106 protein-coding genes and 1 pseudogene (1 of these 107 cut by a window edge) are annotated in these 110,335 nt (G+C 68.8%); 46 read left to right on the top strand and 61 right to left on the bottom strand.

What is annotated here, in order from left to right:
• Positions 1-1,710 carry the 3' portion of a GGDEF domain-containing protein gene (locus J7U46_RS16595; protein ID WP_282827818.1) on the top strand. Its footprint begins 324 nt before the window's first position, so the window shows 1,710 of its 2,034 coding nt (coding positions 325-2,034); its start codon lies beyond the left edge, outside the window; its stop codon occupies positions 1,708-1,710.
• Positions 1,711-1,713: 3 nt separating this feature from the next.
• Here the strand turns inward: J7U46_RS16595 and J7U46_RS16590 are convergent, their stop codons facing one another.
• Both J7U46_RS16590 and J7U46_RS16585 read right to left on the bottom strand, forming a co-directional pair.
• Entirely contained in the window at positions 1,714-2,847 is a 1,134-nt protein-coding gene (locus J7U46_RS16590; RefSeq protein ID WP_282827817.1) for an HD domain-containing phosphohydrolase, read from the bottom strand.
• 121 nt (positions 2,848-2,968) lie between these two features.
• A complete protein-coding gene (locus J7U46_RS16585) occupies positions 2,969-3,658 on the bottom strand; it encodes a TetR/AcrR family transcriptional regulator (protein WP_282827816.1) in 690 nt (229 codons plus the stop codon).
• Between the two features lie 148 nt (positions 3,659-3,806).
• Between J7U46_RS16585 and J7U46_RS16580 the strand changes: the two genes are divergently transcribed.
• On the top strand, positions 3,807-4,268 hold the full coding sequence (locus J7U46_RS16580) for an abscisic acid-deficient protein Aba4 family protein (RefSeq protein ID WP_282827815.1): 462 nt from the start codon (positions 3,807-3,809) through the stop codon (positions 4,266-4,268).
• Entirely contained in the window at positions 4,265-5,053 is a 789-nt protein-coding gene (locus J7U46_RS16575) for a hypothetical protein (RefSeq protein ID WP_282827814.1), read from the top strand. Before J7U46_RS16580 ends, J7U46_RS16575 begins: the two co-directional genes overlap by 4 nt.
• On the opposite strand, the gene J7U46_RS16570 is transcribed toward J7U46_RS16575, so the two are convergent.
• The gene (locus J7U46_RS16570) at positions 5,008-5,487 is read right to left on the bottom strand and encodes a Cd(II)/Pb(II)-responsive transcriptional regulator (RefSeq protein ID WP_282827813.1); all 480 of its coding nucleotides are present in this window, start codon (positions 5,485-5,487) and stop codon (positions 5,008-5,010) included. The genes J7U46_RS16575 and J7U46_RS16570 overlap by 46 nt on opposite strands.
• 106 nt (positions 5,488-5,593) lie before the next feature.
• Here J7U46_RS16570 and J7U46_RS16565 point away from each other — a divergent pair, with 106 nt between their 5' ends.
• A complete protein-coding gene (locus tag J7U46_RS16565) occupies positions 5,594-6,232 on the top strand; it encodes a cation transporter (RefSeq protein ID WP_282827812.1) in 639 nt (212 codons plus the stop codon).
• A 25-nt stretch (positions 6,233-6,257) separates the two neighbouring features.
• On the opposite strand, the gene J7U46_RS16560 is transcribed toward J7U46_RS16565, so the two are convergent.
• Positions 6,258-6,659 carry a 4-oxalocrotonate tautomerase gene (locus J7U46_RS16560; protein WP_282827811.1) on the bottom strand — a complete coding sequence of 134 codons (402 nt, stop codon included), beginning with the start codon at positions 6,657-6,659 and terminating at the stop codon, positions 6,258-6,260.
• Between the two features lie 14 nt (positions 6,660-6,673).
• The gene (locus J7U46_RS16555; RefSeq protein ID WP_282827810.1) at positions 6,674-6,895 is read right to left on the bottom strand and encodes a hypothetical protein; all 222 of its coding nucleotides are present in this window, start codon (positions 6,893-6,895) and stop codon (positions 6,674-6,676) included.
• Positions 6,896-7,011: 116 nt separating this feature from the next.
• Between J7U46_RS16555 and J7U46_RS16550 the strand changes: the two genes are divergently transcribed.
• The gene (locus J7U46_RS16550; RefSeq protein WP_282827809.1) at positions 7,012-7,902 is read left to right on the top strand and encodes a LysR family transcriptional regulator; all 891 of its coding nucleotides are present in this window, start codon (positions 7,012-7,014) and stop codon (positions 7,900-7,902) included.
• Positions 7,903-7,909: 7 nt separating this feature from the next.
• On the opposite strand, the gene J7U46_RS16545 is transcribed toward J7U46_RS16550, so the two are convergent.
• Entirely contained in the window at positions 7,910-8,908 is a 999-nt protein-coding gene (locus J7U46_RS16545) for a glucokinase (RefSeq protein WP_282827808.1), read from the bottom strand.
• Positions 8,909-9,206: 298 nt separating this feature from the next.
• Between J7U46_RS16545 and J7U46_RS16540 the strand changes: the two genes are divergently transcribed.
• Genes J7U46_RS16540 through J7U46_RS16530 form a run of 3 tightly spaced genes read left to right on the top strand, consistent with a single transcriptional unit; the run spans position 9,207 to position 12,785 of the window.
• Positions 9,207-10,601, top strand: a complete 1,395-nt coding sequence (locus tag J7U46_RS16540; protein WP_282827807.1) for a glycoside hydrolase family 30 protein — start codon at positions 9,207-9,209, stop codon at positions 10,599-10,601.
• Entirely contained in the window at positions 10,598-11,863 is a 1,266-nt protein-coding gene (locus tag J7U46_RS16535) for an extracellular solute-binding protein (protein WP_282827806.1), read from the top strand. The genes J7U46_RS16540 and J7U46_RS16535 overlap by 4 nt, the downstream gene beginning before the upstream one ends.
• 31 nt (positions 11,864-11,894) lie before the next feature.
• Positions 11,895-12,785 carry a glycoside hydrolase family 16 protein gene (locus J7U46_RS16530; RefSeq protein WP_282827805.1) on the top strand — a complete coding sequence of 297 codons (891 nt, stop codon included), beginning with the start codon at positions 11,895-11,897 and terminating at the stop codon, positions 12,783-12,785.
• Positions 12,786-12,807: 22 nt separating this feature from the next.
• Here the strand turns inward: J7U46_RS16530 and J7U46_RS16525 are convergent, their stop codons facing one another.
• From J7U46_RS16525 to J7U46_RS16480, 10 genes are all read right to left on the bottom strand, one after another.
• Positions 12,808-13,611 (bottom strand): polysaccharide deacetylase family protein, encoded by an 804-nt coding sequence (locus J7U46_RS16525; RefSeq protein WP_282827804.1) that lies wholly within the window; start codon positions 13,609-13,611, stop codon positions 12,808-12,810.
• 2 nt (positions 13,612-13,613) lie between these two features.
• Positions 13,614-15,131 carry a tryptophan halogenase family protein gene (locus J7U46_RS16520; protein WP_282827802.1) on the bottom strand — a complete coding sequence of 506 codons (1,518 nt, stop codon included), beginning with the start codon at positions 15,129-15,131 and terminating at the stop codon, positions 13,614-13,616.
• A gap of 91 nt (positions 15,132-15,222) precedes the next feature.
• Positions 15,223-18,123 carry a TonB-dependent receptor gene (locus J7U46_RS16515; protein ID WP_282827800.1) on the bottom strand — a complete coding sequence of 967 codons (2,901 nt, stop codon included), beginning with the start codon at positions 18,121-18,123 and terminating at the stop codon, positions 15,223-15,225.
• Between the two features lie 213 nt (positions 18,124-18,336).
• Positions 18,337-19,389, bottom strand: a complete 1,053-nt coding sequence (locus J7U46_RS16510; protein ID WP_282827799.1) for an ABC transporter ATP-binding protein — start codon at positions 19,387-19,389, stop codon at positions 18,337-18,339.
• Between the two features lie 16 nt (positions 19,390-19,405).
• Positions 19,406-20,752 (bottom strand): GH1 family beta-glucosidase, encoded by a 1,347-nt coding sequence (locus J7U46_RS16505; RefSeq protein WP_282827797.1) that lies wholly within the window; start codon positions 20,750-20,752, stop codon positions 19,406-19,408.
• A gap of 22 nt (positions 20,753-20,774) precedes the next feature.
• A complete protein-coding gene (locus tag J7U46_RS16500; RefSeq protein WP_282827796.1) occupies positions 20,775-21,605 on the bottom strand; it encodes a carbohydrate ABC transporter permease in 831 nt (276 codons plus the stop codon).
• Positions 21,606-21,610: 5 nt separating this feature from the next.
• A complete protein-coding gene (locus J7U46_RS16495; RefSeq protein WP_282827794.1) occupies positions 21,611-22,546 on the bottom strand; it encodes a sugar ABC transporter permease in 936 nt (311 codons plus the stop codon).
• A gap of 16 nt (positions 22,547-22,562) precedes the next feature.
• Positions 22,563-23,789 carry an extracellular solute-binding protein gene (locus J7U46_RS16490; RefSeq protein WP_282827792.1) on the bottom strand — a complete coding sequence of 409 codons (1,227 nt, stop codon included), beginning with the start codon at positions 23,787-23,789 and terminating at the stop codon, positions 22,563-22,565.
• A gap of 231 nt (positions 23,790-24,020) precedes the next feature.
• Entirely contained in the window at positions 24,021-25,073 is a 1,053-nt protein-coding gene (locus tag J7U46_RS16485; protein WP_282827790.1) for a substrate-binding domain-containing protein, read from the bottom strand.
• 61 nt (positions 25,074-25,134) lie between these two features.
• Entirely contained in the window at positions 25,135-26,025 is an 891-nt protein-coding gene (locus tag J7U46_RS16480) for a LysR family transcriptional regulator (RefSeq protein ID WP_282827788.1), read from the bottom strand.
• Between the two features lie 128 nt (positions 26,026-26,153).
• Here J7U46_RS16480 and J7U46_RS16475 point away from each other — a divergent pair, with 128 nt between their 5' ends.
• The 4 genes from J7U46_RS16475 to J7U46_RS16460 all read left to right on the top strand — a co-directional run bounded on the left by J7U46_RS16475 (position 26,154) and on the right by J7U46_RS16460 (position 28,687).
• Positions 26,154-27,020 carry an MBL fold metallo-hydrolase gene (locus J7U46_RS16475; RefSeq protein WP_282827786.1) on the top strand — a complete coding sequence of 289 codons (867 nt, stop codon included), beginning with the start codon at positions 26,154-26,156 and terminating at the stop codon, positions 27,018-27,020.
• Between the two features lie 13 nt (positions 27,021-27,033).
• Positions 27,034-27,687 (top strand): DsbA family protein, encoded by a 654-nt coding sequence (locus tag J7U46_RS16470; protein ID WP_282827784.1) that lies wholly within the window; start codon positions 27,034-27,036, stop codon positions 27,685-27,687.
• Positions 27,688-27,714: 27 nt separating this feature from the next.
• Positions 27,715-27,978, top strand: a complete 264-nt coding sequence (locus tag J7U46_RS16465; protein ID WP_282827782.1) for a hypothetical protein — start codon at positions 27,715-27,717, stop codon at positions 27,976-27,978.
• A 67-nt stretch (positions 27,979-28,045) separates the two neighbouring features.
• Positions 28,046-28,687: an MBL fold metallo-hydrolase gene (locus J7U46_RS16460; protein ID WP_282827779.1), complete on the top strand. Its 642-nt coding sequence runs from the start codon at positions 28,046-28,048 to the stop codon at positions 28,685-28,687.
• Positions 28,688-28,708: 21 nt separating this feature from the next.
• Here J7U46_RS16460 and J7U46_RS16455 read toward each other — a convergent pair whose 3' ends face one another.
• Entirely contained in the window at positions 28,709-29,623 is a 915-nt protein-coding gene (locus J7U46_RS16455) for a M48 family metallopeptidase (protein WP_282827777.1), read from the bottom strand.
• 55 nt (positions 29,624-29,678) lie between these two features.
• Here J7U46_RS16455 and J7U46_RS16450 point away from each other — a divergent pair, with 55 nt between their 5' ends.
• The gene (locus tag J7U46_RS16450; RefSeq protein ID WP_282827775.1) at positions 29,679-30,170 is read left to right on the top strand and encodes a flavin reductase family protein; all 492 of its coding nucleotides are present in this window, start codon (positions 29,679-29,681) and stop codon (positions 30,168-30,170) included.
• A gap of 13 nt (positions 30,171-30,183) precedes the next feature.
• On the opposite strand, the gene J7U46_RS16445 is transcribed toward J7U46_RS16450, so the two are convergent.
• From J7U46_RS16445 to J7U46_RS16410, 8 genes are all read right to left on the bottom strand, one after another.
• A complete protein-coding gene (locus tag J7U46_RS16445; RefSeq protein WP_282827773.1) occupies positions 30,184-31,008 on the bottom strand; it encodes a plasmid replication/partition related protein in 825 nt (274 codons plus the stop codon).
• Between the two features lie 49 nt (positions 31,009-31,057).
• Positions 31,058-31,912, bottom strand: coding sequence for a hypothetical protein (locus tag J7U46_RS16440; protein WP_282827772.1), 855 nt, complete (start codon positions 31,910-31,912; stop codon positions 31,058-31,060).
• Between the two features lie 88 nt (positions 31,913-32,000).
• Positions 32,001-33,908, bottom strand: a complete 1,908-nt coding sequence (locus J7U46_RS16435; protein WP_282827770.1) for a potassium transporter Kup — start codon at positions 33,906-33,908, stop codon at positions 32,001-32,003.
• A gap of 55 nt (positions 33,909-33,963) precedes the next feature.
• Positions 33,964-35,604 carry a serine hydrolase domain-containing protein gene (locus J7U46_RS16430; RefSeq protein ID WP_282827768.1) on the bottom strand — a complete coding sequence of 547 codons (1,641 nt, stop codon included), beginning with the start codon at positions 35,602-35,604 and terminating at the stop codon, positions 33,964-33,966.
• Positions 35,601-36,185 carry a hypothetical protein gene (locus J7U46_RS16425; RefSeq protein WP_282827766.1) on the bottom strand — a complete coding sequence of 195 codons (585 nt, stop codon included), beginning with the start codon at positions 36,183-36,185 and terminating at the stop codon, positions 35,601-35,603. Before J7U46_RS16425 ends, J7U46_RS16430 begins: the two co-directional genes overlap by 4 nt.
• Positions 36,182-36,703, bottom strand: a complete 522-nt coding sequence (locus J7U46_RS16420; protein ID WP_282827764.1) for an RNA polymerase sigma factor — start codon at positions 36,701-36,703, stop codon at positions 36,182-36,184. Before J7U46_RS16420 ends, J7U46_RS16425 begins: the two co-directional genes overlap by 4 nt.
• Before the next feature lie 58 nt (positions 36,704-36,761).
• Positions 36,762-37,448 (bottom strand): response regulator, encoded by a 687-nt coding sequence (locus tag J7U46_RS16415; protein WP_282827762.1) that lies wholly within the window; start codon positions 37,446-37,448, stop codon positions 36,762-36,764.
• Positions 37,445-38,986, bottom strand: coding sequence for an ATP-binding protein (locus tag J7U46_RS16410; protein ID WP_282827760.1), 1,542 nt, complete (start codon positions 38,984-38,986; stop codon positions 37,445-37,447). The genes J7U46_RS16415 and J7U46_RS16410 overlap by 4 nt, the downstream gene beginning before the upstream one ends.
• Positions 38,987-39,082: 96 nt before the next feature.
• Between J7U46_RS16410 and trxC the strand changes: the two genes are divergently transcribed.
• The gene (trxC, locus tag J7U46_RS16405; protein ID WP_282827758.1) at positions 39,083-39,496 is read left to right on the top strand and encodes a thioredoxin TrxC; all 414 of its coding nucleotides are present in this window, start codon (positions 39,083-39,085) and stop codon (positions 39,494-39,496) included.
• Positions 39,497-39,502: 6 nt separating this feature from the next.
• On the opposite strand, the gene J7U46_RS16400 is transcribed toward trxC, so the two are convergent.
• The 11 genes from J7U46_RS16400 to J7U46_RS16350 all read right to left on the bottom strand — a co-directional run bounded on the left by J7U46_RS16400 (position 39,503) and on the right by J7U46_RS16350 (position 52,199).
• Complete coding sequence (locus J7U46_RS16400) at positions 39,503-40,930, bottom strand: hypothetical protein (protein WP_282827756.1); 1,428 nt, start codon at positions 40,928-40,930, stop codon at positions 39,503-39,505.
• Entirely contained in the window at positions 40,927-41,856 is a 930-nt protein-coding gene (locus tag J7U46_RS16395; RefSeq protein WP_282827754.1) for an ABC transporter ATP-binding protein, read from the bottom strand. The genes J7U46_RS16400 and J7U46_RS16395 overlap by 4 nt, the downstream gene beginning before the upstream one ends.
• A gap of 20 nt (positions 41,857-41,876) precedes the next feature.
• A complete protein-coding gene (locus J7U46_RS16390; RefSeq protein WP_282827753.1) occupies positions 41,877-42,272 on the bottom strand; it encodes a GntR family transcriptional regulator in 396 nt (131 codons plus the stop codon).
• An 89-nt stretch (positions 42,273-42,361) separates the two neighbouring features.
• Positions 42,362-43,057 carry a two-component system response regulator KdpE gene (gene kdpE / locus J7U46_RS16385; RefSeq protein WP_282827751.1) on the bottom strand — a complete coding sequence of 232 codons (696 nt, stop codon included), beginning with the start codon at positions 43,055-43,057 and terminating at the stop codon, positions 42,362-42,364.
• Entirely contained in the window at positions 43,054-45,759 is a 2,706-nt protein-coding gene (locus tag J7U46_RS16380) for a DUF4118 domain-containing protein (RefSeq protein WP_282827749.1), read from the bottom strand. Before J7U46_RS16380 ends, kdpE begins: the two co-directional genes overlap by 4 nt.
• A complete protein-coding gene (locus J7U46_RS16375) occupies positions 45,759-46,733 on the bottom strand; it encodes a magnesium and cobalt transport protein CorA (protein ID WP_282827747.1) in 975 nt (324 codons plus the stop codon). Before J7U46_RS16375 ends, J7U46_RS16380 begins: the two co-directional genes overlap by 1 nt.
• Before the next feature lie 28 nt (positions 46,734-46,761).
• Positions 46,762-47,586, bottom strand: coding sequence for a TorF family putative porin (locus J7U46_RS16370; RefSeq protein WP_282827745.1), 825 nt, complete (start codon positions 47,584-47,586; stop codon positions 46,762-46,764).
• Between the two features lie 3 nt (positions 47,587-47,589).
• Positions 47,590-48,177, bottom strand: a complete 588-nt coding sequence (gene kdpC / locus J7U46_RS16365; RefSeq protein ID WP_282827743.1) for a potassium-transporting ATPase subunit KdpC — start codon at positions 48,175-48,177, stop codon at positions 47,590-47,592.
• 15 nt (positions 48,178-48,192) lie between these two features.
• Complete coding sequence (kdpB, locus tag J7U46_RS16360) at positions 48,193-50,295, bottom strand: potassium-transporting ATPase subunit KdpB (RefSeq protein ID WP_282827741.1); 2,103 nt, start codon at positions 50,293-50,295, stop codon at positions 48,193-48,195.
• A gap of 13 nt (positions 50,296-50,308) precedes the next feature.
• A complete protein-coding gene (gene kdpA / locus J7U46_RS16355) occupies positions 50,309-52,102 on the bottom strand; it encodes a potassium-transporting ATPase subunit KdpA (protein WP_282827739.1) in 1,794 nt (597 codons plus the stop codon).
• Position 52,103: 1 nt separating this feature from the next.
• Positions 52,104-52,199, bottom strand: a complete 96-nt coding sequence (locus J7U46_RS16350) for a potassium-transporting ATPase subunit F (protein ID WP_282827737.1) — start codon at positions 52,197-52,199, stop codon at positions 52,104-52,106.
• A gap of 317 nt (positions 52,200-52,516) precedes the next feature.
• On the opposite strand from J7U46_RS16350, the gene J7U46_RS16345 reads away from it, so the two are divergent.
• Together J7U46_RS16345 and J7U46_RS16340 are read left to right on the top strand one after the other, a co-directional pair.
• A complete protein-coding gene (locus tag J7U46_RS16345) occupies positions 52,517-53,236 on the top strand; it encodes a type 1 glutamine amidotransferase (RefSeq protein WP_282827735.1) in 720 nt (239 codons plus the stop codon).
• Between the two features lie 82 nt (positions 53,237-53,318).
• On the top strand, positions 53,319-53,696 hold the full coding sequence (locus J7U46_RS16340) for a hypothetical protein (protein ID WP_282827733.1): 378 nt from the start codon (positions 53,319-53,321) through the stop codon (positions 53,694-53,696).
• 16 nt (positions 53,697-53,712) lie between these two features.
• Here J7U46_RS16340 and J7U46_RS16335 read toward each other — a convergent pair whose 3' ends face one another.
• A complete protein-coding gene (locus J7U46_RS16335; RefSeq protein WP_282828206.1) occupies positions 53,713-54,975 on the bottom strand; it encodes an acyl-CoA dehydrogenase family protein in 1,263 nt (420 codons plus the stop codon).
• Between the two features lie 109 nt (positions 54,976-55,084).
• Here J7U46_RS16335 and J7U46_RS16330 point away from each other — a divergent pair, with 109 nt between their 5' ends.
• Positions 55,085-57,184, top strand: a complete 2,100-nt coding sequence (locus J7U46_RS16330; RefSeq protein ID WP_282827731.1) for an acyltransferase family protein — start codon at positions 55,085-55,087, stop codon at positions 57,182-57,184.
• On the opposite strand, the gene J7U46_RS16325 is transcribed toward J7U46_RS16330, so the two are convergent.
• Positions 57,138-59,132 (bottom strand): cation:proton antiporter, encoded by a 1,995-nt coding sequence (locus J7U46_RS16325; RefSeq protein ID WP_282827730.1) that lies wholly within the window; start codon positions 59,130-59,132, stop codon positions 57,138-57,140. The two genes, J7U46_RS16330 and J7U46_RS16325, sit on opposite strands and share 47 nt — an antisense overlap.
• 99 nt (positions 59,133-59,231) lie before the next feature.
• Here J7U46_RS16325 and J7U46_RS16320 point away from each other — a divergent pair, with 99 nt between their 5' ends.
• The 6 genes from J7U46_RS16320 (at position 59,232) to J7U46_RS16295 (ending at position 65,546) form a co-directional block, all read left to right on the top strand.
• Entirely contained in the window at positions 59,232-60,458 is a 1,227-nt protein-coding gene (locus J7U46_RS16320; protein ID WP_282827728.1) for an efflux RND transporter periplasmic adaptor subunit, read from the top strand.
• The gene (locus J7U46_RS16315) at positions 60,455-61,162 is read left to right on the top strand and encodes an ABC transporter ATP-binding protein (RefSeq protein WP_282827726.1); all 708 of its coding nucleotides are present in this window, start codon (positions 60,455-60,457) and stop codon (positions 61,160-61,162) included. Before J7U46_RS16320 ends, J7U46_RS16315 begins: the two co-directional genes overlap by 4 nt.
• Before the next feature lies 1 nt (position 61,163).
• Entirely contained in the window at positions 61,164-62,378 is a 1,215-nt protein-coding gene (locus J7U46_RS16310; RefSeq protein WP_282827724.1) for an ABC transporter permease, read from the top strand.
• 4 nt (positions 62,379-62,382) lie between these two features.
• The gene (locus tag J7U46_RS16305) at positions 62,383-63,117 is read left to right on the top strand and encodes a hypothetical protein (RefSeq protein ID WP_282827723.1); all 735 of its coding nucleotides are present in this window, start codon (positions 62,383-62,385) and stop codon (positions 63,115-63,117) included.
• Between the two features lie 179 nt (positions 63,118-63,296).
• Positions 63,297-64,568, top strand: a complete 1,272-nt coding sequence (locus J7U46_RS16300; protein ID WP_282827721.1) for a Glu/Leu/Phe/Val dehydrogenase — start codon at positions 63,297-63,299, stop codon at positions 64,566-64,568.
• A 147-nt stretch (positions 64,569-64,715) separates the two neighbouring features.
• Positions 64,716-65,546, top strand: coding sequence for a hypothetical protein (locus tag J7U46_RS16295; protein ID WP_282827719.1), 831 nt, complete (start codon positions 64,716-64,718; stop codon positions 65,544-65,546).
• A gap of 9 nt (positions 65,547-65,555) precedes the next feature.
• Here J7U46_RS16295 and J7U46_RS16290 read toward each other — a convergent pair whose 3' ends face one another.
• Positions 65,556-66,239 (bottom strand): phosphatase PAP2 family protein, encoded by a 684-nt coding sequence (locus tag J7U46_RS16290; protein ID WP_282827716.1) that lies wholly within the window; start codon positions 66,237-66,239, stop codon positions 65,556-65,558.
• 82 nt (positions 66,240-66,321) lie between these two features.
• Between J7U46_RS16290 and J7U46_RS16285 the strand changes: the two genes are divergently transcribed.
• The 6 genes from J7U46_RS16285 to J7U46_RS16260 all read left to right on the top strand — a co-directional run bounded on the left by J7U46_RS16285 (position 66,322) and on the right by J7U46_RS16260 (position 71,891).
• Positions 66,322-67,311 carry a KpsF/GutQ family sugar-phosphate isomerase gene (locus tag J7U46_RS16285; RefSeq protein ID WP_282827714.1) on the top strand — a complete coding sequence of 330 codons (990 nt, stop codon included), beginning with the start codon at positions 66,322-66,324 and terminating at the stop codon, positions 67,309-67,311.
• Positions 67,311-67,892, top strand: coding sequence for an HAD hydrolase family protein (locus tag J7U46_RS16280; RefSeq protein WP_282827713.1), 582 nt, complete (start codon positions 67,311-67,313; stop codon positions 67,890-67,892). The genes J7U46_RS16285 and J7U46_RS16280 overlap by 1 nt, the downstream gene beginning before the upstream one ends.
• Entirely contained in the window at positions 67,889-68,575 is a 687-nt protein-coding gene (gene lptC / locus J7U46_RS16275; protein ID WP_282827711.1) for an LPS export ABC transporter periplasmic protein LptC, read from the top strand. Before J7U46_RS16280 ends, lptC begins: the two co-directional genes overlap by 4 nt.
• Entirely contained in the window at positions 68,572-69,357 is a 786-nt protein-coding gene (locus J7U46_RS16270; RefSeq protein ID WP_282827709.1) for an SDR family oxidoreductase, read from the top strand. The genes lptC and J7U46_RS16270 overlap by 4 nt, the downstream gene beginning before the upstream one ends.
• A gap of 261 nt (positions 69,358-69,618) precedes the next feature.
• Positions 69,619-70,203 carry a sugar-binding protein gene (locus J7U46_RS16265; protein ID WP_282827707.1) on the top strand — a complete coding sequence of 195 codons (585 nt, stop codon included), beginning with the start codon at positions 69,619-69,621 and terminating at the stop codon, positions 70,201-70,203.
• Positions 70,203-71,891, top strand: coding sequence for a DUF5916 domain-containing protein (locus J7U46_RS16260; protein ID WP_282827705.1), 1,689 nt, complete (start codon positions 70,203-70,205; stop codon positions 71,889-71,891). The genes J7U46_RS16265 and J7U46_RS16260 overlap by 1 nt, the downstream gene beginning before the upstream one ends.
• An 80-nt stretch (positions 71,892-71,971) precedes the next feature.
• Here J7U46_RS16260 and J7U46_RS16255 read toward each other — a convergent pair whose 3' ends face one another.
• Positions 71,972-72,457 (bottom strand): RNA-binding protein, encoded by a 486-nt coding sequence (locus J7U46_RS16255; protein ID WP_282827703.1) that lies wholly within the window; start codon positions 72,455-72,457, stop codon positions 71,972-71,974.
• Positions 72,458-72,673: 216 nt separating this feature from the next.
• Between J7U46_RS16255 and J7U46_RS16250 the strand changes: the two genes are divergently transcribed.
• The 6 genes from J7U46_RS16250 to J7U46_RS16225 all read left to right on the top strand — a co-directional run bounded on the left by J7U46_RS16250 (position 72,674) and on the right by J7U46_RS16225 (position 79,504).
• Positions 72,674-73,471 (top strand): helical backbone metal receptor, encoded by a 798-nt coding sequence (locus J7U46_RS16250; RefSeq protein ID WP_282827701.1) that lies wholly within the window; start codon positions 72,674-72,676, stop codon positions 73,469-73,471.
• 42 nt (positions 73,472-73,513) lie between these two features.
• Entirely contained in the window at positions 73,514-74,152 is a 639-nt protein-coding gene (locus J7U46_RS16245) for a MarC family protein (protein ID WP_282827700.1), read from the top strand.
• A 3-nt stretch (positions 74,153-74,155) separates the two neighbouring features.
• Positions 74,156-74,821, top strand: coding sequence for a two-component system response regulator CreB (gene creB / locus J7U46_RS16240; RefSeq protein ID WP_282827698.1), 666 nt, complete (start codon positions 74,156-74,158; stop codon positions 74,819-74,821).
• Positions 74,822-74,908: 87 nt separating this feature from the next.
• Positions 74,909-76,345 (top strand): two-component system sensor histidine kinase CreC, encoded by a 1,437-nt coding sequence (creC, locus tag J7U46_RS16235; RefSeq protein ID WP_282827696.1) that lies wholly within the window; start codon positions 74,909-74,911, stop codon positions 76,343-76,345.
• A gap of 92 nt (positions 76,346-76,437) precedes the next feature.
• Positions 76,438-77,802, top strand: coding sequence for a cell envelope integrity protein CreD (gene creD / locus J7U46_RS16230; RefSeq protein ID WP_282827694.1), 1,365 nt, complete (start codon positions 76,438-76,440; stop codon positions 77,800-77,802).
• A 46-nt stretch (positions 77,803-77,848) separates the two neighbouring features.
• A complete protein-coding gene (locus J7U46_RS16225; RefSeq protein WP_282827692.1) occupies positions 77,849-79,504 on the top strand; it encodes a GMC family oxidoreductase N-terminal domain-containing protein in 1,656 nt (551 codons plus the stop codon).
• Here the strand turns inward: J7U46_RS16225 and J7U46_RS16220 are convergent.
• Together J7U46_RS16220 and J7U46_RS16215 are read right to left on the bottom strand one after the other, a co-directional pair.
• Positions 79,501-80,883 (bottom strand): leucyl aminopeptidase family protein, encoded by a 1,383-nt coding sequence (locus tag J7U46_RS16220; protein ID WP_282827690.1) that lies wholly within the window; start codon positions 80,881-80,883, stop codon positions 79,501-79,503. The genes J7U46_RS16225 and J7U46_RS16220 overlap by 4 nt on opposite strands.
• Before the next feature lie 84 nt (positions 80,884-80,967).
• Positions 80,968-81,321 (bottom strand): thioredoxin family protein, encoded by a 354-nt coding sequence (locus tag J7U46_RS16215; protein ID WP_282827688.1) that lies wholly within the window; start codon positions 81,319-81,321, stop codon positions 80,968-80,970.
• A gap of 162 nt (positions 81,322-81,483) precedes the next feature.
• Here J7U46_RS16215 and J7U46_RS16210 point away from each other — a divergent pair, with 162 nt between their 5' ends.
• Positions 81,484-81,648: a hypothetical protein gene (locus J7U46_RS16210; protein ID WP_282827686.1), complete on the top strand. Its 165-nt coding sequence runs from the start codon at positions 81,484-81,486 to the stop codon at positions 81,646-81,648.
• Between the two features lie 94 nt (positions 81,649-81,742).
• On the opposite strand, the gene J7U46_RS16205 is transcribed toward J7U46_RS16210, so the two are convergent.
• The gene (locus J7U46_RS16205) at positions 81,743-84,535 is read right to left on the bottom strand and encodes a DEAD/DEAH box helicase (protein WP_282827684.1); all 2,793 of its coding nucleotides are present in this window, start codon (positions 84,533-84,535) and stop codon (positions 81,743-81,745) included.
• A 148-nt stretch (positions 84,536-84,683) separates the two neighbouring features.
• On the opposite strand from J7U46_RS16205, the gene J7U46_RS16200 reads away from it, so the two are divergent.
• Positions 84,684-85,946: a hypothetical protein gene (locus J7U46_RS16200; protein ID WP_282827682.1), complete on the top strand. Its 1,263-nt coding sequence runs from the start codon at positions 84,684-84,686 to the stop codon at positions 85,944-85,946.
• 21 nt (positions 85,947-85,967) lie between these two features.
• Here J7U46_RS16200 and J7U46_RS16195 read toward each other — a convergent pair whose 3' ends face one another.
• From J7U46_RS16195 to J7U46_RS16135, 13 genes are all read right to left on the bottom strand, one after another.
• Positions 85,968-87,572, bottom strand: coding sequence for a SulP family inorganic anion transporter (locus J7U46_RS16195; RefSeq protein ID WP_282827680.1), 1,605 nt, complete (start codon positions 87,570-87,572; stop codon positions 85,968-85,970).
• Positions 87,572-89,596, bottom strand: a complete 2,025-nt coding sequence (locus J7U46_RS16190) for a tetratricopeptide repeat-containing diguanylate cyclase (RefSeq protein ID WP_282827678.1) — start codon at positions 89,594-89,596, stop codon at positions 87,572-87,574. The genes J7U46_RS16195 and J7U46_RS16190 overlap by 1 nt, the downstream gene beginning before the upstream one ends.
• Positions 89,596-91,653, bottom strand: coding sequence for a diguanylate cyclase (locus J7U46_RS16185; protein ID WP_282827676.1), 2,058 nt, complete (start codon positions 91,651-91,653; stop codon positions 89,596-89,598). Before J7U46_RS16185 ends, J7U46_RS16190 begins: the two co-directional genes overlap by 1 nt.
• Before the next feature lie 198 nt (positions 91,654-91,851).
• Entirely contained in the window at positions 91,852-92,733 is an 882-nt protein-coding gene (locus tag J7U46_RS16180; protein ID WP_282827674.1) for an alpha/beta fold hydrolase, read from the bottom strand.
• Positions 92,730-92,855, bottom strand: coding sequence for a hypothetical protein (locus tag J7U46_RS16175; RefSeq protein ID WP_282827672.1), 126 nt, complete (start codon positions 92,853-92,855; stop codon positions 92,730-92,732). The genes J7U46_RS16180 and J7U46_RS16175 overlap by 4 nt, the downstream gene beginning before the upstream one ends.
• 86 nt (positions 92,856-92,941) lie before the next feature.
• Positions 92,942-93,559 carry a TetR/AcrR family transcriptional regulator gene (locus tag J7U46_RS16170; protein ID WP_282827669.1) on the bottom strand — a complete coding sequence of 206 codons (618 nt, stop codon included), beginning with the start codon at positions 93,557-93,559 and terminating at the stop codon, positions 92,942-92,944.
• A 60-nt stretch (positions 93,560-93,619) separates the two neighbouring features.
• On the bottom strand, positions 93,620-93,835 hold the full coding sequence (locus J7U46_RS16165; protein WP_282827667.1) for a hypothetical protein: 216 nt from the start codon (positions 93,833-93,835) through the stop codon (positions 93,620-93,622).
• 3 nt (positions 93,836-93,838) lie between these two features.
• Positions 93,839-94,363 (bottom strand): hypothetical protein, encoded by a 525-nt coding sequence (locus tag J7U46_RS16160; protein ID WP_282827665.1) that lies wholly within the window; start codon positions 94,361-94,363, stop codon positions 93,839-93,841.
• 14 nt (positions 94,364-94,377) lie between these two features.
• On the bottom strand, positions 94,378-95,268 hold the full coding sequence (locus J7U46_RS16155) for an SPFH domain-containing protein (RefSeq protein WP_282827663.1): 891 nt from the start codon (positions 95,266-95,268) through the stop codon (positions 94,378-94,380).
• Positions 95,269-95,365: 97 nt separating this feature from the next.
• Positions 95,366-95,560, bottom strand: a complete 195-nt coding sequence (locus J7U46_RS16150) for a hypothetical protein (protein WP_282827661.1) — start codon at positions 95,558-95,560, stop codon at positions 95,366-95,368.
• A 96-nt stretch (positions 95,561-95,656) separates the two neighbouring features.
• The gene (locus tag J7U46_RS16145; protein WP_282827659.1) at positions 95,657-97,333 is read right to left on the bottom strand and encodes a dipeptide ABC transporter ATP-binding protein; all 1,677 of its coding nucleotides are present in this window, start codon (positions 97,331-97,333) and stop codon (positions 95,657-95,659) included.
• 2 nt (positions 97,334-97,335) lie between these two features.
• A complete protein-coding gene (locus tag J7U46_RS16140; RefSeq protein WP_282827657.1) occupies positions 97,336-98,382 on the bottom strand; it encodes an ABC transporter permease in 1,047 nt (348 codons plus the stop codon).
• Between the two features lie 5 nt (positions 98,383-98,387).
• Positions 98,388-99,326, bottom strand: a complete 939-nt coding sequence (locus J7U46_RS16135; RefSeq protein ID WP_282827654.1) for an ABC transporter permease — start codon at positions 99,324-99,326, stop codon at positions 98,388-98,390.
• A gap of 227 nt (positions 99,327-99,553) precedes the next feature.
• Here J7U46_RS16135 and J7U46_RS16130 point away from each other — a divergent pair, with 227 nt between their 5' ends.
• The gene (locus J7U46_RS16130) at positions 99,554-101,368 is read left to right on the top strand and encodes an ABC transporter substrate-binding protein (protein WP_282827652.1); all 1,815 of its coding nucleotides are present in this window, start codon (positions 99,554-99,556) and stop codon (positions 101,366-101,368) included.
• A gap of 2 nt (positions 101,369-101,370) precedes the next feature.
• Entirely contained in the window at positions 101,371-103,161 is a 1,791-nt protein-coding gene (locus J7U46_RS16125; protein ID WP_282827649.1) for an ABC transporter substrate-binding protein, read from the top strand.
• A 5-nt stretch (positions 103,162-103,166) separates the two neighbouring features.
• Here J7U46_RS16125 and J7U46_RS16120 read toward each other — a convergent pair whose 3' ends face one another.
• On the bottom strand, positions 103,167-103,712 hold the full coding sequence (locus J7U46_RS16120; RefSeq protein ID WP_282827647.1) for a histidine phosphatase family protein: 546 nt from the start codon (positions 103,710-103,712) through the stop codon (positions 103,167-103,169).
• A gap of 57 nt (positions 103,713-103,769) precedes the next feature.
• Here J7U46_RS16120 and J7U46_RS16115 point away from each other — a divergent pair, with 57 nt between their 5' ends.
• The 5 genes from J7U46_RS16115 (at position 103,770) to J7U46_RS16095 (ending at position 107,529) form a co-directional block, all read left to right on the top strand.
• Positions 103,770-104,549, top strand: a complete 780-nt coding sequence (locus J7U46_RS16115; RefSeq protein ID WP_282827645.1) for a transporter substrate-binding domain-containing protein — start codon at positions 103,770-103,772, stop codon at positions 104,547-104,549.
• Positions 104,546-105,430: an alpha/beta hydrolase gene (locus J7U46_RS16110; RefSeq protein WP_282827642.1), complete on the top strand. Its 885-nt coding sequence runs from the start codon at positions 104,546-104,548 to the stop codon at positions 105,428-105,430. The genes J7U46_RS16115 and J7U46_RS16110 overlap by 4 nt, the downstream gene beginning before the upstream one ends.
• Positions 105,431-105,503: 73 nt before the next feature.
• On the top strand, positions 105,504-105,944 hold the full coding sequence (locus tag J7U46_RS16105; protein WP_282827640.1) for a YeeE/YedE family protein: 441 nt from the start codon (positions 105,504-105,506) through the stop codon (positions 105,942-105,944).
• Positions 105,945-105,957: 13 nt separating this feature from the next.
• On the top strand, positions 105,958-106,386 hold the full coding sequence (locus tag J7U46_RS16100) for a DUF6691 family protein (protein WP_282827638.1): 429 nt from the start codon (positions 105,958-105,960) through the stop codon (positions 106,384-106,386).
• 21 nt (positions 106,387-106,407) lie between these two features.
• Positions 106,408-107,529 carry an MBL fold metallo-hydrolase gene (locus J7U46_RS16095; RefSeq protein ID WP_282828204.1) on the top strand — a complete coding sequence of 374 codons (1,122 nt, stop codon included), beginning with the start codon at positions 106,408-106,410 and terminating at the stop codon, positions 107,527-107,529.
• Positions 107,530-107,565: 36 nt separating this feature from the next.
• On the opposite strand, the gene J7U46_RS16090 is transcribed toward J7U46_RS16095, so the two are convergent.
• Together J7U46_RS16090 and J7U46_RS16085 are read right to left on the bottom strand one after the other, a co-directional pair.
• A complete protein-coding gene (locus J7U46_RS16090; protein WP_282827635.1) occupies positions 107,566-107,913 on the bottom strand; it encodes a hypothetical protein in 348 nt (115 codons plus the stop codon).
• Positions 107,914-108,073: 160 nt separating this feature from the next.
• Positions 108,074-108,562 carry a hypothetical protein gene (locus J7U46_RS16085; protein ID WP_282827633.1) on the bottom strand — a complete coding sequence of 163 codons (489 nt, stop codon included), beginning with the start codon at positions 108,560-108,562 and terminating at the stop codon, positions 108,074-108,076.
• Between the two features lie 108 nt (positions 108,563-108,670).
• Here J7U46_RS16085 and J7U46_RS16080 point away from each other — a divergent pair, with 108 nt between their 5' ends.
• A complete protein-coding gene (locus tag J7U46_RS16080; RefSeq protein ID WP_282827631.1) occupies positions 108,671-109,135 on the top strand; it encodes a hypothetical protein in 465 nt (154 codons plus the stop codon).
• 9 nt (positions 109,136-109,144) lie between these two features.
• Here J7U46_RS16080 and J7U46_RS16075 read toward each other — a convergent pair whose 3' ends face one another.
• The gene (locus J7U46_RS16075) at positions 109,145-109,624 is read right to left on the bottom strand and encodes an ASCH domain-containing protein (protein WP_282827629.1); all 480 of its coding nucleotides are present in this window, start codon (positions 109,622-109,624) and stop codon (positions 109,145-109,147) included.
• Between the two features lie 98 nt (positions 109,625-109,722).
• Complete coding sequence (locus J7U46_RS16070; RefSeq protein WP_282827627.1) at positions 109,723-109,977, bottom strand: hypothetical protein; 255 nt, start codon at positions 109,975-109,977, stop codon at positions 109,723-109,725.
• Positions 109,978-110,041: 64 nt separating this feature from the next.
• Between J7U46_RS16070 and J7U46_RS16065 the strand changes: the two are divergent.
• Positions 110,042-110,335 (top strand): annotated as a pseudogene (locus J7U46_RS16065) (transposase); the annotation flags it as partial.

Below are 110,335 nucleotides of genomic sequence, written 5' to 3'. Positions count from 1 at the left end.
ATCCACGACGAACAGAGCGCGCCGGCGATACCGGCCCTGCTGAGCTCGGCCGACCGGATCACCCGGCTGCGCGCCCTTGAAGCCTTGCGCGTGCGAGCCATGAGCCTGCTCGGGCTGGCGCGCAAGGGCGAGGCCATGGAGCAGCTGACCGAGGTGCTGCGCCAGTACGACCAGCTGGATGATGCCGAGGGCCAGGCCGAGACCCTGCACGTGATGGCCTCGCTGCGCCATGGCAGCGGCGATGTGGCCGAGGCCCTGCGTGCCGAACAACAGGCGATCGACATAGCCGAACGCGGCCAGGTGCCCGATGTGCTGGCGCGCCTGCACTCGCTGATGGCCTACCTGCAGGCCCAGGCCGGCAACCAGCAGGCCCATGAGCGCGAGCTGGAGGCGGCGCGCAAGAGCGCGGTCGAGGAAGGCGACGATTTCGTCCAGTCCATGGTGATGTTCAACCTCAGCGACGGGGCCATGCAGCGCAAGGACTGGGCCGAGGCGCTGCGCCTTACCGACGCCGCCCGCCCGATCTTCCTGCGCATCGGTGACCTGAACATGGCCGACCTGTGCCTGGCCAACCGCGGCATCGCGCTGAACCGCACCGGCCATCCCGAAGGCATCGCCCTGCTGCGCCGCGCCAACGAGACCATCGCCAGCCGGCCCGGCCAGGAGGTCACCCTGGTCGCCATCCAGAAGGCCATCGCCGAGGAACTGGCCCACAACCGCGATTTCGAGGCGGCCTATGCGGCCCAGCTCGAGTACCAGCGCCGCAAGGAGGCGCTGCACCAGAGCGACAACCAGAAGCGCATCGCCGAAGCCTCGGCCGCCTACGAAGCCGACCGCAAGCAGCGCCAGATCGAGACGCTGGAGCATGAGCAGGACCAGCAGAAGCGCTTCCGCTGGCTGTGGGTGCTGACCGGCGTGCTGGGCCTGGCGGTCGCCGCCGTGATCGCCGTCAGCCGCGTCTACCTGAAGCGGGCCTACCGTGCCATGCACGACATGGCGCTGGAAGACCCGCTGACCGGCCTGCACAACCGCCGCTACCTGAGCAGCCGGATCGTCGAGGAGCTGGCCCAGATGCGCCGCCAGCGGCATCAGGCGCTGGCACCGCGTGGCGATGGCAGCGCCGTGCCAGCCGAGCCGGGCGCCGCCTTCCTGCTGATCGACCTGGACCACTTCAAGTTCATCAACGACGAGCATGGCCATGCCGCCGGCGACGCCGTGCTGCGCCAGGCCTCAGCCCTGCTGCGCAGCCTGGTGCGCCAGTCGGACACCGTGGTGCGCTGGGGCGGCGAGGAGTTCCTGGTGTTCGCACGGGTGGCGGCCCGCAACGAGCCCGGCGAACTGGCCGAGCGCATCTGCAGCCAGATGGCGGCCCATGAGTTCGACCTGGGCCAGGGCCGCCGGCTGCGGCGCAGCTGCTCCATCGGCTTTGCCTGCTACCCGTTTGCGCCCCAGCAAGCCGGCGCGCCCGAGCTACCGTCCTGGGAAACCGTGGTCTCGCTGGCCGACCAGTGCTTGTACGCGGCCAAGGCCAGCGGCCGCGCGCTGTGGGTGGGCATCCAGCAGATTGACCTCGGCCAACCGCTGCCCGAACAGGCGGACGCCGCCGCCGGTGTGGCACAGGGCCAGTTCGCGCTGCTGCACAGCGCGGGCCGCGAGGTCAGCTGGCCGGCGCGTGAGCCAGGCCACCCGGGGCAAGGCCAGAGGCACTGACCCTCAGGCCGCCGCGATCAGGCTGGCGATCTTCTCGTCGGTCAAGCGCATCGGCAGGCTCTGCACCGGCAGCAGGGCAGCAATGGCATAGGCCTCGCGGGCGCAGTCGCGCAGCAGCGGGCTCATGCGCGGCTCGCCCATGGCGTCGGTCAGCGTGGCCACCTGCGGGCAATGGGCCTTGTCGCCGTTGCGCACGACCAGGCCCATCTCGCCCGAGGCCAGGCGCACGATGCTGCCCGGCGGGAAGATGCCGAAGGATTTGATCAGCGCCGCCGCCAGCGGGCTGGCCGCCGCCATCTGGTGCAGCTCGCGGCCGGCCTGCATGGCGCTCATCGCCGGCCGGTTGGCGCGGCTGCTCAGCCGGGCGGTGTAGACATCGGCAAAGCGCAGCAGCTCGGCCAGCGGCTCGACCTCCTTGAGCCCGCGCGGATAGCCTTTGCCATCGGGCAGCTCATGGTGCTGGCGGATGGCGGCCAGCCATTCCTCGTCGTCAATGCCGGCCTCGGCCAGCAATTCGGCGCTGCGCACCGGATGCTCGTTGATCGCCTCGCGCTGCAGGGCCGTCAGCGGCGACACCTGCGTGGCGAGCTTGGCCTGCAGGTCCAGCATGGCCACGTTCATCGTCAGCGCGGCCTGGAAGGCGCGGCGCTGTTCGTCGGGGCTCCAGCCAAGCAGCCGCGCCGCCGCATGGCAGGCGGTGGCCGCGTGAATGGAATGGCGCACGCCGTAATGGCCCTCGCTGGCATCGCCCTGGCGCACGATCTGGGTCAGGGCCATCTCGGGCGAGCTGTCGATCAGCGAGAGCAGCAGGTCGGTGCTGCTGTGCACGGCAGCGGCCATCTGGGCCGGCACGGCCCCGAGCGCCAGGCGCACGTCGTGGCTCAGGCGCTCCCATTCGGCCGGCAATCGGGCCAGGCGCTGGGTGGGGTCGAGCTTGCGGGTGGGCTGGATGGCGGCAGCCAGCTCGTCGACCTCGACCACGGCGCCGCGCTTGAGCAGGGCATCGAGCTGATCCTCGTCGGCAATCACCTGCCCCCGGGCCAGCAGCAAGAGACGGCTGGCATCGCGCACGCTGAAAGCCAGCGGCTGACCGAGCACGATACGTTCCTTGACCGAGAGAAGCGAGCAGACGCGCATGAACAGCGTTAATGCGGCATGACTGCCGGCAGACTACGACCGGGCGCACTCTACCCGGCGCCCTTCAACGCAATGTCTCTGGCGGGCTCATCCCCCCCATTTGGTGGGCGCTATGCGCGCACTATTTCTCGGCGCCAAGCCTGCGGCGGCGCAGTGGGCGCACCGGGCGCAAGGCCTGCAGCTGTTGCTCCAGCAGCGGCGCGAGGAGGCCGCGCAGGGCGGCCTCACGGCCGCGTGCCGGCAGCAGACTGTCGAACTGGCCAGCCAGTGCCAGATGCGCGAAGCCGTGCACGACGGACCAGATCGCCAGCAGCGACTGCTGCTGGGCCGGCGTCAGCTCTGCACCTTCAAGCACGCGGCAGAGCCGGCGCACACCCGCTTCCAGCACGCCGTAGGCGGCACGGCCGCTTTGCGCCAGGGCCTCGCTCTTGTAGCCCTCGCAGCGGAACATCAGGCCGAAGCGGCCCGGGTGCTTGAGGGCGAAGCCCACATAGCCGAGACCCTGCTCGCGCAACTGCGCCACCGGGTCACTGCCGCCGCGCTCGTCGCCGGCCTTCAAGGCGGCGGTCAGGCCATCGAAGGCCAGCGTGGCCACGGCCGCCAGCAGGCCCTCGGCATCACCGAAATGATGGGCCGGCGCGGCCGGCGACACGCCCGAGCGACGCGCCACCTCGCGCAGCGAGAAGCCCTCCAGCCCGCGCTCGGCCAGCACGGCCTCGGCCGCCGCGATCAGGGCCTCGCGCAGGGCGCCGTGGTGGTAGGCGTCGCGTGGCACGTCGGCGGCGGAGGTTCGGTTGCGGGGGGTGCTCACGGGGGGGATGGCTCATGGAACTTGACAGCGTTCAGATCATAGACGACGATTTATCTGAACACTGTTCAGATTGACTCGACCTTCCGCCAATTCCCTCTTACCCATTTCCTCTTACCCATTCCCCTTCGCCCTTCCTCAAGGAACTTGCATGTCAATTCCCGGTCTCGATCCCGACACCCTGTTCTCGCTGGGCAGCAGCCTCGCCGTCACCGGCTGGCTGGCGCTGGCCGTCTCGCCGGCCGGCACACGCTGGGCGCCCGCCGCCAGGCTCTATGCCGGGCGCATCGTGCCGCTGCTGCTGGCCGTGGCTTATGTGGCCTTGTTTGTCCGCAATGGCATGGGCGACGGCGGCTACGACTCGATGGCGGCCGTGCGGCGCCTGCTGGCCCAGCCGGCCTTGCTGGCTGCCGGCTGGCTGCACTACCTGGCCTTCGACCTGTTGGTCGGCAGCTGGATCGCCGAGCGGTCTGCCGCCCTCGGCCTGCCGCACCTGCTGGTGCTGCCGCTGCTGGCCCTCACCTTCATGTTCGGCCCGGCCGGCTTGCTCGGCTTTGCGCTGCTGCGCGGCGTCTGGCGCCGTTCGCCACAACGGGCGGAGGTGTCGGCATGAGCAGCAATAGCTTCAACGCCGCGCTCGCACGCCCCACGCCGCTCGCCTGGCTGTGGGACCAGCTGCAGCAGCGCGAGCGCCGCCTCGCCTGGTACGGCGCGGTGCTGCTCGTCTGCATCATCCCGATGGCCCTGGCCTGGGGGCTGGATGAGCGGATGCTGCGCGGCGCCAATGTCTGGATCAAGCCGATCAAGTTCGCGCTGTCCATCGCCTTGCTGGCCTGGACCACGGCCTGGTTCATCGGCCACCTGCCGGCGGCGCGGCGCGAGGGCCGGGCGGTCAGACGCATCGTCTGGCTCTTGATCGCCACCGGCAGCTTCGAGTTCCTCTACATCACGCTGCAGGCCGGACTCGGTCAGGCCTCGCACTACAACGTCAGCGATCTCTGGCACGGCCTGATGTACTCGCTGATGGGCCTGGGCGCCTTGCTGCTGACCGCCACACAGCCGCTGCTGGCTTGGCAGCTGTGGCGCCATCCGGATCCGACGCAGGCGCCGACGGACCGCTTGGCCATGTTGCTGGGCCTCGCGCTGACCTTCGTGATGGGCGCTGGCGTGGGCATCCTGCTGGGCGACCAGCCGCCGCCCGAGGGCGGGCAGGCGCTGCCGCTGCTGGGCTGGGTGCTGTCCGGTGGCGATCTGCGGCCGGCGCATTTCCTGGGCATCCATGCCGGGCAGTTGCTGCCGCTGGCCGGCTGGCTGCTGGGCCGGCGCCGCTGGCTGCTGGCGTTCACCGCGCTCTATGGCCTCGCCTTCCTCGGCTTGCTGATGAGGGGCTTGGGCTGAGGCGATGGCGGCTCATGGCAGGCGCAGGCCTCGCCCTGGGCTGCCGCCACCAATTCCTCGAGCACACCGCAGCCATGATGGGCATGGTCGGAATCGCAGCGCGCCTTCAGCGCGGCCAGCTGCTTTTCCAGCGCCCGCATGCTGGCCAGGCGGGCGCGCACCTTGGCCAGCTGCGCGTCGACCAGGCCGTCCACGGCGGCCAGCCGCTCGGGCGCGCCTTCGTTCAAGGCGGCCAGCAGCAGGCCCACATCGGCCAGCGACATGTCCAGCGCCCGGCAATGGCGGATGAAGGCCAGGCGCTCCAGCTGCGGCTGGCCGTAGTCGCGGTAGCCATTGGCCTCGCGCGCCGGCGCGGGCAGCAGGCCGCTCTTCTCGTAGAAGCGGATGGTCTCGATGTCGACGCCGGTCGACTGGCTCAGTTCACCGATGCGCATGGGGTCAAGCTCCTGGCTGCGAAGTATCGCCGGATGCCGCGCTTGACTCTGGAGTTGCTACGGGGTTTCCAATCCCTGCATCCGCAACGAATGGAAGCCCATCACCATGAGCCACGCCTGCTCCCACGACCATCACCATGGGCACGACCACGCCCCGCTGTCCGCCGCCGATTCGCCGCGCTACCGCCGCGTGCTGTGGGCGGCGCTGGTGATCAACCTGGCGATGTTCTTCGTCGAGGTGCTGGGGGGCTGGAGTTCCAAGTCGGTGTCGCTGCTGGCGGATTCGGTGGACTTCTTCGGCGATGCTGCCAACTACGGCATGGCGCTGGCGGTGATGGGCCTGTCGCTGCGCTGGCGCGCCGGCTCGGCCCTGATCAAGGGCCTCAGCATGGGCGCCTTCGGCCTCTTCGTGCTGGGCCGCGCCGCCTGGTCCGCCTGGCAGGGCGGCGTGCCGGAACCGCTGACCATGGGCGTCATCGGCGCGCTGGCCTTGGCGGCCAACCTCGGCGTGGCCGTGATGCTCTACGCCTGGCGCGAAGGCGACGCCAATATGCGCTCTGTCTGGCTGTGCACCCGCAACGACGCCATCGGCAACCTGGTGGTGCTGGCCGCGGCGCTCGGGGTGTTCGGCACGCACAGCGCCTGGCCTGACCTCGCCGTGGCCGGCGTGATGGCGCTGCTGGCGCTCAGCGCGGCCCGCTCGGTGATCCAGCAGGCCCGCCAGGAGCTGCGCAAGGCCTGGTGAGCCCCACGGGACCCCGTGCTTGGACTCAGGCCTTGCCGGGGTGGTGGTACCGCCACTCCTGTGTGCGCCCGCCATAGCCGTAGGCGGCGGGACGCACGTCATGCACATGGATGTAGCTCTCGGTGTGCAGCGGCCCCAGCAGATCGCTGAAGGCCTCGAACACCGCAGCGATGTAGCGCGCCTTCTCGGCCTTGGTGTTGGTCTCGTCGGTGATCTTGATCTCCAGCGAGAAGCTGCTGCGCTGCCAGTCGCTCAGCGGCCGGCCGGCGACGAACCAGGTGGCCGGGTCGACGAAGTCGACCGCGATGGCGATCAGCTCGGCCTGCTTGCCCAGCAGTTGCACGGTCAGGTCTTGCAGCGTGGCGGCGGCACGGGCGGCCAGGGCACGGTTGGGGGTGGCGGCGATGCGCAGGTTCAAGAGGGGCATGGCGAGGTCTCTATTTAGAAGGGGTTGGCGGCGGTGGCAATGCGGCCGGCCCGGCGCTGCAGGCGGTAGGCCAGGCGCTGGGCGGCCCGGTGGGCGCTGGCGGCGGCGTCCTGCAGCAGCGCATCGCTGCCGCGCCAGAAATCGGCAATGGCCGCGCGGCGCAGTGCCTCGGCTTCGGCATGGGCAAGGTCGTGCAGGGCATTGAGCAAACGGGGGTTGTTGAGCAGGGAGGACATGCGGGGCTCCTGGGTAGGTCTGCAGGGTTGGTGCTTGCACTTTATGGAGTGAGTAGGTCCGTTGAAACCGCTCAAAATGGCAATCCGTATTGCAGCAACTGCAATACCATCGCCCCATGCATCTCGATGACCTGGCCCTTTTCGTCCGCATCGTGGAGCTGGGCACGCTCTCGGCGGCGGCGCGCGAGCGCGAGGCGCCGGTCAGCCAGGTCACGCGGGCCCTGGCCCGGCTGGAGGCCCAGAACGGCGTGCGCCTGCTGCACCGCACGACCCATGGCCTCAGCCTGACCGACGAGGGCGACACCTTCCTCACCCATGCCCGGCGTCTGCTGGACACCGCCGCCGAGCTGCACAGCGAGCTCTCCGGCAAGCTGGCCGGGCCGAGCGGCTGGGTGCGGGTCAGCGCCTCCACCATCGTGGCCCAGTCGGTGATCGCGCCCAGCCTCGCGGCGCTGTACGAGCGCCATCCGCAGCTGCAGCTGGACATCTCGGCCGACGATCGCGTGGTCGACATGGCGCGCGAGGGCGTGGACATCGCGATACGCACCGGCAGCCCGGCCAGCGAGACCCTGGTGGCCCGCCAGATCGGCACGCTCACACGGCGCTTCTATGCGGCGCCGTCCTATGTAGAGCGGCACGGCATGCCCGCCAGCGCCGCAGAGCTGGCGCGGCATCGCCTGATCGGCAACAGCGCGAGCCCGGTGCTCAATCAATGGCAGCTGGGCAGCGGCGCCGAGGCCGCCGAGTTGCGCGTGCGCCCGCACAGCCGCACCGACAACAGCGGCGTCGTGCTGTCCCTGGTCCAGCATGGCGCCGGCATAGGCCGCCTGATCAGCATCGTGGCCGAGCCTTTGGTGGCGGCGGGCGCCCTGGTGCAGGTGCTGCCGGAGCTGGCGTCACAAGCACCTGTACCGGTCTATGCCGTGATGCTGCAGGAACGCCACCGCCTGCCCAAGCTGCGCGCCTGCATCGACCACTGGGCCGGCTGGCTGGCGCGCTCGGGTTGATGGCGCGTCAGTGATCGGGGCAGCGGTAGCGCTCGATCTCGAGCGCCCGCGAAGCGCCGATCAGCGCTGGCGACACGGCCGCATTGATCAGCAAACAGGGAATGCTCGCCAGGTAAGCCTGGAAGCGCCCCTTGCCCTCGAAGCGCTCGCGAAAGCGCGAGGCCCGCAGCTCCGGCAGCAGGCGCGGCGCAATGCCGCCACCGATGTAGACGCCGCCCCGCGCGCCCAGGGTCAGGGCCACATTGCCGGCAAAGCTGCCGAGGAAGCGGCAGAACAGGTCGATGGCCTCTTCGCAGAGCGGGTCGGCGCTGCCGCGCGCCGCATCCACGATACCGGCCGCGTCCCGCGCCGGCACGGCACGGCCCGCCAGCGCGGCCAGGGCCTCGTACAGATTCACCAGTCCCGGGCCCGACAGCACGCGCTCGGCCGACACATGGCCGAAGCGCCGGCGCAGCCACTCGATCACGGCCGCCTCGCGCTCATCATTCGCCGCTAGCGTGCTGTGCCCACCTTCGCCTGGCACCGGCAGATAGCCGCCCCCCGGCGCCGGCAGCAGGCCCGAGACGCCAAGGCCCGTGCCCGGACCCAGCACCGCCATCGCCTCGCCGGCAATGCCTGCGCCGCCGCCTATGGGCAGCAGGTCCTGCGGGCCCAGGGCCGGCAGCGACAGGGCCAGCGCGGTGAAGTCGTTCACCACGGCGAGCTGCTCCACCGCCAGCTCGCGCTTGAGCTGCGAGATCGAGAACGACCAGTGGTGGTTGGTCATCCGCACCTCGTCGCCGGTCACCGGATTGGCGATGCCGATGCCGCAGGCCCGCGGGCCTTGCTCGCGCCCATGGTCGGCCAGATAACGCTGGATTGCAGCGGCCAGCGATCCATGGTCGGCGCAGGCGTAGCGGGCGATGTCGGTCAACGGTTCGCCAGGGCTGCTGGCCCAGGCCAGCCTTGCATTGGTGCCGCCGATGTCACCAAGAAGTCGCGGGTAGGTCGGCTCGGGCTGGCGCATGGAAGTGTTCGGATTCTGAATCAGCAGGCATCGTATTGAAAGCGCTTTCACGACGCAAGCAATGATTTACCCGAAGGCTCGCTGGCCGGCGGTTTGTAGCCTGTCGGCAGGCTCGTCATGACCTGCCGACAGTTCTGCCGAGCAGCGGACTGATGGCGCAAGAGTTCCCGGGCAGTCGCCATTGACCGGCGCGCAGCGAGCCTCTATTCTCGCGGCCAAGAAAGCGCTTTCATAAATCCAGGCAACGCACCCATGACATGCCAATCGCGCCGATGCCAGGATCTCCTCCTCCTTCTTCATGACCGCAGCCCTGCCCGCTTCCACCACCACACTCCACTGGGTGCTCACCGCCGCTGCCCAGGCAGTGCACGCCGAGCGCCGACTGGCTCCACAAGCAGCGCTGACACTGCAGCTCGCAGCGTCACTGATGGCGAGCGAATCGGCCGCCGGCCTGCCGCGATTGATGGTCAACAGCGAGCGCCGCTTCCAACGTATCGAGGGCTTTGGCGGCGCCTTCACCGAGTCGGCCGCCAGCGTCTGGCAGCAACTGCCGCCCGACGAAGCCGCGGCCTTGCTGAGCGCCTACTTCGATGAAGACCACGGCCATGGCTACACGCTCTGCCGGGTTCACATGAACAGCTGCGACTTCTCGCTCGGCAACTACGCGCATGCCACAGTGGCGGGCGACGAGGCGCTGCAGCATTTCAACATCGACCGCGATCGCCAGGCCCTGCTGCCAATGATCAAGGCCGCGCAGGCGGTGGCGCGCCAGCCGATCAAGCTGCTGGTCTCGCCCTGGAGCCCGCCGGCCTGGATGAAGAGCAATGGCGAGATGAACCACGGCGGCAAGCTGCTGCCGCAGTACGCCGCCGCCTGGGCCCAGTGCTATGTGCGCTTCATAGAGGCCTACGAGGCCGAGGGCGTGCCGGTCTGGGGCGTGACGGTACAGAACGAACCCGAGGCCCTGCAGCGTTGGGATTCCTGCATTTACAGCGCCGAAGAGGAACGCGACTTCGTGCGCGACCATCTCGGCCCCGCGCTGCATGCGGCCGGCCTCGAGCGCGTGCGCATCATCATCTGGGACCACAACCGCGACCAGATGGTGCAGCGGGCAGACACCGTCTATTCGGACCCCGAGGCCTCGCGCTATGTCTGGGGCTGCGGCTTCCACTGGTATGGCGAAGACCATTTCGACCATGTGCAGCTGGTGCACGACGCCTGGCCCGACAAGCAGCTGCTGTTCACCGAGGGCTGCCAGGAAGGCGGCCCGCATGGGGGTTCGCTGGTGCCGGCCGAGCGCTATGGCCGCAACATCATCAATGACCTGAACCGCTGGACCGTCGGCTGGATCGACTGGAACCTGCTGCTCGATGAAACCGGTGGTCCCAATCACGTGAGCAACCTGTGCAGCGCGCCGATGCTGGCCGATCGAGCGAGCGGCCGCCTGATGCCGCAGCCCTCATTCGACTACCTCGGCCACTTCGCCCGCTTCATCAAGCCCGGTGCCGAGCGCGTGCTGTGCGCGGCGAGCCGGCAAGACCTGGAGTGCACAGCCGCCGTCAACCCGGATGGGAGCCTCGCGCTGGTGGTGCTCAACCGCAGCGAGGCCACGCAGCGCTTCGTGTTGTGCGTCGACGGCGAAGCCTGCCTGGCCGAGCTGCCGCCTCGCGCCATCGCCACCTACCTCCGATGAACAGCGGCTCCGCCATCAGCCGGCGCGTGCTGCTGGCCAGTGCGCTGCCGGCGTTGAGCCAGGCCCACGCAAGCGAACGCCGCACGCTGACCGTCGCCGCCTTCCCGCTGGTCGACGAAATCGCGCGCGCTGCGATCCCGGCTTGGCAGCGCCTGCATCCCGATGTGGAGCTGAAGATCCTCAGCCGCCAGTACAGCGACCACCACACGGCGATGACCACGGCGCTCTCTACCGCAGTTTCGCTGCCCGACGTGATGGCGCTCGAGTCCAGCTTCGTCGGCCGCTTCGCCCAAGGCGGCGGCCTGGAGGACCTGCGCCAGAGCGCCTACGGCGTCGAGCGCTTCCGCTCGCGGCTGGTGCCCTTCGCCTACGACCAGGCGCTGGCCCGCAGCGGCGCCATGGTGGCGATGCCAGCCGACATCGGCCCCGGCACGATGCTGTACCGCCACGACATCCTCGCCAAGGCCGGCGTGGCCGAGGCCGATCTCACCGGCACCTGGGAGCGCTACGTGGCCGCTGGCGCACGCATCAAGGCCGCCACCGGCGCCTACCTGATCGCCCATGTGCAGGAGATCAAGGACATCATCATCCGCGGCGGCCTGAAGCCCGGTGAAGGCCTGTACTTCGACACCGCCTCGCGCGTGCTCGTCAACTCGCCCCGCTTCGAGCGCGCCTTCGAGGTCGCCTTGCTGGCGCGCCGGCAGGGGCTGGATGCGCGCGTCTCGGCCTGGTCCAACGACTGGGCCGAGGGCTTCAAGCGCGGCCGCCTGGCCACCGAGCTCTCGGGCGCCTGGCTGGTCGGCCAGCTGAACAACTTCATCGCACCCAGTACCAGCGGCCTGTGGCGCGCCGCGCCGCTGCCCGAAGGTGGCACGGCCACCTACGGTGGCGCCTTCTATGCGATGCCGCGCCGCATCGCACCCGAACGCAAGGCCCTGGCCTGGGACTTCATGCAGCTGATGACGCTGGACCCGCAGCGCCAGCTGCAGGCCTTCAAGGACTTCGATGCCTTTCCGGCCTTGCTGGCCACGCACGACGACGCCTTCTTCAGCGAGCCCCTGCCCTTCCTCGGCGGCCAGCGCGCGCGCCAGCTCTGGCGCGAAGCCGCGCGCCGTATCACCGCCTTGCCGGTGCACAAGCAGAACCAGTTCGCCGAGGAAGTGGTGCAGACCGAACTCGACAAGGTACTGACCCGCAACAAGCCGATACGCACGGCCCTGGCCGATGCCGAACAACTGCTGCAGCGACGGGCGCTGCGCTGACAACAAGACAATCAACCGGAGACAACAAGCCATGGCAATGAATTCAAAACTCTCCCAGCGCGGGCGCTGGGGCCCCTTGCTGGCGGCGCTGAGCCTCGGCGCATGTGGTGGCGCCGGCGGCGCGGGCAGCGCAGCAGGCACGCAAACACCGACACCCCCCACCCCGGCGCCCGAGGCCCTGACCGTGCCCGCCGGCTACAAGCTGGTCTGGTCCGACGAGTTCGACAGTGCCGGCCTGCCCGACGCCAGCAAGTGGGCCTATGACACCGGCATGAACAAGCAGGGCTGGCACAACAACGAGAAGCAGTACTACAGCGGCCCGCGCGCCGAGAACGCCGTGCTGCGCGACGGCAAGCTGGTCATCACCGCACGCAAGGAGCAGATGAGCTCGGCCGCCGATTGGGGCGGCCAGGCCTACACCTCCACGCGCCTGATCACCGCCGGCAAGGCCGACTGGACCTATGGCTACTTCGAGATCCGCGCCAAGCTGCCCTGCGGCAAGGGCACCTGGCCGGCGATCTGGATGCTGGGCAGCAGTGGCGGCTGGCCGGCCGGTGGCGAGCTGGACATCATGGAGCAGGTGGGCAGCAACCCGACCCGCGTGTTCAGCACCACGCACACCACCTCGGGCAGCGGCGCCAACGGCTCAGGTGCGGCCACCGTGGTGGCCGACCCCTGCACCGCTTTCCACACCTACCAGATGGAATGGACGGCCCAGCAGATCCGCTTCGGCATCGATGGCAAGCAGCACTTCGTCTACAAGAACGCCGGCACCGGGAAGGCGCAATGGCCCTTCGATGCGCCGCAGTTCATGATCCTCAACATCGCCATCGGCGGCGACCTGGGCGGCGCCATCGACGACGCGATCTTCCCGGTCACGATGGAGGTCGACTACGTGCGGGTCTACCAGGCGCCGAAGTGAGCGCCTCGGCGCGGTGGCCGCATCAGGGGGATCGCCGCGCCCTCACCCAGCGCATGATGTTGACAAAGCTGTCCACCCAGAAGCGCTCCGGGTGGGCCTTCAGGTGGCGCAGCAGGGCGGCATGCGCCTCCTTCGAGACACTGAGGTAATCGCCGCCCACGCCGTGGAAGGTGATGCTGACCATCGTTCCGCGAGCCGCCGCCTCGTCCACCAGCGAGATCAGGCGCTCGGCCGTGGCATCGGTCGGATCGGCCGTGCCCACATCCTCGGGGTCAAGTCTTGCGATGTCCTCGACCACGCCGCCGGTGCGCGACTTGACGCCGATGAAGACGCCTTTCACCGCAGGCAGATAGGGCTGGCCCGCAGCCAGCAGATCGCCACACGGTGTGGTGAGGGTGCGTTCGGTACGGCCATCGATGGCCTGAAGAAAGCTGTTGGCCAGCAGCAGCTCCTCGCGCTGCGCGGCCACGCTGATCTTGTCCAGGTCGCGGTGCGGCGCGACCCAGTCACGGCCTGGCTTGCTGCGCGAGCACGGGTGGTAGAGCGAGTGGTTGCCCAGTTCATGACCGCGTGCGGCAGCAGCCCGCCATTCGGGCAGTCGTTTGACCACCGTCTCGCTGGCCAGCGTCAGGTAAAAGCTGGCCTTGAGGTTCAGCCCATCCAGCGCTGGCAACGCATGGTCCAGCTGTGAGGCCAGGGCATCGTCATAGGACAGGCTGACCGCCGCCCGCGCCCCGTTGGGCCAGGCGAAGGGCTGGGCCGGCTCGGCGCCTGCCGCCGTGCTGATCAAGGCAGCGAGCAAGGCCGGCAAGCCCAGGCCGCGCATGCTCAGGCCTGCTGCGCCGCGCAATGCTTGGCAATGAAGTCCGCATGGCCCGGCATCGCCGCCGCGCACTTGGCCACCACCTGGCGCACGTTCTCCACGTGGGCCAGCAGCTCGGCTTCGCTCGCCTGGTCGGCATAGGGATGGTGGCCGCGCGGCATCAGGCCCTGTCCCACCATCACCTGCAGCCAGCTGACCTCGGTGAACAGCTCCAGGCCGTCGCGGTAGGTGCGGCCGTTGGCGGCGAACAGCTCGAGCTTGCGCTGCAGGCCGTCCGGAATCTCCATCGTGCGGCAGTAGTTCCAGAACGGCGAATCGTCGCGCCGCGTGAGCTTGTAGTGCAGGATCAGGAAGTCGCGGATCTTCTCGAACTCCACGCTCGTCAGCGCGTTGTACTCGGCGATGTCGGCCGGCTCGAAGCCATGGCGCGGGAAGAAGTCGAGGATGCGTGCCACCGCCATGTGGATCAGGTGGATGCTGGTCGATTCCAGCGGTTCCAGGAAGCCGCTGGACAGGCCCACGGCCACGCAGTTGCGGTCCCAGAAGGTCTTGGTGCGGCCTGTGCGGAACGACAGGTGGCGCGGTGCCGCCGTGGCCTGGCCATCCAGGTTGTTCATCAGGAGGGACTCGGCCGCTTCCTTGTCCATGTAGCGGCTGCTGTAGACATGGCCGTTGCCGATGCGGTGCTGCAGCGGAATGCGCCATTGCCAGCCGGCCGCATGCGCGGTGGAGCGCGTCATTGGCAGGAGCGGCGTCACCGAATCGCAGGGCACGGCAATCGCGCGGTCGCAGGGCAGCCACTGTGACCAGTCCTCGTAGCCGACTTTCAAGGCCTGCTGGAGCAGGAGGCCGCGCATGCCGGAGCAGTCGATGAAGAAGTCGCCCTCGACCTTTTCGCCGCTCTCCATCACGACGGCGGTGATGAAGCCATCGCCCTCGCGCTGCAGCACCTGCTGCACCTTGCCCTCCAGGCGCTTGACGCCGCGTTGCTCGGCAAAGCCGCGCAGGAACTTGGCATAGAGGCCGGCATCGAAGTGATAGGCATGGGCGATTTCGGCCAGCGGCGAGCCGGGCATGTCGTGCCGCGCGCGCATGAATTTGGCCTCGCGCGGCGCCACCGTGTTGATCGAGTAATCGCCGAGCGGATGGGCCTGGCCGAGCTGGGCCGCGCGCAGCCAGAAGTGATAGAAGGGCAGGCCCGCATCGCCGCCACCGATCTTGCCGAAGCCGTGGATGTAGCGCTCGCCGACGGCGCCCCAGTTCACGAACTCGATGCCCATCTTGAAGCTGCCCCGCGTGGCGCGCAGGAACTCGTCTTCGTCGATGCCGAGGGCCCGGTTGTATTCGGTGAGGTTGGGGATGGAGGCCTCGCCGACGCCGATGATGCCGATCTCGTCGGACTCGATCAGGCGTATCGAATAGCCCCCACCCAGCGCCTTGGCAAAGGCGGCGGCCGTCATCCAGCCGGCCGTGCCGCCACCGACGATGACGATGTTGCGGATGGGGGTGTTGCTGCTGTTCATGTGGTGGATTCTCTGGCCTGGAAGAAAGGCCGGTGCTGCTGACAAACCATCAGCAGGCACCGGCCAAAGGACACCCCAGGAGGATTGCTTCTTAGAACTTGTAGTTCACGCCCAGCAACGTGGTGCGGCCGTAGTAGCGGATGTAGTTCGGCAGCAGCTGGCTGGTATCCGGTGCATTGGCGCCGGCCGACTTGCGGTTCATCGTCGGCTTGTCACCCACATTGCCCACTTGCAGCAGCACCGACAGGCCCTTGTAGGCACCCTCCTCGAAGGCATAGCCCAGCTGCAGGTCGATGACCTTGTCGGCCGCCTGCTGCAGCGTGGTGTTGTTGAGGAAGATGTCGCGGGTCGTGGCCGTGAACGGCGAGCGGTAACGCTGGCTGACGCGGGCCGAGATGCCATGGTCTTCGTAGTAGAAGGTCATGCTGTTGGAGCGGCCGGAGAGGCCGTTCAGCGGCACGTCGCGCGAGGTGCTGACCGTCGGGTCGGGGTTCTGGTCCTTGATCGAGCTGCTCAGCTTGGAGCCGCTGACCACCACACCGAAGCCGCTCAAGCTTGGATGCAACAGGCTGCCTTCCAGCGCCGCTGCGAACTCCAGACCCTCGACCTTGCCACCCGTGCCATTGCGCGGCTGGATGGTCGGGCCAATGGCCTTGGGCGTCACACCGGCCGGCGGCGTGGCCGGGAAGCCCACGGTGCTGACGGCGGTCAGTTGGTTGTAGATGTAGCTGAGCAGGTTCTTGCGGAACGCTGCCATGGAGATGTAGCTGCGCTTGCCGAAATACTTCTCGACCGAGAGGTCGATGCCGGCGGCGCGCCAGGGCTTGAGCTCCGGGTTGCCCGAGTAGGCCGTGGTCCATTCACCCGCATGCGGCGTACCGGCCGGGTCGGACAGCACCGTGGGCGTGCTGGTGCCGGCGCGCATGTCGACGATGTTCGGGCGCACGATGGTGGTGGCGAGGCCGAAGCGCGCGATCCAGCTGTTCTTGAAGTCGAACACCAGGTTCAGGCTGGGCAGGAAGTTGTTGTAGTGGGTGCCGCCGGTGCGCTTGAACAGCAGCTTGGGGTCGGGCTTCTCGTCCTCACCCCGGTATTCCCAGCCTTCCGAGCTCTGCTGGGCATGCACCACTTGCGCACCCACGTTGCCGCGCATCGAGATGCCTTCGAACTCGGTGTCGATATCCAGCTTCGCAAAGGCCGTGCTCACCTTCTCCTTGACGTTGGAGTTGTTGGCCACCCACTTGCTGAACTGGCCCTCTTCCAGGCTGACCGTGCCGCTGGCCACCAGGGCCGGCACGTCCACGCGCAGCAGCTGCGGGATGCCCGCCCAGCTCATGTCGAAGGGTGCGCGCACGACCGAGCTCGGGATGCTGCGGATGTAGTTGCCCTGCGCATCCTTGGACATCAGGATGCGGTCCTCGTTCTTGGCCACGTCCTTGCCGCGCTGGGTGAAGTTCACGCCGCCAGTGAAGTTGCTGAAGAAGCCCTCCAGGTCATGCTTCAGCGAGAGGCGGATGGTCTTGATCTCGTCCTTGATCTCGGGGTGGCGGATCGCGCCGATCCAGGCCTCGTTGGGCACCCAGTCCATGCCGGCCACATCGCCGAAGGCCAGGTTGGCCGGGTTGGCCAGATAGCCGGCCTGCACCGGCGTGAAGGTCTGCGGGTCGCCGTTGGTCGGCACGTTCCAGTTGTAGGCGCCGTAGGTCCACTGCTTGGTCGTGTGGTTGTACGGGCCGCCATAGGCCTCGGTATAGCGTTCATGGCGCTTGTCGCGCGAGTAGCTCAGGTCGGCCACGCCCTTCCAGCCGGCCGCCAGCTTCGCCTCGGTGTTCCAGCCGACGGCGACGATGTCGTCAGTGCGGCGCGTGTCCATGTTGCCGATGTTGGCAACCAGCTGCGACGTGGTGGCCTTGGTGGCGTAGGTGTTGTCGCCGATCTGCGTGGTGCTGATGCCGGAGAGCGCGGGCGCGATGCCGGCCGACCAGTTGCCGAACAGGCTCTGCGCGAACTTGCCGCCCACCTCGTGCGTCTTGAACTTGGAGTAGTAGAGGTCCAGCTGGTTGTGGATGTCCTCGTTCGGCTTGTGCTCCAGCACCACCATCAGGCCGTCGCGCACGTTCTTCTTGGTCGCCGTGCTGGCGGTCCAGAACATCGGCAGCATGGCCTGGCCGGTGCCGACCTTGGAAGCGACATTGCCCGAGAGCGGCAGTCCGAACGGCGTGTAGTCGCCGTACTCGACCAGCTCGGTCTGCTTGGTCTGCGAGGGCGAATCCAGGCGCGCGAAGCCCACGGCCAGGCCGATGGTCTTGTTGGCGAACTGGTCGACGTAGGAGAAGCTGAAACGCTTGCCGGTGGCGCTGGTCACGCCCGGCACCATGGTGCCGTTGGAGTTGCGCTCGCCGCGCAGGTTCACGGCCATCTGGCGGCCCGAAAGGCTCAGCGGGCTGATCGTGCGGATGTCCACCGTACCCGACAGGCCAAGGCCCACCAGCGACGCATCCGGCGTCTTGTAGACCGTGGCCGAACCGGCCAGCTCGGACGGGAACTGGTCGAACTCGACCGCGCGGCTGTCGTTGGAGCTGACCATCTCGCGGCCGTTCAAGAGCACGCCGGAGAACTCGGGCGAGAGGCCGCGGATCGAGATCACATTGACACGGCCGTCCGGGCCGCGCTGGCCGGTCAGGCCCGGCAGGCGGGCCAGCGATTCGGCGATGCTGGCGTCAGGCAGCTTGCCCAGGTCTTCGGCCGAGATGACCTCGATGATGGAGTCGGACGAGCGCTTCTGCGCCACCGAGGTCTCGATACTCTTGCGCAGGCCCGTCACCACCACGGTTTCGATCTGCTTGACCTCGGGGGCCGGCGTGCTGGCCGGCTGGGCTTGCTGGGCCTGGGCCGAGGACGCCGAGATGAACAGCAGGGCGCAGGCGGCAGCCACGGGCTGGCGCTGCAGGCTGCGGCCATGCCGCAGGCGGTGGGGGTGAGCGGGTTTCATATGTCTCCTTATCGTTTGATCAACTTGCTGGCTCTTGGTCCGCCTGTCGTCGGCGGACCGGTCAATCGCTAGGCAGGTCTCAGCATCGTGCGACTTCTTTGGGTCGCATCATGAAAGCGCTTTCACAATTTAGCTGTTGCGGGCACTGAACATCTACTGATTAACCCTAGCGAGTGTTGCTGCGCCACAAACGGGTGGCGCGACCGGTGGAACTCAGGGGAGGCCGAAGCCCGCCGCATCGAAGCCCAGTGCGCGGCTGGCATCGACCTTCAGGGCCACGCTGGCGCCGTTCTGGGGCGAGGTCTGGTCGGCCGGCAGCTTGGCGGTGAGCAGGCCCTCCAGGCCCTCGACGCGCAGATGGACCAGCAGCACGTCGCCCAGGTATTCGGCCAGCACCACGGTGGCGGGCACGCCGGCAGCAGCCAGCTGCAGGTGCTCGGGCCGGATGCCGATGCGCTGGGCGGCCGCGCCCATCGCATCGCCTCCCAGCTGGCCCCACAGCTGGCCATGGGCCTCGCTGGCGGTGGCGGCAGGCCGGGCGACGAAGTTGATGCGCGGCGCACCGAGGAAGCTGGCCACGAACTCATTGGCCGGCCGCTGGTAGAGCTCGCTCGGCGTGCCCAGCTGCTCGATGCGGCCCTGGTTGAACACGGCGATGCGGTCGCCCATGGTCATGGCCTCGACCTGGTCGTGGGTCACGTAGATCATGGTCGTGCCCAGCTGCTGATGCAGCCGCGTGAGTTCGATGCGCATGTCCACGCGCAGCGCAGCGTCGAGGTTGGACAGTGGCTCGTCGAACAGAAAGACCTTGGGCTTGCGCACGATGGCCCGACCGATGGCCACGCGCTGGCGCTGGCCGCCCGAGAGCGCCTTGGGGTAGCGGTCCAGCAGCTCGGTGATGCGCAGGATCTCGGCCGTGCGGCCCACCTGCTCGGCGCGCGCCGCCTTGCCCACGCCGGCCATCTTCAGCGCAAAGCCCATGTTCTCGGCCACGGTCATGTGCGGGTACAGCGCATAGCTCTGGAACACCATGGCCGCGCCGCGCTCGGCCGGGTGCAGCTCGTTGGCACGCTGGCCGTCGATGCGCAGCTCGCCGCCGGTGATCTCCTCCAGGCCGGCGATCATGCGCAGCGTCGTGGACTTGCCGCAGCCCGAGGGGCCGACGAAGACCATGAATTCGCCATCGCGCACCTCCAGGTCCAGGCCCCGTATCACCTCGGTCTCGCCGTAGCGTTTGCACAGGCCTTGCAGGCTCACTTGTCCCATCGTCTCGTCCTTCAGCTCAGCGCAGAGCCCGCTGTTGTTGCAGGAAGTCCCGGTACCAGCGCGCGCTGTCCTTGAGCGTGCGCGCCTGCGTCGCGTAATCGACGTGGACGATGCCGAAGCGTTTCTCGTAGCCCGAGGCCCATTCGAAGTTGTCCATCAGGCTCCAGACCATGTAGCCGCCCATGCGCACACCCTGTTTCATCGCGGCCGCCACGGCGGCGATGTGGGTGGCGATGTAGCGGGTGCGGCCGGCGTCGTGCACGCGGCCATCGGCGCTCAGCTCGTCCTTGAAGGCGCCGCCGTTCTCGGTCACGAACAATGGCGGCACCGGATAGTCGCGGTGCAGGCGCAGCAGCAGCTCGGTCAGGCCTTCGGGATACACCTCCCAGCCCATGTCGGTCACCTCGCGGCCGCTCTTGTGCACGTCCCAGGGTTCGCCGGCGCTGATCACTGAGCGCGAGTAGTAGTTGACGCCGAGGAAGTCCATCGACGCCGTGATGGCCTGCATGTCGCCCGGTTCGACCTGCGGCGCGTCGGCGCCCAGGTCGTCCAGCACGTCCTGCGGATAGCGGCCCTTGAAGAGCGGGTCCATGTACCAGCGCACCACGCGACCGTCGTCCAGCACGGCCTTGGCGCGGTCGGCCGGCGAATCGGTGGCCGCATGCATGGGCGAGAGGTTGAGCACCAGGCCCAGCTCGGCTTTGCTGCCCTGGGCGCGCAGGGCCTGCAGCGCGAGGCCATGACTCAAGAGCAGGTGGTGCGAGACCTGGGCAGCGAGCTTCCTGTCCTTCAGGCCCGGCGCAAAGATGCCGCTCTCGTGGCCGAGCTGGGCCACGACCCAGGGCTCGTTGTGCGTGGCGATGGAGACGACCCGGTCGCCCAGCCGCGCCGCCATGCCGCAGGCGTACTCGACGAAGCGCTGCACCGTCTCGCGGTTGCCCCAGCCGCCGAGGTCTTGCAGCGCCTGCGGCAGGTCCCAGTGGTTGAGCGTCAGGTAGGGCTTGATGCCGCGGGCCAGCAAGCCATCCACCAGCTTTTCGTAGAAGGCGAGGCCCGCTTCGTTCCAGTCACCACTGCCGGTGGGGCGCACGCGCGGCCAGGAGACCGAGAAGCGATAGGCGTCGACGCCCAGACCGGCAATCATGTCCAGGTCTTCTTCCCAGCGGGCGTAGTGTTCGCAGGCGACATCGCCATTGCTGGCGTCGGCTATCGCGCCGGGCTGACGGCAGAACGTATCCCAGATGGACGGGCCTTTGCCATCGGCCGCTGCAGCCCCTTCGATCTGGAAGGCGCTGGTGGCAACGCCCCAGACGAAATCGGCGGGGAAGGCAGTCTGGGCGGCTGCAGGGTCGTAGTGGGTCATGGCATCGAGGTTCAGGTGGGGGCTACTTGACCGCGCCAACGGTCAGGCCCGAGATCAGCTGCTTGGAACACAGCACGAAGAGCACGATCAGCGGCAGGGTCGCCAGGGCCGAGCCGGCCATCAGCGCGCCCCATTCGGTATCCACCGGGCTTTGCAGGCTGCGCAGCGCCAGCGGCAGCGTGTACATGTCGGGCGAACGCATCACCACCAACGGTGCGATGAAGTTGTTCCAGGACGCGATGAAGGCGATCAGGCCCAACGTGCCCAGCGCCGGCTTCAAGAGCGGCAGCACGATGCGCGCATAGATGCCGAGCTCGCTGCAGCCGTCCATGCGCGCGGCCTCGACCAGCTCGCGCGGCACGGCAGCCCCCACGAACTGGCGCATCAGGAAGATGCCGAAGGCGCTGGCCGCGCCCGGGATGTAGAGTGCGCGTGGCTGGTCGATCCAGCCGAGCAGGTCCATGATCATGAAGCTCGGGATCATGTTCATGAAGCTGGGCAAGAGCATGGTGCCCATCACCAGCGCGAACAGCGGCTTCTTCCAGCGGAAGTCAAACATCGCAAAGGCATAGCCGCCCATCGAGCAGAACAGCAGCGTGAGTGCGGTGGACGCGAGGCCCACATACAGGCTCCAGCCGAGGTTGCGCCAGAACGGCAGGCGCTTCGTGAGGATCTCGATGTTGTTCAAGAGGTCGTCGCCGAACCACAGCGGCGGCGGCAGGCTGAAGATCTCGCTGCGCGAATGCGTGGCGAAGACGAACATGAAATAGAACGGCGCCAGCATGATCAGCATGCCGATGCCCACGAGGGCATAGGCCGCGAAAGGCGTCATGGCCGTGCGTTTGGCTTGCATCGCGTTCATGCCTCGCCCCGAGGGCGGAAGGCCCGGTTGGTGATCCAGGTGAGCAGGGCCACCACGATGAAGAGCAGCCATGACATCGCGCTGGCGGCGCCGAAGTCGTTGAAGTCGAAGGCCGTGCGGTACAGGTAGACCGCCGTGCTCATGCCGGCCTGGTCGGAGCCGCCCTTGCCACCGGTCAGGATGAAGGGCTCCTCGAACAGCTGCAGGCCGCCGATCACCGAGAGCGTGACGCCGAAGAAGATCATCGGCTTCAGGCTAGGCAGCGTGATGTGGAAGAACTGCTTCAAGCGGCTCGCGCCATCCATGGTCGCGGCCTCGTAGAGATCAGGCGGAATGGTCTGCAGCGCGGCGAGGTAGAGCACGATGTTGAAGCCCACATAGCGCCAGAACACGATCAAGGAGATGGCGGGCTTGAGCGCATCGGGGTCGTTCAGCCAGTCGATGGCCTGGGCCGGCATCAGCCAGGCAAGACCTGGCACCTCGCGCAGCGCGGCCAGCACCAGGTTGATCAGGCCGTAGTCGGTCGAGAACAGCGAGCTGAACAGGATGGCGATGGCCACCGACGAGGTGATGTAGGGCAGGAAGTAGGCGCCGACCACCGCGTTGCGCGAGCGCCGGAAACTCATGTTGATGAAGCAGGCGAGCGGGATGGCCACCAGGTGCTGCGGCACGCCCGAGGCCACGGCCAGCCAGCCGGTGTTCTTCAGCGACTTCCAGAACCACTCGTCCTGCAGCGCGAAGGCAAAGTTGTCGAGGCCCACATAGTGCATGGCGGCGAGGCCGCTTGTGGGCTCCCAGCTCTGGAACGCGAGGTAGAGCGAGAAGCACAGCGGGAACAGGCCGAACACGGCAAACAGCACGAGGAAGGGCGCCAGCAGCACATAGGGCGCGTGGCGGGGAGCAAGCCGGGGGAGGAGGCGGGGCAGCTTCATGAGGCGCTCTTGTTCTTCAGCGGCGGGCGCGCAGTTGGAGCAGTCGCTGTGCATCGGCCAGGGCGGCCGCGATGTCCTTGCCGCGCTCCAGCACCTTGTCGAGCTCGGTGTCGACCACCTCGCGGGCGAAGGCGTCCTGCTTGTGCACGCGCACGGCCTTCACATGGCCGGCCGCCTCGCGCCAGTCGCGCCGCGCGGTCTGGCCACCGAGGAAGGGCAGCGGCTGGTCGAAGAAGGCATCGTCATGCGTCTCGAGCAAGGCCGGGAAGGCGTCCTGGGCCTTGAAGGCGGCAAGCTGCTGCTGCCGGTCCAGCGCCAGCAGCTGCATCAGCTCCCAGGCGAGCAGGCGGTTCGCCGGGTCGCCCTGGCGCGGCATCGCGAAGAAGGTGCCGCCATAGGCCGCGAATGCGCCCTCGGGCAGTTGCGCGGCGCGCCACAGGCCGCGCGTGCTGGGCGCCAGCCAGTTGTTCAGATGGCCGGCCAGCCAGGCGCCCGACATCTGCGTGGCAATGGTGCCGCGCTTGAAGCCCTCGCTCCAGTCGGAGGACCAGGCGGTGACCCGAGCATCCAGTTGCTGGCGGCGCACGGCGCGGGCCAGCTCGAAGGCGCGCACGAAGCGTGGGGTGGTCACGAGCGGCTGCGAGTCCTTGTCGAAGTACAGGCCCTCGCCCGGCTGGATGCCGGTGCGGATCAGGATGTCCTTCATGTCGCGGGCATGGGCCAGCAGGTAGGCGCCGGTGGCGGCCTTGATCTTCACGCCGGCCTGCACATAGGCCTCCCAGCTGCGCGTCAGCTCGGCCTCGGTGAGGCCGGCCTTGCTCAGCAGGTCCTGCCGATAGAGCAAGGTGCCGGGGCCGATGTCGGTGGGCACGGCGAGGACCGCGCCCGTGGGCGTGCTTGCCTGCTGGAAGGCGTAGGGCACGAAGCGCGATTCGAAGCGGCGGATCTCATAGGGCGGCGGGCTGAGGTCCAGCAGGCCCGAGCCTTGGGCGAAGCGGCCCAGGTAGCCGATCTCCAGCGCCATCACGTCGGGCAGGTGCACGGCAGTGGACAGCGCCGTGATCATGGCCGTGTGGTGGTCGTTCAGTTCGCGGCTGACGATGCGCACCTCCACTTCGGGATGGCGCTGCTTCCAGGCCGGCAGGGCGGCGCGGACGATCTCGTCCACGGCCGGGAAGGCCGCCACCACCAACACGCGCGGCGCACCTGGCGTTGCAGCGGCCAGCGCCAGACCGCAGCTCAAGCCGCAGGTCAGGAAAGCACCCACCAAACTTCGGACCACCCGCCTCATGCCTTGTCTCCGTCGCGTCGCCGCAAGTCTTGCCAAGGGCAGAGTCTGCAGGATCGCTCTTTTATGAAAGCGCTTTCATGATAGGTGGAGGCATTTGGACGTGTCAATCAAGGGTAAATGCCGAGCTGCCGTGCGAATGCCGGCTGGCGGCGCCAAGGGCGGCCTCCGGCGGGCGCTCGCGCTCTACAGCGGCCGCGCCGACGAGCGCACGATCAGGCGCGGCTCGGGCAGCACGGCCGTAGGCTTCTGCCCGGACAGCAGCTGCAGGAGCGACTGCGCGGCCGCCCGGCCCAGCTCGTGGGCGGCCTGGTGGATGGTGGTCAGCGGCGGCACGGAATGCGCGGCGCCGGCCAGATCGTCGAAGCCGACCAGGGACACGTCCTCGGGCACGCGCAGGCCGCGCCGGTGCAGGGCCAGGGCGGCGCCGAAGGCCATCTGGTCGTTGGCCGCGAAGATGGCGGTGAAGGGCTCGCGGCTGTCGATCAGCCGCTCCACCGCCATCAGGCCACTCTCTTCATGGAACTTGCCCGGCAGCACCAGGCTGGCCTTGTAGCGCACGCCGGCCGCCTCCAGCGCCGCGCGGTAGCCGCGCAGGCGCTCCTGCGCATCGGGGTGAACCGGGTCACCGGCGATGAAGGCGATCTGGCGGTGCCCGAGGCTCAGCAGATGGTGGGTGGCAAGACGCGCACCCTCGAAGTCATTGAAGTCCAGCGAATACAGGCCCGGCGCCTTCAGGCTGCGGCCGGTCACCACCACCGGCTGCTCCTTGGCCAGCTTGCGCAGGGCTTCGTCGCTCAGGCGGCCGGTCAGCACGATGAGGCCGTCCACGCGGCGCGAGCGCAGCACGTCGATGCAGCGCTGCTCTTCCTTGGCATTCCAGTGGCCGCTGACGAACAGCGGGCTGTAGCCCGCCTGGCTCAGCTCCTCCTCGATGCCGCGCAGGGCCACGCCATAGAAAGGGCTGTCGATGGCCTGCGTCACCACGCCGGCACTGAAGGTGCGGCCGCCGGCCAGGCCACGCGCGATCGGGTTGGGCACGAAGCCCAGCTCGGCAATCGCACGGTCCACCGCATCCCGCTTCTCCTGGCTGACCACGGCCGTGCCATTGAGGATCCGCGAGACCGTGCTCGGCGAGACGCCGCAAGCCTCGGCCACCATGCCCAGCGTCACCTTCGCGCCTGCGGACTTGATCGCTGCGGAGGAAAGCTTTCGGGCTGGGCTCTTGCTGCTCTTCATGGGGGCGGGCGGTTGGGGCGGCCTAGTTTAGGGGCATTCATGTCGGGCCCTTGGCAGCGCTCTACCAGGCCATCCGGGCGAAGCGCTCGGCCAGGAAGTCCAGCCAGGCCCGCACCGCCGGCGACAAATGCCGGCGCGAGGTGTAGAGCGCATAGATCGCCATGTCGGGCGGCGCCCAGTCGGGCAGCACGCGCTGCAGGCTGCCATCGGCCAGGTGCGGATGGGCCAGGTAGCGCGGCTGCAGCGCCACGCCGCCGCCGGCCAGCGCGGCGCGCAGCAGGGCCGTGGCTTCATTGGCACTGAAATGGCTGCTGACGCCGACCTGCGCCCGCTCCTCGCCCCGCGTGAGCAGCCACTGGCTCTTGCCGAAGTTCGCGTAGCTCAGGCAGCGATGCGCGGCCAGATCGGCCGGCGCCTTGGGCAGGCCGGCGCGGGCCAGGTAGGCCGGCGAGGCCACCAACACCGAGGCGCATGGCGCCAGCACCCGGCCGATCAGCGCAGGGTCGGGCTCGGCACTGATGCGGATGGCCACATCGATGCGCGCCTCCACCAGGTTGAGCGCGCCCTCGCTGGCGTTCAGGTCGATCTTCAGTTGCGGATGCAGCTGCAAAAAATCCACCACCGCCGCCGCCACCTCGGCATAGGCCAGCGACATGCTGCAGGTGATGCGCAGTTGGCCGCGCAGCAGGTCCCCCTGGCTGCTGGTCTCGTCTTCCACGTCGCTCATCAGCGCCAGCATCTGCTGGCTGCGGCGCAGGAAGTGCTCCCCCGCGTCGGTCAGCGTCACGCTGCGGGTGGTGCGCTGCAAGAGGCGCGCGCCGAGCCATTGCTCCAGCGTCGCCACGCCACGCGTGACCATGGCGCGCGACATGTCCAGCCGCTCGGCCGCCGCGCTGAAGCTGCCGCTGGCAGCCACTTCCACGAACACCCGCATCGCCGTCAGCCTGTCCATGATTTGCCCGATTGATGAAACAGTCTTGCGCTGAATATACGGTTTATATGTTCAATTCCTGAAACTAGAGTTCAGTCCAGCGCCGCAGACCGCGCGCCACGTCTGTCCCGCAACACCAAGGAATTGCCATGATCCGCCGCACCCTCGCCGCCGCCGCTCTCTCACTCACGCTGGCCACGGCCCACGCCGCCCCGCCGCTGAGCGTCCAGGTCTACAACGCCGACGGCAAGAGCTTCAACGTCAACTCGACCCTGGTCTTCGGCGAGAAGGAGGCGATGGTGATCGACGCCGGCTTCACCCGCGCCGACGCCCTGCGCATCGCCGCCAAGGTGCTGGACAGCGGCCGCCAGCTCAGCACCATCTACGTGAGCCAGGCCGACCCGGACTACTACTTCGGTGTCGAGACGCTGAAGGAGATTTTTCCGCAGGCCGATGTGGTGAGCACGCCCGCCGTGCTCGACAAACTGCTGCCCAAGGTGGCGGGCAAGCTGGCTTTCTGGGGCCCCAAGATGGGCGCCAACGCGCCGCGCAAGCCGGTGCTGCCGCGCGCGCTGCAGGGCACGAGCCTGCTGCTCGAAGGCCAGACCATCGAGATCCGCGGCACGCAAGGCCTGCTGGCGCACCGGCCCTATGCCTGGATCCCGTCCATCAAGGCCATCGTCGGCAACATCGGCGTGTTCAATGGCATGCACGTGTGGACGGCCGACACCCAGAGCACCGCCGAGCGCGCCGCCTGGCTCGCCCAGCTGGACGAGATGGCAGCCCTGCAGCCCGCCCTGGTCGTGCCCAGCCACATGAGCGCCGGCAGCAAGACCGACGCCAGCGCGATCGCCTTCACCCAGGGCTATCTGCAAGCCTTCGAGAAGAACCTGGCCGGCAGCAAGAACAGCGCCGAGCTGATCAAGGCGATGCAGCAGGCCTACCCGCAGCTGAGCGAGGGCGCGCTGTCGCTGGACATCGGTGCCAAGGTCAACAAGGGCGAGATGAAGTGGTGAGGAGCGCGGCCGCATGAGCAACAACAACACCCCCACCATCAGCTATCTGTTCGACCCGCTGTGCGGCTGGTGCTACGGTGCTTCGCCGGTGCTGCAGCGCCTCGCCGAGCAGCCGGGCCTCCGGCTCGAGCTGGCCCCCACGGGCCTGTTCGCCGGCAGCGGCGCGCGCACCATGGACACGAGCTTCGCCGAGTACGCCTGGTCCAACGACCAGCGCATCGAGAAGCTCACCGGCCAACGTTTCAGCGAGGCCTACCGCACGCAGCTGCTGAGCCGGCCGGGCGGCCGCTTCGACTCGGGCGCCACCACGCAGGCCCTCAGCGCCGTGGCGCTGACCGCGCCCGAGCAGGAGCTGGCGACGCTGAAGCGCCTGCAGGAGGCCCGTTATGTGCAGGGGCTCGACACCGGCGAGCTGCCCGTGGTGGAGCAACTGCTGCGCGACGCGGGGCTGGGCGCCGCAGCCGATCTGCTGGCCACCGATGACGCGGCGCTGCAGGCCACCCACCGGGCCCGCATCGCCAAGGCTCTGGGCCAGATTCAGGCCCTGGGCGCCCAGGGCGTGCCGGCCCTGGTGCTCACGACGAAGCCTGGCCACAGCCAGCTGGTGCGCGGCAACGCGCTCTATGGCAGCTTCGAGCACTTGCTGGCCCAGCTCGGTGCCGCCTGAAACAATGCGGCCGAAGGAGGGCTGAACATGACAGGCGATCTCCACCGGGTCCTGGCCCATCTGCGGGCCGGGCACTGGAACGAGGCCCACAACCTCGTCCAGACCGACAACTCGCCGCTGGCCGCCTGGCTGCACGGCCTCCTGCACATCCAGGAGGGCGACCTGGAAGATGCCGAGTACTGGTACGGCCAGGCCGGTCGGCATTTCCGCAACCGGGGCACGCTGGCCGAGGAGTTGGTGAGCTTCGAGGCGAGCCTGGCGGCCGCCAGTTCGGGCACGCCTCCCGGATAGGGCAGGCAGCGGTGGCCCGACGCGGGGTGGAGAATCCCGGCCCAGGATTCGCGATTCCTTTTTCCCCATGAGCCTGCGCTACCAAACCCTGCCTGTGACACCCTTTCAGCAAAACTGCTCCATCGTCTGGTGCGACGAGACGCTGGACGCCGCCGTCATCGACCCCGGCGGCGAGCTGCCGAAGCTGCTGGACTTCGTGAGCAGGCAAGGCCTGACCCTCAAGGCGATCTGGCTGACCCATGCCCACATCGACCATGCTGGCGGCACCGGCGAGCTGGCGCGCACGCAGGGCCTGCCCATCATCGGCCCGCATCCGGGCGACCAGTTCTGGATCGATGGCCTGGCACAGCAGAGCGCGATGTTCGGCTTCCCGGCGGTCGAGCCGTTCACCCCCACGCGGTGGCTGGCGGATGGCGACCAGGTGCGCATCGGCAAGGAGACGCTGAACGTGCGCCACTGCCCGGGGCACACGCCGGGCCATGTGGTCTTCCACTCCGAGAGCGCGCAGCGGGCCTTCGTTGGCGATGTGCTGTTCCATGGTGGCGTGGGCCGCAGCGACTTCCCCGGCGGCGACGGGCCGCAGCTGATCCGCTCGATCACCGAGCGGCTCTGGCCCATGGGCGACGCCACGGTCTTCATCCCCGGCCACGGCCCGGAGAGTTCGTTCGGCGTGGAGCGCCGCAGCAACCCCTACGTGCGGGGCACTTGAAGCAAACGGCGACGGACGGCCTCAGGTCGGCAGTGGGCCGGCCACCGGGAAGCGCTGCGGCGGCTTCTCGGCGCGCTCGTACAGGCCCTGCACCTTGGGCAGGCTGGCCGAGATGTCCTTGATGCGCGTCTTGTTGGCCGGGTGGGTGGACATCCACTGCGGCGGCGCCCCCTTGGCGGCCTGGTTCATCTTCTCCCACAGGCTGATGCCGGCCGCCGGGTCGTAGCCGGCGCGCGCCGCCAGCTCCATGCCGACCAGGTCGGCCTCGCTCTCGTCATCGCGGCTGTAGGTCAGGGTCAAGAGGTTGGCGCCGATCTGCATCAACGCGTCGCCGAGGTTGCCGAGACCGAACAGGTTGGATATCAGATTGGCGCCGATGCGTGTGCCCGTGGTCTTGGCAATGCGCTCGCGCGCATGCTCGCGCAGCGCATGCGCGACCTCATGGCCCATGATGGTGGCAACCTCGTCGTCGGTCAGCTTGAGCTTCTCGAGGATGCCGTAATAGAAGGCGATCTTGCCGCCCGGCATGCAGAAGGCATTGAGCTGGGGGCTCACCACCAGGTTGACTTCCCAGCGCCATTGCCGGGCCCGCTCGTTCCAGGGCAGGGCCTGCGGAATGATGCGCTGGGCGATGGTGCGAAGCCGGCGGGTTTGCGGATGATCGGGCGGCAGCAGGGCGCGCTTCTGGCCGTAGTCGCGCATCATCTGCTGGTACTGCTGGGCGGCGCCCTGCTCGACCTGGCCCGCCGGGATCACATCCACAGTCCAGCTCTTCTTGCCCACATCCACGCCTTCGCGCGCGAGTGCTGGGAACGCGGCAGCAGCCAGCAGACCGCCGGTGAACAGGCGCCGGCCCGGCTGGCGGCAGTTGCAGCGGCCAAAGCCGAAATGCGGCTCGGCCTCGGGGGAGGATTCGTGGTGATGCGGCTCGGACATGGGCGCATTCTGCGATACAAACTGCGGCCATTCCGATGGCCCGACAATAGCCGCCATGCAGACGCCCGTCCCCGACGCCCTCCAGTTCCGCGCCGCCCTGGGCATGTTCGCCACCGGCGTCACCATCATCACGGCCCGTGCCGCCGATGGCAGCCTGGTGGGCCTGACCGCCAACTCCTTCAACTCGGTCTCGCTCACGCCGCCGCTGGTGCTGTGGAGCCTGGCCAGGCACGCCGGCTCGCTGCCTATCTTCAGCCGCGGCTCGCACTACGCGATCAACATCCTCGCGGCCGAGCAGAAGGACCTGGCCCAGCGCTTCGCCACGCGCGACATCGACCGCTTCGCCGGCCTCGCCTTCCGCGATGGCGCCGGCGGTGCGCCGGTGCTGGACGGCGTGGCCGCCTGGTTCGAATGCGCCAACCGCAGCCAGTACGAGGAAGGCGACCACGTGATCTTCGTCGGCGAGGTCGAGAGCTGCGGCCGCCGCGAGGGTGCGCAGCCGCTGATCTTCCACGGCGGCCGCTACTACACCGAGCTGCCGCTCTGAACGGCTGGAACGCCTAGAACGCCGGCGCGCCCCGCAAGGCGCCGAGCTCCAGCTTCAAGCGCGCGTTCTCGGCTTCCAGCTCGGCCACGCGGTGACGCAGCGCCTGCAACTCGTCGGCAGGCGCCGCAGCCTCGTCTGAGGCCACTTCTGCTGGCTCGACCTTGACGGTCACCCGCTTCTTGCCCTCGCGCACCCGCTTGGCGGCCTGCTTCAGCTCATCCTTGCCGCCGGCCACGGCCGCCTGCTGCTCCTCGGCCGGCAGCGAGGCCACGACGGCCGCCGCTGCCAGCGAGATCTGGCCGGTCTTGACCGCCGCGACCAGCTCAGGCGCCGCCTGCTTCTGGATCTTCTCGATCTGCAGCACCTGGGCGCTGCTGATGCGGGCGGCACGGGCCACGGCTTCACGGGTGTTCAGCGGCGCAACGGGAGGCACCTCGGCCCCGGGGACGACCGCCTCGGGTGACGGCGCATCCACCGCTTCATCGGCCGCATCGCGCGCCAGCAGCGCCGCACGGCGCGCGGCGACGATCTGCTTCTTGCGCAGGGCCAGCACGCCGCGCTGGTAGTCGGACACGCTGCGCCGCCCCAGGTGCTGGTCGATCATCCAGAGGTGCACATCCTCCAGCGTCTTGAAGCGCGGGTTCTGCATGGTGTTGAACGGCAGCCCATGCTTCTGGCACAGGCGGTAGCGGTTGTGGCCATCCACCAGCACATCGCCCCACAGCACCAGGGCATCGCGGCAGCCCTCGGTCAGCAGGCTGCGCTCCAGGGCCTCCTCCTCGTCGGGGGTCAGGGGCTCGATATAGGCTTTGAGGTCTTCGTTGACAACGATGTTCATGGGGCAGGGTCCCGGTGCAAGGGCCGGGACTATAGCCGTCCGTCCGCCGTCACCGCTCCAGCACTGGCAACACGGACCAGGCCGCCACGGCCGCGTTGATGAAACCGGCCCCGACATAGGCCCGACGCACCAGGCCCCGGGCGCGCAAGCTCGCCAATCCAGCATCCAGGCGTTGCTTCAGCTCAGGCGCGCCCTCGTGCTGTGCCGACAGCAGGTAGTGCCTTGTGCCCTGCAGCGCCACCTTGAGGCCGGGAATGGGAACCAGCCTGACGCCGCCGACCTCGAGGGCCAGGTCGGGCGTGGGCTGGAAGGGCGCCAGCACGAAGTCTGCCCGGCCGCTGGCCAGCATGCGCGGCATCAGCTCCCAGTTGCCGACATGCTGGATGTCGCGCAAGCCCAGTTGCTCCAGGGACTGCCAGTCGACGCGCCAATCGCGGTTGCACATGGCCTTCAAGGCCAGCACGTCGGCGAGGCTGCGTGCCGCCAAGGCGCGGCGGTTGCCCGCAGCGGTGTACAGGCCCGCCTCGAACTCGCCGTCCTGCAGCAGAGCGACACTGAAAAGCAGCCGGTGCTCGTCGGCCGGGAAGTCCTGCCGCCAGAAGCTGGTGCCGCTGCAGGCCGCATGGGCCTGGCTGAGCTCGCGATGCAGCCGGGCCGCCGTGGGCACCGGCTGCAGCGCGAGACCCGCCTCGCGCCTGCCTTCGGCCAGGGCCAGGTGCAGCAGCGCCAGCTCGACCACGTCACGGCGCGAGTGCGCACCGGCAAAGCTCGTCAACTGCTCAGCCCGCCGGCCGCCGAGAAAAGCCCGGAAGTCCCGCAGCACGTCGGCCGGCACGAGCACGGGAATCGGCGCCCGGGCGGACAGCGCCTGGCCGGCCGCTCCGCCCAGAAGCGTTGACAGCAAACGGCGGCGGGAGGGAAGCGTCGGCACGCGGCGTCTGGATACTGCACGCCTGACTTCGGCGCGAAGCCCATGCTACCCGAGCCCCGCCTCAGATCTGCACGCGCGTCCCGAGCTCCACCACCGCGTTGTCCGGCAGGCAGAAATACTCGGCCACGCCGCCGGCATTGCGGCTCATGGTGGCGAACAGGCGCTCGCGCCAGTTCGCCATGCCGGCCCCGGGCGTGGGCACGACGGTCTCGCGGCTGAGGAAGTAGCTGGTCTCGAACGGCGGCACGCGCAGGCCCTTGGGTTCACACAGGGCCAGGGCCTTCGGCACGTCGGGCCGGTCCATGAAGCCGAATCGCAGCGTCACGCGCCAGAAGGCCGGCGCCAGCGGCTGCAGCTGCACGCGCTCCTCTTCGGGAACCCAGGGCCGGTCCTCGAACAGCACGGTCAGGATGAGGTTGGTCTCATGCAGCACCTGGTTGTGCTTGAGGTTGTGGAGAAGCGCCTGCGGCACGGTGTCGGGGTTGGCCACGGCATAGACGGCCGTGCGCAGCGCCTGGTTCGTGCTGCCGCTCGCAGCCAGGTTCTCGACGAAGGGCAGCAGCTCCAGACCCTCGGCGCGGATGCTGCCCATCAGGAGCTCGCGGCCGCGCGCCCAGGTGCTCATCACCACGAAGAGCAGCAGGCCGAGGGCCAGCGGGAACCAGCCGCCATCAAGGAACTTGATCGCGCAGCCGGCCACCAGCAAGGCATCGAGAGAGAGGAACAGCAGCGTCGCCGGGATGGCCACGGCACGCGGCAGCCGCCAGCCCTCGCGCACCACCACATAGGTCAGCACCGTCGTGATCATCATGGTCAGCGTGACCGCGATGCCATAGGCGCCGGCCAGGGCCGAGCTGGAGCCGAACAGCAGCACGGCCGCCAGCACGCCGGCGAGCAGAGCCCAGTTGACCGCTGGCACATAGATCTGGCCCGCCTCGCTCGCCGAGGTGGCACGCACCTCCATGCGCGGCAGGAAGCCGAGCTGGATGGCCTGCTTGGTCATCGAATAGGCCCCCGAGATCACGGCCTGCGACGCGATCACCGCAGCCAGCGCGGCCAGCACCACGGCCGGCAGCACCAGGGATTCGGGGAAAAGGCGGTAGAACGGGTTCTCGATGGCGCCGGGGTCGGCCATGAGCAAGGCGCCCTGGCCCAGGTAGTTCAGGGCCAGCGACGGGAACACGAGGAAGGTCCAGGCCAGGCGGATCGGCCTGGCGCCGAAATGGCCCATGTCGGCATAGAGCGCCTCCGCGCCGGTCAGCGCGAGCACGATGGCGCCGAGCGCGGCAAACAGATGCCAGCCGCGCTCGCTCAGAAACTCCCAGGCATGGAGCGGATTCAGTGCCGCCAGCACAGCCGGTTGATGCTGGATGTGCACGACGCCGATGACGGCCAGTACGCCGAACCAGATGACGATGACCGGCCCGAAGATCTTGCCCACGGCCGCCGTGCCGAAGCGCTGCACCACGAAGAGGCCCACGAGGATGGCCAGCGAGATCGGCAGCACATAGGGCTTGAGCGCCGGCGTGACGACCTCCAGGCCCTCGATGGCGCCCATCACCGAGATGGCCGGCGTGATCACCGAGTCGCCATAGAACAACGTGGCGCCAAACACGCCGAGCAGCAGCAAGGCCTTGCGCAGCCGAGGCTTGCCCGCCACCGCATGCGTGGCCAGGGCCGTGAGCGCGAGGCCGCCGCCCTCGCCCCGGTTGTCGGCGCGCAGGATCAGGATCACGTACTTCAGGGTGACCACCAGCATCAGGGCCCAGAAGATCACCGAGACGGCGCCGATGATGTTGTGCGGGTTCAGGGCCACACCGGTGGCCGGCAGGAAGATCTCCTTGACCGTGTAGAGCGGGCTGGTGCCGATGTCGCCATAGACCACGCCGATGGCGCCCAGGGTCAGGGCGGCGAGGCCACTCTTGGCGGCATGGCCAGAAGATGAGGAAGAGGAGTCTGGATTCGTCATGCCCGCAGCTTCGCGCGGCGGGCATCAGGAACGCATAAGTCCGGCCCCGATGGCTCTATTTCTTCGCGCCGCGCAACACCTGGCCACCTTGCTTGAGCACCGCCGCCACGACGTGGCCGGCGGCATCGCGCTCGAACTCGATGACGGCGCCCACCGACCTGATCTCGATGCGGTCCTTGCCCGTGACCTCGGCGGCAAAGGCCGGCTGGCCCGTGCCCTGCAGCATCAGCTGGCCGTCCTTCTCGAAGATGCGGATGGCGAACTGCGGCACGAGCTGGAACTCGCCGGCCCAATCGCGCCAGGCCGGGTTCTTGATGCTGGGTGGCTTGTCCACGAGGCCCACGCGGCGTGCCTCCAGCAGGCCGCCCATCTGATGCCAGGCAAAGCGTTCGACCCGGCCCTCCACGGGCGCCTGCGGCCGCAGCAGGGCGGACAGGCCCAGCGGGTAGAAGTCGCCCCGGCTGTCATAGCGCAGCTCGGAAGGCTTGCCACCGGGAGACTGGGCCAGCAGCTTGCCGCCCTCTTCCCAGATCTTGATCGAGGTGCCGGCCAGCTCGTACTCGCCGGCCAGGGCCTGGCGGAGCGCCGCCGGGGCCTCGGCGGGCAGGCGGGCTTGCTGCGGCGGCATGTCCAGGCCCAGCAGCGAGAGGCCGAGTGGGCCGAGGCCACCGAGGTCGGCCAGCATGGTGTCTGCGAGCAGGACCACGCCCCGCTGTGTGGCCGGCTCCAGCAGCACCAGAGAGGAGAAGCCACCCGTGGCGCCCTCATGCATCACCAGCTGACGGCCTTGCACCTCGGGTCGCATCCAGTTCATCGCAAAGCCATGGGCGAGCGGCTGCTGGGTCTGGCGCATCAGCGCCACCGGCGCGGCCGGGCCGTCGCCCAGCTGGGCGCGGGCATAGCGCTCCATGTCGGCCAGCGAGGCCTTGACCATGCCGACGCCCGCCAGGTTGGTGGCGATGGTCCAGGCCGTCGTGGCCTCGCCGGTGGGCAGGTGGCCGGCGGCGGGCGCGGCGCCCAGAGGCTTTGACACATAGGCCGTGCTCATGCCCAGCGGCTTGAACAGCTGCTCGCGCAGCGCCGCCTCGTAGTCGCCACCCAGGTTGCGCGCCACGGCCAGCGAGAGCAGCATCATGGCGTAGTTAGAGTATTCGGCCTGGCTGCCTATGGGCCGCGCCAGCTTCACCTGCGCCAGCGAAGCGAGCAGCTGCGCCTCGCTCAGGCTCGCATAGGGGTTGCTCAAATCGCCCATGGCCATCCCGGGCGGCAACGCCGGCAGGCCGCTGCTGTGCGTCACCAGGTCGCGCACCAGGATCTGGCGCTCGCCCTGTCGCGGCACGGCCGTGCCCCCGGGCAGGTGCCGGGCGATGGGGTCGTCCAGCGACCATTGACCACGCTGGATCAGGCCGGCCACCAGGTAGGCCGTCATGGTTTTGCTGACCGAGCCGATCTCGAAGGCCGCGTCCTGCGCCGGCGCCGGGTCCTTGCGCGTGCCGGCACAGACCTGCGTCCGCAAGACCTGGCCCTTGTCGATCAGGGCGGCCTGCACGCAGGCGCCGGTGCGGTCGCCCGCGAAGCGGGCTTCGAGCCTGTGCTTGAGGGCCGCCTCGGTGTCGGGCAGGGGAAGCGGCGCAGCGCCCAGCAGCGCCGGCAGGGCGAGCAGGGCCAGCGCGAGCAGGGCTCGCTTCTTCATCATGGGTTCTCCTCCTGTTTGGGTTCTGAAACTTTGTCGATTTCGTCGATCTGCCGCTGCAACTTGCGCGCCATCCAGAGGTTGAGCAGCACGATACCCAGCAGCACCAGGGCCGTGATGGCATTGACCCAGGGATGCCAGGCCTGGGCGGCCGGCGTGGCCAGCTCCTGCTGGCGGCCCCACAGGAACAGCAGCAGCCCCGGCAGCAAGGGGCCGATGTACCAGAGCCAGACCGAGCGCAGCGCGTCGCGCTGGCGCACCAGCTCGGCACGGTGGAAGGCGAGCAGGTCAAGGCCCAGCGCCCTGGCTGGGTCGGCGGCCTCGGCACGCCGCTTCAGCTGCCACAGCAGGACGAAGATGCCGGCCACGATCAGCAGCGCACCGATCTTGGTGACCCAGTACGGAAAGATCCAGGCATAGAGCAGGAAGACCGGCACGACAATGGCCGCCGACAGACGCTCGCTGCGATTGCGCCGCGCGATGCGCTTGTGGAAGGCTGCGGCCTTCTGCGCCAGCTCCTCGGCCGCCAGGGCCTGCAGCGGCTCGGCCGGTTGCCCCTTCCACAGCTGATGCAGTTCGCTCATGACGGCTCCTTGAAGCCCAGCTGGCGCGCCAGCAAGGCCTTGATGCGGTGAATCTTGGTAGCCACATTGCGGGCCGACAGCCCGGTGATCTCGGCCATGGCGCCGGCGTCGAGGTCCTCCAGATAGAGCAGCATCAGCTCGCGGTCCAGCGGCTTGAGGCGGTGGACCAGGGCCAGCACGCGCTGCAGGTCGAGCCGGCGCTCGGTGTGGCCCGGGTCGTGGCGCTCGTCGGGCAGATGCTCGGCCTCTTCCAGATCGAGCATCTGCTGTGCCTTGCCGGCATGCTGCTGCACATGGCGCGCACCCACGTTGTGGGCCACGCGGTAGACCCAGGTGCGCAGCGAGCAGTCGCCGCGAAAGCCAGCGAGGCTCTGCCAGATCGCCAGGTGCAGCTCCTGCACCAGCTCCTGGCGCAGTGCCGCATCTCGCTCGTAGCCACCGCAAAAGCGCGCCAGCTCGGCGCCATGGGCGTCTATAGCCTGGCGGTACAGCTGGTCCTGCGGTGTTGAAGGGCTCATGGACTGGGTAGTGCGGGCCCGCGCCGACTTCTTACAAATCGCCGGCAGAATTTTTCTTCTACTGGCCCTCGACCAGGCGGTAGCCCACGCCCGGCTCGGTCAAGAGCCGCTGCGGGTCAGCCGGCTCCAGCTCCAGCTTGGCGCGCAGCTGGCCCATGTAGAGCCGCAGATACTGCGTGTGCTCGGTGAACTCCGGCCCCCAGACATCGGCCAGCAGGGCGCGGTGCGTGACCACCTGGCCGCTGGAGCGCACCAGGCGGGCCAGCAGCTTGAACTCGGTGGGGGTCAGGTGCTGCTCCACGCCATTCAGCTCCACGCGATGGGCGGCCAGGTCGACCTTGAGGCCATCCCGCTCGTAGCGGGTGACGGCCGGCTTGAGCAGGGTGCCGCGATGGCGCAGGGCCACACGCATGCGGGCCAGCAGCTCGCCGATGCTGAAGGGCTTGACCAGATAGTCGTCGGCTCCGGCATCGAGCAGGCGCACCTTGGAGCCATCGCCATGCCGGGCCGAGATCACCAGCACCGGCGTGCCCTTGCTGCGGCGCAGCTCGGCGAGCAACTGCTCGCCCTCGCCGTCCGGCAGGCCGAGGTCCAGCAGCACCAGGTCGGGCGCCTGGTCGTGCTGCAGGAGGGCCTGGCCTTCGCAGAGGCTGGCGGCGGTCTGCACCGCATAGCCCTCGACCTGCAGTGCGTCGCGCAGCGTGGTGCGCAACTCGCGGTCGTCTTCAACAAGCAGGACTCTCATTGGGGTTGGGCCGCCACCGGCAACCAGCATTCAAAACTCGAACCCCCATGCGAGCGGGCACGGTAGCGCATCTCGCCGCCATGGGCTCGGGCGATGGCGCGGCAGGCCGCGAGGCCAACGCCTGCACCGCGTGCGGACGCGCCATCTGGGCGTTGGCGATCCAGCTCCTGGCCGCGCTGAAAGACCTCGAAGATGCGCTGGCGCCAGGCCGGCGGCACGCCGGGGCCGCGGTCGCGCACGGCCAGCACGAGCTGCTCCGCGCCTTCACGCCGCACCAGGATCTCGACGCCACTGCTGCCTGCGTACTTGAGCGCGTTGTCCACCAGGTTCTCCAGCAACTGGGTGAGCAGCAAGGCGTCGCAGCGCAAGAGCGGCAGCTCGGGCTCGAGGCGGGCGCGGACGCGCGGCCCGTCCTCGGCCTCGAGCGCCCGGCGCTGGCGCACGCGGCGCAGCACGGCGCCCACCAGTTCCTCGGCTGACTCCCAGTCCAGCTTCAGCTGCACACCGGGCGCATCGAGGCGGGCCAGCTGCAAGGTGTTGTCGGTAAAGCGGCTCAGGGACCGCGTTTCATCCATCACCGTGTCGAGCAGGCGGCGGCGCTGGGCGCTGCTCAGCTTGTCGCCCTGCTCCTGCAGCGCCGAGGCGGCACTGAGGATGGTGGCCAGCGGCGTGCGGTAGTCGTGCGAGATGGCAGCCAGCAGGGCGTTGCGTGTGGCCTGGCCCTCGGCTTCGTCGTGGGCGCGCTGGGTGGCACGCTCGGTGACGCGGCGCTCCAGGGCCTGGCCCATCAGGTCGCAGAGGGCCTGCGCCTGCTCGCGCTGGCCGGTGTCGGTTGCGCTCTGCAAGGGCAGGCGGACCGCGCCGAAGCTGGTCTTGCGGCCGCGCATCGGCAGATACCAAGCGGCCAGTTCCTCGTAGCGGCCGGTGCCGGGGCCGAAGGCTTGGCCGGCACGCAGGCAGGCCCAGAGGCCGTCATGCGCATCGGCGTCGGGCTGGCCGTGGATCAGAGCGAGGCTGTCGTCATTGGTGGGCGGCAATTGGTCCAACAGGCACAGCAGCTGCACCGGCCCGACGGCCAGCGGTTGCAGAGCCTCGGTCAGCAGCGGCGCCTGCTCATCAGGTTGGGCGACATCGCGCAGCCGATCCGCCAGCCGACGCAAGGCCTCGGCCTGGGCCGCATGGCGCTGCGCCGCGAGGGCCTGCCAGCGCAACCGCGCCAGCAGGATCGAGGAGATCCAGCTCAGCAGCAGCATCGAGCCGAGCAGCAGCGAATGCGAGCGCAGGTCGACGGCGAAACTGCCGCGCGGCGGCACGAAGCACCAGTTGAAGGCGAGCACGGCCAGCAGGCTGGTGGCCATCGATGCCGGCACCGGCTGCCACAGCGAGGCCAGCGCCGCCGACATCACCAGCAGCATCGAGAGATTGGCCAGGTCAACCCGGCCATCCAGTGCCCACATGGCCAGTGCACCCAAGGCCCAGACCACGAGGGCGGGCCAGCGGTGCTTGCCGGGCAGGGGCTGCTGCTGCATCAGGTTCATGGCCGGCAGGCTAACAGGGCTGGCATCAGGAAATCATCAGGGAGTCGTCAGCAAAGGCTTGAAGTGCCGCCGCCCCGCCCCCATGTCCGCGCCATCATGCTGATTACCTGCCCCTATTGCCTGACCCGCAACCGCGTACCGCCCGAGCGCGCCACCGAAGACCCCAGCTGCGGCCGCTGCGGCAAGGCCGTGCTCGACGGCCGGGTGCACGAGCTGGACGAGGCCGGCTTCGACGCGGTGGTGGCGGGCAGCGAGCTGCCGGTGCTGGTCGATTTCTGGGCGCCCTGGTGCGGGCCCTGTCGCATGATGGCGCCGCAGTTCGAGGAGGCGGCGCGCCAGCTCAAGGGCCGCGCCCTGCTGGTCAAGGTCAACAGCGACGAGGCGCCGCGTTTGTCGCAGCGCTTCACGATCCGCAGCATCCCCACGCTGATCCAGTTCCGCGAAGGGCAGGAGTTGCAGCGGATGTCGGGCGCCTTGCAGAGCGCCCAGATCATCGGCTGGCTGAAGTAACAAGCCTCAGGCCAGCCGGCCGACCGGCAAAGCCTGCGGTGCCGCCACCTGCTTGCGCCAGCGGGTGATGCCCAGCCCCAGCGCGACGACCAGTTGCAGCGAGCCGTACAGCCAGATCGGCACGCCTGCCCATCGGTAGAGCGCATAGCCCAGCAGGGCGCTGGAGATCACGCCGAAGACCAGCAGCACCGGCCCGTGGCCCTTGCTGGTCTGGCGTGCCCAGTCGCGCCAGACCATCACTATCGGCAAGAGATAGGCCAGGAGGAAGGGCAGGAGCATTTCCGCGGGCGCGCCGCTGAAACCCATCACGGCCATGGCGACAGCCAGGCCGAGCAGCCATGTCAGGCCGAACTGCATCAGCCACTGCCGGGCCAGCAAGCGATTCAAAGCCTGGCCGCGCGGCACGCCGGGCAAGAGCACCAGCAGGCGCTGCTCATTGCGGGTCTTGTCCAGGGTGCGGGCGATGCCGGTCAGCGGGCCCAGGAGCGCGCTCATCAGGCCGATGGTCAGGCCGAAGCTGCCGGCGCGCAGGAAGTCGACGAAACTGATCGGAATCCAGACGCTGCCCAGGCAGACCAGGCCGAAAATCGTGCCGAAGATGACGCAGCCGCTGAGTTGCGCGGTCCAGTGCGTGGCCGGGCCCAGGCCCAGCATGAGACGGGAGCCGATGCTCGCCGCGTCTGTTCGGCTGCTGAGCCGGCGCAATTGGCGGCGATAGGGGCCCTGCACCAGCGCGGTGATCCAGGAGAGGGGCGCTGGTAGCTTGCTGCTGTCCCAGGCTTGCGCACCTTCGCCCTGGCGGGCCATGTCGCGCCAGCGTTCGGAGCGAGCGTAGGCCTTGCGGTGTGTGCCATTGCCCTCGCCCAGCACCTGAAGCAGCGGCAAAGGCGGCAGCACGAGGCTGATCAATGCGCACAGCGCAGGCCGGCTGTTCAGCAGTTCGACGGCCTCGGTAAACAGGCCATGGCGGTAGAGCCAGAAGCCGAGGAAAGGCGCGACCGACAGCAGCGTCCAGCCCAGCGGCCAGCGCATCAGGAGGCCCAGCGCGGCCATGCCCCAGGCCGACACGATCCAGGCAGGCAGCGGCGGCAAGCCCATCATCGAGGCGCCCACGGCCATCGGCAGGCTGCTCAGCAACCAGCCCGCCACGAGCACCTGGCGCAGGCGGGGCAGATGGCCCGGCACCAGGCGGGCAGAGTTCGGATGGTTCTGCTCGAGCAGATTGACAACCAGACCGCCCCAGTAGATGGCTGCAACGGTCATGATGAGGTTGCCGCCGATGATGCCGGCCACCTTCGCGTTGCCCATGACCATCAGCACCACGGCCAGCACGAGCACCAGAGCGGCCACGATGGCCAGCGTGCGCCAGCCCTTGTCGTTGCTGCGCTGCTGCAGGCCGTGGGCCAGGATCAGCTTGTAAGGCGTGGTGTTCATTGCGTCAGCTCCATGAAGAGGTCTTCCAGCGTCGGCGTCTGGCTCGGCAGGGCAACTGGCAACTCGGGCAAGCCTTCGCTGAAGCGGACCAGCCAGCGCTCACGGCCGCCGTCCAGCGCTTGGGCCGTGAGTCGGGTCGCGCCACGGACATGCAAGAGCGTCTGCAACTGGCTGCTCGGGCCGGTCACGAGGCGGCAGCTTTCCAGAAGCTCGTCCAGCGGTGCCTGCAGGGCGATGCGGCCCTGGCTCAGGAAGGCGATGTTGAAGGCCACGCGCTCCAGGTCGGAGAGGATGTGGGTGGAGAACACCACGGTCGTGCCCCGGTCGATCACCTGCTCCACCAGCTCGCGCAGGAAGTCGCGGCGGCCGGCGGGGTCGAGGCTGGCCACGGGCTCGTCCAGCACCAAGAGGTCGGGCTCATGGGCCAGCGCGCGGATGATGGACAGGCGCTGCTTCTGGCCGCCGGAGAGCTTGGCGATGGGCTTGTCGCGGGCGATGTCCCAGCGCGACATCAGGCCCTCGACCTTGGCCTCGTTCCAGCGCGGATAGAAGCTGCGGAAATAGGCCAGCAGCTGGGTCGGCGTCAGCCACTCGAACAGCTCGGCCTGCTGCGGCACATAGCCGATGCGGGCGCGCGCCGCGTCGTCCAGGCCGGCCACCGGCTGGCCGAACAGCATCGCCGTGCCGGCTGTCGGTTCGCGCAGGCCCAGCAGCGTTTCCAAGAGCGTGGTCTTGCCACCGCCATTGCGGCCGAGCAGGCCGACGACCTGCCCCGGCAGCAGCTGCCAATCGATGCCGCGCAGCACCTGCTGCGTGCCGTAGTTGACCTGGACGCCTTGCAGATGCGCCGAGGCGCTCGGCTGCGCCTGTTCGGCGTGCAGGCCGACGCTGAGTTTGGAAGCGAGCATGGAGGTGGCGGTGTTCATGGGATGGTCTTCCTTCTTCTTCACTTCGGTTCTTCGGCAAGGATCTGCTTGAACAGGCCGAGCGCCTGGGTGGCGGGCAGTTCCAGCTGGCGGCTTTCAGCGGCGGCGCGTTCCAGCGTCGGCCGCAGGAGTTCGATACGTTCGGTGGCAGGCTGAGCCTTCCGGTGCATGGCGGCCACCACCATGGGCAAGCCCCGCCGCCGCTCGAACAGCCCTTCGGCTTCCAGCTGGCTGTAGGCCTTGGAAATCGTCATCGGATGCACGGCCAGCGCCGCCGACAACTCGCGCACCGAGGGAATCTCCTGGCCCGCCTTGAGCTGGCCGGCGGCAATCAGCCGCCGCGCCTGCTCGATCAGCTGGCGGTAGATCGGCTCGGTGGAGCCGGTGTTGATGTGAAAGAGGGTGGTGTCGCTCACGGCTGGTCCCTACGTGTACTAGTACAATAGTACACTTGGACGCCGAAAATCAAGTCCTGTTCGAAAGGGTGGGGCGACGCCCCCCCGATTCAGGGCATCAGCCGATAGCCCACCGCCGTCTCCGTCAGCAGATGGCGCGGCCGCGCGGGCTCGGCTTCCAGCTTCTGACGCAGATTGCCCATGTAGACCCGCAGATAGTGGCTGTCATCGGCATGCGAGGGGCCCCACACGGCCTTGAGCAGCTGACGGTGCGTGAGCACCTTGCCGGCGTTGGCGATCAGCTGGGTCAGCAAGCGGTACTCGGTGGGCGTGAGGTGCACAGCCTCGCCGGCTCGCAGCACACGCCGCGCCGCCAGGTCGACCTCGACCTCGCCGAAGCGGAACAGGGTCTGCGCAGGCGCGTCCGAAGGCGCTGCCGATTGGCGCCGCCGCTGCGCCACGCGCACGCGCGCCATCAGCTCGCCGATGCCGAAGGGCTTGCTCAAGTAGTCGTCGGCGCCGGCGTCGAGGGCGGCAATCTTGTCTTCCTCGGCCGTGCGGGCCGAGAGCACGATCACAGGCACGCCCGACCAGGCACGCAGGTCGCGCAGGTACTCCACGCCGTCGAGATCGGGCAGGCCCAGGTCCAGCACGATCAAGTCCGGGTGGCGGGTGCCGGCATCAACCAGGCCCTGGCGGGCGGTCTCGCATTCATGCACTTGCCAGCCTTCGGCCTCGAGCGCCAGGCGCACGAAGCGGCGGATGCTGGGCTCGTCTTCGACGATCAGGGCGACGGGTTCGTTCATTCGGGTTCGATCTCGGGCATCTCGGGCGGTTGACCCAGCGGCAGCTCGATGCGGAAGCGCGCGCCGCCGCCGGCCACTTCGGCAGCCTCGGCCCAGATGCGCCCGCCATGGGCTTCGACGATGGCCCGGCAGATTGCGAGGCCCAGACCCACGCCCGGCGTGCTGGACTCCCGCTCACCACGGGTGAACTTGTCGAACAGGCGATCGATCTGCGCGGCCGGGAGGCCAGGGCCATTGTCGGCCACCTCCAGCTGCAGCTTGTCGTCTGCGCTGCGCGCCGCGATGCGGATCACGCTGCCCGGCGGCGTGTACTTGGCCGCGTTCTCCAGCAGGTTGCCCAGCACCCGTTCCATCAGCGCAGCATCGAGGTTCAGCAGTGGGAGGCCTTGTGGCAAGTCCAGCTCGATGCGGTGGCCGGCCAGCACCTGCTCCAGCGCCTGCAGGCTGCTGCCCACCACTTCGTCGAGCGGCTGCCACTGCAGGTTCAGCCGCACGGCGCCGCTCTGCAGTCGCGCCATGTCGAGCAGGTTGTTGACCATGGCACCCACGCGCTGCGATTGCTGGCTCAGGGTCTGAGCCAGCTCGCGGGCCTGGGCGTCCAGGCCCGGCTGAGCGGCCAGGGTCTGGGCCATGCCGTAGACCACGGCCAGCGGTGTGCGCAGGTCGTGCGACAGGGCCGACAGCAGCGAGTTGCGCAGCCGCTCGGACTCGATCTGCACCAGCGCGCCCTGCGCCACCTCGACGTAGTGCACCCGCTCCAGCGCCTGGGCGACGATGCGGCCATAGGTCTCCAGCTGCGCGCGCAGCTCGGGCTGCAGCACGCTGCGGTTGCTGCTCGGGCGCAGCGCCAGCACGCCGCGCGTGCGCATCGCGGCCGACAGCGGCAGGAAGAACCAGGGGCTGCCGGGCAGGGTGTCGGTGGCCAGGCCCGCGGGCTGGTCGTGGTCGAAGGCCCAGCGCGCGGTGCCGGCATCGGGTCTCTCCGCATCGGCCAGCGCCGCCTCGCGCGGCGAGGGCTGCAGGCGGTCCTGCAGGTCCAGCGAGTAGACGAGGGCCTGGCCATGCACCTCGCGCGCCAGCGCCTGTTCGGCAATCTCCAGCACCTGCTCGGTTTGCAGCGCGCCGGCCAGGTCGCTCGTGAGCTCGAACAGCGCACGGGCCCGGGTCTCGCGCTCGGCCGACACGCGGGCCTGGTAGCGCAGGCCCGCCGTCAGCTGGCCGGTGACCAGGCCCACGGCCAGCATCACGGCAAAGGTGACCAGGTACTGCACGTCGGAGACCGCGAAGCTCAGCTTGGGCTCGACGAAGAAGAAGTCGAACAGGCCCACGCTGAGGAAGCTGGCCAGCACGGCCGGCCCCCGCCCCAGCCTCAAGGCCACACCAACCACGGCCAGCAGGAACAGCATGACGATGTTGGCCTGCGCGAAATGCCATTGCAGTGGCCAGCTCAGCGCGGCTGTCAGGGCGCAGGCCGCAGCGGCCAGCCCGTAGTGGCGCGCCTGGCGAGGCCAGTCTTGTTCGTCACTGCGCTTGTGCGTCTCGACGTCCGGCGCCACCGGCGAGGCCGCCACGGCCACCACGTCGAGTTCGGGCGCCACCTCGCCCAGGCGTTGCGCCAGTGGCCGCGGGCCCGCCAGACGTCGCCAGGCCGACAGCGGCTCGCCCCGGCCCAGCATCAGCTTCGAGAGGTTGTGCTCGCGCGCATGCGCGGCCAGGGCGACGGCCGGGTCCTGCTGTTGCAGCACGGCCGTGGTGGCCCCGAGCTCATGGGCCAGCCGCACGACGCGCAAGATGCGCTCGCGCTGGGCGTCGGGCAGGCGCTGCAGCGCCGGCGTCTCCACATAGACCGCATGCCAGCTGACGTTGAGCTGCTGGGCCAGCAAGGCGGCGCTGCGCACCACGCTCTCGGCGGAAGGCGTGGGGCCGATGGCGCAGAGGATGGCGGCCTCGGTCTTCCAGACCTCGGCCACGCGCTGGTTGCTGCGCCAGGCCTGCACGTCGTCCTCGACCCGGTCGGCCGTGCGCCGCAGCGCCAGCTCGCGCAGGGCCATCAGGTTGCCCTTGCGGAAGAAGTGCTGCGTGGCACGCTCGGCCGCCGCACCGGTATAGACCTTGCCGGCCTTCAGGCGCGCGAGCAGCTCGTCGGCCGGCGTATCCACCAGCACGACCTCATCGGCCCGGTCGAAGAAGGTGTCGGGCAGGGTCTCCTGCACCCGCACGCCGGTGATGCCACCGACCACGTCGTTGAGGCTCTCCAGGTGCTGGACGTTGAGCGTCGAGTAGACGTCGATGCCGGCGGCCAGCAGTTCCTCCACGTCCTGCCAGCGCTTGGGATGGCGCGAGCCGGGGACGTTGGCGTGCGCCAACTCGTCCACCAGGATCAGCGCGGGCTTGCGAGCGAGCGCGCCGTCGAGGTCGAACTCGGGCAGGCTCTTGCCCCGGTACTCGATCAGCTTCGGCGCCAGCGGCGGCAGGCCCTCGGCCACGGCCACCGTCTCGCTGCGGCCGTGCGTCACGACCACGCCGGCCAGCACGTCCACGCCCTCGGCCTTGAGCTTGCGCGCCGCCTGCAGCATGGCGTAGGTCTTGCCCACGCCGGCCGAGGAGCCGAAATAGATGCGCAGCTTGCCGCGGGCAGCGGCCGCCTCGTCCTCACGCAGCTGGGCCAGCAGCGCGTCGGGGTCGGGTCTTGTGTCGTCCATCACAGCCAGCCGGCGCGGCGGAAGCGCCACCACAGAAAGGCACAGACCGTGGTGATCAAGCCGAGCGCGGCCTGGTAGCCCCACGCCTTCTTGAGCTCGGGCATGTGCTCGAAGTTCATGCCCCAGATGCCGGCGAAGGCGGTGGCCACGGCGAAGATGCCGGCCCAGGCCGCCAGGCGCTTGGTCACATCGCTGTCCTCGATCGCCACCATTGACAGATTGGCCTGGATGGCAGTGGCGACGGTCTCGCGCACCGACTCGATGGCCGCATGGATGCGGGCCACATGGTCGGCCACGTCGCGGAAGTACTCGCCGGTGCGTGCGCACAGCGGCGGCGTGCGGCCGCCGTGCAGCTTCAGCAGCATCTCGACCATGGGCGCGACGGCGCGGCGCAGCTTCATCAGCCGGCGCTTGAGTTCGTACAGGCGCTGGATGTTGTCGCGCTGGGCCCCGCGCATGAAGATGCTCTGCTCGATCTCCTCCAGCTCCGCCTCCAGCAGGTCGACGATGGGGAAGTAGCGGTCCACCACCGCGTCCATCAGCGCGTACAGCACAAAGCCGGGGCCGTGGGCCAGCAGCTCGGGCTCGCGCTCGCAGCGCTCACGCACGCCCAGGAAATGCAGCTTGCTGCCGCTGCGCACCGACAGCACGTACTTCGGGCCGCAGAACACGGCCACTTCACCCAGGCTGACATCGGCCGCCACCCAATCGGCCAGGCGCATCACGGCAAAGAGTGCGTCGCCATACTCCTCGACCTTGGGCCGCTGCTGGCCCTTGACCGCGTCTTCGACCGCCAGCGGATGCAGGTCGAACAGGCGCCGCCAGGGCTCCAGCTCACCGGGCGCCGGGTCGCGCAGCGCGACCCACAGGAAGCAGTCCGGCCGCTCGAGGTACTCGGCCAGCTCCTCGGGACGCTCGGGTGAGAGATCGGCGAGCTTGCGCCCGCCCTGGTAAGCCGCGCAGTTGATCAGCATCGCTGCATTCTCGCCGCGAGAACCGTGCTCAGAAGGTCTTGCCGACGCTGATAACTACCCCGGCCTTGCCCAGGCGCTTCGCGTTCTGGCCAGCGGCATTGCCCCCCTGGTAGTAGTCGCGCTTGGCATCGGTGCCCACGAGCGCGCCGGTCCAGGTCAGGCCGGCCATCTCCTTGGCGAGCGACAGCTTGTAGTCGCTGTACGAGAGCTCGCCATAGTGGCGCACGCTCACGTGGCCGGCATGCAGGCCCAGCGTGGCGCCGTTGCCGAGGTCGAGGTTGTAGTTCAGGTCCAGGTAGGTCGAGCCCTTGGAGGCACCGCGCGCCGGCAGGCTGCTGAAATACGCGTAGCCAGCGGTCGTCGAGTTCAGGCCGAAATAGTCGGTGGCGGCATACGACAGCTTGGCGCTGAAGGCGCCGGCCGAGACGGCGGCGTAGACGTCGACGTTGGTGTACTTCTCGTTCGTGGCCACGCCGGGCGCGCTGTTGAGCTTGGCGCCGGGGTAGCCATAGGCCAGGGCGCCCAGGTCCAGGGTCAGGTCTTGCGACAGGCTGAACTTCCAGCCGCCGTAGAGGTCCAGCTCCAGGCCGGCACCGTTGTTGTAGCTGTTGCCCGAGACGTTGGAGGCCCAGGTGCCCAGGTACAGGCCGCTGGCGTGCGAGTAGTCAAAACCGCCCTGCAGAGCCGGCAGCTTCCAGGTCTGGCTGATGCCGCGGAAGCGGTAGTCGGTGTTGAGGCTGATATTGCCGGTCAGCTGGTGCTCAGGCTTGGCGGCAGCCGCCTCTTCGGCACGGGCAGTGCCGGCCAGCAGGGCCAGGGCGGAGAGCAGGATCGTGGTCTTCTTGAAGTTCATCGCTTATTGCTTCTTGCTTGCGGCGTCGAGCGCCAGGTTGAGAGTGAGTACGTTGACGCGCGGCTCGCCCAGCACGGCCAGGTCGCGCTCGGCCGTGTGTGCGGCGATCAGGCGCTCGATCTCGGCGGCCGGCAGGCCGCGCTCACGGGCCACCCGGGCCAGCTGGTAGCGGGCGGCGGCCATCGTGATGTGCGGGTCCAGGCCGCTGCTCGATGCGGTGACCAGGTCGGCCGGGATGGGCAGCTTGTTGTCCGGATCTGCAGCGCGCAGCGCCTCGATGCGAGCCTTGACCGCCTCGGCCAGGGCCGGGTTCAGCGGCCCCTGGTTGGAGCCCGATGAGCCGCCGGCGTTGTTGCTCATCGGCCCGGTGGCCGACGGGCGGCCCCAGAAGTAGCGGGCCTCGCTGAAGTTCTGGCCAATCAGCTCGGAGCCGACGGCCTTGCCCTCGCGCTCAATCAGCGAGCCGGCGGCCTGCCTTGGGAACAGGCCCTGGCCCACGCCGGTCACGGCCAGCGGATAGAGAAAGCCGGTGACGGCGCTGAGCAGCACGAAGCTCACCAGCGCAGGACGGAGATAGGTCTTGATGATCATGATGTGGAGTCCTCTTCAGACGAGGTGCAGCGCGACCAGCAGCCAGTCGATCGCCTTGATGCCGATGAAGGGCACGATCAGGCCGCCGAGGCCGTAGACGAGCAGGTTGCGGCGCAAGAGCGCGGCGGCGCCGATGGCGCGGTAGGGCACGCCCTGGAGCGCCAGCGGGATCAGCGCGATGATGATCAGCGCATTGAAGATCACCGCCGACAGGATGGCCGAGTTGGGGCTGTGCAGCCCCATCACGTTCAGCGCCTCCAGCTGCGGATACACGCCGACGAACAGGGCCGGGATGATGGCGAAGTACTTGGCCACGTCGTTGGCGATCGAGAAGGTGGTCAGCGAGCCGCGCGTCATCAGCAGCTGCTTGCCGGTTTCCACCACTTCCAGCAGCTTGGTCGGGTTCGAATCGAGGTCGACCATGTTGCCGGCCTCCTTGGCCGCCTGCGTGCCGCTGTTCATGGCCACAGCCACGTCGGCTTGCGCCAGCGCGGGCGCGTCGTTGGTGCCGTCGCCGGTCATCGCCACCAGGCGGCCCTCGGCCTGGTAGTCGCGGATCATCTTCAGCTTGGCTTCGGGCGTGGCCTCGGCCAGGAAGTCGTCCACGCCGGCCTCGGCCGCGATGGCGGCGGCGGTGAGCCGGTTGTCGCCGGTGATCATCACGGTCTTGATGCCCATGCGGCGCAGCTGGGTGAAGCGCTCCTTGATGCCGCCCTTGACGATGTCCTTGAGCTCGACGGCACCGAGCACGCGGTTGCCTTCGGCAACAACAAGCGGCGTGCTGCCGCGACGGGCAATCTGATCGACGGCGTCGTCCACCTCACGCGGGAAGCGGCCACCCAGGCTTTCCACCCAGGCCTTGACGGCCGAGGCTGCGCCCTTGCGGATGCTGCGGCTGGGTGCAGCGGCATCGCCGAAATCGGCGCCGCTCATGCGCGTCTGCGCCGTGAAGTGGACGAAGTGCGCCTGCAGCTCCTGGATGTCGCGCTCGCGCAGATTGAACTTCTGCTTGGCCAGCACGACGATGGAACGGCCTTCCGGCGTCTCGTCGGCCAAGGAAGCCAGCTGGGCCGCATCGGCCAACTGCTGTTCGCTGACGCCCGGCGCAGGCAGGAAGGCACTGGCCTGGCGGTTGCCGAGCGTGATGGTGCCGGTCTTGTCCAGCAGCAGCACGTCCACGTCGCCGGCGGCCTCGACCGCGCGGCCCGAGGTGGCGATCACATTGGCCTGCATCATGCGGCTCATGCCGGCCACGCCGATGGCCGAGAGCAGGCCGCCGATGGTGGTCGGGATCAGGCAGACCAGCAGCGACACCAGGGCGGTGACCGTCACCACGGTACCGGCGCCGGCGGCTTCCACGCTGAAGATCGAGAACGGCAAAAGCGTGGCCGTGACCACCAGGAACACCAGGGTCAGCGCCACCAAGAGGATGGTCAGCGCGATCTCGTTGGGCGTCTTCTGGCGCTTGGCGCCTTCCACCATCGCGATCATGCGGTCGAGGAAGGACTCGCCCGGGTTGGCCGACACGCGCACCACCAGCCAGTCCGACAGCACGCGGGTGCCGCCGGTGACGGCCGAGAAGTCGCCGCCCGACTCGCGGATCACCGGCGCCGATTCGCCGGTGATGGCGCTCTCATCGACCGAGGCCACGCCTTCGATGACGACGCCGTCCAGCGCAATCATGTCGCCGGCTTCGACCAGCACCACGTCGCCCTTGCGAAGCTCGTCGGACTGCATCGGATGCCATTGGGCACCGTGCTTGGGCTCGTGCAGCTTCTTGGCCCAGGTGCGCGCCTTCAAGCCGCGCAGCGAGGCCGCCTGTGCCTTGGATCGGCCTTCGGCCAGCGCCTCGGCGAAGTTGGCGAACAGCACGGTGAACCACAGCCACAGCGCGATGGCCAGGATGAACATCCGGCCTTCGCTGCCGGCATAGGCCGCATCGAACAGGCTGGCCGCCCACAGGCCCGTGGTCAGCAGGCTGCCGATGTAGACCACGAACATCACCGGGTTGCGCCATTGCACGGCCGGGCTCAGCTTGGCAAAGGACTGGGCCAGCGCGGGCCGGACCAGCTGCGGGTCGAGCAGGCGAAGTTGCTTGTTGTTGTTGCTTGTAGTCATGTTGAGACCCTCCTCACTTCCAGAGCTGCAGGTTCTCGACGACCGGGCCCAGGGCCAGGGCCGGCACGTAGTTCAAGAGGCCCACCAGCAGCACGGTGCCGATCAGCAGGGCGATGAACAGCGGCCCATGCGTGGGCAGCGTGCCGTCGCCCACCGGGATGCGCTTCTTGGCGGCCAGGCTGCCGGCGATGGCCAGCACCGGCACGATCACGCCGAAGCGGCCCAGCCACATCACGAGGCCCAGCAGCAGGTTGTAGAACGGCGTGTTGGCGCTGAGGCCGGCGAAGGCCGAGCCGTTGTTGTTGCCGGCCGAGGTCAGCGCATACAGGATCTCGCTGAAGCCATGGGCGCCAGGGTTGGCGATGCCGGCCTTGCCGTCTGCCGCCAGCACCGCGATGGCGGTGCCGATCAGCACGACCAGCGGCGTCACCAGGATGGCGACCGAGATCATCTTCATCTCGAAGGGCTCGATCTTCTTGCCCAGGAATTCGGGCGTGCGGCCGATCATCAGGCCGGCGATGAAGACCGCCAGCAAAGCGAAGATCAGCATGCCGTACAGGCCGGTGCCGACGCCGCCGAACACCACCTCGCCGAGCTGCATCATCACCAGCGGCACCATGCCGCCCAGCGGCGTCATCGAGTCGTGCATGCTGTTGACGGCGCCACAGGAGGCCGCCGTGGTGATGACGGCGAACAGGGCGCTGTCGGTGATGCCGAAGCGGGTCTCCTTGCCTTCCATATTGCCGCCCGCTTGCAGGCTGCTGGCCTGCTGGTCAACGCCCAGGCCCGCGAGCACCGGGTTGCCGGCCTGCTCGGCCGACGTCGCAGCGACCACGCCGACGGCGAAGATCAGCGTCATCGCGGCCAGCACGGCCACTCCCTGGCGCTTGTCGCCCACCATCTGTCCGAACGTGAAGCACAGCGCCGCCGGGATCAGGAAGATGGCGAGCATCTGCACCCAGTTGGACAGCGGCGTCGGGTTCTCGTAGGGGTGGGCCGAGTTGGCATTGAAGAAGCCGCCCCCGTTGGTGCCCAGCATCTTGATCGCCAGCTGCGAGGCCACCGGGCCCATGGCGAGCTGCTGGGTTGCAGTCGAGGCATCCTCGGTCACGGCCTGACCTTTTTCATCCTTCAGCGGCTGGCCGTCAGTGCCGAGCTTGGGCGCCTGGTACTTGTTGACTTCAAGCGTCGTCACATCCTTGTAGGCATCGAAGTTCTGGATCACGCCCTGGCCGACGAAGAACACCGCCAGCACAAAGGAGATCGGCAGCAGCACCCACAGCGTGATGCGCGTCAGGTCGCTCCAGAAGTTGCCCACATCGCTGGAGAGCTTGCGCGCGAAGCCGCGCATCAGCGCGAACACCACGGCGATGCCGGTGGCGGCCGACAGGAAGTTCTGAACCGTCAGCGCCAGCATCTGGGTCAGGTAGCTCATGGTGGACTCGCCGCCGTAGCCTTGCCAGTTGGTGTTGGTGACGAAGCTGATCGCGGTATTGAAGGCCGAGTCGGGCGTGATCGCGCCCATGCCTTGCGGATTGAGCGGCAGCACGGCCTGCAAGCGCTGCAGCGCATAGACCGCCAGCACGCCGATGAAGTTGAAGACCAGCAGCGCGATCGCGTAGCGCTTCCAGCCCATGCCCGCACCGGCATCGACACCGGCCACGCGCAGGAGGCCGCGCTCGATGGCCCCCATCCAGCGCGGCAGCCGGCCCTCGGCCACGGCAGTCAGCCAGCGCGACAGCGGCCAGGCCGCCAGCAAAAGAACGCCCAGGTAGAGGGCGAGATGAGTCCAGGCCATGTTGCCCATGTCAGAACTCCTCGGCGCGCCAGAGCGCAATCAGCAAATAGAGGAAGAGGCCGGCAGTCGCGAGACCGGCAGCCCAGTAGAGAAGATGGGGTGTCATGGCCGACCTCCGAGGCGCTCGCTGGCTTCGGCCAGGCCGAGCAGCAGTGCGAACAGAAGGGCGGCGAGCCCGAGATACAGCCAATCCATGGCTTGCTCCAACGCGTTTGTTGCGATGCAGCAGAGGTTAGGGAGGGGCGCCTCAACTTGTTGTCGAGAGCCGGGGCGGCGGTATCAAGAAGTCGTAAAGATGGATTGCGGCGGATGCTTCTTGACGCCGGCTTGATGCGCCGGAGCGAAAGCTTGGCGGCAGCTTGAGACCCCTCGACCTAGATTGAAGGCCTCGCAACAACGGCGCCCTGGTGGGGCGCCACCGCCATGAATCAGCGCATCGCCATCCTCCAGCACGAGTCGGCCCAGGGCCCGGGCATCCTGATGGACTGCCTGCGGCGCCAGAGCTTCGAGAGCGAGCTCTTTGCGCCCGGCGAGGCGCGCCCCGGCAGCTTGCAGCGCTTCTCCGGTCTGGTGGTGCTGGGCAGCAATGCCTCCGCCAATGGCGAGGATGGCTGGGTGGCCGAGGAGCTGGCGCTGGTGCGACGCGCCATCGAGGCGGACGTACCGGTACTCGGCCATTGCTTCGGCGCCCAGTTGCTCGCCCGGGCCATGGGTGCGCGCGTGCTGCGCAACCCCTGGCCGCAGATCGGCTGGCAGCGCCTGGCGATCACACCGCCGGCGCGGGCCTTGTTCGGCGGCCGCGAGCAGGTGGAGGTCTTCAACTGGCACTACGACGGCTTCGACATCCCGCGTGGCGCCACGCGCACCATGTTCGGCCGCTACAGCCTCAACAAGGGCTTCCGTCATGGGCGCCACCTGGGCTTCCAGGGCCACCTGGAGGTCACGGCCGACGGCGTGCGCGCCTGGTGCGACGAAGCGGGTGATGAACTCGCTCGCGCTCGGGGCCCGGCGGTGCAGGATCGCGAGCAGATGCTTGCCGGCTTGCCCGCGCGAGCCGCCGCCCTGCGCCAGATCGCCGCCACGGTCTATGCCAACTGGGTCGCGACCTTCCCGAGACCGCTGCTGGTGGCGGCCCGGGCTTGATGCGGGCCGAATGAGCGTTCAAGGCGCGTCCAATCCGCGTCTAATGCAGCTCGCCGGGCGCTCCTGCCCATCTGGATCCGACATGACGTACCTCCACCGCCTCGCCCTGCTCTGTGCCGCCTGCCTGCCTCTGGCCACCGAGGCCGCGCCCCGCTGCCTGGCCTATGCGCCCGCCGTGTCAAGCATCGGCGGCCGCCTGGAGAAGGTCGGCAAGGCGCCAGGCGAGGAGTCCCTGGTGCTCGTCCTCATGCAGCCCGCCTGCATGGCGGCCGGCCGCGAGCAGGCGGATGCGAAGGCGATCAAGCAGGTGCAGCGCGTGCTGATCGTGGCGGATGCGCGCCGCCATGCGCAGCTCAGCAAGCGCGTGGGGCAGCGAATGAGCCTGCGCGGGCGGCTGAGCCCCGCAGCGGCCGGGCCGCACCGCGCGCCCTTGCAGCTGGCGCTGGTGATGCCCGAGTAGAGCGCTGCAGAGCCCTTCAGGCGCCGCGCGTCACCGGCATGTGCACCTTGTCGGCCGGTAGCTTCATGTGGCTGGCCAGCTCCAGCTTGGCCAGCGAGTTGCGGTGCACCTCGTCCGGGCCATCGGCCAGGCGCAGCGTGCGCTGGTGGGCCCACATCATGGCCAGCGGCGTGTCGTCCGAAACGCCCATGCCGCCGTAGACCTGGATCGCCCAGTCGATCACCTTCAAGGCCATGTTGGGCGCGACGATCTTGATCATCGCGATCTCGGCCTTGGCGACCTTGTTGCCCACCGTGTCCATCATGTAGGCGGCCTTGAGCGTCAGCAGGCGGGCCTGCTCGATGCTGCAGCGCGACTCGGCAATGCGCTCCTGCGTCACCGTCTGCTGGGCGATGGTCTTGCCGAAGGCTACGCGGGCGATGGCGCGCTCGCACATCAGGCCGAGCGCGCGCTCGGCCGCGCCGATGGAGCGCATGCAGTGGTGGATACGGCCGGGGCCGAGGCGGCCCTGCGCGATCTCGAAACCACGGCCCTCGCCGAGCAGGATGTTGGAGACCGGCACGCGCACGTTCTTCAGCTCGACTTCCATGTGGCCGTGCGGCGCATCGTCGTAGCCGAACACATTGAGCGGCCGCAGCACGCTGATGCCTGGGGCATTGGCCGGCACCACGATCATCGACTGCTGCTCATGCCGACCCGCCTCGGGGTTGGTCTTGCCCATCACGATGTAGACCGCGCAGCGCGGGTCGCCCGCGCCCGAGGACCACCACTTGCGGCCGTTGATCACGTACTCGTCGCCATCGCGCTCGATGCGGCATTCGATGTTGGTGGCATCCGACGAGGCCACGGCCGGCTCGGTCATCAGGAAGGCCGAGCGGATCTCGCCCTTCAGGAGCGGTTCCAGCCACTGGTCCTTCAACGACTCGGAGGCATAGCGCTCCAGCGTTTCCATGTTGCCGGTGTCGGGCGCCGAGCAGTTGAAAACCTCGGGCGCCCAGGACACGCGGCCCATGATCTCGCACAGCGGCGCGTACTCGAGATTCGACAGCCCTTCCGGCGCACGGTTCGACTTGGGCAGGAACAGGTTCCACAAGCCGGCGGCGCGGGCCAGCGGCTTCAGTTCCTCGATCACCGTGGTCGGCACCCAGGCATTGCCCTTGGCCCGGTTGGCAGCAACTTCGGCGTGGAAGCGGTGCTCGTTCGGGTAGATGTGCTGATCCATGAAGGCCAGCAGGCGTTCGCGCATCTGCTGGACCTTGGGGCTGTAGTCGAAGTTCATGCTCATGGCGGCGCTCCTTGGCTGGCGTGCGGCAAGTGTGGCGCAGCGCGCAGCGGCTGGCTGTCGCGCAGGCAGCAGCCGCAAGGGCCGGAGGCACAATCGCGCGCCGATGACGATGCACACCGAGGTCCCCGACGCGACATCCCCGCAGGCCTATCCGGCGCTGCAATGGGAGATCCAGGCTTTGCGCGGCCTGGCGGTGGGGGCCGTGCTGCTGTTCCATGCGCAGCTGCTGCCAGCCGGCTACCTGGGTGTGGACCTGTTCTTCGTGATCTCGGGTTTTCTGATCACCGGTCTCGTGCTGCAGGGCCAGCGGCAGGGGCGCTTCAGCCTGGTGGCCTTCTACTGGCGGCGCGCCAAACGCCTGCTGCCGGCCGCCTATGCCTGCCTGGCCGCCGTGGTGCTGGCCGCGCCCTGGTGGCTGAACCGCGCCGAACTCGCGGACCTGCGGGAGCAGCTGTGGGGTTCGCTCGGCTTCGCCAGCAACCTGGTGCTGTGGCAGCAGACCGGCTACTTCTCTGGCGTGGCCGAGCGCAAGCCGCTGCTGCATTTCTGGTCGCTGTCCATCGAGGAGCAGTACTACCTGGTCCTGCCCCTGCTGCTGCTGGCCCTGGCCTGGCGCGCGCGGTCGGCACAGGCCGCCTGGCATCGCCACCATGCAGCCTTGCTGCTGGGCTGCGGGATCAGCCTCGGCTTCTGCCTGTGGCTGGCACCGCGCCATGGCGCAGCCGCCTTCTATCTGCTGCCAACTCGCGCCTGGGAGCTGGGGCTCGGATCGCTGGGTGCGCTGTGGGTTCAGGGCGCCCAGGGCCAGCCGCTGGGCTGGCTGCGCGCCGACCGCTGCCAGGGCCTGCTGCGCCGGCTTCAACTGCCGCTGGTGATCCTGCTGCTGGCCGCGCTGATGGGCCGTCCGGCTTCGTGGTGGGCGGGAGCCGTCCATCCTGGTACCACCGCCCTGCTGGTGGGCGTGAGCACGCTGCTGTTGTTGCTGAAGACGCCCGAGCGTCGCGCCGCCCCGCTGCTGCTGTGGCCGCTGCTGCGCCTCGGTGACTGGTCGTACTCGCTCTACCTGCTGCACTGGCCACTCCTGGCCTTTGCCAGCAATGCCTGGGTGGGCGCGGGGCCGGTGCCCCTCGGCTGGCGGCTGGGCGCCTTGCTCGTGGCCCTGCTGGCCGCAGCCGGCCTGTACCGCTTCCTCGAGTCGCCCTTGCGGCAGGCCGAGATCCGGCCCTCCTGGCGCGGCCTGGCCTTGGTGCTGGGCCTGAGCAGCCTGCTCGCACTGGCGCCGCTGCAGCTGTGGCCGCAGGAAGCGCCGAGGCCCGGCCAGCCGACCCGCCAGGCCGACGAAGGCCATGGCCTCGGCCCCAGCTGTGACCACGTCGCGCCCTTCAAACCGAGTGCCGCCTGCCTGCGTCAGGCCGCCGACGGCACGGCGCCGCGTTGGCTGGTCTGGGGGGATTCCTATGCGATGCAGCTGGTGCCCGGCCTGCTGCCTTCGGCGCCAGGCCTGGTGCAGGCCACGATGTCGTCCTGCGGGCCCTTCACGCACTTGCTGCCCTACCGGCCCGAGCGCGTGGGCAGCGAAACCTACGGACGCCGCTGGACGGAGCGCTGCCAGGCCTTCAATGCCTCGGTGCTGGACTGGCTGAGCCGCCGCCCCGAGATCGACACGGTGATCCTCTCCAGCGTGCTGATCCAGTATGTCGATGCGCAGCAGTACCAGCAGCTGGATTGGTCGGTCGATGGCGGCCCAAGGCCGCAGCGGCTTGATCGCACGCGATTGCTGCGCGAGGCTGGCCAGTTCGTGGCAACGCTGCAGCAGCTGGGCAAGCGGGTGGTCTGGGTGGCACCGCCGCCGTCCTCGGGCTTCGACATCGCGGCCTGCACCGAGCGGCTGGACAGTGGCCGCCTCACCCTCGGTGCGCCGGCCGACTGCTCGGTGGCCCTGGCCGACTACCACCGCGAGCGCGCCCAGGTGCTGAGCCTGCTCGATGAACTGGCGCAACTGCCCGGCCTGCATCTGCTGCGCTTCGACCCCCTGCTTTGCGACCAAGAGCGCTGCGCAACGCGGCTTGATGGGGTGCTGCTGTACCGCGATGCCGGCCACCTCAGCAACGCCGGCATGCAGAAGCTGGCGCAGCGCCTGGACTGGGCGGTCCTGCTCAGGCCGTCAGCAGCTTCTCCTCCGCCAGAGCCAGCGCTTCGCTGACGCCGGAGATCACCAGGGTGTCGCCGGCGCGCAGGCTGAGTTCGTCGTCGGCCTGGACCACGGCGCCACCGGCACGGCGGATCGAGACCACGGTCACGCCGACCGCATGCAGGGCCAGATCGCCCAGCTTCTCGCCGGCATGGGGGCTGGCCTGCGGCAAGGTGATGCTGCGCAGCCGGGCCTGCGCCCGCTCCTCGATGCCGTCGTCGTCGGCGCCATGGAAGTAGCCGCGCAAGAGGCCATAGCGCGCATCCCGCGCATCGCGGGTCAGGCGGATCACGCGGCGCATCGGCACGCCCACAAGCGCCAGCGCATGGCTGGCCAGCATCAGCGAACCCTCGATGGCCTCGGGCACGACCTCGGTGGCGCCAGCGGCGCGCAGGCGCTCGAGGTCGCTGTCGTCGATGGTGCGGACGATCACCGGCACCTGCGGCGCATGGGCCTGCACCAGGTGCAGGATCTTCAGCGCCGAGGGCGTGTCGGGGTAGGAGACAACCACGGCGCTGGCGCGCGCCAGGCCCGCCGCCATCAGGCTCTGCAGCTTGGCCGCGTCGCCGAACACCACGCTCTGGCCGGCAGCGGCGGCCTGGCGCACACGGTCGGGGTCCAGGTCCAGGGCCATGTAGGGGATGTGCTCGGTGTCCAGCAGGCGCGCCAGGTTCTGGCCGCTGCGGCCGTAGCCGCAGATGATGACGTGGGCTTCGTTCTTGATCGACTTCTTGGCAATCGTCGTCAGCTGCAGCGACTGCAGCATCCAGTCGCTGCTGGACAGCTTCATCACGATGCGGTTGCTGTACATGATCAGGAAGGGTGTGGCCAGCATCGACAGCACCATGCTGGCCAGCACCGGGCTGATCCACTGCGGTGCGATCAGGCCATGCTGACCGCCCAAGGTCAGCAAGACGAAACCGAACTCGCCGGCCTGGGCCAGGTAGATGCCGGTGCGCAGCGCCGTGCCGGCCGGGGCACGCATCACGCGCGCCAGGCCCGCGATCAAGGCCGCCTTGGCAAGGATGGGCAGCAGCGTCAGCAGCAGCACCAGCGGCCATTGATTGATCACCGGCCGCCAGTCCAGCTTCATGCCTATGGTGATGAAGAACAGGCCCAGCAGCACGTCGTGGAAGGGCCGGATGTCGGTCTCCACCTGGTGCTTGTATTCGGTCTCGGCAATCAGCATGCCGGCCACGAAGGCCCCGAGCGCCAGCGACAGCCCGGCATGCTCGGTCATCCAGGCCAGGCCCAGGGTCATCAGGAGCAGGTTGAGCATGAACAGCTCCTCGCTCTTGCGCCGCGCAACGAGCGTGAGCCACCAGCGCATCGCCTTCTGGCCACCCCAGAACAAGAGGCCGAGCAACACCGCCGCCTTGAGGCCGGCCCAGGCCAGCGACTGCAGCATCACCGTGCCCTCGCTGTTCAGCGCCGGAATGAGCACCAGCAGCGGCACGACGGCCAGATCCTGGAACAAGAGCACGCTGATCACGCGCTTGCCGTGCTCACTCTCCAGCTCCAGCCGCTCGGCCATCAGCTTGACGACGATGGCCGTGGAGCTCATGGCCATGGCCGCGCCCAGCACCAGGGCGCCCTGCCAGCCCAGCTCCCAGCGAATCCCGAGCAGGCCCATGGCCCACTCGAGTAACTCATTGCCGATCAGGGTGCCGACGATGCTGACCACCACCTGCGCGAGGCCCAGGCCGAACACCAGGGTGCGCATCGAGCGCAGCTTGGGCAGGTTGAACTCCAGCCCGATCACGAACATCAGGAACACGACGCCGAACTCGGCCAGGTAGCGCACGCCAGCCGTGTCCTTGGCAAAGGCGAGGGCGTTCGGGCCTATCAGCACGCCCACGGCCAGGTAGCCCAGCATCGGCGGCAGCTTGAGCGAGCGGCAGATCACCACGCCGGCCACGGCAGCCACCAGGTAGAGCAGGACGAGTTCCAGCGAAGTCATGGGGCGATGGTAAGGGGTGAGCTTCGTCACCCCAGGCCCTTGCATTGACGGAGTAGGATGCGCCGCGGCCCAGCCGGGCCCTCGGAGGAGAAGCTACCCATGCAGAGCAAGAGCAAGCAGAGGCTGCGGCGCAGCCTGATCGCCATCGTCGTTGTGGGCCTGGGCGGCGGCGCCTGGTGGGCCTGGGGCAAGAACCACCCGACGGCGCCGCCGCCGCCCCCTTTCCGCACGGCCAACATCGACCAGGGGCCGATCACCCAGGTGGTCAGCGCCAACGGCAATCTGCAGGCCATCGGCCTCGTCACCGTGGGCGCGGCCGTCAACGGAACGGTGGTCGAGCGCAAGGCGGACTTCAACGACCGGGTCAAGAAGGGTCAGGTCTTGCTCCGGCTCGATGCCACGCCCTACGAGGCGCGGCTGCGCCAGGCGCGCGCCCAGCTGGTGTCGGCCGAAGCCCGCGCGGCCTTTGCCGCCGGCAGCCATGAACGCAACGAGAAGCTGATGGCGCAGGGCTTCATCGGCGCCGCGCAGAGCGACCAGAGCCGGCGCGAGCTGGACATGGCGCGAGCCGATGTGAACGCCGCGCGCGGCCAGGTCGAGGCGGCCGAGACCGACGTGGCCCGCTGCACCATCGTCTCGCCGGTGGACGGCGTGGTGATCAAGCGCAGTGTGGACGTGGGCCAGACCGTGGCCGCCAGCTTCCAGACGCCCGAGCTGTTCCAGATCGCCCGCGACCTTGCCTTGATGGAAGTGGGCGTCAACGTGAGCGAGGCCGACGTGGGCATGATCCGCGAAGGCCAGCCGGTGCGCTTCTCGGTCGATGCCTTTGCCGAGCGCGAGTTCGAGGGCAAGGTGCGCCAGGTGCGCCTCGGCGCGACCAACCAGCAGGGCATCGTCACCTATGCGGTGATCGTGGACGTGGACAACCGCGACGGCCTGCTGAAGCCCGGCATGACGGCGCAGGCCCGTATCGTCGTGGCCACCAAGCCGCAGGTGCTGCGCGTGCCCACGGCGGCCCTGCGCTTCCGCCCGGATGAGGATGCGATGGCGGCGGCCAAGCCGGCTTCGGGCGCTTCCGTCGCTTCAGCGGCCGCCGCAGCCTCTGCGCCTGTTGTTGCCTCGACCGACGACGGCGTGCTCAACCAACTGCGTGGCGGCGTGCGCGTCCACAAGGTCTACACGCTCGACGCCCAGGGCAAGCCACAGCCGACCGAGGTGACGGTGGGCCTGTCCAACACGCGCTACACCGAGCTGGTCAGCGGCAAGCTGAAGGCCGGTGATGCGGTGATCACGCGCGCCAAGAACGCCAACAAGGACGACAAATGAGTGGGGCGCCCCTGATCGAGCTGCGGGGGCTCACCAAGAGCTACCGCAGCGGCGAGATCGTGACGCCGGTGCTGCATGGCATCGACCTGGATGTGGCGCGCGGCGATTACGTGGCCCTGATGGGCGCCAGCGGCTCCGGCAAGAGCACGCTGATGAACCTGATCGGCCTGCTGGACCGGCCCGACGAAGGCCGCCTCTCGCTGGCTGGGGCCGAGGCCGCCAAAGCCGACGTGAACGAGCAGGCCCGCATCCGCAACCGCGAGATCGGCTTCGTGTTCCAGAGCTTCAACCTGCTCAAGCGCATGACCATCCTGGACAACGTGGCCCTGCCGCTCGTCTACGCCGGCCAGTCGCGCGGTGCGGCCCGTGAGCGCGCCACCGAGATGCTCGGCAAGGTGGGCCTCGGTGCCCTGGGCAAGCGCCTGCCCAACCAGCTCTCGGGCGGCCAGCAGCAGCGCGTGGCGATTGCCCGCGCGCTGGCCAACCGCGCACCGCTCCTGCTGGCCGATGAACCCACCGGCAACCTCGACAGCCAGACCACGGCCGAGGTGCTCGACGTGTTCGAACAGCTGAACCGCGAGGACGGCCTGACCATCGTGCTGGTCACGCACGAACCCGACGTGGCCATGCGCGCCAAGCGCCTGGTGCGGCTGAAGGACGGCCGTGTGGCCTTCGACGGCAAGCCCGGCGCGGAGGTCCACTGAAATGGGGTTCTGGCAACTGACTCTGGAGGCGCTGCGCTCGCTGCGCGCCAACCGCCTGCGCTCCATCCTGGCCATCCTCGGCGTCGTCATCGGCATCACCTCAGTGGTGATGATGATGGCCACCGGCGACTGGATGCGCGCCTACATCGACAAGGAACTCTCGCGCCTCGGCCGCAACCAGCTGCTGGTGTTCCCGGCGGCGGCCACCGAAGGCGCGGTGCGCACCTCGGGCAAGCGGCCGGCGCTGACGCTGGGCGACGCGGAGGCGATTGCCCAACTGCCCTCCGTGAAGCTCGCTGCAGCCGAGATCCGCGGCTTCGTGCAGGTGCACTTCGGCAGCGACAACGAGAACCTCTCGGTGCTCGGGGTCACGCCCGACATGCTGGCGCTGAAGAACTGGCCGGTCGAGCAGGGCGTGAGCTTCGACGACAACGACGTGCGCAGCGGCAAGCGCGTGCTGCTGATCGGCACCAAGCTGGCCAAGAAGTACTACGCCGGCCGCGACCCCATCGGTCAGTCGGTGCGGCTCGACGGCCGGCCCTACACCGTGATCGGCGTGCTGGCCACCGAAGGCCAGGGCCTCAACGGCAATGACGAAGGCGAGCTGATGCTGGTGCCCATCACCGCCGCCCCGAGTCGCGAGCGGCTGCTCCCCGGCGTTGTGAATGCGCTGACGGTCCAGGCCCGCGACGGCTCGGCCATGAGTGACGTGGAGATGGACGTGGCCGAACTCCTGCGCGACCGCCACCGCATCACCGGCGAACGCGAGGACGACTTCCGCACCATCGACCTGGCCGGCATCGCCAAGGCCGGCGCCTCCATCGCCAAGGGCCTGCAGCTGGGCATGGGCCTGATCGGCGCCATCGCCCTGATCGTGGGCGGCATCGGCATCATGAACATCATGCTGGTGAGCGTCTCGGAACGGGTGCGCGAGATCGGCATCCGCATGGCCATCGGCGCCAAGCCGCGCGATGTGCTGGCGCAGTTCTTGGTCGAGGCCGTGGTGCTCTGCGTCCTCGGCGGCTTTGCGGGCCTCGGCCTCGCCTGGGGCGCCGCAGCGGCGATCAGCAGCCTCGCCCACTTCGACATGCCGCTGGCCGTGCGCCACATGGTGGTGGCGGTGAGCTTTGCGGCCAGCGTCGGGTTGTTCTTCGGCTATTACCCGGCCAGGCGGGCTTCGAAGTTGCTGCCTATCGAGTGCTTGAGGCAGGATTGAGTCCATGCGACTCCTGATCCTCCTGGCCGGCCTGGGGCTGCTCCTGAACGCCCGGGCCGAGCCTCCTGCCGATGCAACCGACCTGCCTCGCATCGAAGTGCAGGGCAAGGGCGGCCGGCCGGCCTTTCCGTACCTGGCCCTGCAAGCCGGACGGGACCAGTTCGAGAGCCGCCGGCAGCGATTGGCACCCGATGCCCAGCTGCAATTCGAGTTGCGGGAGCGCGGTAGCGGCCAAGCACGCCCGAACCGCGCCGTGATACTGAGCAGTGCCCGCGCCGAACTGCCGATGGCACTGGACCAGGCAGGGCGTTTCGAGCTGCCGCAACTGCCCAGGGATGAATCCAGCGACGCCGAACTCTGGTTCGACCGGGATCCGGCCGTCAGGGGTTGGTTCGTACCCCGGGTCCGCAGCCCCGGGCTGAGTGAGCAGCAGACCCGGCTCGGCGACGAGCAACTGGCCTGCGAAGTTCATTCGGCCATCGTCAAGTACTTCCTGTCCTGGTGGCAAAGGGCCGTGGTCGCCACGGCCCTGGGAGGGTTGGACGGCTGTGTGGTGGCGGCCCCTCCGGGCGCGAAGGCCGCCTGGTTGGTCGACGGCGAACGGCGTGAACAAGTCCAGCTGGTCGGCAAGAACCGGCGCAGTTTCGCCATGCCCGCGTCCCGCGACTGGCCCAGCGGCACGCGTGTCGAATGGGTCGTTGAGTTTGCGCCCCCAGCCGCCGCCGCAGCCAGCCGTTGAGCCCGGCCAGGCCGGCCTGCCAAACGTGCATTTGTTTGCGCAAAGCCTTGCCAAAGCGCAAACTCGGACGCCCTATGCACAAGGCGCATAGGCGCATGTGAACAAGGCTGCGGACGAGGCTGGCGCGTCGCACCCGGTTCGCGATACCGTTCGCGCCACCGAAAATTACGGAGCAGTACATGCCCAACCTGTCCTTCGTTTCGCCCACGCGCAACAGTCCCTGGGGTACCTACCTGTCCCAGATCGACGCCGTAGAGCCGTACCTCGGCCACCTGGCACGCTGGGTCGAGACGCTGCGCCGCCCCAAGCGCGCGCTGATCGTCGACATCCCCATCGAGCTCGACAACGGCACCATCGCCCACTATGAGGGCTACCGCGTCCAGCACAGCCTGACCCGCGGCCCGGGCAAGGGCGGCGTGCGCTACCACCCCGACGTCACGCTGGAAGAAGTGATGGCCCTGTCGGCCTGGATGACGATCAAGAACGCGGCGGTGAACCTGCCTTACGGCGGCGCCAAGGGCGGCATCCGCCTCGACCCGAAGGTGCTGTCGCAGAAGGAACTGGAAAAAGTTACGCGCCGGTACACCAGCGAGATCGGCATCATCATCGGCCCGCAGCAAGACATCCCGGCGCCGGACGTGAACACCAACGGCCAGATCATGGCCTGGATGATGGACACGTACTCGATGAACACCGGCGCCACCGCGACCGGCGTCGTCACCGGCAAGCCCATCCCGCTGGGCGGCTCGCTGGGCCGCGTGCAGGCCACCGGCCGTGGTGTGTTCGTGATCGGCCGTGAAGCCATGCGCCGCCTGAACGTGCCCATGGAAGGCGCCCGCATCGCCGTGCAAGGCTTCGGCAACGTCGGCTCCATCGCCGCGAAGCTGTTCGCCGCCAACGGCGCCAAGATCGTGGCCGTGCAGGACCACACCGGCACCATCCTGAACGAGTCGGGCATGGACATGCAGAACCTGCTGGACCACCTCGCTGCCACCGGCGGCGTGGCCGGTTTCAAGGGCGCCGACAAGATCGCCAACGACGACTTCTGGAAGGTCAAGAGCGACGTGCTGATCCCGGCCGCCCTCGAAGGCCAGATCACCAAGGAGCGCGCTGAAGGCCTCTCGACCAAGATCGTGCTGGAAGGCGCCAACGGCCCGACCACGCCGGACGGCGACGCCGTGCTGGCCGACCGCGGCATCATCGTCGTGCCCGACGTGATCGCGAACTCGGGTGGCGTGACCGTGTCCTACTTCGAGTGGGTGCAGGACTTCTCCAGCTTCTTCTGGACCGAAGACGAGATCAACGTCCGCCTGGACAAGATCATCACCGGCGCCTTCAAGCACATCTGGGAAACCAGCGAACAGCACCGCATCTCGCTGCGCACCGCCGCCTTCGTCGTGGCCTGCACACGGGTGCTGCAGGCGCGTGAAGAGCGCGGTCTGTACCCCTGATCCTCGAGCCCTTTCGGTTCGTGACGAGGCCCGCTGATGAAGCGGGCCTTTTTACTTTCTGGACAGCCCGCCAGCCTTCCTAGAATGCGCCACAAACATCAATGAACAAGGGCCGGCCCGAGCCAGGCCCCGGGGAGGAATACCGCGATGGACAAGCGTGTTCTGATCGGCGCCGGCGGCGTGGTCGTGGCCGGCCTGCTGGGCCTGTGGATCGTGGGATCGGACGAACGTCCGCTGCCGCCGGCCCTTGCGGCGACGCCGCTCGCGCCGGCGGCCCAGGCCGGTGTCATCACCCCCGCTACGCCCCTTGCTGCGTCAGTAGGCGCTTCGTCAAACGCCAGCGCGTCAACGCGCTCGCCAGTCGCCCTGCCACTGATCACGCAGGTCCAGCTGGCGCTTGCTCAGCGCGATGGCAAAGCCGCCTTTCGCTTGAGCGGCGAGGTCGGCGTCTGCAAGCATGCGGACGAGCTGGCCGCCCAGACCCGCACGGCATTCCAATCACAAGGCGAAGCCGTTCCTGCCGGTGCAACGCAGTATCACCAACAGAACCAGGCGCAATGCCAAACGGTCTCGAACCAGACCGATGAGCTGAAGCGTCAACTGCTGCAACTGGCCAAGGACCAGCAGGTCCCCGGTGCGGCCGCTGCTCTTTGGGAGCAGACGCGCAAACGCGGTGTGCCGGTGGATGCAGCGGATCGCGAGCAGATGCTGCGCGATGCCTTCGGTGGTGATGCTTTGTCGCTGGTGGTCGCGTTGGTGCACGCCGAGCTGCGCGTCCCGCTCGAAGACCAGGAGGTGCTGCGGCGTGGAATCCAGCAGGCGGGGCGCAAGGTGGACGAGTCGTCAATGCTCGGCATCATCACGAAGACCGTCGCCGGCATGCCAACGACGAGCCGGCCAAACTTCACCACCGCTCAGCTTGCCGCCATCGAGCAACGCGCGGCCGCGCTGGCAGCAGCCCTGCTCGCGGCCGAGTGATCGCCGGGCTCAGGCCTCGGCCGACCTTGGCTTGAGCAAGAGCCGGCAACTCAGCGTCGTCAGCGTCCAGCAAATCCAAGCCGTCCACATCGTGTGGCTGGCGTAATGCGCGCCCCGCGCCATCTGCGCCCAGCCATAGCCGAGGCCGCAGAGCAGCAGGGCGACGAGGAAGGCCTTGGCCGCGCGCGGATAGGCGCGGCGCAACGCAAAGAAGCCGGCGAAGAAGGCGAAGGCCGAGCTGGCATGGCCGGACGGGAAGCAGTGGCCGGGGCCACCGTCGGCCACCCCGAAACGCCAATGCGAGACATAAGTGGCGAGGCCGCCGAATTCGTTCAGGTCCCAGGGGCAGCTGGTGAGGCTTTGCCGCTTCAGGAGCGGAATCAGCAGCAGGCACACCACGCTCGTGCCCAGCCACCAGAGCCGCTCGCGCCGCGTCATGGCGGGCAGCAAGCCGCGCCACAGATTGAGCACGAGCATGAAGGCGATCACCACACCGGCCAGCGCGCGGCCGCCCTGGTGGAACACGTCGCGCGTCAGCCAGTGCTCGCGCCAGGGGAAGCCGCTGGCGTCGGCCCAGGGGCGAATCACGGCCAGGTCCAGGCCCGCGTAGTCCCAGGCGAGCAGGGCAGTGAGGCCCAGGCCGGCAAGGATCCAGGCGGTCTTCAGAAAGGGAGCGGAAGCGTTGTCTTGCATGGCGCGCGCATCGTAGCGGCCCGGGCTGAAGCCCGGCTTGCGGCAAACCCGGCCGGCAGGGCCGGCGGCTACACTGACGGCCATGACTGAAGTAGCCAATTTCGACGCCGCACGAGCGGTCGCGATGGCCCGCCAGGCCCTGCAGATCGAGGCCCGCGCGCTGACCGAGCTGGGCCCGCGTCTGGGCGATGAATTCGCCAAGGCGGCCCAGCTGATGCTGGATTGCAAGGGCCGCGTCGTGGTGATGGGCATGGGCAAGAGCGGCCATGTGGGCCGCAAGATCTCCGCCACCCTGGCCTCCACGGGCACACCGGCCATGTTCGTCCACCCGGGCGAAGCCGCCCATGGCGACCTCGGCATGGTGACCCTCAAGGACGTGGTCCTGGCACTCTCCAACTCCGGGGAGAGCGACGAGCTCAATGCCATCCTGCCGGTACTGCGCCGCCTGGGTGTGCCCATCGTGGCGATGACCGGCCGTGCCGAATCCAGCCTGGCCCGCCATGCCGATGTGGTGCTCGACAGCGCCGTCGCCGAAGAGGCCTGCCCGCTCAAGCTGGCGCCCACGTCGAGCACGACGGCGCAGATGGCGCTCGGTGATGCACTGGCCGTGGCCCTGCTCGATGCGCGCGGCTTCCGCGAGGAAGACTTCGCCCGCTCCCACCCCGGTGGCGCGCTGGGCCGCAAGCTGCTGACCCATGTGCGCGACCTGATGCGCAGCGGCGAGGCGCTGCCACGCGTGGCGCCCGACGCCGGCTTCACCGAGATGATGAAAGCGATGTCGGCCAAGGCGCTGGGCGCGGCCGTCATCGTCGATGCCGCCGACCAGGTGCTGGGCATCTTCACCGACGGCGACCTGCGCCGCCTGGTGGAGAGCGGCCGCGACCTGCGCTCGCTGCAGGCCGCCGATGTGATGAAGGCCAAGCCGCGCACCATCCGCGCCGAGGCCCTGGCCGTCGATGCCGCCGAGCTGATGGAAACGGCCCGTATCACCCTCGTGCTGGTGGTCGACGAGCAGAACACGCTGCAGGGCGCGATCAGCATCAACGACCTGATGTCGGCGAAAGTCATCTGATGTCGAAGCCTGCTCTGAGCTTCCCGCCCGACCTGCAGCTCAAGGCCCAGGGCCCGGGCCTCGGCCTCAAGGCCGCGATCTTCGACGTGGACGGCGTGCTGACCGACGGCCGCATCTACATCGGCGAAGCCGGCGAGGCCTTCAAGGCTTTCTCCACGCTGGATGGCCATGGGCTCAAGCTGCTGGCCGAGGGCGGGATCACGCCCCTCATCATCACCGGCCGCGACTCGCCGGCCGTGCGCCGCCGCGTGGCGGACCTGGGCCTGAAGCATGCGGTCTACGGCGCCAAGGACAAGCTGGCAGTGGCCCAGCCGCTCTTGCAGCAACTCGGCCTGCAATGGCACGAGGTAGCCGCCATGGGCGACGACTGGCCTGACCTGCCCCTGATGACGCGCGCCGGCTTTGCCTGCGCGCCGAGCCAGGCCCATGCCGAGGTCAAGGCCGTGGCCCATCATGTGACGGCGGCCGCTGGCGGCCACGGCGCGGCCCGCGAGTGCTGCGACCTTCTCCTGATGGCCAAGGGCTGCTATGCCGAACTGCTGAACAGCCATCTGCAGACGCTGGACGGGGGCGCGGCTTGACGACAACGTCGCCGGCGCCCGCCCGCCTCGCACCGGCTGCCGGCCCGCGCCGGCCGGTCAGCAACAAGCCCTGGGTGTGGCGGGTGCAGTCCGTGCTGTCGGCCTATCTGCCGCTGCTGCTGCTGGTCTTCCTGGCGGCCGGCACCTCCTGGCTGATCAAGAACTCGCCGCAGCCCGAAGAAGAGGTGGCCGAGGCGCCGCCGCGCCATGAGCCCGATTACTCGATGCAGGGCCTGGTGCTGCAGCGCTTCGATCCCAAGGGGGCGATGCGGGTCGAGGTCCAGGGCCGCGAGATGCGCCACTACCCGGACACCGACACGGTGGAGATTGATGGCGTCCACCTGCGCTCCATCGCGCAGGACGGCAGCGTGTTGCTCGCTACGGCCAAGCGCGCCGTCGGCAATGCCGATGGCAGCGAGATGCAGCTGCAGGGCGACGTGAACCTGCAGCGCCTGGCGCCGGGCCAGCAGCGTGCGAGCCTCGAGATCCGCGGCGAGTTCCTCCATGCCTTCCTGCAGGCCGAGCAGCTGCGCTCGCACCTGCCGGTGCGCGTGAACTACGGCAACACCCAGCTGCAGCTGCAGAACTTCGAGTACGACAACCTCAAGGGCCGGCTCACGTTCAAGGGCCCGAGCACGGCCCACCTGGCGCCGCCGGCCGCCGCCCGCGCGAAGCGACCATGACGACAACGACGAACAAGCTGGTCTACATCACCGGCGCCTCCAGCGGCATCGGCCAGGCCCTGGCCCTGCACTACTACCGCGCCGGCTGGCGCTTGGCCCTGGTGGCGCGCCGCGCGAACGAGCTGCACGCCTGGGCCCGCGAGCAAGGCATGTCAGTTGATCGTTATGCCGTCTACGGCGCCGACGTGCGCGACATCGCCGAGATCACCGCCGCCGGCCGCACCTGCATCGCCAACCAGGGCCTGCCCGAGGTGGTGATCGCCAATGCCGGCATCAGCATAGGCATGGACAGCGCGCAGTTCGAAGACCTCGAGGTCATGCGCGCCCTCTACGAGACAAACAACCTCGGCCTCGCCGCCACCTTCCAGCCCTTCATAGGCGCGATGAACGCGCGCCGCTCGGGCACCCTGGTGGGCATTGCCAGCGTGGCCGGCATCCGCGGCTTGCCGGGCCATGCGGGCTACTGCTCCAGCAAGGCCGCCGTGATCAGCTATTGCGAGAGCCTGCGCGGCGAATGCCGGCCGAACGGTGTGCAGGTGGTGACGATACTGCCGGGCTACATCGCCACGCCGCTGACGAGCAAGAACCGCTACGGCATGCCCTTCCTGATGCAGCCGCAGGACTTCGCGGCTCGCGCCTTTGCTGCCATCGAGGCCGGCACCAGCTACCGCACCATCCCCTGGCAGATGGGCGTAGTCGCCAAGCTGATGCGCCTGCTGCCCAACTGGCTGTTCGACAAGGTTCTGGCTGGGCGGCCCCGGAAGCGCCGTCAGGGCGAGTAGGCACGGCCGCCACGGGACCCACCATGGCCTTTGGCACGGTGGGATGCGCTGGCTACACTCCGCGCCACTTTCGAGCAAGCGCCCGGCACAGCGGCGCGAGGAGGCCCAGATGAGCAAGGTTCTGCATCCCTGCTGAAGACGGCCGTCGCTGCGGCGACCCGCAAGTCTTCCAAGCCCGGCGCCGCCCACGAGGTCGCGCCGTCAATGAATCTGGCCAGGTGCCGCATCGCGCGCCTGGCTCGCTCCGGCCTCTCCTTCCTCATGAACAAGTTTTTCTCCTCGGCCCTGGCACTGGGGTTGAGCGGCAGCGCCTGGGCTGCCACCGATGCCGTACCCAGCTCCGCCATTCGCGCGCTGCGCCAGCCTGGCGAAGCCGCGCTGCAGATCGATGGCCGCCTGGACGAAGCCCTATGGCGTGAAGCGCCGGTCTACGAGCAGTTCGTGCAGTTCCTGCCCGAAGACCGGCAGGCGGCACGCTGGCGCACCACGGTGCAGGTGATCGCGGACGAGCATGCGCTGATCTTCGCGATCCGCGCCTACGACCCCGAGCCCGAGCGCATCCGCGCGCCCCTGACCCGGCGCGACGAGGTCCGGCTGGACCAGGACTTCGTCTCGGTCTTCATCGACCCGGTGGGACGGCGCCGATCGGCCCAGTTCGTGCGCGTGGGTGCGGCCGGCTCGATCTCGGACGGCGTGTTCGTGGCCGATGACGACAGCGACGACCTCTCCCCCGACTTCGACGTGCAGGCCGCCGTCCAGCGCCTGCCCGACGGCTACAGCGTGGAGTTGCGCTGGCCGCTGGCGGCCCTGCGCTTCCCGCACCGCGAGGCCAGCCCTGGCGCGTGATGGTGACGCGCAGCATCCCGCGCGAGCATGCCCATTTGCTCGTCAGCGCGCCGCTGCTGAGCAAGGACGCGCTGAACTTCATCGCCGAGCTGCAACCGCTCGTTGGCCTGGACGACCTGGTGGAGCAGGTGCGCGAGCGCAGCTTCCTGAGCCTGCGGCCCGAGCTGACTTGGCGCCGCGAGCAGGGCCGCAACCAGAGCTCGCTCGGTGCCGAGCTGAAGTGGCGGCCGCGCGCCGACTGGGTGATCGATGCGACGCTGAACCCCGACTTCTCCCAGGTCGAGTCCGATGCGCCGCAACTGGCGGCCAACACCCGCTTCGCGCTGTTCCAGCCGGAGAAGCGGCCGTTCTTCCTGGAGAGCACCGACGTGGTCGGCCAGACCCGGCCGGACGGCTCGGGCGCCGCCCATGGCCTGGCGGCCTTCTACTCGCGCACCCTCAGCGACCCCGACTGGGGCCTGCGCGCCACCTGGCGCGGCGCCTCGGCCGAGGCCGTGGGCCTGAGCCTTCGCGATGCCGGCGGCGGCCAGGTGCTGCGCCCGGGTGCCTATGCCACGGCCGAGTACGCACAGCCGGGCCATTCGCAGGCGACGTTCGTGCGCGGCCGCCAGCAGCTCGGCGCGGCCAGCTGGGGCCTGCTCGCCTCGGAGCGCGACTATGGCGGCGGCGCCTTCAACCGCGTGCTGGGCAGCGACTTCAGCTGGCGGCCGGGCGAATCGGACCTGCTGCGCGGCCACTGGCTGCAATCGGCCAGCACGACGGCCTTCGACGAGGATCAGTCCCGGGTGATGCGCGGCAGCCGCGAGACAGGCCGCAAGCTCTGGCTGTCCTGGCAGCACCGCAATGCCGACTGGAACCAGCAGCTGCACGTGGAAGAGATCACGCCGCGTTTTGCCAACGACAACGGCTTCGTGCCGCAAGCCGGCATCCGCCGCGTTTCGCTGGACCTGGCGCGGCGCCTTGGCAGCGGCGAACTGGCAGGCCTGCCCATCTTCGAGGCCGAGCCCCAGCTGAAGCTGGAGCAGACCACGACGCTGGCCGACGGCCCGCTGCAGCGCGGCGGCGAGCTGGTCGAGCGCAAGCTGGAGCCGGGCTTCTGGTTCTCCACCGCGCGCAACACCGGCGTCTGGGGCCACCTCGCCCTCGGTTCACAGCGCGCCCGACCCGGTGGACCGCTGCATGCGCCGCGCACCCTGAACCTGGGCTTCGAATCCAACCCGGCGCCCTGGCTCAATCTGCTCGAGGCCGAGCTGGAATGGGGCCGGCGGCTCGACGTCGAGGCCGAGCGCCTCGGCAATGGCATGAGCCTGATGCTGCAGGCCAAGTTCCGCTTCGCCCTGCCAGGCGCCTGGTGGCTGGAGCTGGAACAGCAGCTGGGCCAGGCCTGGGTGGACAACCCGGCGGGCCAGCGGGCCTTGAACGAGCGGGGTGGCCAGTTGCTCGCCGTGCTGCAATTCGATGCGCGCGACTCGCTGCGCCTGATCAGCCAGCGCCACCAGACAACGCGCCAGGCCGAAGCGCTGCTCACCGCCTCCGACGAGAAGAGCCGCAGCGACTCGCTGGTGCTGCAGCGCCGCATCGGCCATGGCCGCATCCTGAGCCTGGGTGCCAGCCTGGCCCGCGAATCGGCTCGGCAGCCCTTGCAACGCCAGGTCTTCGCCAAGCTGGTCTGGGCCTGGTCTGACTGAGCCGCGCCCAGAAACGACAAAGGCGCTCCGAGGAGCGCCTTTTGTCTGTGCATCAACCCTTGCGGGCTGATCGGCCTGTATCAGTAGCCGCCCGAACGGCCACCGCCGCCGTAGCCGCCACCGCCGGAACGGCCACCGCCGCCGCCGCCGTAGCCGCCGCCACCGGAACGGCCACCGCCGCCACCGTAGCCGCCACCACCGCCGCCGCCACCGTAGCCGCCACCGCCGCCACCACCGTAGCCGCCGCCACCCGAACGACCGCCGCCGAAGCCGCCGCCGCCCGAACGGCCGCCGCCGCCGAAGCCGCCCGGACGCTCTTCACGAGGACGTGCCTCGTTCACGACGATGGCGCGGCCTTCCAGGGCCTGGCCATTCATGCCGTTGATTGCCGATTGAGCCTCGGCATCCGAACCCATTTCGACGAAGCCGAAGCCCTTCGAACGGCCGGTGTCGCGGTCCATCATGACCTTTGCAGAGGTCACAGTGCCAAATTGACCGAATGCTTCTTGCAGCGATTCGTCACGCACGCTGTAGGCCAGGTTGCCCACATAAAGCTTGTTTCCCATGGGGAAGCCCTTTCAATACCAAAAAAACCATGCGGACTTTCAACCCACGTGAACCATTCAAGCGAAGGTGCGGCGTCCAGACACAGGTAGCCGATTATGGGTGAGGGGTCCAGCGATCCACACAGCGCCCAGGGCAACTGTTGTTTTTCGTGCCTAGCGTTAACCCGGCCGGGCGAACCCCGCCCCGCTCGTCCTGCTGGCTAAGATGCGCAGCCCATGAATCCGCCCCCGCCACCCTTGCAGCCCCGCATCGCCAGCCTGGTGCCCTCGCTGACCGAGCTGGCCGTGGCCCTGGGCCTCGCGCCCTGGCTCGTGGCGCGCACCGGCTTTTGCATCCACCCGGCGGACGCGGTGGCCGGCATCCCCAAGACTGGGGGCACGAAGGACGTGAACCTGGCCAAGCTACAGCGGCTGGCGCCAACCCATGTGCTGGTCAATGTGGACGAAAACCGGCTCGAGACGGTCAACGCCCTGCGCGAATTCGAAGTCGTGCCCGAGATCGTCGTCACGCATCCGAATGCGCCAGAGGACAACCTGGCCCTGCTGGACCAGTTGGAGGCGCTGTTCGGCCATCTGCCCGGCGTCGGCGAGCGGGCCGCCGCGCTGCGCGAGGGCTTGCAACGCGAGCTGGCCGCCTGCGCCGCCCGGGCCTGGCCGACGCGCCGCGTGCTCTACCTGATCTGGCGCCAGCCCTGGATGACGGTGGCCCGCGACACCTACATCGCCCGCATGCTGAGCGAGGTCGGCTGGCAGACCTGGCCGGCGGTCGAGGGCGGCGAGCATGGCGCGGCCCGCTATCCGGCGCTGACGGGCGAGGAGCCGTGGCTGGCCGAGGTCGAGGAGCTGCTGCTCAGTTCCGAGCCCTATCGCTTCGACGCCTCGCACCTCGCGGAAGCCCAGGCCCTGTGCCCGAACGCACGCGTGCGCCTGATCGATGGCGAGCTCGTGAGCTGGTACGGCCCGCGCGCCGCCGAGGGCCTGGCCTATCTGCGAACGCTCGCCTCTCAGGGATAGAACCCTTGCCCGGCAGGCCGGCGCTGCGCTGACAATCGCCCCATGGATTTCAAGCCCCTCGTCGCCCTGCTGGTCATCGTCAACCCCGTGGGGGTGGTGCCCTTCTTCATCCACTTCACGCAGAGCTTCACGCGCGAGCAGCGCCGCCGCACCATCGTGGTCAGCTCCTTCACCGCCTTCGTGGTGATCGCCCTGAGCGCGCTGTTCGGCATGAAGATCATCGAGTTCTTCGGCATCTCGCTGGCCAGCTTCCAGGTCGGTGGCGGCACCCTGCTCCTGATCAGCTCGCTGCAGATGCTGAACGCCCAGCCGGCCGAAGGCCGCAAGGAAGACGTGAGCGAGGGCGCCCACAAGGTCGATGCCGGCGCCAGCATCGCCGTCGTGCCGCTGACCATCCCGCTGCTGACCGGGCCAGCCACGATCTCGACCATGGTGATCTATTCCAAGCAGACCCAGCAGTGGTGGCAGCTTGGCGTGCTGGTGGGCTATGGCGTGGTCGTGGGCCTGGTCACCTTCGTCGTGTTCTCGGCCTCGGGCCGCATCGCCAAGGTGCTGGGGCAGACCGGCATCAACATCATGACCCGATTGATGGGCCTGATCCTCGCGGCCCTGGCCGTGGAGCTGCTGGCCGACGGCCTGCAGAAGCTGTTCCCCATCCTGAGCTCGGCAGCGGGCCACTGAGCCGTGCCACGCGTTCTCTTGCTGGAGGACGATCCGGCGATTGCCGACACCATGCTGTTCGCGCTGCGCCGCGAGGGCCTGGAGGTCGAGCATGTCAGCTGGCTGACCGAAGCTCGCCAGCGCCTTCAGAACGCGCCGCCCGACCTGGCCGTCTTTGACCTGGGCCTGCCCGATGGCAACGGCCTGGACCTGTGCCGCGAGCTGCGCACCGCCGGCAGCCGGCTGCCCCTGATGATCGTCAGCGCCCGGGCCGAGGAATGGGACCGCGTGCTGGGCCTGGAGCTGGGTGCCGACGACTACCTGGCCAAGCCCTTCAGCCCGCGTGAGCTGGTGGCGCGGGTGCGCGCCCTGCTGCGCCGTGCTCAGGCGCCGGTGGCCGCCGCGCCTACCGGATTCCAGATCGACGGCCTGGCGGTCCGCTACCGGGGTCAGGTCTTGAGCCTGACCCGGCGCGAGCTGGGCCTCCTGAAGAAACTGCTGGCCGCGCCCGGCCGCATCCACAGCCGCGAGGCCTTGCTCGACGCCGTCTGGGGGCAGGAAGCCGAGAGCGGCGACCGCACCGTCGACACCCACATCAAGACCCTGCGCGCCAAGCTGCGCGAGGTGGCGCCCGAGCTGGACCCGATACGCACGCACCGGGGCCTGGGCTATTCCTTTGAACTGGGCTGATTGGGATGAACGGCCCCCACGCCCACTGCGTGAGCTGCCCCCCGAGGGGGCGCTCAGCCCCCTTCGGGCGGCCGGGCGGGTACTGACATGCGCCTCGGCCTGCGCCTCTTCTTCGCCTTCTTCCTGATCGCGGGCCTGACCGCCTTCTTCATCCTGCGCGTCTTCCTGACCGAGGTGCAGCCCAGCGTGCGCGAGGTGATGGAAGACATGATGGTCGACACGGCCAACCTGCTCGCCGAGATCGCCGCCGAGGACCTGGCGGCCGGCCCCGAGGCGCTGGCCAACGGCCGACTCGCGCGCCAGCTGCACGACTATGCCAAGCGCCCGGTGGATGCGCGGATCTGGGGCCTGCACAAGAAGAGCCTGGACCTGCGCATCTACGTGACCGATGCCGAGGGTCAGGTCTTGCTCGACAGCGGCCCCACGGCCGCCGTGGGCGAGGACTATTCGCAGTGGCGCGACGTGGCCCTGGCCCTGCGCGGCGAATACGGCGCCCGCACCAGCCTCGACGTGGCGAGGGACCAGCGCAGCAATGTGATGTACGTGGCAGCGCCGGTGCGCGAGCCCGGCACGCGGCGCCTGCTGGGCGTGATCAGCGTGGCCAAGCCGCTGGCCACGGTGCAGAGCTTCGTCAACCGGGCCGAGCGCCGCATCCTGATCGCCGGCTTGTCGCTGCTGCTGTTCTCCACCGCCATCGGCGTGGCCGTGACCGGCTGGCTGGTAATGAACGTGCGCCGGCTGCGCAACTACGCCCAGCAGGTGCAGGCCGGCGAGCGCCTGGCCGTGCCGCGCGTGCCGGGCGAGCTCGGCGACCTGGCCCAGGCCATGGACGCGATGCGCGGCCGCCTCGAAGGCCGCGAGCACATCGAGCAGACGGTGCGCGCCCTGACCCATGAGCTGAAGAGCCCGCTGGCCGCACTGCGCGGTGCCGGCGAGCTGCTGCAGGACGAGCTGCCCGCCGCCGACCGCCAACGCTTCGCCGCCCAGGTGGTGGCGCAGAGCGAGCGGCTCGATGAGCTGGTCGGGCGCATGCTGGAACTGTCCAAGCTGGAGATGCAGCAGGGCCCGACGCATGCGAAGCCACTGCAGCTCGATGCCTTGGTCGACCAGGTGATCGCGGGCCTGCAGGACCGCTTCGACCAGCAGCATCTGCAGCTGCACTGGCTGAAGCGCGAGCCGCTGGCCTTGAAGGCCGACCCCGAGCTGCTGGCTCTGGCCTTCAGCAACCTGCTGTGCAATGCGCTGGACTTCGCGCCGCCCGGCTCGGCGCTGGAGTTGAGCCTGGCTGCCGTGGAGGGCGAAGCCCGCTTCGAGCTGCGCGACCAGGGCCCCGGCGTGCCGGCAGCGGCCTGGCCGCAACTGGGCCAGCGCTTCTTCTCCACCGCGCGGCCCGGCAGCCTGCGCAAGGGCTCGGGCCTGGGACTTGCCATCGTGCGCCAGGTCGCCCTGCTGCACGGCGGCAGCCTGCGCTTCGAGCCGGCCGAGCCCGGGCTGCGGGTGGTGTTCGCCCTTCCCTTGCACTGAAGGCGCCGGACTTCACACAGGCCTCACAAACTTCCTCATCGCCTCACCACCCCTCGTGAGACTGGCTGCTTCACAACAAGAAGGAGCCCGGCATGGGATCGCGAGCCATCATCTGGAAACTGGTCATCCTCGCGGCGGTGACGCTGCTGCTGTGCATCGTGCTCTTGCGCATAGGCTGGCTGGTGAACGAGCGCCAGGGCCGCCAGCAGGAAGCGGTGCAGAGTGTGGAGCAGGCCCAGGCTGGCGCGCAGACGCTGCTGGGCCCGCTCTTGCAGCGCCAGTGCGTGGAGGAATGGGAGGCCGTGACCGGCCAGGGCGCGGAGCGCCGCGTGGCCATGGAGAAGCGCGAGTTCACCCTGGTGGCGGCACCGGCCAAGCTGCAGGTGGGTGGCACGCTCAGGCAGGAGGCGCGCTATCGCGGCCTCTTCAAGGTGAATGGCTATGCCGGCGACCTGCTGCTCGAGGCCCAATGGGGCTCGGTCGAAAGCCTGCAGCCGCGTGCCGAGCATGCCGGCAGCAAGCTCCAGTGCAACGACCCCGAGCTGATGCTGGCCGTCAGCGATGCGCGCGGCCTGCGCTCGGCCGAGCTGAGCCTGGGCGCGCAAAGCCTGGCCGTGCGGCCCGGCACACACCATCCCAAGTACGAGCGCGGCCTGCACGCGGTCTTGCCGCTGCCGCTGGCCTTGCCGGTGGCGGTGCAGATCAAGCTGGACCTGCAGGGCACGGGCCGCTTCGCCCTGGTGCCTGCGGCGGCGTCCACCAAGCTGAACCTCAAGTCGGACTGGCCGCATCCCAGCTTCGGTGGGCGTTTTTTGCCGAGTGAGCGGACCGTCGACGCCAGCGGCTTCACGGCGCAATGGACCGTCTCCGAGCTCGCCAGCACAGCCGCCGCCGATGTGCTGGCCCGCAAGCCGATGCCGGATGTGGGAAGCTCGGGCCCCGAGCGCACCTCCGAGATCGACACGCTGGAAGTCGGCCTCGTGGACCCGGTCAACCCGTATGTGATGAGCGACCGGGCCATCAAGTACGGCCTGCTCTTCATCCTCCTGACCTTCGTCTGCGTGGGCCTCGTCGAGCTGCTGGCCGGCCGCCGCGTGCACCCGGTGCAATACCTGCTGGTGGGTCTGGCACTGAGCGTGTTCTTCCTCTTGCTCTTGAGCCTGTCGGAGCACCTGAGCTTCGGCCTGTCTTATGCGATGGCCTCCGGCGCGGCCGTGGTGCTGCTCGGCTACTACGGCGTGGCCATGCTGGGGAGCTGGGCGCGTGGCATCGGCTTCGGCGCGCTGGTGGCCGGGCTGTACGGCGCGCTCTACACCTTGCTAAGGCTGGAGCAGGCGGCTTTGGTGATCGGCGCCCTGCTGCTGTTTGCCCTGCTGGCCGCTGTCATGACGCTGACGCGCAGGCTCGACTGGTATGCGCTTGGCGCCGGCACAACGCCGACGGTCAGCACTCGGTAGGAACCTGCTTGCCGCCTGCTGCCCCCTGGGTCAGCATGGCGGCCACATGAGCAAGCACAGCCACCTCTACGACCACATCATCGTCGGCGCCGGCACGGCCGGCAGCCTGCTGGCCAACCGGCTCTCGGCCGACCCGCGCAGGCGGGTCTTGCTGCTAGAGGCCGGCGGCCGCGACGACTACCACTGGATCCACATCCCGGTCGGCTACCTGTACTGCATCGGCAATCCGCGCACCGACTGGCTCTACAAGACCGAGCCCGACGCCGGCCTCAACGGCCGCTCGCTGCGCTACCCGCGCGGCAAGGTGCTGGGCGGCAGCTCCAGCATCAACGGCATGATCTACATGCGCGGCCAGTCTCGCGACTACGAGGCCTGGGCCGAGGCCACCGGCGATGCGAGCTGGCGCTGGGATGCGGTGCTGCCGCTGTTCAAGCAGCATGAGGATCACTGGCGGCTGGATGCTCCTGGTGCAAGCGAGGCCTTCAAGGCCGCCCACGGCCACGGCGGCGAATGGCGCGTCGAACGCCAGCGGCTGCGCTGGGACATCCTCGATGCCTTTGCAGAGGCTGCCACCGAGGCCGGCATTCCGGCGACCGAGGACTTCAACGCCGGCAACAACGAGGGCGTCGGCTACTTCGAGGTCAACCAGCGCAAGGGCTGGCGCTGGAACACGGCCAAGGCCTTTCTGCGGCCCACCTGCTATGCCCGGCCCAACTTCGAGCTCTGGACCGGTGCGCGCGTGCAGCGCCTGTTGTTCGACCGTGTGGAAGGCCAGCTGCGCTGCACCGGTGCCGAGGTCCACACGCCGCATGGCATCGAGGTCGTGCAGCTGAAAGAAGGCGGTGAGCTGCTGCTGGCCGCCGGCGCCATTGGCTCGCCGCAGCTCTTGCAGGTATCAGGCATTGGCCCGGCGGCGCTCCTGCAAAAGCACGGCGTCGCGGTCCAGCAAGACATGAGCGGTGTCGGCGCCAACTTGCAGGACCATCTGCAGATCCGCGCAGTCTTCAAGGTGCAGGGCGCCAAGACCCTGAACACGCTCGCCAGCCATTGGTGGGGCAAAGCCCTGATCGGCCTCGAGTACGCGCTCAAGCGCAGCGGGCCGATGAGCATGGCGCCCTCGCAGCTGGGTGCCTTTGCCAAGAGCAGCGCAAGCAAGGACTGGCCCGACCTGGAGTACCACGTGCAGCCGCTGTCGCTCGATGCCTTCGGCGAGCCGTTGCACGGCTTCAATGCCTTCACGGCCAGCGTCTGCAACCTGAACCCGACGAGCCGGGGCACGGTCAACATCCGCTCGGCCGACCCGGCCGTGGCGCCGGCCATCGCGCCCAACTACCTGAGCACGGAAGAAGACCGCCGCATCGCCGCCGAGAGCCTGCGCCTGACGCGCCGCATCGTGGCCCAGCCGGCGCTGGCGCGCTACCGGCCCGAGGAGTTCAAGCCGGGCCCGCAGTTCCAGAGCGACGAGGAGCTCGCACGCCTGGCCGGCGACATCGCCACCACCATCTTCCATCCGGTGGGCACCTGCAAGATGGGGCGGGCCGATGACGAATCGGCCGTGGTGGACAGCGAGCTGCGGCTGCGTGGCGTGACGGGCTTGCGCGTGGTCGACGCCAGCGTGATGCCGAGCATCACCAGCGGCAACACCAACTCGCCGACGCTGATGATCGCCGAGCGCGCGGCCCGGCTGATCCTCAAGGCTTAGGCCGGCGAGAACCGCTCTTCGAGATAGGCGAGCAAGGTCCGGATCGTCTGCGCCTCGCCGCCCACCGGGCGGCCCGGGCGCGGCGTGTCATTCGAGGCGTAGATGTCCAGGTGCAGCCAGTCCTGCTGGGCCGGGATGAAGTACTCGAGGAACAGGGCCGCATTGATCGCGCCACCCTTGGGTCCCTTGCCGGTATTGACGATGTCGGCGATGTCGCTCTGGATGCCCGGCTGGTAGGGCGCCCACAGCGGCATGTGCCACAGCGGGTCGTCCAGCTTCATGCCGAGATCGACCAGATCGCGAGCGGTGTCCATGTCGCGGCAGAACAGGGCCGGCAGCTCCGGGCCGAGGGCGATGCGGGCGGCGCCGGTCAGCGTGGCCAGGTCGATGATCAGCTCGGGCTGGGATTCGGCGGCATAGGCAAGGGCATCGCAGAGGATCACGCGGCCCTCGGCATCGGTGTTGCCGATCTCGATCTGCAAGCCGGCGCGGGTCTTGATCACGTCGCCCGGGCGGTAGGCATTGCCGGCCACCGAGTTCTCGACGGCCGGGATCAGCACCTGCAAATGCACCGGCAGCTTCAGGGCCATCACCAGGGTGGCGAGGCCGAGGGCATTGGCGGCGCCGCCCATGTCCTTCTTCATCTGGCGCATGCCGTCGGCCGGCTTCAGGTCCAGGCCGCCGGTGTCGAAGCAGACGCCCTTGCCGACGATGGTGAGCTTGGGATGCTTGGCATTGCCCCAGTTCAGCTCGATCAGGCGCGGCGCGCGCGTGCTGGCGCGGCCCACGGCATGGATGGCCGGGAAGTTCTTCTTCAGGAGCGCATCGCCAACGATGGCCGAGAACTTGGCGCCGTGCTGCTTGGCCACGAGCTGGGCCGCCTTGGCCAGCTCTTCAGGGCCCATGTGCTCGGCCGGCGTGTTGACCAGGTCGCGCGTGGCGGCGATGGCATGGGCCAGGGCCAGGCCGCGCTGGGCTTCGGGCGTGGAGACCATGGCCAGCACAGCGGCCGGGCGGCGGCGCGGCTTGTAGACGTCGAACTGGTAGGCGCCCAGTTCCCAGGACAGCGCGGCCTGCTCGGCCGGCACCTGCAGGCCATCGTCGGCCAGGCAGTAGCTGCCTTCGGGCAGGGCCTGCGGCAGGGCCGACAGCACCCAGGCACCGGCGGCATGGCCGACGCCGGCGAACACCTGGCCGAGGGTGCCGTCGGCACCGGGCACCAGGGCGTGGGTGTCGGCCTGGCCTTCAAAGCCGAGAGCGGCGAGCCAGTTGCGGGTCGCGGCCGGCAGTTGTGGCGCCAGCAGCTTGAAAGCCGCCCGGTCAACCACGGTAATGGCGATGGCAGCGGCGGGGACAGACTTGGTGAGTTGGACCGTCATGGCAGCGGAACAATGGGCTGGTAAGCGAGGCCTGCATTGTCGCCCCGCCTGCCAGAAGTCACCGCTACCTGTGGTTTGGTCGGCTTAACTACAGCTTTGCTGAAGACGCGCCAGCAGGGCTTGAGCGGCCGGGTGGGTGTGCACGGCGGGCGCTTCCGCCAGGCCAGTCAGCAGCCGTTCAGCCGTGGCCAGCTGGGGCGTCACCGGGCCGATGAAGCGCAGCTGCGTGCCCGCACCCACCAGCAGGGTCGGGAAGGTGTCGACCTCCAGGTCGCCAACCAGCTCCTCGTCGTCCTCGATGTCCACCCAGACGAAGCGCACGCCCGGATGGCGCTCACGCAGCTGGGCGATGACCTCGTGATAGCTGTCGCAGACGCGACACCAGGCGGCACACAGGCAGGCCACCAGCGGGGCGGAATCGGACGAATCGAGGCTCATGGTTTGCGCAAATGTAGCGGCTGGCCGGGGCTCGAAAAATGTCCGGTCAGCAAATGTTGCTGGACTGTCAACCAACTTGGATTTGTGGGCGTTGTGCCCGTCAACAACCTAGCCAGGGACCCCACCAGAGGGAGCCAGGTTGAGTCAACGGGGCATAAAGCCATGATGAAGTCTCAGCAACGCACGACCGAACAGCAACCGCGCCGCATTCCGATGCCCGAGTGGCAGACCGACAAGGGCCGCAAGCACGAAGCCTTCGAATCCGGCCATTTCGGTGGCGACCGCCGCAGCCTGGCCCTGGCCCAACGCTGCGACCGCAAGCGCTGACTGGCTGACCCTCAGTACCGCCCGGCCGCCCGTAGGTACTGAGGCGCCCCCTCGGGGGGCCGCTCACAGCAGTGAGCGTGAGGGCTTCATTTCTTCAAGGCCCGCTGAGCGGGGCCAAGAGCAAGTCCAGATCCTCCGCCGAGAACTTGGCCGCCATGGCCTCGTCGCTTCCCAGCACGGCCTCCGCCAGCGCTTTCTTGCGCGCCTGCAGCTCCAGCATCCGCTCCTCGATGCTGCCTTCCACCACCAACTTGTAGACAAAAACCGGCCGGTCCTGCCCGATCCGGTGTGCCCGCGCGGACGCCTGCGCCTCGACGGCCGGGTTCCACCAGGGGTCGGCATGGATCACGGTGTCGGCCGCCGTGAGGTTCAGGCCCACACCGCCGGCCTTGAGGCTGATCAAGAGCAGCGGCAGCTCGCCGGCCTGGAAGCGGCCGACCAGCTCGCCCCGTGCGCCGGCCGGCGTGGCGCCAGTCAGCTGCAGATGGGGCAGGGAGAGGGCATCGAGCTCCTCGGACAGCAGGTCCAGCATGCCGGTGAACTGCGAGAACACCAGCGCCCGGCGCCCCTCGGCCAAGAGGCCGGGCAGGGTCTCGACCAGCCAGTCCAGCTTGGCGCGGCCCTGGTTGTCGGCACCCGCCTCGCCCGGCAGCAGGCGCGGGTCGCAGCAGACCTGGCGCAGCTTCAGCAGCGCATCCAGCACCGCGATGCGCGCGCCCTCGAAGCCCTGACGCTCTAGCACCCGCCGCACCTGCTTGTCGGCCGCCACGCGCACGCTCTCGTAGAGCTCGCGCTGCCGGCCGAGCAGGGGCACGCGGCGCAGCACCTCGGTCAGCGGCGGCAGCTCGGCCGCCACCTCGTCCTTGAGCCGGCGCAGGATGAAGGGCCGCACCCGCTGCGACAGCAGCTCGGCCCGCAAGGTCTCTCCGTTCTCCTCGATGGGCTTGCGCCAACGTCGGGCAAAACTGCGTGAATCGCCGAGGAAGCCGGGCATCAGGAAATCGAACTGCGCCCACAGCTCGCCCAGGTGGTTCTCGATCGGCGTGCCGGTCAGGCAGAGCCGGTGGCGGGCCTTGAGCCGGCGCAGCGCCTTGGCCGCCAGGCTGCCGGCGTTCTTGACCTGCTGGGCCTCGTCCAGCACCAGCAAATGCCAGGGCTGGCCGACCAGCTCGGCGATGTCGCGCCACAGCAGCGGGTAGCTGGTCAGCACCAGGTCGAACTCCGCCAGGCGCGCGAAGTCGGCATGGCGCTGGGGGCCATGCAAAGTCAGCACCCGCAAACCCGGCGCCACGCGTGCGGCCTCGGCCCGCCAGTTGAAGAGCAGTGAGGTCGGCAGCACGGCCAGGGCCGGCCGGTCGAGCCGCCCGGCCTGCTTCTCGATCAAGAGATGGGCCAGGGTCTGAGCCGTCTTGCCGAGGCCCATGTCGTCGGCCAGGATGCCCGCGAGGCCCTGCTCGCGCAGGTGCTGCAGCCAGGCCAGGCCGCTGCGCTGGTAGGGGCGCAAGTCCAGGCCCAGGCCGGGGGGCTGAGCGATGGGCGCCGGTTCGCCGGCCGCGCGCAGGCGGCGGGCCAGCAGGCGCAGGTCGGCGTCGCCCCGGAACTGCCAGCCGCTGCGATCGTCCAGCGCTTCGAGCCGGCTGGCCTCCCAGTCGCTCAAGGTGATGGGGCCGGCATCCCGGATCTCGAACAAAAGCTCGACCATCGCGCCGACCACGGCCTTCAAGGGCGCGGCCCGCACGGCGATCCGGCGGCCGCCGGGCGCATGCAGCAGCACCTCGGCATCGTCATCGATGCTGGCGATCAGTTCGGCGCGCAACCAGCGGCCATCGCGGCGCAGCAGGTCGGCGATCAGCGGTGCCAGGTCCAGCGTCTCGCCCTCGATCTCGAGGCCGAGGCTGAGCAGCCAGGAGCCGCGCCGGCCCGAGCCGGCCAGGCGCTCCAAGCGCGCAGTGCAGACCTCGGCCCGGGCCGGCAAATGGGCAAAGCCGGGCGCCAGTTCGATCTCCCAGCCTAGCGCGCGCAGCCGTGGCAGCTGGCTGACGCAGAACTCGCCAAACTGGGCCTCCTGCGCGAGCGTCCAGGGCGCGGCCGGGCAGGCGGCGGCCTCGGGGTCGCGCCATTGCAGGCGTTTCACGTCCACCGGGATCAGGCCCAGCTCCCACAGCTGGTCGCGCGCATCGGCCTCGGCCGCCAGGTCGCGCTGCAGATAGCGGCCGCCGATCTGCTGGCGCGCCGGCCCTCGGCTGTTGAGCAGGCTGCGCGGCGCCGGCGTCTGCCAGGCAAAACCGCCGGCCCCTCGGTAGGTCCAGTCCACCCAGGCCAGGCTCACGCTGTCGGCGCGCGGGCCGATGGCACCGTCGCGCGCCATGCCCAGCAGGCCGTCGCCACGACCGAGGGTGCGCAAGCTCAGGCGCGGGCGGAACGCCGCCTGCACTTCGGCACCGAGACCATCGTCCAGCAATCGATCCAGCAACTTCGCCGCGTCGGCATCCGCGAGGCGCGGCAGGCTGCGCAAGGTGCTGCGGCTGGCCTGGCTGCGCAGCGCACCGGCCCATTGTTCGAGCGCATCGCCACCGGCATCGACGGCCGCATGGCGCGGCAGGCAGAGGATCACGGCGGCGGCGTGCTCGCAGAAATGGCGCTGCTTGCAGCTGCACAGCGCGCTGTAGTGCGGCTGGCCATCACGGCCCAGCACCCCCTGCAGCGTCAGCTCGAAAACTTGGCCGGCCGGTCCCGCGAGCCTAGCCACTGCGCCCTGCTCGTCCTGCTTCAGTTCCAGCAGGCGCTCGCCCAGCAAGGCGCCGCGACGCAGCCGCTCGGGCGCGAACAGCCGGCGCAACTGTTCGGCATCAGGCGGCCAGACGGGGGCGGGAACTGGGGCAGTCATGAGCTCCATTGTCCTGGGCTCGAGGCCCTTCAAATCCTGATCGCCGGAAAGAGCGAGCTTCTCGGCGAGCCTGACGGCATCGTCCCCTGCCGCTACCGCACAATCGCCGCTGGCCGCTGGGGCCGGTTTGAAAGAGGGGATGCTTCGAGTGGCTGCTGTTCGATGGCTGGGGCGCTGGAGCCGCCGTGTCCTGATCCTGCTGTTGCTGGCCTTGCTGCTGTGCCTGCTGCTGGCCGTGCAGACCACGTCGGCCCTGCAGCCCCGCGCGCCGACCTCGGCCGCCGACCTCGATGCCGCGCGCTCCCTGCTGCGCCGCGCCGATCCGCGCCAGGCTCCGGTGGGCCGCTCCCGCGTGGTGGCCGCGACCGAGCGCGAGCTGGACCTGATGTTCAGCTACCTGGCCCGCCATGGCGGCCTGGCCGCCAGCGAACTGAAGCTGGAGCCAGAGCAGATGCGGCTGCGCGCCAGCCACCGGTTGCTTGGCCTGCCGCTGTGGCTGAACCTGGAACTGCGCCTGGTACAGGGCGCCGGCCTGCCCGACATCGCAGGTGGCCAGCTCGGCCGCCTGCCGCTACCGCGCCCGCTGCTGCGCTGGCTGGGCAACAGGCTGCTGGACCGCTACAGCGCCAGCGCCGGTTTCCGCCTGGCCGGCGACCTGGTGCAGCGGGTGGAGTTCCAGCACCAGCGGGCCGTGCTGGTCTACACCTGGCAGGCCGACAGCACACGCCGCGCCCTGGGCAGTCTGCTGCCGGCTGCCGAGCAGCAGCGTGCCCGCGTCTATTGGGAAGCGCTGCAGCAGCAGTTGCCACCGCCGGGCGGCCTGGACCAGCGCCCCACCGTCGAGGTACTGCAGCCGCTGGCCGTGCTGGCCCTGAGCCGCAGCACCGACGAAGCCAGCACGGCCCTCGAGGCGCGCGCCTTGCTGGTAGCCCTGGCCCTGCACGCCTCGGGGCGGGGGCCGGCCACGCTGTTCCCGACGGCCGACGACTGGCCTGCCGCCAGCCCGAGCTGGCTCAGCTTTGCCCGCCGCCAGGACTTCGGCCAGCACTTCCTGATCTCGGCCGCCCTGGCCTCGGAGGCCGGCGGCCCCTTGTCGGACGCCATCGGCCTGCAGAAGGAACTGGCCGATGCCCGCGACGGCAGCGGCTTCAGCTTCAACGACATCGCGGCCGACCGCGCCGGCAGCCGCTTCGGCCAATGGTCACGCAGCGACCCGCGCGGCTGGCTGCAGACGCTGGCCCAGGGCGTGACGGAACCCCAGCTGTTCCCGCCGGTGGGCGACCTGCCCGAGTTCCTGCATGAGGCCGACTTCCGCCGCCGCTACGGCGGACCGGGTGCACCGGCCTACAAGCAGATGATGGAAGACATCGAGCATCGGCTGCAGGTCCTGCTGCCGGTCACGCCGGGCTGAAGGCCGCCGCCCCATCGGCGCTCAGTCGCCGCTCATGCCCTGGTGGTGGCTCAGATGGACCTGACCCCGGAACCACTGCTCCCAGCCGCCGGCGCGCAAGCGGTCCAGCACGGGCCCCTTGACCTCGGACAGGTCAAGCTGCACTTGCTGGCGCCGCAAGGCCGTGTGCAGCTCGCGCAGCGCCTCGAGGCCGGAGAAATCGATGCCGTTGACCGGCGACATCAAGAGGACTACGCGGCGCGTACCGGGATGGTGGTCGATGTGCAGCTGCACCACGTCGGCCAGGCTGCGGGCGTTGGTGAAGACCAGGCTCTCGTCGATGCGCAGGCCCAGCACATCGTCCCGGCATTCGACCTGGTGGCGGTCGACATTGCGGTAGTGCTCGGTGCCGGGCACCCGGCCTATCAGCGCCACATGCGGGCGGGCCGTGCGCTGCAGCAGCAAGGCGATGGAGCCGGCCACGCCGAGCGCCAGCGCTGCCGCGAGGCTCCAGGTCACCACGGTCAGCGTCACCAGCCCCATCAGCAAGGCTTCGGGCCGGGCGAAGCGCCAGGCATCGCGGTAAGGCTGCAGGCGCAGGCCCGACAGCACGGCCACGAGGATGGTGGCTGCCAGCACGCCCTTGGGCAGCCAGGCCAGCGGCGCGGCCAGCAGCCAGGCCGCGAGGCCCATCAGGAGCGCGACGAAGATGCCGGTCATGCGGCTGCGGCTGCCGGCATCGTGCATCAGCACGCTGCGCGAGAAGCTGCTCGCCACCGGCATCGCGCCGCTGCAGCCAGCCACCAGGTTGGCCGCACCGAGGCCCAATAGCTCGCGCCGCGCGTCGATACGTTCGCCGCGCCGGCGCGCCAGCGATTCGGCCACCACGAGGCTGGACACATAGCTCATCAATGCCAGCAGCAGCGCATGCGGCGCGAGGGCGCTCCACAGCTCGGCGTCCAGGCGAGGCAGCGCCAGCCCGAGCTGCAGCGGTGGCAGCGTGCCGACCACGGCCACGCCCCGGCCCGGCACCTCCAGCACCCAGGCCAAGGCGAGGGCGGCGAGCAGGATCAGCAGGGGCGCAAACCGGGCTGCCTGGCCACGCAGGTAGCGCCGTGCCAGCACCAGCAGGGCCAGGGCGCCCAGACCGAACAGGGCCGTGGCGGGATGCAGCGGCGGCAGCTGGGTGGGTCCGCTGCTGCCCAGCAGCGGCGGCAGTTGCGAGAGGGCGATGGACAGCGTCGCGCCGGTCTCGAAGCCATGCAGCACCGGCACGCTCAGCAGCGAAGCCAGCGCATCCAGTCGCAGTGCTGCCGCCGCCAGCAGGATCAGCCCCACCTGCAGTGCCAGCACCAGGGCGCCCTCGGCCGGGCTCACGCCCGCCGGTACGGCAGCGAGGGCCTGCGAGATCATCAGCGCCAGCACCGCCACCGGGCCAATGCCCAGCACCGGGCTGGAGCCCAGCAGCGCATAGGCCAGCAAGGGCAGGAGGCTGGCGTAGAGGCCCACCTGAGGCGGCAGGCCGGCCAGCAGCGCATAGGCCAGCGATTGCGGGATCAGGAGCACGCTAACCACCAGGGCCGCGCTGAAATCCTCACGCAGGAGCCGGCGCGTGTAATCGCGCCAGGAGGTGGCCGGGCTGAACATCAGCCCTCGCCGCGCTGCGGGCCGAGGATCTGCTGCAGGCTGACGCGCTGCGAGGAGCAGGCGGCGTCGAAGTCGGCCTCGATCTGCTGCAGCGTGTCGGCGTCCTGGGCGTCCACCGTGGCAATGCCCATGGCACGGTTGCGGCCTTGCGACTTGGCGGTGTAGAGCGCCATGTCGGCCCAGTTGACCGCCTGCTCCCAGTGCAGGGCCAGGCGCATGGGCGGCAGCGGGAAGTGGGCGAAGCCTATGGAAACGGTGATGTTCAGCGGCCCATCCTCAGTGTTGATCGGTTCGGCGCCGACACTGAACAGGATGCGCTCGGCCAGGCCATGAAGTTGCGACTGGGCCACGCCCGGCGCAAAAACAAGGAACTCCTCGCCGCCCCAGCGCACCACCAGGTCCTGCTGGCGCACCGCATGCGACAGGCGGCGCGCCACCTCGCAGATGACGATGTCACCGGCCGCATGGCCATGGCGGTCGTTCACATGCTTGAAGTGGTCGATGTCGACCATCAAGAGTGCGCCATCGAACTGGTTGGCCGCCTGCTGCTCCATCACCGCCAGGAAGTGGCGGCGGTTGGCCAGTTCGGTCAGCGGGTCGCGCTCGCTCTGGGCACGCAGCAAGGCTTCGTTGGCCTTGAGCTTCTTGTTGGCCAGTTGCACGCGGCGCACCATCACGCCACCCAGCACGACGAGCAGGCCCAGCAGCACGGCCACGGCAACGCCCACCTGTTGCGCCAGGCGGCTGTTGGCAAGCTCCTGGTCCTTGAGGCTACGGTCGCGCTGCAAGAGTTCGAGGTCGCGCTGACCTCGGGTGCGGTCGTACTTGGTGCGCAGCGCCTCCAGCGCCGCCGCCTGAGCGCGCTCGTTGACCTTGACGGTCAGGGCCCGCTCCTCGTGGTACATCGCGATGGCCTCGCGGGCCAGGCCCGCCTCGGCCAGGGCCTCACCCAGCTCGCGCAGCTGGCGCGCCCGCACCACCGGCCGCTGGCCGCCGCCCAGGCGCAGCTGGTCGGCCAGGGCAATCTCGCGCCGCGCGGCATCGAACTGGCGCAGCCGCAGCAGGGCCACGGCCATGTTGTGATGCAGGACGCTCTCGCGATCACGGTCCTTGAAGCGCTGCATCACCGGCAGGGCCTTGCGGGCCAGTTCCAGCGCCCGCGCCGGTTCGCCCCGGTGCATGTAGTAGTCGGCCAGGTTGGACTGGGCCCGCGCCACATGGCGCAGGGCCCCAGCCTGCTGGGCAATCTCCAGGCCACGCAGCTGGAACTGCAGCTGCGCCTGCTTGTTGCCGCCGCGCCCAGCCACCACGGCCTGCGTGGTCATGGCCGTGTACATGCGCATCGAGTCGCCCTCGGCGGCCAGCATCATCTGCTCGAGCCAGCGCTGCATCTCTTCGGGCTGCTCGGCAGCCTGGGCCAGCAGCGCCAGGTCCGAGCTGCTGACCACGACCAGCTGGCCATCGCGGCCGGCCTGGGCCAGCGCGAGACCGCGCTGGGCCAGTGCCTGGGCGGGCTGGTTGGCACCGACATCACGCTGGGCCTGCTGCAGGATGCGCAAGGCCTGCCACTGCGCCCGGAAGTCGCAGCTGCCGCGCTCGACGGCAGCGCGCTCGTCGCCCACCGGGCAGGTCTTTTCCAGCTGGCCTACGGCCTTGCCGGCGCCGGCCACGGCGGCCTCGTCGTCGCCCCGGCGATCTGCCTGCATCGCGCGGAGCAGCTGGACGCGCCCTTCCTGTTCGGGATGGGCCGCCAGCTGCTTGATCAAGGCCTCGGCGGCTTCGGTGCGACCCACGTCGAGCAGGATGCGGGCGCGTGTGTAGATGACCCGCTGCTGCAGCCCCTCAGCGACCCGAAGCTCGCCCAGCTTGGCCAAGGCAGCGTCAGGGTCCTGGCTGCCTTCGGCTTCCAGCTGCGCCAGCTGGGCCTCCAGTGGCTGCAGCGGCCCGGCCGCCAGCACCTGGGCCAGCACCGGCATCTGCAACAGCAGGGCCGCGAGCAAGGGCAGCAGACGGGTTCTCGCCATCACAGCCGGCTCTCCCCGGGCGGGCCTTGCAGCACGCTCATGCCCACCTGGCCTTCATGCCAGGCCGCTTCCATGCGGGTGGAGAGGGCCTGCAAGCCGGCTTCGTCATTCACGTCCATACGCTCGATGCCATAGGCGCGGTTGCGACCATGGGCCTTGGCCATGTACATCACCGTGTCCACGAGGTCGATGGCGCGCTCCCAGTCCACGCTCAGTTCGTTGGGTGCCAGCGGAAAGCTGCCGAAACCGATGGAGGCGGTCACCGGCACGCGCAGGCTGCCATGCTGGATGGCCGGCTGGGCGATCAGGTCCAGCAGGCGCTGGGCCAGGTGCTGGGCGGTGGCGGGGTCGCGGGTCTCGACCACGATCAGGAATTCCTCGCCGCCCCAGCGCACCACCAGATCGTCCTCGCGCAGCGCGGCGCGCAGCCGGCGCGCCACCTCGATCAGCACGCTGTCGCCGGCGGCATGGCCGTGCTGGTCATTCACACGCTTGAAATGGTCGATGTCGATCAGGAAGACCGTGCCCGACAGCCCGCCCTTGGCCGCCAGGCGCTTGATGGCGGCCTGGAAATGGCGGCGGTTGGCCAGGCCGGTCAGCGGGTCGCGCTCGCTCTGGATCTTGAGGCTCTCGTTGCTGGTGGCCAGGGCCTGGTTGGTCCGGCGGATGCGCTGGTAGGCCATGCCCAGCAGAGCGGCAGACAGCACGATGCAGCCGCCCAGCGCCGCCCACAGCTTGAGCTGCAGGTCGCGGGCGCGGATCTGCTCGGCCTTGAGGCTGTTGTCACGGTTGAGCAGCTGGATCTCCTTGGCGCGCTGATCGGCGTCGTAGCGCTCCTGCTGCTCCAGCACGGTCTTGCGCGCGTCTTCGCGCAGCACGCTGTCGATCAGCACGCGGTGGCGGTGCAGGGCGTCGATGGCACCGGCCCAGTCGCCGGCTTCCTCGAGGTACTGGCCCAGCTCGGCCCAGCCGTCGGCGGCAATCGAGATGGCGCCCTGCTGCTCGTCCATGGTGATGGACTGGCGCACCTCCTGCTTGCCTTCCTCCACGCGCTTGAGCGCAATCTTGGCAATGCCGCTGTTGTGCAGCGACACCGACTCGGCGCTCAGCTGACGGGCCTCTCTCGCCATCGGCAGGGCCTGGCTGGCCAGCTCCAGCGCGCGGGCAAACTGGCGTTGGCGCAGATAGAAGTCGGCCAGGTTGCCGAGGTTGAGCGCGATCACGCCTGGCGCGCCGGCCTTGGTCGAGTACTCCAGCGCCTTCTCGAAGGACTGGCGGGCCGTGGTCAGGTCGTCGAGCTGGGTGTAGACGATGGCACGGGCCGTCTGCACCTGGTTGAGCGTCAGCAGGTCGGGGGACGGGTCGCTCTCGGCCACCCGCACCGCTTCCTCGATGCCTTGCTTGGCGCGTTCGAACTGCTGCGTCCGGGCCATCAGATTGGCAACGTCGGCCAGGACCAGGGCCTTGCGCCAGGCCTGGCCACTGCGCTCGGCCAGCTTCATGGCCTGATCGATGGCCACACTGGCCGCATCGAGATTGCCGGCATCGGATTCGGCGAAGGAGCGCAGCTGCTGGTAGCGCAGCTGCAGCAGCAAGGGCAGGGCGGCCACGCCCCCGGCCGGCGCCTGGCGCAGCAGCTTGACCGCCTCGCGCAGGTCGCCACGGTCGCGGTTGAAGCGCGCCCAGGCTGTGGCGGCCACCACCTTGGCAGCGGGCGCTGTCCGGGCATTGGGCCACTGCTCCAGCTCGCTCGCGACTTGCTCCAGTGTCGTGCGGTCGATCGACATGCCGGCCAGCTCGCCGCGCAAACCCAGCACATGCAGGCGTTCTTCGCTGCCGGGCGCCGTCTGGCCCTGCAGGCGGGCCAGCTCGGCCAGGTGTTCGCGGGGCCGGGCCCGCGCATTGCGTTCGATGCGCTCCAGCGCCTGGTTCAGCTGCTTGCTGTCAGCGGCCTGCGAGGCGGCGCTGCTGGCGGCAGGGTCGGTCGCCTGCTCGCTGGTGGGCTGGCAGCCCAGCAGCAGGCACAGGCCTAGGCCGGCCAGCGCATGGGCTTGCACCCGCGGCGATGGCCGGCGGAAGAGGGCGGAAGTGGCGGACGCTCGAAGGGCCATGCTCATCGAACGGGCTATCGGCCGGCCAGCGGGGGGCTGGTGGCGCGTCGCCCGTCCAACCGGGGTCTGCTTGATTGCTTGGGGCTTTGCTACTGCTGCGGACGGGCCCCAGTGTAGTGAAGCCGCCCCCCGTCACGCCCCGGGCTATTCCCCAAGGTGTGCACATACCGCATCGACATGTGAAATATGGTCCAGAACCCGCCGATGACCGAGGCCGCGGCTGCGCAGCAGGCGGCAATCCGGCAGCACGGCGGCCAGGGCCTCGGCATGGGCCAGCGGCGCCGCGCGGTCCTGCTCGTCGTGGATCAAGAGCACCGGCTGGTGCAGATGCGGGCCGAGCCAGTCCGGCTCGAATTGCGCCAACGGCCCGTCGCTCAGGCGCTCCAGCCGTTTGCGCAAATCCTGCCGGCTCGCCTCGCCGAGGCCGAAGGCCTGGCCGAACCAGGATAGCACCGTGGCCGGCGGCGCCGAGGTGGCGAGCAGCGCCAGACGCTGCACGGGCAGGCCGCGAGCCGCCGCACTGAGTGCAGCCACTGCGCCCAGCGAGTGCGCCACGACGCCGTGCAAGGGGCCGAGCCGGCTTGCCGCCGCGAACAAGGCGCGCCGCCACTGCGGCAGATGGCTGCTCCAGCCGCCGCTGTGGCCGTGGGCCGGCAGGTCGAGCAGCACCGGGTCCAGGCCCTGCTGCCACAGTGCCTCGCCGAGCTTGCGCATCTGCGACGCCCGGCCGCCCCAGCCATGGACCAGCAGCACCCGCGGGCGCTGCGTGGCCGCCGCTGCCGCATGGCGCCAGGCGCGCAGCTGGCTGCCCTCGAAGGCCCAGTCCTCGGCCAGCCAGGGCGCGGGCAGGCTGCGTCGCCCCAGGAACTTGGGTGGCAGCGGGCTGCAGAACAGGCGCAGCGCCAACGCGCCGCCCAGCTGCGGGCCCATCAGCTGGGCGAGGCGCAGGCCCTGGCGCAAGAGCGTGGCGGTCAGGCCGCCTGCGTAGAAAAGGCTGGCCGGATTGGCCTGGGCACTCAAGCTCATCTCAGCTCCTCCAGCGCGAAGTCATGGTTGTCGCGCGGCAGCACTTGCCAGAGGCGGCGCAGGGCCAGCAGCGCCCGGGCCAGGCCGGCGATCAGGACGAGGAACAGCAGCGGTATCAGCATGGCGGTCTCCTTGGGGTGAGCCAGCTTTGCGCACGACCGTGCGAAATCAAGTCGTGCAGGAGGGCGCTGCGGGTCTTCATGGGACCTCAGGCGCCGGCGGTGGAACGGTAGTGAGACATCAGGCGCTCGTAGGCGGCCAGGCCGCGCGCCATCACTTCGGGGTTGCGCAGGAAACGGGCCTCGCGCAGCAGGCCGGTGAACAGGGCGTCGAGCTCGAACACCAATTGCTCGATCTCGACATCGACCCGCAGATGGCCGCAATCCTTGGCTTGCACCAGGCTGCGGCGCAACACGCCGCGCCAGCGCTGCACACCTTCGAACAACAGCTCGCGCAAGGGGCCGTCGCGGTCATCGAACTCGAAGGCGCCGGCCACATAGAGGCAGCTGCCCCGGGGGCCGGCATGGCAGATGCGCTCCAGCCAGGCCTTCATCATCGCGTCCAGGCGCGGCAGGCCGCGTGGCTCACGCAGCGCGGGCAGCAGCACGTCTTGCTGGAAGCGGCGGTCGAACTCCTCCATCACCGCGCGCTGCAAGGCCTCGCGTGAGCCGACGCGCGAGAACACGCCGCTCTTGGAGAGATTCAATTTCTTGGCGACCTCGCCGATGCTGAGGCTGTCCAGCCCATCGAGCGCGGCCATCTCCAGTGCGGCATCGACGATGGCGCTCTGGGTCAGCTCACTGCGTTCGGTCTTGGCGGCTTCCATGATGGGCGCCAATTTAGCACGACCGTGCGAACTTGCAAGCCCCGGCCGAAATCAGGGGATTCAAGGGGCCTCGTCCTCGCCGGGGTCCTTCATCGGCCGGCCGCGCTTGGCCGGGTTCAGCTCGGGCTTGATGCCGCGCCGCGCCAGGGCCTCGCGCAGCAGGTATTCGATCTGCGCATTGGCCGAGCGCAGCTCTTGCGCGGCCAGGCGCTCGATCTCGGCCCACAGGGCCGGATCGAGGCGCAGCGCGAAGCTCTTCTTGTCGGGGCTGGCCATGGTTCAGGCTCGCGGCCGGCGCTGCGGGCGCCGGACTTGTCTGGATACCGGCACCGGGCTCGCGTTTGCCGGCAGCGCGAAGCGGCGGTGCAGCTGGATGATCCAGCCGATGAACAGCAAGACCGCCAGGACGACGCCTATCCACCAGAGGGTCTGAGGGATTTGCGGCAGCTCTGGCCGGCTGCGCAAGAGCATGAAGAGCTGCAGGCCTGCGAAGTGCGCGAGCAGCAGCAAGCCCAGTGGTGTCATGGCTTCACGCAGTCGGATGAGGGTGGCTTCGCGCCTTTCGGGCGCCAGCCAGTAGGCCTTGTTGGGCAGGTCCAGGGCGCCAGACATGCGCCGGGCGATCCAGGCCACGCCGTCCACGCATTGCCAGGGGACCGCCACCGACAGGGCCAGCATCATCAGCACGAAGGCGCTGCGGCCCATGGTCTTGCCAGGGTCGCCGACCTGCTCGGGCAGCCAGAACCAGGTGGCGGCGGTGAAGCCCAGCTCCAGCAGCCACGCGACGAGAAACAGGACGCGCATCGCCGGCTCCCGAATCAGTTGTACAGCGTGCCCGCGTTGACGATGGGCTGCGTGTCCTTGTCGGAGCACAACACGACCAGCAGGTTGGAGACCATGGCGGCCTTGCGCTCATCGTCCAGCACCACAATGTCGCGCTCTGACAGGCCCTTCAAGGCCTCCTCGACCATGCTGACCGCGCCCTGCACGATCTTCTTGCGGGCGCTGATGATGGCCTCGGCCTGCTGGCGGCGCAGCATCACCTGGGCGATCTCGGGGGCATAGGCCAGATGGGTGATCTTGGCGTCGACCACGGTCACGCCGGCCTCGGCGCAGCGCTCCTGCAGCTCCTTGACCAGCTCGCGCACCACTTCGTCCTGGCCGGCGCGCAGCGTGATCTCGCCACTGTTGGTGTCGTCGCCCTCGTCATAGGCGAACTGCGAGGCCAGGTGGCGGATCGCCGTCTCGGCCTGGATGCGCACATAGGCCTCGAAGTCGTCGACCTCGAACACGGCACGCGCCGTGTCTTCCACGCGCCAGACCAGGGCGGCAGCGATCTCGACCGGGTTGCCGCGCTTGTCGTTGACCTTCAGCGTGGCCGCGTTCAGGTTGCGGGCGCGCAGCGAGATCTTGCGCTTCATGGTCAGCGGATTGGCCCAGCGCAGGCCTTCGCTGCGGTCGGTGCCGCTGTAGCGGCCGAACAGGGTCAGGATGCTGGCCTCGCCGGGTTGCAGCATGTACAGGCCGGCGAGCGGCAGCCCGGCGGCCACGAACAACAGGGCGGCGATGCCGACCACCACCGGATTCTCGATGCCGCGGTACATCAGCAGAGCGCCGACGACTGCCAGCGCCAGGGCCACCAGCAGGGCGGAATAGCCGTTGGCCGTCAACGCGGCGGTCTCACGGCGGCCGTTCGTTTGCTTGCTCATCGCGATATCTCCTCTGGAAAAGGTGATATCACTTTAATTGCAAATTCCGGAAAGCACAAGCCGCCCGAAGGCGGCTTGCTTTGGGCTCAGCAGCCGCTTACTTGCAGCTGAAGGACTTGGCGCTGACTTCCTTGACATTGCCGGAGCCGCAGGTGGTCAGGGCTTGCTGGCTCATCTTGGCCAGTTCGTTGCTGTCGGCCACGGTATTGATGGGCGGTGCGAACACGCAAGCGCTGCACAGAGCAGCGGCGGCAACGGTGAGGGACAGGGTGGCGAGGCGCTTGATGTTCATGGGGGTACTCCCTTGCGGTGAATGACGAAAGCGCGAACTGTAGTGGGCGCCCTCAGCACGACCCAGCGCCAGCCGACGAACTGCAGATCGGCCAGGTCAGGCCGCAGCCGCCTGGTATCCCCGGGGCACAGCGCCCAGCAGCTTGCGCGTGTACTCCTGCTGCGGCGCCGCCAGCAGAGCTTGGGCCTCGTTCTGTTCGACCACGTCACCGTTCTGCATCACCAGCACCTCGTCCGAGATGAACTTCACCACCGCCAGGTCGTGGCTGATGAAGATGTAGCTGAGGCCGAACTCGTCCTGCAGGTCTTTCAGCAGGTTGAGCACCTGGGCCTGCACCGAGACGTCCAGCGCCGACACGGCCTCGTCCAGCACCAGCACCTCGGGCTTGAGCGTCAGGCAGCGCGCAATGGCGATGCGCTGGCGCTGGCCGCCGGAGAACTCGTGCGGGTACTTGGCCAGGGCCGTGTCATCGAGGCCCACCTTGTTGAGCAGTGCACGGGCCGTGGCCAGGCGCTCGGCATGGCTGGCGCCGATCTTGTGGATCTCCATCGGCTCGACCAGGGTCTGGGCGATGGTGAAGCGCGGGTTCAAGGAGGCATAGGGGTTCTGGAAGACGACCTGGATGCGGCGGCGCATCCGCTGCCACTCGGGGCCGCCGAGCTTGAGCAGGTCGCGGCCTTCGAACAGCACCTCGCCGCCGCTCGGCTCGTGCAGGCGCAAGAGCGTGAGGCCCATGGTCGTCTTGCCCGAGCCCGACTCACCCACCACACCGAGCGTGTGGCCCTTGCGCAGCTTGAAGCTCACGTCCTTGACCGCCTTGAACTCGGTCTTGCCAAAGAGACCGGTCTTGAAGAAGAAGCTCTTCTTCAGGCCGCGTGCTTCGAGGATGACCGGTGCCTCGGGGTCCTTGGCCTTGGCGGCTTGAGAAGCGGTGCGGCCGGCAATGTGGTCGTCGATCACCAGCAGGCGCGCCGGGTTCTCGGTGAGGCTCGGACGACAGGCCAGCAGGGCCTTGGTGTAGCTGTCTTGCGGCTGGCTGAAGATGCGCTCGACGCCGGCCTTTTCGCGCACCTCGCCGTGGCGCATCACCACCACCTGGTCCGAGATCTCGCCGACCACGCCGAGGTCGTGCGAGATGAAGAGCAGGCTCATCTTGTGCGTCTCCTTCAGCCGGGCCAGCAGCTCCATCACCTGACGCTGGATGGTCACGTCCAGCGCCGTGGTCGGCTCGTCGGCGATCAGGAGCTTGGGGCCGCAGGCCAGGGCCACGGCAATCATCACGCGCTGCTGCTGGCCGCCCGACATCTCGTGCGGATAGCTCCAGAGCCGCCGCTTGGGCTCGGGAATGCCCACCTCATGCAGCAGCTCCTCGGCGCGCGCCAGCGCCTGCTTGCGGCTCATGCCCAGGTGCTTGATCAGGGGCTCGCAGATCTGCGTGGCCACATTGAGCACCGGGTTCAAGGAGCTCATCGGGTCCTGGAACACGCAGGCGATCTCGCGCCCTCGCACAGCCAGCAGCTCGCGCGCCGAGGCCTGCAACAGGTCACGGCCCTGGAACAGCACGGCACCGCTGCGCTCTGCATTGCTGGGCAGCAGGTTGAGGATGGACATGGCGGTCACGCTCTTGCCCGAGCCCGACTCGCCGACCAGGGCCACGGTGGCGTTCTCCGGCACGTCGAAGCTGACGCCCTTGACCGCCAGCTGGCGCTTCATCTCGCCGCCCTCGCGGCCCATGCGGAAGGCGACCTTGAGGTCTTGAATACTGAGCAACATCGTCAAGCCTCCAGGCCGCGCAACTTGGGATCCAGCGCATCACGCAGCGCATCGGTGAACAGTGCGAAGGCGGTGACGAACACGGCCATGCAGCCAGCCACAGCCACCAGCTGCCACCAGTAGCCAAGGATCAGCTCGCCCTGGGCTTCGGACAGCATCGTGCCCCAGGACACCTGGTCCACGCTGACGCCAAGGCCCAGGTAGGACAGGATGACCTCGCTCTTCAGGAAGCTCACCACGTTCAGCGACAGCTGCACCAGGGCCACATGCGAGACATTGGGCAGGATGTGCTTGAACATGCGCGAGGCCTTGGACGCGCCAATCGCCTCGGCCGCCCGCACGTACTCGCGACCGCGATGCTTGATGAACTCGGCCCGCACCAGACGGTAGGTGCCGGTCCAACCGGTGAGCCCGAGGATCATCACCACCGAGCCGATGCCGCGCCCGAAGATCACCGCGAACGAGAAGATCAGCAGGATGTTGGGCATCGCGGTGAAGACGTTGTAGACCCACTCCATGAAGTCGCCGACACGGCCGCCGAAGAAGCCCGAGATCGAGCCCATCAGCGTGCCGATGGCCGTGGCCACCAGGGCCGCGAGCAAGCCCACGACGATGGACACCTCGGCGCCCTTGACCACCTTGGTCAGCACGTCGCGGCCCAGGCGGTCGCCGCCAAAGGGCAGGGTCTCGGCCTTGACCACATCGGCGGTCTTGAACTGCGCGGCGCGCTCGGCCCATTCCTTGTAGCGCGGGGCCAGCGGGTCGATGTCGCTCAGGTCCACGTTCGCGCCCTTGGGCACCTCGACCACGCCGGTCGGCTCCGGCGGCGCCGGGCCCAGGAGCGTGGGCGGCGCATTGGCCACGCCCTTCTCGTGCTGCCAGTCTGCCGCCACCCAGCCGGCCGCCGTGGCCCCCACCAGGATCAGGAAGCAGGCCACCACGGCCATGGCCACGAGGCCCACGCGGTCGGCGCGCAGGCGCCGCCAGGCGGCGTGCCAGACGCCTCGGGCACGCTCTTCGCGTTCCACGCGTTCGTTGTTGTTCGCCACGCCGCTCATTTGAGGACCACCCGGGGATCGACAGCGCGGTAAAGCAGGTCGGTCAAGAGATTCACGCTCATGGTCAGCATCGACAAATAGATGGCGAAGGCCTGGATCACCGGGTAGTCGCTGCGGTTCACCGCCAGCAGGATCTCGCGGCCGAGGCCGGGGATGGAGAAGAACACCTCGATCAGGAAGCTGCCCACCAGCACGCCGGGCACCAGCACGGTGATGTTGGTGAGGATGGGGATCAGCGCGTTGCGCAGCACATGCTTGAGCAGCACCGTGCGCTCGGCCAGACCCTTGGCGCGGGCGGTGCGCACGTAGTCGTGGCCGATCTCGTCGAGGAAGAAGCTGCGGTAGAGCCGGATCTGCGGCGCCAGCGCCACCGCCACCACGATCAGGATGGGCAGCGGCGCATAGGTCGTGAGGTTGGTCCAGAAGCTGTCGCTCCAGCCCTGCACCGGGAACCAGCCGAGGCGGAAGGCGAAGAAGTACTGCGCCAGGATCACGTAGACCAGCAACGAGACCGACAGCGCCACCGTGGCCACCGTCATCACCGAGCGGTCGGTCAGGCTGCCACGGCGGTAGGCCACGGCCATGGCGAACGGAATCGCCAGCACGACTTCCAGGAAGAGGATGGGCAGGGTCACGGTCAGCGTGGCCGGCAGGCGCGTCTTGAACAGGTTGGCGACCGACTCGCCGGTGGCCCAGCTCTTGCCCCAGTCGAACGTGAGGATCTGGCCGAGGTAGATGCGCAGCTGTTCCCAGACCGGCTTGTTCAGGCCCAGCTGCTCGCGGATCGCCTCGATCTGCTCGTTGCTCGCGTTCATGCCGCCCAGCACCTCGGCCGGATCGCTGCCAAAGAACTTGAACAGGAAGAACACCAGCAGCACGACACCGAGCAGCGTCGGGATCATCTGCAACAGGCGCCGTATCAGGTATGCGGCCATAGTGCCTCGTCGGTCGGTTGAGCGTCTGAACGAAAACAAACGGGCCCCGGCCGGGCCCGCTGTGAATTGGGGCGCAGTCTAGACCAGCGAGCCTCGGGGTTCACCCGTAGAAAGGGCGTTGCGCGCGCCCCTTATGCAGAACTGGCAAGAGCCCATGCCGAACTGGCGAAGGGTGCCAGACTTAGACTGCGCGCTTCTTTGCTGCACCCCCGTTGGGCGACCCCTCGATGAAGCTCCCGCTGCTCTTCCACCCGGGCCTGGCCTGCGTCGCACTTGCGCTGCTCGGTGCCGGCGGAGCCGCTGCCGAGCCGGCGCCGCAGAAGGTCCTGCGCTACGCGATCCGCAATGCCGAGTCGGGCTTCGACCCCGTGCAGATCAACGACCTGTATTCGCGCACCGTGGCCTCCGGCCTGTTCGAGACGCCGCTGCAGTACGACTTCCTCGCCCGCCCCTACAAGCTCAAGCCCGCCACGGCGGCGGCCATGCCCGAGGTGGCCAGCGACTTCAAGACCCTGACCTTCCGCTTCAAGCCCGGCATCTTCTTTGCCGACGATCCGGCCTTCGGCGGCAAGAAGCGCGAGCTGACGGCGGCCGACTACGCCTACACGATCCGCCGCCATTTCGACCCGCGCTGGAAGAGCCCCACGCTGTATGCGCTGGAGCCGTCCGGCATCCTCGGCCTCTCGGAGCTGCGGCAGGAAGCGCTCAAGACCAAGAAGCCCTTCGACTACGACCGCCCGGTCGAGGGCCTGCAGCTGCTGGACCGCTACACGCTGCGCATCCGCACCAAGGTCGGCAACCCGCGCCTGCTCTACCAGTTCGCCGACCCGCTGATGGCCGGCATGGCCCGCGAGGTGGTGGAGCGCTATGGCGACAAGATCATGGAGCACCCGGTCGGCACCGGCCCCTGGGTGCTGAAGGAATGGCGCCGCAGTTCGCGCATGGTGTTCGAGAAGAACCCGAACTACCGCGAGGTCTACTACGACGAGCAGCCGCCGGCCGGCGATGCCCGCATGGTCGAGCAGGCGGCCAAGCTCAAGGGCCGCCGCCTGCCGCTGGTGGACCGCGTCGAGATCTCGGTGATCCAGGAGAACCAGCCGCGCTGGCTCAGCTTCGTGGGCGGCGAGGTCGACATGATCGACGAGGTGCCGCCGGAATACGCCAGCGTCGCCATGCCGCACAACCAGCTCGCGCCCAACCTGGCCAAGCAGGGCATACAGATGATCCGCTACGCGCGGGCCGACATTTACGTCTCCTACTTCGGCATGGAGCATCCGGTGGTGGGCGGCTACACGCCCGAGAAGGTGGCGCTGCGCCGTGCGATCTCGCTGGGTGTGGACCTGGACCAGGAGATCCGGCTCGCCCGGCGCGGCCAGGCCATCCCGGGCCAGGGCATGGTCGGCCCCAACACCTTCGGCTACGACCCGCTGCTCAAGACCGAGATGAGCGAGTTCAACCGCGCCAAGGCCCGCGCCCTGCTCGACATGCACGGCTATGTGGACAAGGACGGCGACGGCTGGCGCGACCAGCCCGACGGCAGCCCGCTGCTGCTCGAGTACGCCACCCAGCCCGATGGCCAGAGCCGCGCGCTCGTGGAGCTGTGGCAGAAGAACATGGATGCGCTCGGCATCCGCATCAAGTTCACGATCGCCCAGTGGCCCGAAAACCAGAAAGCCTCGCGTGCCGGCAAGCTGATGATGTGGGGCCTGGGCTGGAGCGCCAACATCCCGGACGGCGACGACTTCCTCGGCATGGGCTACAGCCGCAACGCCGGCCAGTCCAACCACGCGCGCTTCAAGCTGCCGACCTACGACCGCCTGTTCGAGCGCATTGCCGAGCTGCCGGACGGCCCCGAGCGCCAGGCTGCCATGCGCGAGGCCCAGCGCCTGATGGTGGCCTACATGCCCTACAAGGTCCATGTGCACCGCATCTACACCGACATGGCGCAGCCCTGGGTCATCGGCTACAACCGCAATCTGTTCGTGCGCAACTTCTGGCAGTACGTGGACATCGACCTCGCGCGCCTGCCCAAGGACTCCTGACGATGACGCTGAACCGCCGCACCCTGTTGCAGGCCGCGCTCGCCGCCCCCCTGGTCGGTGAATCAGCGGCGGCGACCGACACTCCCAAGGTGCTGCGCTACGCCTTCCAGTCGGCCGAGACCGGCTTCGACCCGTCGCAGCTGACCGACCTCTATTCGCAGACGGTGGTGGCCCATATCTTCGAGGCGCCCTGCGGCTACGACCCGCTGGCCGTGCCGCCGCGCATCGTGCCGGTGACGGCTGAAGCCCTGCCCGAGTCCAACGCCGACTTCCGCAGCTGGCGGCTGAAGATCCGGCCCGGCATCTTCTTCGCCGACGACGCCGTGTTCAAAGGCCAGCGCCGCGAACTCACGGCGGCGGACTACGTCTACAGCTGGAAGCGCATGGCCGACCCGGCGGTCAAGAGCCCCAACTGGGCGGCCATCGAGGAGCTGGGCATCGTGGGCCTGCGCGAGCTGCGCACCCAGGCCCAGCAGCTGAAGAAGCCCTTCGACTACGACCGCCCCATCGAGGGCCTGCACGCGCTGGACCGCTACACCCTCGAGATTCGCCTGGACCAGCCCCGTCCGCGCCTGGTGCAGGCGCTGGCGCAGAGCGAGCGCATGGGTGCGCTGGCGCGCGAGGTGGTGGAGCATTACGGCGCCGACATCATGGCCCACCCGGTGGGCACGGGGCCGTTCCGCCTGACGAGCTGGCGGCGCAGCTCGCAGATCGTGCTGGAGCGCAATCCGGGCTACCGCGAGCGCGTCTACGAGAGCGAGCCGGCCGCTGACGATGCCGAAGGCCAGGCCATCGCCGCCAAGCTGCGCGGCCGCCGGATTCCGATGATCGACCGGGTAGAGATCTCCATCATCGAGGAGTCGCAGCCGCGCTGGCTCAGCTTCCTCAACGGCGAGCAGGACCTCGCTGACCGCGTGCCGCCCGAGTTCGTCAACGTGGCCCTGCCGCACGGCAAGCTGGCGCCCAACCTGGCCAAGCGCGGCATCCAGCTGACGCGCACGCTGGCGGCCGACACGGTGTTCACCTTCTTCAACCTCGACGACCCGGTGGTCGGCGGCTACACGCCCGAGAAGGTGGCGCTGCGCCGCGCGATCTCGCTGGCCTGGGACGTGGACCGCGAGATCCATTTGCAGCGGCGCGGCCAGGCCATCCCGGCCCAGTCCCTCGTGATGCCGCACACCAGCGGCTACGACGCGCACTACAAGAGCGAGATGGCCGACTACGACCCGGCCCGCGCCAATGCCCTGCTCGACACCTACGGCTACAAGGACGTGGACGGCGACGGCTGGCGCGAGCTGCCCGACGGCAAGCCGCTGGTGGTCGAGTTCGCCACCCAGCCCGACACCCTGAGCCGCTCCTACGACGAGCTGTGGAAGCGCACGTTCGAGCGCCTGCACCTGCGCGTGCGCTTCAGCCCGGCCAAGTGGCCGGAGAACCTGAAGTCGGCGCGTGCCGGCAAGCTGGCGATGTGGTTCCTCTCGGACACCTCGCTGCAGGCCGATGGCGCCTACGCCATCCAGCGCATGTACAGCCGGCAGATCGGTGCCCGCAACATGTCGCGCTTCAAGCTGCCGGCCTTCGACCGGATCTACGAGCAGCTGCAGCTGCTGCCCGACGGCCCCGAGCGCGAGGCCCTGTTCCGCGAGGCCAAGCGCCTGCAGGTGGCCTACATGCCGGTCAAGGCGCAGGTGCACCGCATCATCCCGGACCTGCTGCAGCCCTGGGTCTACGGCTACCGGCGGCCGCTGTTCCGTTACGACTTCTGGCAGTTCGTCGACGTGCTACCGCACTAGAAAAATCACTGGCAGTCCGGGCTCTCGGGCGCCAGGTCGGCCGCGCCATAGCGGGCCTGCACCAGGCGTCGGCCTTCGCCACCAGGCGTCAGCAGGAACAGGTGGCTGAACGAGCTCTCACAGACTTGCTTGACCTCCGGCCCGCCCAGCAGCTTCACCAGCGGCGCCAGCGTGTTGCTGTGGCCCACGATCAGCACAGCGCCGTCCAGCTTGTTCACGGCGGCCGCCACTTCCTGCAGGTGGGCCTGCATCTCGCCGGGTCGGATGGTGATCACCGTGGGCTGCAGCTTGCGGGCGGCCAAGAGCGGCGCGGCCGTCTGCTGCGTGCGGCGGTAATGCGTGGTGAACACCTGCTCGATGCCGGCGCTCTTCAGCGCCTCTGCGAGGGCCAGGGCGCGGGCCTGGCCGACGGCCGATATGGCGGGGTCCTTGGTCCCATCCTCGGCGCGCTCGGCATGGCGTGCGAGCACGATCAGCTGAGGCGCGGCCAGCGCGGGCAGGGCGGCCAGGGCCAGGGTGGCGATGGCCGCAGCGGCCTGAATAATCCTCATCGACAGCTCCTCACAACGATGCAGGCGCCGAGTATGCTCGCGGCTCAGGGGGTGGCCATGCGGGGTTTGTTCGCACTGCTGACGGGGCTGTCGCTGCTGCTGGTGCAGCCGCCAGCGCAAGCCGCCGAGCTGCGCGTGGCCTTCGGTCAGTCGGTCGCCCCATTTGCCGATGCGCAGGACGGCACCGGTGTCGAGATCGACATCATCCGCGCCGCGCTGCAGGCCGTGGGCTACACGATCAGGCCGGTCTTCATGCCCTCGGCCCGCAAGATGATTGCGCTGCGCAATGGCGATGTGGAGGCAGCGGCCACGCTGTCGCCGCAGGACGGGCCGGATGCCTGCTTTTCCGAGGTCTACATCCACTACCAGGACTTCGTGATTGCACCCAAGGGCCGGTATCCCAAGGGCCTGCGCCTCGCTGATCTCGCCGAGCTGCGCGTGGTGGCCTACCAGCTGGCCAGCCATCACCTGGGGCCCGAGTTCGCCGCCGTGGTCAAGGGCAATCCGCGCTATGTGGAGCAGGCCGACCAGCTCTCCCAGCTGCGCATGCTGTTCGGCGGCCAGGCCGATGTGATCGTGGCCGAGCGCCACATCTTCGAACACCAGCTGAAGCGCCTGCAGGAGAGTCGCTTCAAGGAGCGGCCTTTCGCGGTGGACTTCATCTCCCTGTTCAAGCCGGTGGCCTACCGCGTCGCATTCCAGGATGCGCAGCTCTGCGAGCAGTTCAATGCGGGCCTCGCGCGCATCCGCCGCGAGGGCGTGCTGGAACGCATCACCTCCGCCTACCTGCCCCTCGTCAAGCTGGCCCAGCCCGGGGCCCCGGAACCGCGCCCATGAAAATCTCCAGCAACGGCCTGCAGTTCGAAGTGCTCGACGAGGGCCCGCGCAAGGGCCCGCCGCTCTTGATGATCATGGGCCTCGGTATGCAGCTGATCGCCTGGCCCGAGGGTCTGGTGCAACAGCTGATCGCGCGGGGCTTCCGGGTGATCCGATTCGACAACCGCGACATCGGCCTGTCCAGCCACCTCGACGAGCAGGGCCTGCCCAACCTCGGCCTCGCCGCCATGCTCTATGCGCTGCACCTGCCCACGCCTCAGCCGGCCTACACGCTGCGCGACATGGCAGTCGATGCCCTCGGCCTGCTCGATGCGCTGCAGCTGCGCGAGGCCCATGTGCTCGGCGCCTCGATGGGCGGCATGATCGCCCAACACCTGGCCTTGATCGCGCCGGACCGCATCAAGAGCCTCAGCCTGATGATGACCAGCAGCGGCTCGCGCCGCCTGCCCGGCCCCTCGATGAAGCTGCGCGCCGCTCTGCTGTCGCGCCCGGCCCGGCCCGACGACCTAGCCTGCGTGATCGACCACATGCAGGGCATCTACCGGCTGATCGGCAGCCCGGCCTTCCCAGCGGCGCCGGCCGAGCTGCGCGCACGCGTGGAGGCCCATGTGCAGCGCAGCCACCATCCGCGCGGCGTGGCCCGCCAGCTCGCGGCCGTCGTGGCCGACAGCCAGCGCGCCAAGCTGATCAGCCAGATCCGCGCGCCCACCCACATCATCCACGGCAAGGCCGACCCGCTGGTGCCGCCAGCCGCCGCGCCCGATCTGCAGCGCCGCATCGCTGGCGCCACGCTGGACCTGATTGACGGCATGGGCCACGACCTGCCCGAGCCGCTCTGGCCGCGCTTCGTGGCTGGTGTGGCGGGCATCGCTGGCTTGTGACGCGGCGGGGACCGATGGCCGGCCAAGTCGCGGGAACTAAGATGCCGCGCCATACCCCGCCCCCTCACGCGCCATGAACATCGCCTGGACCCAGTTCACTCCCTGGCACGCCCTGCTCGGCGGGCTGCTGATCGGCGCCGCCGTTGCGCTCTACCTGCTGGGCAACGGCCGCGTGGCCGGCATCTCCGGCATCGTGGCCGGGCCGCTGCGCGCCTTGCGCACCGGCAGCCTGCGCGGCGAGGGCCTGCGTGTGCCCTTCATCGCCGGCCTGTTCGCGGCGCCCTGGTTGTGGCGCGGCTTCGCGGCGCTGCCGGCCGCCAGCATCGACATCGGCAACGGCGCCCTGCTGCTGGCCGGCCTGCTGGTGGGCGTGGGCGTGCGGATGGGCGACGGCTGCACCAGCGGCCATGGCGTCTGCGGCCTGAGTCGGCTCTCGCCGCGCTCGCTGGCCAATGTGCTGGCCTTCATGGGGGCAGGTGTTGCCACCGTCTACGTGCTGCGGCACCTGCTCTGAGGAGGTGCGCCGCATGTCTTTCAAGAAACTGTCCCTCGCCTTCGCCAGCGGCCTGCTGTTTGGCCTCGGCTTGATCGCGAGCGGCATGAGCAACCCGGCCAAGGTCAAGGGCTTCCTCGACGTGACCGGCGCCTGGGATCCCAGCCTCGCCCTGGTGATGGGCGGCGCGATCGCCGTCGGCCTGTTCGCGTTCGCTGCGGCGCGGCGCCGCACGCGGGCCTGGAGCGGTGAGGCCATCGAGCTGCCCACGGCCAGTGCCATCGACGGCCGCCTGCTCGGCGGCGGCCTGCTGTTCGGCGTCGGCTGGGGCCTTGCCGGCTTCTGCCCGGGGCCGGCCCTGGTGGCCTTCAGCGCCGGCTACGGCCCGGCCCTGGTCTTCGTGCCCGCGATGGGGGCCGGCATGCTGTTGCACGACCTCTTGATTGCCAAGCCGCGCCCCTGAGGCGCTTGGAGTTTTGCCATGCTGATCTTCCGCCAACTCTTCGATCCGACCTCCTCCACCTACACCTACCTGCTCGGCGACAGCGACTCGGGCGAGGCCCTGCTGATCGACCCTGTGTTCGAGCATGAGCGCCGCGACCTCGCTCTCTTGCGCGAGCTGGGCCTGCGCCTCGTGGCCACGCTGGACACCCATGTGCATGCCGATCACGTGACCGGCGCCTGGCTCCTGAAAGCGCGCAGCGGCAGCCAGATCCTGCTTTCGGAAGCCGCTGGCGCGAACGGCGCCGACCGCCTGCTGCGCCACGGCGACCGTGTGCCGTTCGGCAACCGCTCCCTGGAGGCACGCGCCACGCCTGGCCACACCAGCGGCTGCATGAGCTATGTGCTGGACAACCAGAGCATGGCCTTCACCGGCGACGCCCTGCTGATACGCGGCTGCGGCCGCACCGACTTCCAGCAGGGCAGTGCCGGCCTGCTCTATCGCTCGGTGCACGAGCAGTTGCTCTCGCTGCCCGCCACCTGCCTGCTCTACCCGGGCCACGACTACCGCGGCCTGACCGTCACCAGCGTGGCCGAGGAGCGGCGCTACAACCCGCGCCTCGGCGGCGACGTCAACGAGGGCGACTTCACCGGCTACATGAACCACCTGGGCCTGCCCCATCCCAAGCTGATGGACATCGCCGTGCCCGCCAACCTGCGCTGCGGCCAGCCCGAAGGTGGCGCGATGGCGGAAGGAAGCAACGAGGGAGATTGGGCGCCGCTGACGCTGACTTTCAGCGGCATATGGGAAATCCAGCCTGCCGTGTTGGCCGAACGTCTGGCTGAACGCGTGACCGAGCGCATGAATGACGGCACGAAGCCGCTGCCGCAGGTCCAGCTGCTCGACGTGCGCGAGCCCCACGAGTTCAACGATGCCCTCGGCCATATCCCGGGCGCCCGGCTGCTGCCGCTGCAGGAGCTGGCCCAGCGCATCACCGAGCTGGACCCAGAGCAACCGCTGGTGGCCATCTGCCGCTCTGGCGCCCGCTCGGCCCAGGCCACCGTGCTGCTGCGCAAGGCAGGCCTCGTGCGCGTGGCCAATCTCGCCGGCGGCATGCTGCGATGGCGGGCCGAGCAGTTGCCGGTGGAAGGCGGGCTGTCCTGAGGCCGCCGGCTGCAGCCACGCGGCCGGTGCTCCGGTTCAGGCGCGAGCGGGCAGCGCGCGCCCCAGGCGAAGCAGGCGCGCACTGATCGCGCCCCGGCTGCGCTGGTGCGCCTTCATCAGCTCGACCAGGCTGAGGCCTTGGTCGAACTCGCTGCCCAGCTGCTGGTCCTCGGCCTCGCTCCAGGGCAGACCGGCCTTGGCGGGCGCCGCGCGCAGCCGGGCCCTGGCCTGCAGCTTGTCCTCCAGGGCCTGGGCGGCCATGAGCAGGGCGCGCAGCACCCGCGGACGGTTGAGCAGATGGTCGTCGTCCAGCAGCTCTCCGCTGTCCGGGTCTAGGCCATCGGCCAGGCTGGCCACCAGCTGGCGTGCTTGTTCTGGGCTCATGGGCGGACCTCCTCTTCCCTCTCGCAATGACCGTTCGCCCTGCGTCCAAGCCGCAGGAAGTGGGTCAAAAGATAGCGTCGACAAGGCGCGTCCGCGTCATGCGCGCTGAGGAGGCATCGCCTGACGAGCCTAAGGCCCCGAGGGAAGCGCGCTCTCGGCACTAGCGGTGCTGCACTTGAAAGTTGACTTCAAGCAGAACTTCCAGGAACGGCGCCACTGCCGCCGAACAAACGGAAAGCAGCTCCGGCAGCTTGCTGCGGGCGTACCCGATCGCTTCTTCTTCAAGATAGCAGTCGTGGAGAAGATGGTCGACGTGATAGCCGAACGAGACCTCAGGGATTGCGAGCTCCTCGCCCATCGCGGAGCGAGCACACCACTTGCAGAAGGCCAGGACGCTTTCAGCCGACGACATCGGCAACGCAGAGGCCCGAAGCGCAAACTCAGTGCTGTACGGCAGTGGCGTCAAGGCGGCGGCGAAGTCTGAATCGGACCTGCGGAGGCATTGAGCAGGTCCATACAACGACAAGTCGATCAGCTCCTGCGACGCACAGTCGGATTTCAGGATCTGGCGATCCGCCCAGGCGACAACCTCCTCATCTGAAAGGAACTGCGTTCTCCAGAGCGCGATGACTCTCTCTATCGGTCGCACTTGAAATGCCTAACAATTAAACCAAGCATCCCGCTGCTAGGCGGCGCAAGCCGGCTCGATCGACTGAATGGGCGGCGATTCCTTGCCCGCCACATTTGAGCGCCAAGATTGGACAACCCCAATGACTTCGGCTTCGGCAAGATGCCCCACCCGATCAATTCGCTCGCTCATGGACACACAAAAGGCACGCCCGTTGACCGCAGCAAGCACGGCGTGAACCGCCTTCAGTTCACCCCGAGTCTGGACCACGATACGGACAAGCGGGCACTGCTCTGCCCGCAGCGCGAGCAGCGGCAACTTCGCCGATCTGCTCTTGCAGTAGAAGTTCAACGCCCGTCCATCAAGCTCTCGCTGAACAAGGTCGTACTGAGCGAACTGCAACTCGACCACGTTTCGAAGTCCGTCGGGGAGAGCTTGCACCAGCAGACACAGGACCTGGTACTCGGGGTCCGTAAGTTGGGTGCCGCCATACAGGAGGCGCGACAGGAATGTGCCGAACGCGCGTTTCATCGATGCCTGACCTTGAAGCTGAGCCGCGAGCGGCGGCTTGCCGACGCGAGTCGGCTCGATTGACTTGACTGGTCACGCAGCATTGTCGATGGAAGGGCAATAGACAACCTTGAACCGCTCACACGCAACTGGCATTGAGGGGCCCGGAACCCGGCCAATGCGGACGCACTCTCTTGCGTAGTAGGCCGCGTGGGCCTCGCGCCAGTACTGGAGCGAACCATCACCTTCCCCTTCGACGGCCGCAAACTCCGCGGTCACTTCGGAGAACGGTGTGATGTCGACCTGGGTTGTCTCGATCACGCATTTCGGCTGACCATCCCAGGTTGTGACTACGCTGAGATCACCTGGCTTTGGAACGACCTGATCCCCTGCCTCAAAAGACCAGACAAGGCCGGCGGTGGCTCTCTTGATGCCACGGACGACCAACTCAGCCAAGTGATTGGCACTCGGCTCGTTGTCATCAAAAACGCAGACCTCGAAGAAGCGATCCTCGACGTCGTCCGTCTGCGTAGCCTTGAACGCATCCCAGAACTGTTGAACCACAGGAGTCATTGGCGATGATGTTGCGGATGGCTAACGTTGATCATGAGCACTTTCAATCGACCTATCGATGCGACTTGGCTCGAGCGACTGGTCAGGCGGCTGCACTCTCAACGGACGCGGGAGAAGTAGTTCTTGCGCAGGACCGGGCGACCACTCGAATCAAAGTGGGCGACTGTTTCAATCATCGATGCACCGTCGGCTTGGACGGCATAGATTCGGGTCGAAGCGGGAATACCGTTCTTGCCCAATTGCATGATCAAAACATCAGGCCTCGGCATGATGGTTGCGGAGATATCGGCCTCGAAATTTGATTTCACCGGTGTCGGCGTGCCGTCCAGTGGTGTGACGCCCTCGGCCTCCATGTGAATCGCCCCGGGATTTCTAGACACCTCTGAGCCTCAAACCTGAGGCCCAATAGGAGGTGCCATGAATAAGCAGAGATACCCCGAAGAGTTCAAGACCGAAGCGGTCAAGCAGATCACCGAGCGCGGGCACAAGGTGTCCGATGTGGCGGCCAGGCTTGGCGTGAGCCAGCACAGCCTGTACGAGTGGATCAAGGCTCGCAGAACGCCGGCTGGCGAGCGTCAGGCCCAGCTATCGCAAACCGACGAGCTGCGCCGCTTGAAGGCCGAGCTTAAGCGCGTGACCGAGGAGCGCGACATCCTAAAAAAGGCCGCAGCGTACTTTGCCAAGCAGTCCGGGTGAAGTACGCGTTCATCG

Source organism: Pelomonas sp. V22, from assembly GCF_030014915.1.
Lineage (GTDB): Bacteria > Pseudomonadota > Gammaproteobacteria > Burkholderiales > Burkholderiaceae_C > JAUASW01.
Note: the sequence above shows the minus strand (reverse complement) of the source record. Positions and strands in the feature narration are given on the sequence as shown.

Excerpts from the sequence above, each read along its gene's own strand:
- J7U46_RS16590 (WP_282827817.1), bottom strand. The coding sequence starts at position 2,847 with ATGCGCGTCTGCTCGCTTCTCTCGGTCAAGGAACGTATCGTGCTCGGT.
- J7U46_RS16580 (WP_282827815.1), top strand. The coding sequence starts at position 3,807 with ATGTCAATTCCCGGTCTCGATCCCGACACCCTGTTCTCGCTGGGCAGC.
- J7U46_RS16575 (WP_282827814.1), top strand. The coding sequence starts at position 4,265 with ATGAGCAGCAATAGCTTCAACGCCGCGCTCGCACGCCCCACGCCGCTC.
- J7U46_RS16570 (WP_282827813.1), bottom strand. The coding sequence starts at position 5,487 with ATGCGCATCGGTGAACTGAGCCAGTCGACCGGCGTCGACATCGAGACC.
- J7U46_RS16565 (WP_282827812.1), top strand. The coding sequence starts at position 5,594 with ATGAGCCACGCCTGCTCCCACGACCATCACCATGGGCACGACCACGCC.
- J7U46_RS16560 (WP_282827811.1), bottom strand. The coding sequence starts at position 6,659 with ATGCCCCTCTTGAACCTGCGCATCGCCGCCACCCCCAACCGTGCCCTG.
- J7U46_RS16555 (WP_282827810.1), bottom strand. The coding sequence starts at position 6,895 with ATGTCCTCCCTGCTCAACAACCCCCGTTTGCTCAATGCCCTGCACGAC.
- J7U46_RS16550 (WP_282827809.1), top strand. The coding sequence starts at position 7,012 with ATGCATCTCGATGACCTGGCCCTTTTCGTCCGCATCGTGGAGCTGGGC.
- J7U46_RS16545 (WP_282827808.1), bottom strand. The coding sequence starts at position 8,908 with ATGCGCCAGCCCGAGCCGACCTACCCGCGACTTCTTGGTGACATCGGC.
- J7U46_RS16540 (WP_282827807.1), top strand. The coding sequence starts at position 9,207 with ATGACCGCAGCCCTGCCCGCTTCCACCACCACACTCCACTGGGTGCTC.
- J7U46_RS16535 (WP_282827806.1), top strand. The coding sequence starts at position 10,598 with ATGAACAGCGGCTCCGCCATCAGCCGGCGCGTGCTGCTGGCCAGTGCG.
- J7U46_RS16530 (WP_282827805.1), top strand. The coding sequence starts at position 11,895 with ATGGCAATGAATTCAAAACTCTCCCAGCGCGGGCGCTGGGGCCCCTTG.
- J7U46_RS16525 (WP_282827804.1), bottom strand. The coding sequence starts at position 13,611 with ATGCGCGGCCTGGGCTTGCCGGCCTTGCTCGCTGCCTTGATCAGCACG.
- J7U46_RS16520 (WP_282827802.1), bottom strand. The coding sequence starts at position 15,131 with ATGAACAGCAGCAACACCCCCATCCGCAACATCGTCATCGTCGGTGGC.
- J7U46_RS16515 (WP_282827800.1), bottom strand. The coding sequence starts at position 18,123 with ATGAAACCCGCTCACCCCCACCGCCTGCGGCATGGCCGCAGCCTGCAG.
- J7U46_RS16510 (WP_282827799.1), bottom strand. The coding sequence starts at position 19,389 with ATGGGACAAGTGAGCCTGCAAGGCCTGTGCAAACGCTACGGCGAGACC.
- J7U46_RS16505 (WP_282827797.1), bottom strand. The coding sequence starts at position 20,752 with ATGACCCACTACGACCCTGCAGCCGCCCAGACTGCCTTCCCCGCCGAT.
- J7U46_RS16500 (WP_282827796.1), bottom strand. The coding sequence starts at position 21,605 with ATGCAAGCCAAACGCACGGCCATGACGCCTTTCGCGGCCTATGCCCTC.
- J7U46_RS16495 (WP_282827794.1), bottom strand. The coding sequence starts at position 22,546 with ATGAAGCTGCCCCGCCTCCTCCCCCGGCTTGCTCCCCGCCACGCGCCC.
- J7U46_RS16485 (WP_282827790.1), bottom strand. The coding sequence starts at position 25,073 with ATGAAGAGCAGCAAGAGCCCAGCCCGAAAGCTTTCCTCCGCAGCGATC.
- J7U46_RS16480 (WP_282827788.1), bottom strand. The coding sequence starts at position 26,025 with ATGGACAGGCTGACGGCGATGCGGGTGTTCGTGGAAGTGGCTGCCAGC.
- J7U46_RS16475 (WP_282827786.1), top strand. The coding sequence starts at position 26,154 with ATGATCCGCCGCACCCTCGCCGCCGCCGCTCTCTCACTCACGCTGGCC.
- J7U46_RS16470 (WP_282827784.1), top strand. The coding sequence starts at position 27,034 with ATGAGCAACAACAACACCCCCACCATCAGCTATCTGTTCGACCCGCTG.
- J7U46_RS16465 (WP_282827782.1), top strand. The coding sequence starts at position 27,715 with ATGACAGGCGATCTCCACCGGGTCCTGGCCCATCTGCGGGCCGGGCAC.
- J7U46_RS16460 (WP_282827779.1), top strand. The coding sequence starts at position 28,046 with ATGAGCCTGCGCTACCAAACCCTGCCTGTGACACCCTTTCAGCAAAAC.
- J7U46_RS16455 (WP_282827777.1), bottom strand. The coding sequence starts at position 29,623 with ATGTCCGAGCCGCATCACCACGAATCCTCCCCCGAGGCCGAGCCGCAT.
- J7U46_RS16450 (WP_282827775.1), top strand. The coding sequence starts at position 29,679 with ATGCAGACGCCCGTCCCCGACGCCCTCCAGTTCCGCGCCGCCCTGGGC.
- J7U46_RS16445 (WP_282827773.1), bottom strand. The coding sequence starts at position 31,008 with ATGAACATCGTTGTCAACGAAGACCTCAAAGCCTATATCGAGCCCCTG.
- J7U46_RS16435 (WP_282827770.1), bottom strand. The coding sequence starts at position 33,908 with ATGACGAATCCAGACTCCTCTTCCTCATCTTCTGGCCATGCCGCCAAG.
- J7U46_RS16430 (WP_282827768.1), bottom strand. The coding sequence starts at position 35,604 with ATGATGAAGAAGCGAGCCCTGCTCGCGCTGGCCCTGCTCGCCCTGCCG.
- J7U46_RS16425 (WP_282827766.1), bottom strand. The coding sequence starts at position 36,185 with ATGAGCGAACTGCATCAGCTGTGGAAGGGGCAACCGGCCGAGCCGCTG.
- J7U46_RS16420 (WP_282827764.1), bottom strand. The coding sequence starts at position 36,703 with ATGAGCCCTTCAACACCGCAGGACCAGCTGTACCGCCAGGCTATAGAC.
- J7U46_RS16415 (WP_282827762.1), bottom strand. The coding sequence starts at position 37,448 with ATGAGAGTCCTGCTTGTTGAAGACGACCGCGAGTTGCGCACCACGCTG.
- J7U46_RS16410 (WP_282827760.1), bottom strand. The coding sequence starts at position 38,986 with ATGAACCTGATGCAGCAGCAGCCCCTGCCCGGCAAGCACCGCTGGCCC.
- trxC (WP_282827758.1), top strand. The coding sequence starts at position 39,083 with ATGCTGATTACCTGCCCCTATTGCCTGACCCGCAACCGCGTACCGCCC.
- J7U46_RS16400 (WP_282827756.1), bottom strand. The coding sequence starts at position 40,930 with ATGAACACCACGCCTTACAAGCTGATCCTGGCCCACGGCCTGCAGCAG.
- J7U46_RS16395 (WP_282827754.1), bottom strand. The coding sequence starts at position 41,856 with ATGAACACCGCCACCTCCATGCTCGCTTCCAAACTCAGCGTCGGCCTG.
- kdpE (WP_282827751.1), bottom strand. The coding sequence starts at position 43,057 with ATGAACGAACCCGTCGCCCTGATCGTCGAAGACGAGCCCAGCATCCGC.
- J7U46_RS16380 (WP_282827749.1), bottom strand. The coding sequence starts at position 45,759 with ATGGACGACACAAGACCCGACCCCGACGCGCTGCTGGCCCAGCTGCGT.
- J7U46_RS16375 (WP_282827747.1), bottom strand. The coding sequence starts at position 46,733 with ATGCTGATCAACTGCGCGGCTTACCAGGGCGGGCGCAAGCTCGCCGAT.
- J7U46_RS16370 (WP_282827745.1), bottom strand. The coding sequence starts at position 47,586 with ATGAACTTCAAGAAGACCACGATCCTGCTCTCCGCCCTGGCCCTGCTG.
- kdpC (WP_282827743.1), bottom strand. The coding sequence starts at position 48,177 with ATGATCATCAAGACCTATCTCCGTCCTGCGCTGGTGAGCTTCGTGCTG.
- kdpB (WP_282827741.1), bottom strand. The coding sequence starts at position 50,295 with ATGACTACAAGCAACAACAACAAGCAACTTCGCCTGCTCGACCCGCAG.
- kdpA (WP_282827739.1), bottom strand. The coding sequence starts at position 52,102 with ATGGGCAACATGGCCTGGACTCATCTCGCCCTCTACCTGGGCGTTCTT.
- J7U46_RS16350 (WP_282827737.1), bottom strand. The coding sequence starts at position 52,199 with ATGACACCCCATCTTCTCTACTGGGCTGCCGGTCTCGCGACTGCCGGC.
- J7U46_RS16345 (WP_282827735.1), top strand. The coding sequence starts at position 52,517 with ATGAATCAGCGCATCGCCATCCTCCAGCACGAGTCGGCCCAGGGCCCG.
- J7U46_RS16340 (WP_282827733.1), top strand. The coding sequence starts at position 53,319 with ATGACGTACCTCCACCGCCTCGCCCTGCTCTGTGCCGCCTGCCTGCCT.
- J7U46_RS16335 (WP_282828206.1), bottom strand. The coding sequence starts at position 54,975 with ATGAACTTCGACTACAGCCCCAAGGTCCAGCAGATGCGCGAACGCCTG.
- J7U46_RS16330 (WP_282827731.1), top strand. The coding sequence starts at position 55,085 with ATGACGATGCACACCGAGGTCCCCGACGCGACATCCCCGCAGGCCTAT.
- J7U46_RS16325 (WP_282827730.1), bottom strand. The coding sequence starts at position 59,132 with ATGACTTCGCTGGAACTCGTCCTGCTCTACCTGGTGGCTGCCGTGGCC.
- J7U46_RS16320 (WP_282827728.1), top strand. The coding sequence starts at position 59,232 with ATGCAGAGCAAGAGCAAGCAGAGGCTGCGGCGCAGCCTGATCGCCATC.
- J7U46_RS16315 (WP_282827726.1), top strand. The coding sequence starts at position 60,455 with ATGAGTGGGGCGCCCCTGATCGAGCTGCGGGGGCTCACCAAGAGCTAC.
- J7U46_RS16310 (WP_282827724.1), top strand. The coding sequence starts at position 61,164 with ATGGGGTTCTGGCAACTGACTCTGGAGGCGCTGCGCTCGCTGCGCGCC.
- J7U46_RS16305 (WP_282827723.1), top strand. The coding sequence starts at position 62,383 with ATGCGACTCCTGATCCTCCTGGCCGGCCTGGGGCTGCTCCTGAACGCC.
- J7U46_RS16300 (WP_282827721.1), top strand. The coding sequence starts at position 63,297 with ATGCCCAACCTGTCCTTCGTTTCGCCCACGCGCAACAGTCCCTGGGGT.
- J7U46_RS16295 (WP_282827719.1), top strand. The coding sequence starts at position 64,716 with ATGGACAAGCGTGTTCTGATCGGCGCCGGCGGCGTGGTCGTGGCCGGC.
- J7U46_RS16290 (WP_282827716.1), bottom strand. The coding sequence starts at position 66,239 with ATGCAAGACAACGCTTCCGCTCCCTTTCTGAAGACCGCCTGGATCCTT.
- J7U46_RS16285 (WP_282827714.1), top strand. The coding sequence starts at position 66,322 with ATGACTGAAGTAGCCAATTTCGACGCCGCACGAGCGGTCGCGATGGCC.
- J7U46_RS16280 (WP_282827713.1), top strand. The coding sequence starts at position 67,311 with ATGTCGAAGCCTGCTCTGAGCTTCCCGCCCGACCTGCAGCTCAAGGCC.
- J7U46_RS16270 (WP_282827709.1), top strand. The coding sequence starts at position 68,572 with ATGACGACAACGACGAACAAGCTGGTCTACATCACCGGCGCCTCCAGC.
- J7U46_RS16265 (WP_282827707.1), top strand. The coding sequence starts at position 69,619 with ATGAACAAGTTTTTCTCCTCGGCCCTGGCACTGGGGTTGAGCGGCAGC.
- J7U46_RS16260 (WP_282827705.1), top strand. The coding sequence starts at position 70,203 with ATGGTGACGCGCAGCATCCCGCGCGAGCATGCCCATTTGCTCGTCAGC.
- J7U46_RS16255 (WP_282827703.1), bottom strand. The coding sequence starts at position 72,457 with ATGGGAAACAAGCTTTATGTGGGCAACCTGGCCTACAGCGTGCGTGAC.
- J7U46_RS16250 (WP_282827701.1), top strand. The coding sequence starts at position 72,674 with ATGAATCCGCCCCCGCCACCCTTGCAGCCCCGCATCGCCAGCCTGGTG.
- J7U46_RS16245 (WP_282827700.1), top strand. The coding sequence starts at position 73,514 with ATGGATTTCAAGCCCCTCGTCGCCCTGCTGGTCATCGTCAACCCCGTG.
- creC (WP_282827696.1), top strand. The coding sequence starts at position 74,909 with ATGCGCCTCGGCCTGCGCCTCTTCTTCGCCTTCTTCCTGATCGCGGGC.
- creD (WP_282827694.1), top strand. The coding sequence starts at position 76,438 with ATGGGATCGCGAGCCATCATCTGGAAACTGGTCATCCTCGCGGCGGTG.
- J7U46_RS16225 (WP_282827692.1), top strand. The coding sequence starts at position 77,849 with ATGAGCAAGCACAGCCACCTCTACGACCACATCATCGTCGGCGCCGGC.
- J7U46_RS16220 (WP_282827690.1), bottom strand. The coding sequence starts at position 80,883 with ATGACGGTCCAACTCACCAAGTCTGTCCCCGCCGCTGCCATCGCCATT.
- J7U46_RS16215 (WP_282827688.1), bottom strand. The coding sequence starts at position 81,321 with ATGAGCCTCGATTCGTCCGATTCCGCCCCGCTGGTGGCCTGCCTGTGT.
- J7U46_RS16210 (WP_282827686.1), top strand. The coding sequence starts at position 81,484 with ATGATGAAGTCTCAGCAACGCACGACCGAACAGCAACCGCGCCGCATT.
- J7U46_RS16205 (WP_282827684.1), bottom strand. The coding sequence starts at position 84,535 with ATGACTGCCCCAGTTCCCGCCCCCGTCTGGCCGCCTGATGCCGAACAG.
- J7U46_RS16195 (WP_282827680.1), bottom strand. The coding sequence starts at position 87,572 with ATGTTCAGCCCGGCCACCTCCTGGCGCGATTACACGCGCCGGCTCCTG.
- J7U46_RS16190 (WP_282827678.1), bottom strand. The coding sequence starts at position 89,596 with ATGGCGAGAACCCGTCTGCTGCCCTTGCTCGCGGCCCTGCTGTTGCAG.
- J7U46_RS16180 (WP_282827674.1), bottom strand. The coding sequence starts at position 92,733 with ATGAGCTTGAGTGCCCAGGCCAATCCGGCCAGCCTTTTCTACGCAGGC.
- J7U46_RS16175 (WP_282827672.1), bottom strand. The coding sequence starts at position 92,855 with ATGCTGATACCGCTGCTGTTCCTCGTCCTGATCGCCGGCCTGGCCCGG.
- J7U46_RS16170 (WP_282827669.1), bottom strand. The coding sequence starts at position 93,559 with ATGGAAGCCGCCAAGACCGAACGCAGTGAGCTGACCCAGAGCGCCATC.
- J7U46_RS16165 (WP_282827667.1), bottom strand. The coding sequence starts at position 93,835 with ATGGCCAGCCCCGACAAGAAGAGCTTCGCGCTGCGCCTCGATCCGGCC.
- J7U46_RS16160 (WP_282827665.1), bottom strand. The coding sequence starts at position 94,363 with ATGCGCGTCCTGTTTCTCGTCGCGTGGCTGCTGGAGCTGGGCTTCACC.
- J7U46_RS16155 (WP_282827663.1), bottom strand. The coding sequence starts at position 95,268 with ATGAGCAAGCAAACGAACGGCCGCCGTGAGACCGCCGCGTTGACGGCC.
- J7U46_RS16150 (WP_282827661.1), bottom strand. The coding sequence starts at position 95,560 with ATGAACATCAAGCGCCTCGCCACCCTGTCCCTCACCGTTGCCGCCGCT.
- J7U46_RS16145 (WP_282827659.1), bottom strand. The coding sequence starts at position 97,333 with ATGTTGCTCAGTATTCAAGACCTCAAGGTCGCCTTCCGCATGGGCCGC.
- J7U46_RS16135 (WP_282827654.1), bottom strand. The coding sequence starts at position 99,326 with ATGGCCGCATACCTGATACGGCGCCTGTTGCAGATGATCCCGACGCTG.
- J7U46_RS16130 (WP_282827652.1), top strand. The coding sequence starts at position 99,554 with ATGAAGCTCCCGCTGCTCTTCCACCCGGGCCTGGCCTGCGTCGCACTT.
- J7U46_RS16125 (WP_282827649.1), top strand. The coding sequence starts at position 101,371 with ATGACGCTGAACCGCCGCACCCTGTTGCAGGCCGCGCTCGCCGCCCCC.
- J7U46_RS16120 (WP_282827647.1), bottom strand. The coding sequence starts at position 103,712 with ATGAGGATTATTCAGGCCGCTGCGGCCATCGCCACCCTGGCCCTGGCC.
- J7U46_RS16115 (WP_282827645.1), top strand. The coding sequence starts at position 103,770 with ATGCGGGGTTTGTTCGCACTGCTGACGGGGCTGTCGCTGCTGCTGGTG.
- J7U46_RS16110 (WP_282827642.1), top strand. The coding sequence starts at position 104,546 with ATGAAAATCTCCAGCAACGGCCTGCAGTTCGAAGTGCTCGACGAGGGC.
- J7U46_RS16105 (WP_282827640.1), top strand. The coding sequence starts at position 105,504 with ATGAACATCGCCTGGACCCAGTTCACTCCCTGGCACGCCCTGCTCGGC.
- J7U46_RS16100 (WP_282827638.1), top strand. The coding sequence starts at position 105,958 with ATGTCTTTCAAGAAACTGTCCCTCGCCTTCGCCAGCGGCCTGCTGTTT.
- J7U46_RS16090 (WP_282827635.1), bottom strand. The coding sequence starts at position 107,913 with ATGAGCCCAGAACAAGCACGCCAGCTGGTGGCCAGCCTGGCCGATGGC.
- J7U46_RS16075 (WP_282827629.1), bottom strand. The coding sequence starts at position 109,624 with ATGACTCCTGTGGTTCAACAGTTCTGGGATGCGTTCAAGGCTACGCAG.
- J7U46_RS16070 (WP_282827627.1), bottom strand. The coding sequence starts at position 109,977 with ATGGAGGCCGAGGGCGTCACACCACTGGACGGCACGCCGACACCGGTG.